Source organism: Pseudomarimonas salicorniae, assembly GCF_023156535.1.
Lineage (GTDB): Bacteria > Pseudomonadota > Gammaproteobacteria > Xanthomonadales > Xanthomonadaceae > Pseudomarimonas > Pseudomarimonas salicorniae.
The window spans coordinates 1-83,084 of record NZ_JALNMH010000016.1 but is presented as its reverse complement, the minus strand read 5'-3'; the positions used below and the strand labels follow the sequence as shown (position 1 = coordinate 83,084).

Annotated in this window: 74 protein-coding genes and 1 pseudogene; 41 read left to right on the top strand and 34 right to left on the bottom strand. The window is 67.8% G+C overall.

Annotated elements, in window-relative coordinates; genetic code table 11:
• Positions 1 to 165 precede the first annotated feature (165 nt).
• The 3 genes from M0G41_RS17055 to M0G41_RS17045 form a co-directional block, all read right to left on the bottom strand.
• Positions 166 to 3,567, bottom strand: a complete 3,402-nt coding sequence (locus M0G41_RS17055; protein WP_248211262.1) for an ankyrin repeat domain-containing protein — start codon at positions 3,565 to 3,567, stop codon at positions 166 to 168.
• A complete protein-coding gene (locus M0G41_RS17050) occupies positions 3,557 to 3,808 on the bottom strand; it encodes a YcgL domain-containing protein (RefSeq protein ID WP_248211261.1) in 252 nt (83 codons plus the stop codon). Before M0G41_RS17050 ends, M0G41_RS17055 begins: the two co-directional genes overlap by 11 nt.
• A gap of 66 nt (positions 3,809 to 3,874) precedes the next feature.
• Complete coding sequence (locus M0G41_RS17045) at positions 3,875 to 4,426, bottom strand: class I SAM-dependent methyltransferase (RefSeq protein WP_248211260.1); 552 nt, start codon at positions 4,424 to 4,426, stop codon at positions 3,875 to 3,877.
• Positions 4,427 to 4,518: 92 nt separating this feature from the next.
• On the opposite strand from M0G41_RS17045, the gene M0G41_RS17040 reads away from it, so the two are divergent.
• The 10 genes from M0G41_RS17040 (at position 4,519) to M0G41_RS16995 (ending at position 18,761) form a co-directional block, all read left to right on the top strand.
• Positions 4,519 to 5,301, top strand: coding sequence for a DUF4197 domain-containing protein (locus M0G41_RS17040; protein ID WP_248211259.1), 783 nt, complete (start codon positions 4,519 to 4,521; stop codon positions 5,299 to 5,301).
• Between the two features lie 375 nt (positions 5,302 to 5,676).
• Positions 5,677 to 7,650: a S9 family peptidase gene (locus tag M0G41_RS17035; RefSeq protein ID WP_248211258.1), complete on the top strand. Its 1,974-nt coding sequence runs from the start codon at positions 5,677 to 5,679 to the stop codon at positions 7,648 to 7,650.
• Positions 7,651 to 7,806: 156 nt separating this feature from the next.
• Positions 7,807 to 8,313, top strand: a complete 507-nt coding sequence (locus tag M0G41_RS17030) for a methanogen output domain 1-containing protein (RefSeq protein WP_248211257.1) — start codon at positions 7,807 to 7,809, stop codon at positions 8,311 to 8,313.
• Positions 8,314 to 8,317: 4 nt separating this feature from the next.
• Positions 8,318 to 10,441, top strand: coding sequence for an EAL domain-containing protein (locus M0G41_RS17025; RefSeq protein WP_248211255.1), 2,124 nt, complete (start codon positions 8,318 to 8,320; stop codon positions 10,439 to 10,441).
• A gap of 336 nt (positions 10,442 to 10,777) precedes the next feature.
• Complete coding sequence (locus M0G41_RS17020) at positions 10,778 to 11,257, top strand: fasciclin domain-containing protein (protein WP_248211253.1); 480 nt, start codon at positions 10,778 to 10,780, stop codon at positions 11,255 to 11,257.
• Between the two features lie 98 nt (positions 11,258 to 11,355).
• On the top strand, positions 11,356 to 11,910 hold the full coding sequence (locus tag M0G41_RS17015; RefSeq protein ID WP_248211249.1) for a hypothetical protein: 555 nt from the start codon (positions 11,356 to 11,358) through the stop codon (positions 11,908 to 11,910).
• On the top strand, positions 11,907 to 14,558 hold the full coding sequence (locus M0G41_RS17010) for a DUF1800 domain-containing protein (RefSeq protein ID WP_248211248.1): 2,652 nt from the start codon (positions 11,907 to 11,909) through the stop codon (positions 14,556 to 14,558). Before M0G41_RS17015 ends, M0G41_RS17010 begins: the two co-directional genes overlap by 4 nt.
• 10 nt (positions 14,559 to 14,568) lie before the next feature.
• A complete protein-coding gene (locus tag M0G41_RS17005; RefSeq protein ID WP_248211247.1) occupies positions 14,569 to 16,089 on the top strand; it encodes a DUF1501 domain-containing protein in 1,521 nt (506 codons plus the stop codon).
• 178 nt (positions 16,090 to 16,267) lie between these two features.
• On the top strand, positions 16,268 to 17,158 hold the full coding sequence (locus tag M0G41_RS17000) for an alpha/beta hydrolase (RefSeq protein ID WP_248211246.1): 891 nt from the start codon (positions 16,268 to 16,270) through the stop codon (positions 17,156 to 17,158).
• A gap of 58 nt (positions 17,159 to 17,216) precedes the next feature.
• Entirely contained in the window at positions 17,217 to 18,761 is a 1,545-nt protein-coding gene (locus M0G41_RS16995; RefSeq protein ID WP_248211245.1) for a PQQ-dependent sugar dehydrogenase, read from the top strand.
• 41 nt (positions 18,762 to 18,802) lie between these two features.
• Here M0G41_RS16995 and M0G41_RS16990 read toward each other — a convergent pair whose 3' ends face one another.
• Together M0G41_RS16990 and M0G41_RS16985 are read right to left on the bottom strand one after the other, a co-directional pair.
• A complete protein-coding gene (locus tag M0G41_RS16990; RefSeq protein ID WP_248211244.1) occupies positions 18,803 to 20,212 on the bottom strand; it encodes a TolB-like translocation protein in 1,410 nt (469 codons plus the stop codon).
• A gap of 88 nt (positions 20,213 to 20,300) precedes the next feature.
• Positions 20,301 to 20,903 carry a GNAT family N-acetyltransferase gene (locus M0G41_RS16985; protein ID WP_248211242.1) on the bottom strand — a complete coding sequence of 201 codons (603 nt, stop codon included), beginning with the start codon at positions 20,901 to 20,903 and terminating at the stop codon, positions 20,301 to 20,303.
• A 112-nt stretch (positions 20,904 to 21,015) separates the two neighbouring features.
• Between M0G41_RS16985 and M0G41_RS16980 the strand changes: the two genes are divergently transcribed.
• The 11 genes from M0G41_RS16980 to M0G41_RS16930 all read left to right on the top strand — a co-directional run bounded on the left by M0G41_RS16980 (position 21,016) and on the right by M0G41_RS16930 (position 31,459).
• Positions 21,016 to 22,443 carry an NfeD family protein gene (locus tag M0G41_RS16980; protein WP_248211241.1) on the top strand — a complete coding sequence of 476 codons (1,428 nt, stop codon included), beginning with the start codon at positions 21,016 to 21,018 and terminating at the stop codon, positions 22,441 to 22,443.
• A 13-nt stretch (positions 22,444 to 22,456) separates the two neighbouring features.
• A complete protein-coding gene (locus M0G41_RS16975; protein ID WP_248211239.1) occupies positions 22,457 to 23,218 on the top strand; it encodes a slipin family protein in 762 nt (253 codons plus the stop codon).
• Positions 23,219 to 23,572: 354 nt separating this feature from the next.
• The gene (locus M0G41_RS16970; protein ID WP_248211236.1) at positions 23,573 to 23,959 is read left to right on the top strand and encodes an HU family DNA-binding protein; all 387 of its coding nucleotides are present in this window, start codon (positions 23,573 to 23,575) and stop codon (positions 23,957 to 23,959) included.
• 340 nt (positions 23,960 to 24,299) lie between these two features.
• Positions 24,300 to 25,124, top strand: a complete 825-nt coding sequence (locus M0G41_RS16965; RefSeq protein ID WP_248211234.1) for a hypothetical protein — start codon at positions 24,300 to 24,302, stop codon at positions 25,122 to 25,124.
• A 127-nt stretch (positions 25,125 to 25,251) separates the two neighbouring features.
• A complete protein-coding gene (locus M0G41_RS16960; RefSeq protein ID WP_248211232.1) occupies positions 25,252 to 25,626 on the top strand; it encodes a PH domain-containing protein in 375 nt (124 codons plus the stop codon).
• Between the two features lie 640 nt (positions 25,627 to 26,266).
• Positions 26,267 to 27,337: a calcium/sodium antiporter gene (locus M0G41_RS16955; protein ID WP_248211231.1), complete on the top strand. Its 1,071-nt coding sequence runs from the start codon at positions 26,267 to 26,269 to the stop codon at positions 27,335 to 27,337.
• A gap of 150 nt (positions 27,338 to 27,487) precedes the next feature.
• Positions 27,488 to 27,910 (top strand): GntR family transcriptional regulator, encoded by a 423-nt coding sequence (locus M0G41_RS16950; RefSeq protein WP_248211229.1) that lies wholly within the window; start codon positions 27,488 to 27,490, stop codon positions 27,908 to 27,910.
• Positions 27,907 to 28,791 carry an ATP-binding cassette domain-containing protein gene (locus M0G41_RS16945; protein ID WP_248211227.1) on the top strand — a complete coding sequence of 295 codons (885 nt, stop codon included), beginning with the start codon at positions 27,907 to 27,909 and terminating at the stop codon, positions 28,789 to 28,791. The genes M0G41_RS16950 and M0G41_RS16945 overlap by 4 nt, the downstream gene beginning before the upstream one ends.
• Positions 28,788 to 29,468: a hypothetical protein gene (locus M0G41_RS16940; RefSeq protein ID WP_248211226.1), complete on the top strand. Its 681-nt coding sequence runs from the start codon at positions 28,788 to 28,790 to the stop codon at positions 29,466 to 29,468. The genes M0G41_RS16945 and M0G41_RS16940 overlap by 4 nt, the downstream gene beginning before the upstream one ends.
• Positions 29,469 to 29,489: 21 nt before the next feature.
• A complete protein-coding gene (locus M0G41_RS16935; RefSeq protein ID WP_248211224.1) occupies positions 29,490 to 30,605 on the top strand; it encodes an acyltransferase family protein in 1,116 nt (371 codons plus the stop codon).
• 149 nt (positions 30,606 to 30,754) lie between these two features.
• Positions 30,755 to 31,459, top strand: coding sequence for a hypothetical protein (locus M0G41_RS16930; RefSeq protein WP_248211222.1), 705 nt, complete (start codon positions 30,755 to 30,757; stop codon positions 31,457 to 31,459).
• Between the two features lie 343 nt (positions 31,460 to 31,802).
• Here M0G41_RS16930 and M0G41_RS16925 read toward each other — a convergent pair whose 3' ends face one another.
• The 3 genes from M0G41_RS16925 to M0G41_RS16915 form a co-directional block, all read right to left on the bottom strand.
• The gene (locus tag M0G41_RS16925; RefSeq protein WP_248211220.1) at positions 31,803 to 32,345 is read right to left on the bottom strand and encodes an REP-associated tyrosine transposase; all 543 of its coding nucleotides are present in this window, start codon (positions 32,343 to 32,345) and stop codon (positions 31,803 to 31,805) included.
• Between the two features lie 795 nt (positions 32,346 to 33,140).
• Entirely contained in the window at positions 33,141 to 33,620 is a 480-nt protein-coding gene (locus M0G41_RS16920; protein WP_248211219.1) for a DUF3592 domain-containing protein, read from the bottom strand.
• 43 nt (positions 33,621 to 33,663) lie between these two features.
• Positions 33,664 to 34,107 carry a hypothetical protein gene (locus M0G41_RS16915; protein WP_248211218.1) on the bottom strand — a complete coding sequence of 148 codons (444 nt, stop codon included), beginning with the start codon at positions 34,105 to 34,107 and terminating at the stop codon, positions 33,664 to 33,666.
• A 229-nt stretch (positions 34,108 to 34,336) separates the two neighbouring features.
• Here M0G41_RS16915 and M0G41_RS16910 point away from each other — a divergent pair, with 229 nt between their 5' ends.
• The 4 genes from M0G41_RS16910 (at position 34,337) to M0G41_RS16895 (ending at position 39,462) form a co-directional block, all read left to right on the top strand.
• A complete protein-coding gene (locus M0G41_RS16910) occupies positions 34,337 to 35,446 on the top strand; it encodes a transporter substrate-binding domain-containing protein (protein ID WP_248211217.1) in 1,110 nt (369 codons plus the stop codon).
• Between the two features lie 184 nt (positions 35,447 to 35,630).
• Positions 35,631 to 36,563, top strand: a complete 933-nt coding sequence (locus M0G41_RS16905; protein ID WP_248211216.1) for an alpha/beta hydrolase — start codon at positions 35,631 to 35,633, stop codon at positions 36,561 to 36,563.
• Between the two features lie 201 nt (positions 36,564 to 36,764).
• Entirely contained in the window at positions 36,765 to 38,093 is a 1,329-nt protein-coding gene (locus M0G41_RS16900; protein ID WP_248211215.1) for a hypothetical protein, read from the top strand.
• Between the two features lie 97 nt (positions 38,094 to 38,190).
• A complete protein-coding gene (locus tag M0G41_RS16895; protein WP_248211213.1) occupies positions 38,191 to 39,462 on the top strand; it encodes a J domain-containing protein in 1,272 nt (423 codons plus the stop codon).
• 100 nt (positions 39,463 to 39,562) lie between these two features.
• Here M0G41_RS16895 and M0G41_RS16890 read toward each other — a convergent pair whose 3' ends face one another.
• On the bottom strand, positions 39,563 to 40,918 hold the full coding sequence (locus M0G41_RS16890; RefSeq protein WP_248211211.1) for a hypothetical protein: 1,356 nt from the start codon (positions 40,916 to 40,918) through the stop codon (positions 39,563 to 39,565).
• A 430-nt stretch (positions 40,919 to 41,348) separates the two neighbouring features.
• On the opposite strand from M0G41_RS16890, the gene M0G41_RS16885 reads away from it, so the two are divergent.
• Together M0G41_RS16885 and M0G41_RS18945 are read left to right on the top strand one after the other, a co-directional pair.
• Entirely contained in the window at positions 41,349 to 41,789 is a 441-nt protein-coding gene (locus M0G41_RS16885) for a DUF3592 domain-containing protein (RefSeq protein ID WP_248211209.1), read from the top strand.
• A gap of 238 nt (positions 41,790 to 42,027) precedes the next feature.
• Positions 42,028 to 42,207, top strand: coding sequence for an anthrone oxygenase family protein (locus tag M0G41_RS18945; protein WP_425511272.1), 180 nt, complete (start codon positions 42,028 to 42,030; stop codon positions 42,205 to 42,207).
• Positions 42,208 to 42,338: 131 nt separating this feature from the next.
• On the opposite strand, the gene M0G41_RS16880 is transcribed toward M0G41_RS18945, so the two are convergent.
• Both M0G41_RS16880 and M0G41_RS16875 read right to left on the bottom strand, forming a co-directional pair.
• A complete protein-coding gene (locus tag M0G41_RS16880) occupies positions 42,339 to 43,556 on the bottom strand; it encodes a DUF1996 domain-containing protein (protein ID WP_248211207.1) in 1,218 nt (405 codons plus the stop codon).
• A gap of 71 nt (positions 43,557 to 43,627) precedes the next feature.
• Positions 43,628 to 44,020: a hypothetical protein gene (locus M0G41_RS16875; RefSeq protein ID WP_248211205.1), complete on the bottom strand. Its 393-nt coding sequence runs from the start codon at positions 44,018 to 44,020 to the stop codon at positions 43,628 to 43,630.
• 168 nt (positions 44,021 to 44,188) lie between these two features.
• On the opposite strand from M0G41_RS16875, the gene M0G41_RS16870 reads away from it, so the two are divergent.
• Positions 44,189 to 45,628 (top strand): ATP-binding protein, encoded by a 1,440-nt coding sequence (locus M0G41_RS16870; RefSeq protein WP_248211203.1) that lies wholly within the window; start codon positions 44,189 to 44,191, stop codon positions 45,626 to 45,628.
• Positions 45,625 to 46,302: a response regulator gene (locus M0G41_RS16865; RefSeq protein ID WP_248211201.1), complete on the top strand. Its 678-nt coding sequence runs from the start codon at positions 45,625 to 45,627 to the stop codon at positions 46,300 to 46,302. Before M0G41_RS16870 ends, M0G41_RS16865 begins: the two co-directional genes overlap by 4 nt.
• A gap of 368 nt (positions 46,303 to 46,670) precedes the next feature.
• Here the strand turns inward: M0G41_RS16865 and M0G41_RS16860 are convergent, their stop codons facing one another.
• Together M0G41_RS16860 and M0G41_RS16855 are read right to left on the bottom strand one after the other, a co-directional pair.
• Positions 46,671 to 47,453: a hypothetical protein gene (locus tag M0G41_RS16860; RefSeq protein ID WP_248211200.1), complete on the bottom strand. Its 783-nt coding sequence runs from the start codon at positions 47,451 to 47,453 to the stop codon at positions 46,671 to 46,673.
• Between the two features lie 66 nt (positions 47,454 to 47,519).
• A complete protein-coding gene (locus M0G41_RS16855; RefSeq protein WP_248211199.1) occupies positions 47,520 to 50,825 on the bottom strand; it encodes a tetratricopeptide repeat protein in 3,306 nt (1,101 codons plus the stop codon).
• Between the two features lie 310 nt (positions 50,826 to 51,135).
• Here M0G41_RS16855 and M0G41_RS16850 point away from each other — a divergent pair, with 310 nt between their 5' ends.
• Both M0G41_RS16850 and M0G41_RS16845 read left to right on the top strand, forming a co-directional pair.
• On the top strand, positions 51,136 to 51,561 hold the full coding sequence (locus M0G41_RS16850; protein ID WP_248211198.1) for a hypothetical protein: 426 nt from the start codon (positions 51,136 to 51,138) through the stop codon (positions 51,559 to 51,561).
• A gap of 61 nt (positions 51,562 to 51,622) precedes the next feature.
• Positions 51,623 to 52,117, top strand: a complete 495-nt coding sequence (locus tag M0G41_RS16845; protein WP_248211197.1) for an anthrone oxygenase family protein — start codon at positions 51,623 to 51,625, stop codon at positions 52,115 to 52,117.
• Positions 52,118 to 52,324: 207 nt separating this feature from the next.
• Here M0G41_RS16845 and M0G41_RS16840 read toward each other — a convergent pair whose 3' ends face one another.
• The 3 genes from M0G41_RS16840 to M0G41_RS16830 all read right to left on the bottom strand — a co-directional run bounded on the left by M0G41_RS16840 (position 52,325) and on the right by M0G41_RS16830 (position 55,113).
• The gene (locus M0G41_RS16840) at positions 52,325 to 52,567 is read right to left on the bottom strand and encodes a hypothetical protein (RefSeq protein ID WP_248211195.1); all 243 of its coding nucleotides are present in this window, start codon (positions 52,565 to 52,567) and stop codon (positions 52,325 to 52,327) included.
• Positions 52,568 to 52,722: 155 nt separating this feature from the next.
• A complete protein-coding gene (locus M0G41_RS16835) occupies positions 52,723 to 54,039 on the bottom strand; it encodes a nuclear transport factor 2 family protein (RefSeq protein WP_248211193.1) in 1,317 nt (438 codons plus the stop codon).
• A gap of 321 nt (positions 54,040 to 54,360) precedes the next feature.
• On the bottom strand, positions 54,361 to 55,113 hold the full coding sequence (locus tag M0G41_RS16830) for a helix-turn-helix domain-containing protein (protein ID WP_248211191.1): 753 nt from the start codon (positions 55,111 to 55,113) through the stop codon (positions 54,361 to 54,363).
• Between the two features lie 119 nt (positions 55,114 to 55,232).
• On the opposite strand from M0G41_RS16830, the gene M0G41_RS16825 reads away from it, so the two are divergent.
• The 3 genes from M0G41_RS16825 to M0G41_RS16815 are packed head-to-tail and all read left to right on the top strand — an operon-like array spanning position 55,233 to position 57,671.
• The gene (locus M0G41_RS16825) at positions 55,233 to 55,949 is read left to right on the top strand and encodes a sterol desaturase family protein (RefSeq protein ID WP_248211189.1); all 717 of its coding nucleotides are present in this window, start codon (positions 55,233 to 55,235) and stop codon (positions 55,947 to 55,949) included.
• Positions 55,946 to 56,443, top strand: coding sequence for a hypothetical protein (locus tag M0G41_RS16820; protein ID WP_248211188.1), 498 nt, complete (start codon positions 55,946 to 55,948; stop codon positions 56,441 to 56,443). Before M0G41_RS16825 ends, M0G41_RS16820 begins: the two co-directional genes overlap by 4 nt.
• On the top strand, positions 56,436 to 57,671 hold the full coding sequence (locus tag M0G41_RS16815; RefSeq protein WP_248211187.1) for a DCC1-like thiol-disulfide oxidoreductase family protein: 1,236 nt from the start codon (positions 56,436 to 56,438) through the stop codon (positions 57,669 to 57,671). The genes M0G41_RS16820 and M0G41_RS16815 overlap by 8 nt, the downstream gene beginning before the upstream one ends.
• A gap of 95 nt (positions 57,672 to 57,766) precedes the next feature.
• Here the strand turns inward: M0G41_RS16815 and M0G41_RS16810 are convergent, their stop codons facing one another.
• Positions 57,767 to 58,012 (bottom strand): DUF3297 family protein, encoded by a 246-nt coding sequence (locus tag M0G41_RS16810; protein WP_248211186.1) that lies wholly within the window; start codon positions 58,010 to 58,012, stop codon positions 57,767 to 57,769.
• Positions 58,013 to 58,319: 307 nt separating this feature from the next.
• On the opposite strand from M0G41_RS16810, the gene M0G41_RS16805 reads away from it, so the two are divergent.
• The gene (locus M0G41_RS16805; protein WP_248211184.1) at positions 58,320 to 59,042 is read left to right on the top strand and encodes an NAD(P)H-binding protein; all 723 of its coding nucleotides are present in this window, start codon (positions 58,320 to 58,322) and stop codon (positions 59,040 to 59,042) included.
• A 199-nt stretch (positions 59,043 to 59,241) separates the two neighbouring features.
• Here M0G41_RS16805 and M0G41_RS16800 read toward each other — a convergent pair whose 3' ends face one another.
• Entirely contained in the window at positions 59,242 to 60,096 is an 855-nt protein-coding gene (locus M0G41_RS16800; RefSeq protein WP_248211182.1) for a BON domain-containing protein, read from the bottom strand.
• A 123-nt stretch (positions 60,097 to 60,219) separates the two neighbouring features.
• Positions 60,220 to 60,429, bottom strand: coding sequence for a hypothetical protein (locus M0G41_RS16795; protein ID WP_248211180.1), 210 nt, complete (start codon positions 60,427 to 60,429; stop codon positions 60,220 to 60,222).
• A gap of 514 nt (positions 60,430 to 60,943) precedes the next feature.
• Between M0G41_RS16795 and M0G41_RS16790 the strand changes: the two genes are divergently transcribed.
• Positions 60,944 to 61,270, top strand: a complete 327-nt coding sequence (locus M0G41_RS16790) for a hypothetical protein (RefSeq protein ID WP_248211179.1) — start codon at positions 60,944 to 60,946, stop codon at positions 61,268 to 61,270.
• A gap of 286 nt (positions 61,271 to 61,556) precedes the next feature.
• Here the strand turns inward: M0G41_RS16790 and M0G41_RS16785 are convergent, their stop codons facing one another.
• From M0G41_RS16785 to M0G41_RS16775, 3 genes and pseudogenes are all read right to left on the bottom strand, one after another.
• Complete coding sequence (locus M0G41_RS16785; RefSeq protein ID WP_248211178.1) at positions 61,557 to 62,027, bottom strand: hypothetical protein; 471 nt, start codon at positions 62,025 to 62,027, stop codon at positions 61,557 to 61,559.
• 37 nt (positions 62,028 to 62,064) lie between these two features.
• Positions 62,065 to 62,772 (bottom strand): CPBP family intramembrane glutamic endopeptidase, encoded by a 708-nt coding sequence (locus M0G41_RS16780; RefSeq protein ID WP_248211177.1) that lies wholly within the window; start codon positions 62,770 to 62,772, stop codon positions 62,065 to 62,067.
• A gap of 313 nt (positions 62,773 to 63,085) precedes the next feature.
• Positions 63,086 to 63,259: pseudogene (locus M0G41_RS16775) on the bottom strand (GNAT family N-acetyltransferase); the annotation flags it as partial.
• 135 nt (positions 63,260 to 63,394) lie between these two features.
• Here M0G41_RS16775 and M0G41_RS16770 point away from each other — a divergent pair.
• The 3 genes from M0G41_RS16770 (at position 63,395) to M0G41_RS16760 (ending at position 65,587) form a co-directional block, all read left to right on the top strand.
• Entirely contained in the window at positions 63,395 to 64,099 is a 705-nt protein-coding gene (locus M0G41_RS16770) for a transposase (protein ID WP_248211175.1), read from the top strand.
• A gap of 209 nt (positions 64,100 to 64,308) precedes the next feature.
• Positions 64,309 to 65,079: an SEL1-like repeat protein gene (locus M0G41_RS16765; protein ID WP_248211172.1), complete on the top strand. Its 771-nt coding sequence runs from the start codon at positions 64,309 to 64,311 to the stop codon at positions 65,077 to 65,079.
• Positions 65,080 to 65,188: 109 nt separating this feature from the next.
• Positions 65,189 to 65,587, top strand: coding sequence for a hypothetical protein (locus tag M0G41_RS16760; protein WP_248211170.1), 399 nt, complete (start codon positions 65,189 to 65,191; stop codon positions 65,585 to 65,587).
• A gap of 73 nt (positions 65,588 to 65,660) precedes the next feature.
• Here the strand turns inward: M0G41_RS16760 and M0G41_RS16755 are convergent, their stop codons facing one another.
• From M0G41_RS16755 to M0G41_RS16735, 5 genes are all read right to left on the bottom strand, one after another.
• Complete coding sequence (locus M0G41_RS16755; RefSeq protein ID WP_248211168.1) at positions 65,661 to 66,416, bottom strand: DUF3667 domain-containing protein; 756 nt, start codon at positions 66,414 to 66,416, stop codon at positions 65,661 to 65,663.
• A gap of 164 nt (positions 66,417 to 66,580) precedes the next feature.
• Entirely contained in the window at positions 66,581 to 67,537 is a 957-nt protein-coding gene (locus M0G41_RS16750; protein ID WP_248211166.1) for a hypothetical protein, read from the bottom strand.
• 450 nt (positions 67,538 to 67,987) lie between these two features.
• The gene (locus M0G41_RS16745) at positions 67,988 to 68,356 is read right to left on the bottom strand and encodes a YajD family HNH nuclease (RefSeq protein ID WP_248211164.1); all 369 of its coding nucleotides are present in this window, start codon (positions 68,354 to 68,356) and stop codon (positions 67,988 to 67,990) included.
• A gap of 274 nt (positions 68,357 to 68,630) precedes the next feature.
• The gene (locus tag M0G41_RS16740; RefSeq protein ID WP_248211162.1) at positions 68,631 to 70,763 is read right to left on the bottom strand and encodes a hypothetical protein; all 2,133 of its coding nucleotides are present in this window, start codon (positions 70,761 to 70,763) and stop codon (positions 68,631 to 68,633) included.
• 207 nt (positions 70,764 to 70,970) lie between these two features.
• Positions 70,971 to 72,284, bottom strand: a complete 1,314-nt coding sequence (locus M0G41_RS16735; RefSeq protein ID WP_248211161.1) for a right-handed parallel beta-helix repeat-containing protein — start codon at positions 72,282 to 72,284, stop codon at positions 70,971 to 70,973.
• Between the two features lie 222 nt (positions 72,285 to 72,506).
• On the opposite strand from M0G41_RS16735, the gene M0G41_RS16730 reads away from it, so the two are divergent.
• A complete protein-coding gene (locus M0G41_RS16730; protein WP_248211158.1) occupies positions 72,507 to 73,514 on the top strand; it encodes a GGDEF domain-containing protein in 1,008 nt (335 codons plus the stop codon).
• A 167-nt stretch (positions 73,515 to 73,681) separates the two neighbouring features.
• On the opposite strand, the gene M0G41_RS16725 is transcribed toward M0G41_RS16730, so the two are convergent.
• Both M0G41_RS16725 and M0G41_RS16720 read right to left on the bottom strand, forming a co-directional pair.
• Positions 73,682 to 73,939 (bottom strand): type II toxin-antitoxin system RelE family toxin, encoded by a 258-nt coding sequence (locus tag M0G41_RS16725; RefSeq protein WP_248211155.1) that lies wholly within the window; start codon positions 73,937 to 73,939, stop codon positions 73,682 to 73,684.
• On the bottom strand, positions 73,926 to 74,159 hold the full coding sequence (locus tag M0G41_RS16720; protein ID WP_248211153.1) for a hypothetical protein: 234 nt from the start codon (positions 74,157 to 74,159) through the stop codon (positions 73,926 to 73,928). Before M0G41_RS16720 ends, M0G41_RS16725 begins: the two co-directional genes overlap by 14 nt.
• A 681-nt stretch (positions 74,160 to 74,840) precedes the next feature.
• Here M0G41_RS16720 and M0G41_RS16715 point away from each other — a divergent pair.
• Positions 74,841 to 75,809, top strand: a complete 969-nt coding sequence (locus M0G41_RS16715; RefSeq protein WP_248211152.1) for a tetratricopeptide repeat protein — start codon at positions 74,841 to 74,843, stop codon at positions 75,807 to 75,809.
• Between the two features lie 141 nt (positions 75,810 to 75,950).
• Here the strand turns inward: M0G41_RS16715 and M0G41_RS16710 are convergent, their stop codons facing one another.
• The 5 genes from M0G41_RS16710 to M0G41_RS16690 all read right to left on the bottom strand — a co-directional run bounded on the left by M0G41_RS16710 (position 75,951) and on the right by M0G41_RS16690 (position 82,443).
• A complete protein-coding gene (locus tag M0G41_RS16710; protein ID WP_248211151.1) occupies positions 75,951 to 76,703 on the bottom strand; it encodes a hypothetical protein in 753 nt (250 codons plus the stop codon).
• Positions 76,704 to 76,930: 227 nt separating this feature from the next.
• Complete coding sequence (locus M0G41_RS16705) at positions 76,931 to 78,445, bottom strand: AAA family ATPase (protein ID WP_248211264.1); 1,515 nt, start codon at positions 78,443 to 78,445, stop codon at positions 76,931 to 76,933.
• A 36-nt stretch (positions 78,446 to 78,481) separates the two neighbouring features.
• Complete coding sequence (locus tag M0G41_RS16700; RefSeq protein WP_248211150.1) at positions 78,482 to 79,255, bottom strand: TSCPD domain-containing protein; 774 nt, start codon at positions 79,253 to 79,255, stop codon at positions 78,482 to 78,484.
• A 192-nt stretch (positions 79,256 to 79,447) separates the two neighbouring features.
• Positions 79,448 to 80,251, bottom strand: coding sequence for a hypothetical protein (locus M0G41_RS16695; protein WP_248211149.1), 804 nt, complete (start codon positions 80,249 to 80,251; stop codon positions 79,448 to 79,450).
• A 44-nt stretch (positions 80,252 to 80,295) separates the two neighbouring features.
• Complete coding sequence (locus M0G41_RS16690) at positions 80,296 to 82,443, bottom strand: adenosylcobalamin-dependent ribonucleoside-diphosphate reductase (RefSeq protein ID WP_248211148.1); 2,148 nt, start codon at positions 82,441 to 82,443, stop codon at positions 80,296 to 80,298.
• Positions 82,444 to 83,084 lie beyond the last annotated feature (641 nt).

Below are 83,084 nucleotides of genomic sequence, written 5' to 3'. Positions count from 1 at the left end.
CGTGGCGGTCATGAGAAAGCTGCTCACCGCTGCCTGGACCCTCGTCAAAAGCCCAGAAAAGTACGACGGGAGCAGGCTGTTCCCGAGCCAAGAAATCGCTTGACAGGGAACAGAGTGTCTACAGCGGGACCGGGGCGGATGCGCACTTCGCGCCCCGACCGGGCCTCAGGGCTTGTTGAGGAACCTTGCCAGCGACGGCGGCGTCGCGCGGTGGCGGTCGGCGGGTTCGAGCTCGGCGGCGAGGTCGACGAAGCCGCGCATGACGGCGATTTCCTGCGGTCGACGATTGAGGCTGTCACGGGCCTCGCGGTCGGCGCCGGCTTCGAGCAGGCGGCGCAGGGCGGCAAGCTGGCCGTGCAGGGCGCACAGGTGCAAGGGACCGAAGCCACGGCCGTCGCGGCGGTCGAGATCCACAGGCTGGCCGAGCAGGACGTCGAGCTGGAGCCGCAGGCAGTCCTCGTCGGCCGGATGACCTGGGTCGGCACGGGCGCCGAGCAGAAGCAGCAGCGGACTGAGGCCGTCGGCCCCGTCGCTGTCGGCGGCCGCGGGGTCGGCGCTGAGCAGCGCTCGCCAGCAGGCCGTCGCCCTGGCCCTGTCGCGCGCGGTGAAACCCCACTGGGCCAGCGCATGAAGGGCATGGTTGCCCTGCGCATCGCGTAGCCCCGGGCGGGCACCCCTGGCCAGCAGCAGCTCGATCATGTCGGCCAGTCCGAGCGCTGCGGCGACCATCAGGGGGGTGACCTCGCCGGGCAGCGGCTGGTCAGGATCGGCACCGGAGTCGAGCAGGCGCTCGACCACGCTGCGGTGCCGCATGCTGATCGCCGCGCTGAGGCAGGTGGCCCCGCTGTCTGCGGCCACCGCCGAATCGGCGCCGCGCTGCAGGAGCAGGCCCACGCAGGCCGCGTGGCCGCCGCCGCAGGCGCGCAGCAGGGCCGTGGCGCCCTTGCCGTCGCGGGCGTCGATCTCGAGGCCGAGCAGGAGCAGCCGCTCGACCGCCGCGCTGTCGCCCTGCGCCGCGGCATCGATGAGGTCGGCGTCGCGCAGCCGGCGGCCCGGCGGCTTCCAGTCATGCCAGTCCAGCCAGTCGAGGATGTCGTGGCGCCCGTGGCGCAGGGCCAGGCCGTAGGCGGTGCATCCATCGACGCTTCGCGCATCGAGGCGGGCGCCGGCGCGCAACAGCAGGGCGACGGACTCGGCATCGCCCGCCGCCGCCGCATGATGCAGGGCGGTCCAGCCCCGGCGGTCGGCGTGCTGCAGGGCGGCGCCGCGCTGCAGAAGGTCGGCGCAGAGGTCATGCCAGCCGCGATTGACCGCGGCGATCAGGGCGCTCAGGCCATCAGATGGCGCGCAGGCGTCGGCGCCGGCGCCGAGCAGATGGCGGAACAGGCTCTCGGCCTCGGCCGATGCCCCGGGCGGCAGGCGGGAAATGGCTTCGGCCAGGCGCAGCCCCGAGGCACTGACGCCGCGATCCAGCAGGCCGCGGGCGAGCGCGACCCGGCCCTCCCCGAGCGCCTCGGCCAGGCGGTTCGCCGATTCCAGCTCGGGGACCCCGAAGGCGCCCAGCTGACGCGCCACCCGCGCCGGATGCTCACGGTCATCGAAGGTCCGCACCGCCTTCCAGCGGATCGCGGCGTCGGCCTCGGGCGAGCGCAGAAGCAGCTCGGCGCGCGCCTCGTCGCGATCGTCGAATGCCGAAGCGAGGCGTTCAGCGAACGGACGCGGATCGTGATCGACCGCGGCGATGAGCGCCTCTCCGCCGCCGCCGTCGGCCAGCTCGTCCAGCGCGCCGGGCAGCGGATAGCCCGGATCGAGCACCGCCACCAACGGCCAGCGCGCCTGTGCCACGGCGCATTCCAGTGCGCTGCGACCATCGCCGGCGCGCTGCGAGGGGTCGACACCCATCGCCCGCAGCAGGGCCACCGTCTCGGCGTCGGCGCGCGGCGACTGGCAGGCGACGACCAGGGCATTGCGTCCATGCGAATCGGCGACGTCGGTGCGCAGCCCGCTGCCGGTGAGCTGTTCCAGCACGCCATTGGCGCCGGCGCGGGCCGCTTCGAGCAGGGGCGGAATGCCGTGCTCGTCGGCCAGATCGGGATTGGCGCCGGCGCCCAGCAGCTCGCCGACGATGGCGGCATTGCCGGCCAGCGAGGCGCTGAGCAGGGCGGTGCGTCCGAGCCGGCCGCGGGCATCGACCTTGGCCTTGTGGCGCAGCAGCAATTGCACGCCGGCGGGATCGTCCTCGCCCGAGGCCGCGGCCAGCAGGGCCGGCTGGCCGCCCGGCGGCTCCGGCCGAGCCTTGCGCTCGACCAGGAAGCGGGCGATGCGCCAGTTGCCGCAGCCACAGGCCACGCCCAGCGGCGAGTAGCCATCCCGGTTCAAGGCCTCCAGCGGCGCCCCGGCATCAAGCAGCAGGGCGGCCACATCGGGTTCGGCGACCAGGGCGGCGAAGTGCAGAGGGGTGCGGCCCTCGCCATCGACGTCGCGTGGATCGGCACCGTTGGCGAGCAGGGTCATGACCGCGTCCGGGCGCCCGCGCAGGCTGTCGCGGGTGGCCGCGAGCAAGGGCGTCAGGCCCTGGTGGCGACGGTTGATGTCGACACCGGCGGCAATCAGCCGTCGCAGCAGGCGGGTATCCGGAAGAATCGACGCCAGCATGGCCAGGGTCCTCTGGTCACGCTCGTCAGCGCCGGGCAGCTGGTGCGGGTCGGCCCCGGCATCCAGCGCGGCGATCGCCTCGTCGATGCGGCCGAGCCGGGCCGCGGCGACCAGCCGCGCCGAGGGATCACCCTGCATCAGGCCCGGACGGGTGGCAGAACCGACCTCCGGCGTCGCTGGCAGGATCACCGGATCGACCGGCTCCGGCCGGCGCTCGCGCGTCGGATCGGCCGGGCCGCCGTTCTGCGGCGCGGCCAGCCGGGCCGGCTCGATCAGCGCGGTCAGGACGAAGGCCAGTGCCGGGGCCAGCAGCCACCACCAGCCCAGGGCGACGCCGGCGCCCAGCTCCCAGCCGAAACCGTCGGACAGCCCGACGCCGAGGGCGCTGACCGAAAGCAGGAGGAGGACCAGCAGGGCGGCCAGCATGCCGCGTGGAAACGAGGGATCACGCTCGACCAGCCGGCGCGCGGCGCGCCAGCAGTCCAGAGGACCCAGCCATCCAGCGCGCGGCGCGCGGTCGACGAAGGCCAGCAGCCAGAACGGCCAGATCCGCCACAGCGCGAGCCAGGCCAGCGCCGCCGACACGCTGAGCGCGAGCACCGCCACCAGCTGGGCCTCGCGCAGCAGCCACCACAGCGGCAGGGCTGTCAGCGCGGCGACCGCGCCCACGGTCAGCACAAGGCAGAGAAGGCCCACCGGCAGCCGGCGCAGCAGGGTCCGGCCCAGCGCGCCCTCGGGGGCGTGGCCAAGGCCCAGCGCCATCGCGGCCGAGAGCAGGCCCAGGCCCAGCAGGGACAGGCCGACGCCCGCCCGCCAGTCGACGAAGAGCGCCGCACTGCCGCTGAGCGCGCCGCCCAGGTAGCACAGGATGGCGGCGCCGGTCCGGCCTTCGGCGGCCGGCTCATTCGCCATCGCTCACCTCGACCCGGGGAGGAAACTGGATGTGGAAGCCCTGTCCGGCGAGATTGGCGCGGACCACCGCGGGGTCCTCGCGGGCCAGCTTGCGGTCAGGGCCCAGCTCGAGTTCCAGGACAAAGCCGAGCTCGCCCAGCGCCCCGCGCAGCGGCGCCGGCAGGCTGTCGAAGGCATCGCGCTCGGCGAGGTAGACATAGGTCTGCTCTCGACGGGAGCTTCTGTAGACAAAGCAGCGCATCAACCACGACCACCGGGAAAGCGCGAAGAATACCCCGCCGGGCGCCCCAACCGCCCGCTACCGCGTTCAGATTGGATCACACTCGTAGTACACGCTGACGGTCTGGTCCGGCCGGCGGTCGTCCAGGCCCCGCAGCGCCTCGTGCGGGCTTTCGTTGTAGCCCACCTCGCGCAGGCGGAACCCGGCTGCGTCGACCAGGCCCTCGAGGGTGGCGCGGTCGAAGAAGAAGCCCGGATTCAGTTTGAGCGCGAGATTGACCAGGTGCCCGCCCGTCGGGGGATCCAGCGGCAGGCCGACAGCGCGCTGCCAGTGCTCGACCAGCCATCGAGGGCGCTGCTGCCAGGCTTCGATCAGCCGCTCCAGGCTCGGCAACAGCAGGCGCATGCAGCCCGACGGCCGCAACACCCGGCGCGCTTCGGAGAGGAAGCAGCGGACCTGTTCGATCCGCGGCAGGCAGGAGAGGAAGTCCTCGGAGTGGATGTAATCGACGCTGGCATCCGGCCAGGGGATGCCAGCGCCGAGATCGGCCACCACATCCACGTTCGGCCCCGCCTCGAGGTCCACGTTGACCCAGCCCGGCAGCGGATGCACGCCGGAACCGCAGTTGATCTTCAGCACGCCGTTCTCCCTGGCTGGTGGCGGCGCAAAGGATAACGGCAGGCTAACCACGGCTGGGTATGCTGCGGTCTCGCTTCCAGCGGAACCGCCCCATGCCCCTGCAACGACTGCTTCCCCTGCTCGCCCTGCTGGTCTGTCTGCCGGCGGGCGCGGACTCGCTCAAGGACAGGCTCAAGGAGGCCGAGGCCAAGCTGAAGGGTCGCTCCGAAGCGCCCGCGGAGCCGAAGTCCGAGTCGGCCAAGGACACCTCCAGCTCCGCGGACGGGCTCAGCCAGGGTGAGGCCAGCAGCGGCGTCAAGGAGGCCCTGGCCCAGGGCGTGAAGCGCGCTGTCGAGCAGCTCGGCCGCAAGGACGGCTTCCTGGCCGACAAGGCCGTGCGCATCTCCACGCCGCGCAAACTGCGCAAGCTGACCAAGGTGGCCAAGGAGCTGGGCGCCGGCAAGTACGTCGAGCAGTTCGAAACCTCGATGAACCGCGCGGCCGAGGCCGCGGTGCCGCTTGCGGCGGACACCTTTGCCGACGCGGTGCGCGAGCTCACCGTCGAAGACGCGATCGGACTCGTCCGTGGCGGAGACGGTGCTGCCACCGCCTACCTGCGCGAGAAGACCGGCGAGCGACTGCACGAGCAGTTCCTGCCGGTGGTGGCAAAGACCACGGCGGAGGCTGGCGTCACCCAGCGCTACAAGCAGCTCTCGGAGAAGGCGGGTGAGATGGGCAGCCTGCTTGGCAGCAGCGATGTCGACCTCGACCGCTACGTGACCGACAAGGCGATCGACGGCCTGTTCCACTACGTCGCCGAGCAGGAAAAGGCGATCCGCGCCAACCCGCTGGGCCAGGCCTCTTCGCTGCTGCAAAGGGTGTTCGGCAAGCGCTAGGCGCGGTTCGGGCGCGACGCGGAGGTTCGCCGCGGCTTCGGATGGGCGGGCTTTTCGTAGGAGCGGACATGGCCGCGACCGCGGAGGTTCGCTCTGCCCGCGGTCTGTGGAATACACGTCACGCCGCGGTCGCGCCCATGTGCGCTCCTACAATCGGGCATCGTTGGGGTTCAGCGAAGCCTCATAGGGTGTCCCTTGGGCGCACCGATACGGGCGTTCGGACGGTATGCCCGGTGCGGCCAGCCGCACCCTATCAATGTCTTCTTCGCGCCCAAAGCCCCCCTCCCATGCGCGCACCTCATCGCCTGACCGCAGCCCGTTCCGACGAACGCTGCGACGGGGCTAGACTGGCCGCTTTCCCGAGGGAGTGAATCGATGCGCCCAACCCGTTCCTGGCGGCCGCTGCTGGCCACCTTCGTCGCCTCTGCGCTGGTCCTTGCGACCGGCTGCCAGCAGGCTGATCCTCCGCCGCCCGCCGCCACCCCGTCGCCGTCGGCAGAGCAGTCGAGCCTTCCCTCCAAGCAGTACACGATCGAGGACTTCATCGCCTCGACCAGCGTCGGTGGCGCCTCGTTCAGCGCCGACGAGTCGCGAATCCTGTTCTCCTCGAACAAGAGCGGCGTCTGGAACGTCTACAGCATGCAGGTCGGCGGCGGCGAGTGGACCGCGCTGACCGAGTCGACCACCGACAACAACTACGCGGTCAGCTACTTCCCCACCGATGACCGGGTGCTGCTCACCCGCGACCAGGGTGGCAACGAGCTGAACCATCTGTTCGTACGCGAGACCGACGGCAGCGAGCGCGACCTGACCCCGGGCGAGAACCTCAAGGCCAACTTCGCCGGCTTCAACCACGCCGGCGACGCCTTCTTCGTCACCCACAACGGCCGCGATGCGCGCTTCTTCGACATCTACCGCTTCGATGCCAAGAGCTACGAGCCGACGCGGATCTTCGAGAACACCGGCGGTTATCAGCCTGCGGGCATCTCCGGCGACGGCGCCTGGATCGCGCTGGCCAAGGCCAACACCACCAATGACTCCGACCTCTACGTGCTCGAAGTCGCCAGCGGCAAGATCACCCACGTTTCCGAACACGAGGGCGAGGCGAGCTTCGACGCGCAGGACTTCAGCCCGGACAACCAGTGGCTGTACTACAGCGCCAACGATTCCGGCGAGTTCGCCGAACTTCGGCGGGTCAAGCTCGGTGAGTGGACCCATGAACCGGTGCAGAAAGCCGACTGGGACATCGTCTACGCCTACTTCTCCCACGAGGGCAAGTATCTGGTCGTCGGCACCAACGAGGACGGCATGACCAAGGTTCGCCTGTTCGATGCCGCCAGCATGGCCGAGCAGTCGCTGCCGGCGCTGCCCGAAGGCGAGATCCGCGGCGTCAGCATCGCCCGCAGCGAGAAGATGATGGCCTTCTACCTCAACGGTGACCGCCAGCCGAACGATCTCTACGTACTCGAGTTCGGCGGCGAGCCGCGCGCCCTGACCCGTTCGCTGAATCCGGCGATCGATCCGAAGGACCTGGTCAGCTCCGAGGTCGTCCGCTTCAAGAGCTTCGACGGCCTGGAGATCCCCAACATCCTGTGGAAGCCGCACCAGGCGAGCGCCGGGAACAAGGCCCCGGCCCTGGTCTGGGTGCACGGGGGGCCGGGCGGACAGACGACCCGCGGGCACAATGCCTTCATCCAGTACCTCGCCAACCACGGCTACGTGGTGCTCGGCATCAACAACCGGGGCAGCTCGGGCTACGGCAAGACCTTCTTTGCCGCCGACGACGGCAAGCATGGCCGCGAGCCGCTTTGGGACACGGTCGAGGCCAAGAAGTACCTGCAGACCCTGGACTACGTCGATCCCGACAGGATCGGCGTCATCGGCGGCAGCTACGGCGGCTACATGGTGCTCTCGGCGCTGGCCTTCCAGCCCGGCGAGTTCAGGGTCGGCGTCAACATCTTCGGCGTCTCCAACTGGATCCGCACGCTGGAGTCGATCCCTCCCTACTGGGAGAGCTTCCGCGAGGCGCTGTACAAGGAGATCGGCAATCCGGAGACCCAGCGCGACTTCCTGATCGAGACCTCACCGCTGTTCCACGCCGACAAGATCGATGTGCCCCTGATGGTGCTGCAGGGCGCCAACGATCCCCGGGTGATCAAGCCGGAGTCCGATGACATCGTCGCTGCCGTCGAGAAGAACGGCGTGCCGGTCGAGTACGTGGTGTTCGAAGACGAAGGCCACGGCTTCTCGAAGAAGAAGAACCAGATCGAAGGTTATGGCCGGGTCCGCGCCTTCCTGGACCGCTACCTGAAGAACGCAGAGGCCCCTGCCGACACGCCGCAGGGCTGATCCGGCAAACCGGCAGGCCGTTCCGCTTCGCGCGCGGGGGAACGGCCTGTTCGACCCGGCCAAAAGATGGCGTAGGATGCAGGGGTAGTCCGGAACCGTTCATCGCTTGTGTGCGCGAACACCGGCATCATTGCGCTGCAGCCAGAGGAAGCCCCCATGGATGTCGCCTGCACCGATATCGACCTTGATCGCGATGCCTTTGTCCGCGACCTGCTGCGCGAGCTCTCCGGCCTGCTCGAAGAGGTGGTCGGGCTGGACGAGGCACGCGGCTTTGTCGCCCTGGTCGGGCAGCGCATCGGCCGGCGCATCGACGCCCTCTACCGTCCGCACCTGGGCGACGGCGAGTGGTCGGTGGGTCAGCTGGCCAGCGTGCTGGTGGATCTCAAGCGTCGGATCCAGGGCGGCTTCAGCATCGAGGCGATAGAGGCGACGCGGATCACCCTGGTCAACGACCGCTGTCCGTTCGGCGACAAGGTGCTCGGGCGATCGTCCCTGTGCATGATGACCTCCAATGTGTTCGGCAACATCGCCGCCGAGCACCGGGGCTTTGCCCAGGTGGCGCTTGAGGAGACCATCGCAGCCGGCGATGGACGCTGCCGGGTGGTCATCCACCTGGATCCCGAGCGGCCGGTCGATGGCGCTCGCCAGTACCGGCGCAGCTAGCCGCATGCTCCCCGACTCCGCCAGCGCGCTGATCTCGGGCCTGCCCACCCCCCTGCTGCTTCTCGATGCCGACGGCACCCTGGTGCTGGCGAACCAGCAGGCCCAGGAGTTGGTCTGCGAGATTGACAGCGTCCGCGGCAGGCCGCTGCAGGCCTGCCTGCCACCAGGCAATGCGCTGACTGAGCGCATGGAAGAGTGCCGCCGCAGCCGGCAGGCCCTGCCGATCCGCCTCGACTTCGCCACCGCCGGCCAGGAACGCCTGCATGCCACGCTGACCCATATTGCCGATGGCACCCCGCGGGGCTGCTACGTGGCCTGCCTGAAGACGCACGGCGAGGCGGTCAAACGCTTCGTCATGCTGCGTGAGCAGCTGGACCGACTGGATGCCGAGGTGGCGCGGCGCAGCCTGGCCGAATCCGCGCTGCGGGATCGCGAAGCCTGGCTCAGGGTGGTGCTGCACAGCATCGCCGACGGGGTGCTGACCGCCGACCAGCATCTGAAGATTACCTGGATGAATCCCACCGCGGCATCGATGTGCGGCTGGACCGAGTCCGAAGCGCTCGGCAAGCCGGTCGAGCAGGTCCTGGATCTGGTTCACGAGCAGACCCGGCGCCCCGCCCCCAACCCGCTGACGCTGGCGCTGCGCGAGCGGCGGACGACCGGCATGCAGGACGACACCGTGCTGCTGTCGCGCGATGGCCGGGAGATTGCCGTCGAGGATTCGGCTGCACCCATCTTCGATGATCGCGGCGGCCTGGCCGGCGGGGTGATCGTCTTCCACGACGTGAGCGAGCGACGACGACTGGCCCGCGAGATGGCCGAACGCGCAGCGCACGATTCGCTGACCGGCCTGCTCAATCGCGCCGAGTTCGAGGCGCGGCTGGCCGGAGCCCTTCAGACCAGCGGCGCCTCGGATGAGGTCCATAGCCTGATGTATGTGGATCTTGACCACTTCAAGGTGGTCAACGACACCTGTGGGCATCCCGTCGGGGACCAGATGCTGCGCGAGGTCTCGACCGTGCTGGCTCGTGCGGTACGCGTCACAGACGTGATCGCCCGCCTGGGCGGCGACGAGTTCGGCGTACTGCTGCCGAACTGCGATCTGGAAGCGGCCCTGCGGGTGTGCGACACCCTGCTGAAGCAGCTCGGCCTGTTCCGTTTCGAACACGAGGGCCGACGCTTCCGGGTCGGCGCCTCGATCGGACTGGTCCTGGTCGACGGCAGCGTGGCCCCTGCCGAGGTGCTGATGCAGGCGGCGGACACCGCCTGCTATGCGGCCAAGGAAGCCGGCGGGCAGCAGGTGAAGATCTGGCAGGAGCGCGGCGCGGCGGCCGAGGTCCGTGGCCGCATGGTCTGGGTGCAGCGGCTGAACGAGGCTCTGGAGGACGACGCCTTCGAGCTGTTCCTGCAGCGCATCGAGCCCATCCACCCGGGGCGCGGCAGGGCCCATGTGGAGGCGCTCCTGCGTCTTCGCGATCCCGACGGCTCGCTGATTCCGCCGGGCACCTTCCTGCCGGCGGCCGAGCGCTTCCGGATGGGGCCCGCCATCGATCGCTGGGTGCTCGGCTCGGTGATCAAGCGGCTGGCCTTGGATCCGAGGGCCGACGTCGAACTGGCGGTGAATTTCTGCGGCCAATCGATCGGCGACCGTTCGTTCCGCAACGATGTGCTGAGGATGCTGCGTGAGGCAGGCGAGGGCTGCTGCGGCCGTCTTTGCGTGGAGGTGACCGAGACCAGCGTGGTCGGCAACCTCACCGAGGCGGCGACATTCATGGCCCGGCTGCGCGAGTTGGGGGTCAGCGTGGCCCTGGATGACTTTGGTGCCGGCGCCTCCTCCTTCACCTACCTGCGCCGCCTGCCCATCGACCTGCTGAAGATCGACGGGCAGTTCATCGAGGGCCTGCCCGAGGATCGCCTGAGCGGCACAGCGATCCGCTGCTTTGTCGAGGCTGCCCATATCGTCGGCGCCCGCACCATCGCCGAGCGGGTGGAAAGCGAATCGGCCCTGGAGGCGCTGCGCCTGCTGGGCGTCGATCTGGTGCAGGGCTACCTGTGCCATCGGCCGGAACCCTGGGAGGCGGTCTGGCCGCACCTGCCCCGCTTGCTCGCGGCGCGCTCCATCTCCTGAACCGACCTCATCACGGACAGCCCGTCCGGGGTCCGGTTCGGGCGCGAAGTGCGCATTCGCCCCGGTCCCGCTGTAGGAGCCAGCTTGCTGGCGATAGACGCCCCGGATGGGACGATCGCCAGCAAGCTGGCTCCTACATTCGGGTTCTGCGGAAGGTCTTCTTCGCGCCCCTCCCTGCCATCCCGCCCCGGGTGACGCCCCCGTCAACCTCACACAACGTTTCCCTCACAACAATGACGACGCGCTTCACCCGCGCTGTACCGCCGGTTGACGTAGCCCCGTGCAGACTCCATGGCGTCGCGAACAACGACACCCACCCCATACCGGAGTCGCATCATGTTCAAACGTTTTGTTGTGCTGGCCGCCGCTGCGCTGTTCTCGCTGTCCGCCGTTGCCGGTCATCATGAGAAGGGCAAGACCGTTGTCGACGTTGCCGCCGGCAACCCTGACTTCTCCACCCTGGTCACCGCAGTGAAGGCTGCCGGCCTGGCAGACACCCTGTCCGGCGCCGGCCCGTTCACCGTCTTCGCCCCGACCAATGACGCCTTCGCCAAGCTTCCGGCGGGCACCGTCGAGAATCTGCTCAAGCCGGAGAACAAGGAGCAGCTGATCGCGGTTCTGACCTATCACGTCGTCCCGGGCAAGGTCATGGCCGCCGACGTGGTCAAGCTGGATTCGGCCAAGACGGTCAACGGAAAGGCGGTCCAGATCGACACCTCGGCCGGCGTCAAGGTCGATAACGCCACCGTGACCGCCACCGACATCGGCGCCAGCAACGGCGTGGTGCACGTCATCGACACCGTGATCCTGCCGTAACTGCCAAGCCTGTCTCAGAATGCAAGGGCCGCCCCTGACCGGGCGGCCCTTTCGTTTTTTCATGTCAACCGATTCCGAGGCCCTGCGTTGACGAAGGCATGACCCGCGTTCTCCTGCTCCTCCTGCTCTGCTCACCGCTGGCCGCTGGCGCTGCCGAGGGCTGCCGCAACCTCAGCGGTCTGCCGATCATCCAGGGCGTGCTGTGGGATGACGTCTGGGAGGCGATGGACAGCACCTCGAACTGCACGCAGAACTGCCATCTCGGCTTCGTCCCGGCGGGCGACCTCGATCTCTCCAACCGCCAGCTCTCGATCTACTTCCTCGTCGGCCAGCTCTCGGCGCAGTCGGGAGCATCGCAGCGGGTGATCCCCGGGGACCCCAGGCGCTCCCTGCTGTTCCAGAAGATCGCCTGCGAGACGCCCGACGTCGGCATGCCGATGCCGCCGGGCGGCCATGTGCCGCCGCTGCTGCAGGAACTGATTTACGACTGGATCGAGCAGGGCGCCTATGGTGAGAGCGCCGAGGATCCCATTCCGCGCGACTTCCTGTTCCGCGATTCGATGGAATCGCTGCGCTGCGTGGTGGATGGCCAGACCGCCGACCATCGCGCCTGTACCGGCATCAAACAGCCCTGGAGGGGAACCCGATCATGAACCTATCGATTCGCCGAAGCGCCGCAGCCATGGCGCTGATGCTGGCCAGCACGGCCCAGGCCTACGAGATCGGACCGGAGATCAGTGGCACCTTCTTCGACCCGGCCCAGAGCGGGCACGGCTACATCCTCGAATACCTTGAAACCGACAGCGGCCCTCTGCTGGCGGTGTCCTGGTTCGCCTACTCCGACGGCGAGCCGGTCTGGCTGGTCGGTGCCGGTCCGATCGACGGCGATACCGCCAGCATCCCGCTGTCGATCGGCAGCGGCGGCGACTTCCCGCCGCGCTTCGTCGCTAGCCAGGCGACGCTGTCCGACTGGGGCACGCTGACCCTGCGCTTTTCCGGCTACAAGCAGGGCAGCGCCAGCTGGAACAGCCCACTGGCCGGCTTCGGCAGCGGCAGCATGCCGATCGTGCGCCTGACCTCGCTGTCGCTGGCCCACGACCTGCCCACCGGGCGGGTTGCCGCCTGCCACAGCGGCAGCTGGTTCGATGCCAGCCAGCCGGGCCACGGGCTGTTCGTCGAGATCATCGGACCGCCCGGGCAGGAGCAGATGGTCGCCATCTGGTACGCCTACCTCAATGGCGCCCAGCGCTGGATGACCGCGGTCGGCCCGATCAACGGCAGCCGCGCCGAGCTGACGGTGAGCCAGCCGCGCGGCGCCGACTTCCCGCCCAACTTCCGCAGCAGCGATGTTGTGGAGCAGCCCTGGGGCAGCCTGGTATTCGAGGCGGTCGACGGCGACTCGGCCCGGCTGAGCTGGACCAGCACCCTGTCAGGCTACGGCAGCGGCAACCTCGACCTCACCCGGCTCAGCACGCCGGCCGGCTACGAGTGCGGCGATGTCGACGCCGACAAGGCCTCGCGCTTCCTGACCCAGGCCAGCTTCGGGCCCAATCCTCAGGCCGTGGATGAAGTCCGCCAGCTGGGCCCGGCCGGCTGGATCGACCGCCAGCTGGGCCTTGAGCCCACCCTGCAGCGACCCACCGTGGAGCAACAGGTCGCCGCAGCGGTTGCGGTCGACCCGCGGCCCGGCCCCCAGCAGATCGTGTTCCGCCTGGATCGCTGGTTCTCGAGCGCCCTCTACGCCCCCGATCAGCTGCGCCAGCGGATGGCCTTCGCCCTGTCGCAGATCATGGTGGTGTCCGACATCAGCCAGCTGGTCAACGTGCCGACCGTGGTCGCCGAGTACAACGACCTGCTGCTGCGTGGCGCCTTCGGCGCCTACCGCGACCTGCTGCGCGATGTCACCTACAGCCCGGCCATGGGCATCTACCTGACCCACCTGCGCAACCAGAAGACCGACTGGACACTGGACCCGGATGGCGCCCTGGTGGCCGGCGCCACCCAGCCGGACGAGAACTACGCCCGTGAGGTCATGCAGCTGTTCTCCATCGGGCTCAAGGAGCTGCGCCTCGACGGCACGCCGATCGAGCAGGACGGGCAGCCGGTGCCGACCTATGACCAGACCCTGATCACCCAGACCGCCAAGGTCCTGACCGGGCTCAGCTACGACTGCAGCGGCCCGACCACCATCGGCGGCATCACCCTCAATCGCAACTGCGGCCGGGTGGACGACAGCACCCGCTTCTTCTCGCCCACGGTGTTCTTCTCGACGCCCTCGCGCTATGCCGTGCCCGGCACGATCACCGGCCTTGCCCACCCGGACTTCTACCGGCCGATGAAGTGCTTCCCGCGCTATGCCGACACCGGTCGCTCGGCGACCGCCTCGAACAACTTCGCCATCCTGCCGGCGCCGAACGACCGCAAGATCCTGCTGGCCGGTGTCACCATTCCGCCCAGCGAGGTCGCCTGCCACGCCGGCACCGGCGGCGCCGATCAGCAGGCCTGCATCGATTACTGCGAGAACCAGATCGACACCCTGGTCGACACCCTGGCCGCGCATCCCAACGTCGGCCCGAACTTCGCACGCCTGCTGATCCAGCGCTTCACCACCAGCAATCCGAGCCCGGGCTATATCGAGCGGGTCGCCCAGGTCTTCGAGAACGACGGCAGCGGCGTGCGCGGCAACCTCGGCGCCATGCTCCGCGCCATCCTGCTCGACCCGGAGGCGCGGGCCACCCCGGCGCGCAACTTCGGCAAGCTGCGCGAGCCGCTGCTCAAGCTGACCGCCCTGTGGCGCGCCCTGCAGGCGCAGCCGGCGCCCAACGGTTTCGTCGGCGCGATCGACACCAGCCGCTTCCTTGCCCAGCGGCCGCTGGCGGCGCCCTCGGTCTTCAACTTCTACTCGCCCGACTACACCCAGCCCGGCGTGCTCTCCGACGCCGGGCTGGTCGGCCCGGAATTCGAGATCCTCAACGAGTCCACCGCCATCAGCAGCTCGGACGGACTGCTTGCGGTGCTGTTCAACGGCTACCGGCTGGATGCCAACAACAACATCAGCACGGCAAACCCGCAGGCCTACGCCAATATCCCGCCGGCGGTGCTCGACGCCCTGCCGCGTGGCTCGGCGGCCCTGGTCGATGCGCTGGATGACGCCCTGCTCTACGGGCAGATGCCGGCCGGCATGCGCAGCAAGCTGATCGCCCTGCTGGATGGCGAGATGGCCACGGCCGACCACCGCCTACGGGTGCTGAACCTGACCCACCTGATCGCCATCTCGCCGGCCTTTGCCGCCCAGCTCTGAGGAGACCGCCATGAACTGCAACGCTCCCGATTCGCGCCGGCGCTTCCTCAAGGGCCTGGGTGGCTGCCTCGGCGCTGCCAGCCTTGGCAGCCTGCTGCCGCAGCTCGCGCTGATTCCGCGCACCGCCTTCGCCCAGGCGGCCGGCGACTACCGCGCCCTGGTCTGCATCTATCTCGCCGGGGCCAATGACAGCTTCAATCTGCTGGTGCCGCGCGACAGCGAGTCCGCCGGCAGCCTCTACGACAGCTACCGCAATGCGCGCGGAGGGGTGTACTCGGGCAGCAATGCCAGCGGGCTTGCCCTGCCCTTTTCCGAGCTGCTGCCGGTGCGCCCGCAGGGCAGCAGCGTCGACTACGGCCTGCACCCCTCGATGGCCGACTACACGGCCACCAATGGGGGCGCCAATCAGGCCCACTCCGGACTCCACACCCTGTTCCAGCAGGGTGATGCGGCCTTCGTCTGCAATATGGGGCCGCTGCTCGAGCCGATCAGCCGCAGCGAGTACCTGGCCGGTGCGCCGCGCCCTGCGCAGCTGTTCTCGCACAACGATCAGGAGCGCCTCTGGCACATCGGCTCCGGTACGCAGCGTGACAGCAACGCCCGATTCGGCTGGGGCGGTCAGCTGGCCAAGGCGACCGCCGGCGGCGCCCTCGGCAACGGCCTTTCGCCGACCCTCTCGGTGGCCGGCGCGGCGCACTTCCTGGTCGGCGATGGCCTGCTGCCCTACCAGCTGGGCAGCGACGGGGTGAACCTGATCGACCAGTACAGCGCCAGCGGCGGGCCGAACTTCTCGGCCGCCAAGCGCGCCGTGCTCGACGACCTGCTGGCCGACAGCTACGACAGCCCCTTCATGCAGGGCTATGCCAACACCGTGCAGCGCTCGCTGGAGGTCGGCGAGAGCATCGCCGGCTTCCTCGATGGCCCGGACGGGGCGCTGCAGACGGTGTTCCCGGCCGGCAACTCGCTGGCCTCGCAGCTCGCCATCGTCGCCCGGATGATCAAGATCAGCCGCGACCAGCTCGGCGCCCGGCGCCAGGTCTACTACGTGCGCTATGGCAGCTTCGACCTGCACAGCGGCATGTTCGAGGCCGGCGGCTCGCTGACCGACAGCGGTCATGGCGAGCTGCTGACCGACGTCAACCAGGCGCTCGGCGCGTTCTGGAGCGCGCTCGGCGAGATCGGCGCCCGCGACGCGGTCACCACCTTCAGCATGAGCGAGTTCGCCCGCACCCTGTCCGGCAACGGCAACGGCAGCGACCACGCCTGGGGCGGCAACCAGTTCGTCTTCGGCGGCGCGGTGGAGGGCGGCAAGCTCTACGGCCGCTACCCGCGACTGGCCATCAACGCCGATGACAACGCGGCGATGGAGTGGAGCCTCAACCGCGGGCAGTACATTCCGACCACGGCGATCGAGCAGTACGGCGCCACCCTCGCCCGCTGGATGGGCGTCACCGACAGCGCAGCGTTGAACGCCCTGTTCCCGCGCCTGTCGGCGTTCGACGGCAGCAATCTGGGCTTCATGCAAGGGTAGGTCAGCTCAGGGCGCCAAGAAGACCTCCCGCACAACCCGCATGAGCCAGCTTGCTGGCGACAGTCGCCCCGGAAGGGACCATCGCCAGCAAGCTGGCTCCTACAGTGGGACCGAGGCGAATGCGCACCCCACGCCCGGAAGCGACCACCCCCACATTTCCGCTGATAGCCTTCCCACCATGCCCCGCGCGACGATTGGCGAGATCGAACTGGACTACGACTGCCTCGGGCCGGAGGAGGGCCCGGCGCTGGTCCTGATCATGGGCCTGTCGATGCAGCGCACGGCCTGGCCGCGGTCGCTGATCGAGGCGCTGGCCGAGGCGGGGCTGCGGGTGATCACCTTCGACAATCGGGACATCGGTCTCAGCACGCGCTACCACCAGACACCCGCACCCAACCTGCTGCGGGTGGCGGCGGTGCGGCTGACCGGACGGAGGCCGGCCCTGCCCTACACGCTCGGCGACCTGGCGGACGATGCAGCGGGACTGCTCGACCGGCTGGGCATCGCCCGCGCCCACGTTGCCGGCATCTCGATGGGCGGAATGATCGCCCAGCAGTTCGCCCTGCGACACCCTGCACGGTTGGCCAGCCTCGGCCTGCTGGCCAGTAGCAGCGGTCGCCTCGGCCTGCCGCTGCCGCGCGCGTCCGTGCTGCGCCTGATGCGCACTCGGCCAGTCGGCGCCGACGAGCATGCGGCGGTCGACTACATCGACCGGCTGTTCGGGGTGCTCGCCGGTCCCGGATGGCCGACCGCTGCCGAAGAGCGCCGGGCCCGGGCGCTGGAGGCGGTTCGCCGCGCGCCAACGGGGCGCAGCAGCGAGCGGCAGCTGGCGGCGATCCTTGCCGACCGCCGTGCCCACCTGCTGGGCACGATCAGGGCACCGACCCTGGTCCTGCACGGCGACGCCGACCCGATGCTCCCCAGCGCGCACGGCCGCGACCTGGCGAGACGGATCGCCGGCTCGCGTTACGTCGAGATCAGCGGCTGGGGCCACGACCTGCCCGATGGGCTGATGCCCGATCTTGCCCGCCGGCTCGCCGAACACGTGCATGCCGCGGTGCAGCGATGACCGTCAGTCGCTGCGAGGATAAACTCCGAAACGTTTCGTAGACAGGAGGGACGAGGCCATGAGCATTCGCGCACTGATGATCCTGCTGGGACTGCTGCTGTCGACCGGCAGCGCCGCCCAGACGGTCGATCTCCGCCTCACCGAACTCTACAGCGGGCTGAGCCAGCCCCTGTTCGTCACCCACGCCGGCGACGGCAGCGGACGGCTCTTCATCGTCGAGCAGAGTGGACGCATCCTGGTCGCAAGGAACGGCGTCCTGCAGAACGAGCCCTTCCTCGACATGCAGACCCTGGTCTCGGGCGCCAGCGAGCAGGGTCTGCTGGGTCTTGCCTTCGCCCCCGATTTCGCGAGCAGCGGGCGCTTCTACGTCAACTACACCAACCTCGCCGGCGGCACCATCATCTCGCGATTCACGGTCAACCCGAGCAACCCCGACCGGGTCGAGCTGTCCGCCGAACAGCCGCTGCTGGCCTACGCCCAGCCATTCACCAACCACAATGGTGGCTGGATGGGCTTCGGTCCCGACGGCTACCTGTACATTGCCAGCGGCGACGGCGGATCGGGCGGCGATCCGCAGAACCACGGCCAGCGGCTCGACACCCTGCTGGGCAAGATGCTGCGCATCGACGTTTCCGGCGAGCAGATGGCCATCCCGCCGGACAATCCCTTCGTCGGCCAGTCCGGCGCGCAGCCGGAGATCTGGGCCTATGGCCTGCGCAACCCCTGGCGCGCGAGTTTCGACCGTGAAACCGGCGACCTGTGGATCGCCGATGTCGGCCAGGGACGCGTCGAAGAGGTCAACTTCCAGCCGGGCGGGATCGCCGGCGGGCGCAACTACGGCTGGCGCGTGCTCGAGGGCACGCTCTGCCGCGACAGCGGCTGCAGCAGCGCCGGCACGGTGCTGCCGGTGACCGAGTACGGCCGCGACCTGGGCTGCTCCGTCACCGGCGGCTACGTTTACCGGGGCAGCCGCTACCCCGCCCTTCGCGGCACCTACCTGTTCGGCGACTTCTGCAGCGGCCGCGTGTTCGGGCTGAGGCGCGTGGCAGCCGGCGAGACTGCGGCATCTTTCGAGCGCGAGCAGCTGGCCTCGGCGCAGCTGCCGATCTCCAGCTTCGGCGAGGACGAGGAGGGCAACCTCTACCTGGTCAGCTACGACGGCCGGGTGTTCCTGATCTCCGACGGTGAGCCGAGCAGTGGCCTCATGATCGACCAGCGCTTCACCGGCACCTGGTTCGATCCGGCACAGGCCGGCCACGGCGTTTTCGTCGAGGTGCTCGACGGCGGCCAGCTGGTGGCCTACTGGTTCACCTTCGACAGCCAGGGCAGGCAGGCCTGGTTCGGCGGCGTCGGCACAATCGAGGGCGACCGGGTGAGCATGCAGGCACTGCGCGCCGAGGGCGGTCGCTTCCCGCCGGCCTTCGACCCCGGGGCGGTCAGCTACCCGGTGCTGGGCACCCTGACCCTGCGCTTCGAGAGCTGCCGCCGGGGCGTCATCGAGTACCAGCTCGGGGAGGGTTTCGGCAGCGGCAGCATGGTGCTCGAGCGGCTGACCGAGCCGCTGGGCGCGGCCTGCGACGACGGCCCCTCAAGGGCACGCTGATCGCCTGCGCCCGCCGGCCGCCCGCCTCCGCCGACGCCCGCTCAGTCGAAGCTGTGATCGAAGATGAGGTCGCGGGCGAAGTGATTCGGCGCGACGTAGACATCGAGCTGATTGTTGGTATCGCCGGCATCCAGCGCGTTGCGGGTGGTGAGCGCGATGCGCGTGCCGCTGTGGTTGATGTCGGCGCCCTGTCGGGGCGTCGCGGTGCGCGCCTCGCAATCGTTGCCGAACTGCCGGCTCTCTCCCAGCACTCTGGCCCTGCGCGGCGTCTCACCCTGCAGGTCGACCAGGTAGTACTCGCTGGTGTTGTCCACCGGATCGAACACCAGTCCACAGGCTGTACCCTGCACATCGGGAGGGATCGGGATGCGCCGGGGAATGCTCTCGCGGGTGAAGATCGCAAAGCGCCCGTTGCCCGAGATGCGCACGTCGTTGGCCGAGCCGGTCAGGCCGCCCGATAGCAGGATCACCCGGTCCTCGATCACGTCGTAGAGATAGACATCAAGGTCGTCGTCGGCGTCCTCCCCCGGCACCATCGGCGCACTGGTCGAGAACACGAAACGGTTGCCATCGGCCGCGGCCTCGGCCTCGAGGAAGCGATTGCGTTCGGCCAGACGCAGGCTGCGCCGCACCGTGATCCCGGCGTCGCTGGCATCCGCGATCACCAGGCCCGACTCGCCGCAGTCCGGGTTGCCCATCTCGCAGCGCTCGTAGGCGATGCTGTAGACGAAGGACAGCCGGCTGCCTCCGTTGCTGATCCACAGGTCCTTGTTCTCGCGATGCGCGACGTTGCTGACCGGCTCGGCGGAGAAGGCGCCGACGCCCAGGCTGCCGCTGTCGCTGTCGTCCTGCGCGCAGGAAAGGCACTCGGTCGAATCGCCCTTGCCGAGGAAGGGGGGCACCCGGCGGAAGTAGATGTCATAGCTGTTGCTGGGGCTCGGCGCCCCGCTGCGAAGGATGTTCGAGGCAAAACCGTAGGGCTTGCCGAACTGGGCGATGATCGGCTTGCTCGGACGGTCAAGGCAGGCCGCGCCGCCGACGCTTGTCTGCGTGCCGGTCAGCGCGTTGCGCAGGTTCAGAACACGGTTGCAGCCGGCCTTGCCCGGCACGGCTTCCGAGTCGAAGGCCAGCACCCGGCCATCGGAACTCAGGGTGAAGTCGCGGCCGGAGCTGCGCAGCCCTGGCGCCGGCACCACTTCGGAGCTCGACTGCGACAGGTCGCGGATCACCAGCTGGCCCTCGCCGTCGCGGGCGAAGGCAATGCGCACGCCGTCCGCCGACAGGCTGGGAAAGCGCGTCGCATGGGCATGCGCCGAGGGTTCGACCGCGCTGAACACGCCGCTGTTGGCGTAGAACTGTTCGACCTCGGAGACCGGAACCTGTGCCGGCGCGTTGCACGCCAGCCCCGCGAGAGCGACGCCCAGCAGGCGCCTGCGCCAAACACCACCCATCGTTCCCCCCAGACCCTGCGGGATTCGAACAGGCGGCCAGCATACGCCGGTTTGCCCGGCATTGCCCGAACTCGGCCACTCCGGCGTACTACCCGGGCGCGCGCCAGGGCCAGGCGACAACCTCCCAAAGCTCGGCGTCGTCGCGATAGCGATCCACCGGCTCGAAGCCGATCCGGTAGTGTGCCCGGCGGGAGATCTCGTTGCGCAGGGCGATCTCGGTTACACAGAGCTCCACCGAGGAAGGCAGCAGGTCGCGCGTCGCCCTATAGAGCCGACCGATCAGGCCACGGCCGCGCCAGCCCGCAGCCACGCAGACCTGGCCGCCCACGACATACTCCCAGTCGGCCAGCCGCCGACCGCGGAACGGCATGCGGTCGAAGGCCTCGAACATCGGCACCAGGCTGGGGATCTCGGCACGCATGTCCGGGCCCATGCACAGGCTGTAGCCGACCACCTCATCGTCATCCAGCAGCACCGCCTGCGGCAGGCGCTGCGCCATCGCCGCCAGCTGCTCCACTGTATGGCGGACAAAGACGAAACCGTCGCGGTCCTGGTCGGCCTCGCTGAGCTGACTGAAATGGTTGCGCCGCTGCAGATCGAGGATCTGCGCGATACGCGCCGGAGAGTCGGCCACGGCCACGCGCAGGCGGTCCGGATCGTGATCGGAAACGGTAGGCGGCGCAGTGATCATGGCGGCTCGTCGATCAGGGCGGTGGCCGATGCTAGCAATCCCCGCGGCAGCACGCCTGTCCCCGATTGCGGCCTTGACGGGCCGCTTCACCGACCGGGAGTACACTGGCGTCATGAGGTACCGGTGGCTCGCCATCGCCGTTCTGCTCACCGCCTGGGCCGGCCTGCAGGCCATGGCCCCGGCCGCTGCGCCGGCACAGCCGGGCTCAGCACCGAAGGTGTACACGGTGGAGATTGACGGCGCCATCGGCCCGGCCACCACCGAGCTGCTGCAGCGCGCGCTGCGTGAGGCCGAGGCGGCGTCGGCCGCGGCCCTGGTGCTGCGCATCGACACCCCCGGCGGGCTGGAAGCTGCCACCCGCGACATCGACCAGGCGATCCTCTCGGCGCCGCTGCCGGTGGTCGTCTGGGTTGCGCCTGCCGGGGCGCGCGCGGCCAGCGCCGGCACCTTCATCGTCTACGCCAGCCATGTGGCGGCCATGGCCCCCGGCACCCATCTTGGTGCGGCCACGCCGGTGGCGCTCGGCGGTGGATCGCCCGGCGGTCCCGGCAAGGCCCCTGGCCCGACAGCCGATGAGAGCGCGCCGGAGTCCGAGCCGGGCGCCGACGAGGCCAGCGGGAAGGGCTCGGCGCCTGGCCCCGCCACGGCGCTGGAACGCAAGGCGATCAACGACACCGCGGCCCACCTGCGCTCGATGGCCGAGCTGCGCGGCCGCAATGCCGAGTGGGCCGAGCGCGCCGTGCGCGAGGGCGTCAGCCTGACCGCCAGCGAGGCGCTGGAACAGGGCGTGGTGGAAGTTCTGGCCGCCGATCTGGACGCCCTGCTGGCCGCACTGGACGGCCGTGAGGTCAGGCTCGGCGAGGACAGAGTGGTCCTGCGCACCGCCGGCGCCGAGATTGTCGAGGTCGAGGCGGGCTGGCGTTACCGGCTTCTCGCCCTGATCACCCATCCGAACGTGGCCTATCTGCTCCTGCTGGCCGGGCTCTACGGTCTGCTGCTGGAGGGCTACAACCCCGGCGTGCTGGTGCCCGGTGTCGTCGGCGTGATCTGCCTGTTGCTCGCTGCCTATGCTTTGCAGATGCTGCCGGTGAACTACGCCGGGCTGGCCCTGATCCTGCTCGGCCTGCTGCTGATGGTCGGAGAGCTGCTGACGCCCAGTTTCGGCGTGCTCGGCATCGGCGGGCTGGCGGCGCTGGTGTTCGGCTCGGTAGTGCTCTTCGATGCCGACATTCCCGGCTTCGGTGTCTCGCGCGGGCTGATCGGCGGCATCGCGCTGTCCACCGGCGCGCTGATGCTGCTCGGCCTGCACCTGCTGGCCCGCGCCCGGAAGCGCCCGGTGCCCGGCGTGCTGGATGAGGAAGCCGCCGATGCCGGCGCCAGCCACGCGGTCGCCCTGTCCGACTTCGACGGCCACGGCCGGGTCCGCGCCCGCGGCGAGGTCTGGCAGGCCATGAGCCGCGGTCCGGTGCGCGCCGGTCAGACCGTCCGCGTACTCGGCATGGACGGGCTGGTACTGAAGGTCGAAGCCGGCAAGGACTGAAGGGAGGAGCGCCATGGAAATGTTCTCGATGTGGTTGACCGTCGCGGTATTCGTCTTCGCGCTGCTGGCCAGCGCGGTGAAGGTGCTGCGCGAGTACGAACGCGCGGTCGTGTTCACTCTGGGCCGCTTCTGGAAGGTCAAGGGCCCGGGCCTGATCATCATCATCCCTGTGGTTCAGAGCATGGAGCGCGTCGACCTGCGCACCCTGGTCATGGATGTCCCCAGCCAGGACGTGATCTCGCGCGACAACGTCTCGGTGAAGGTCAATGCGGTGCTCTACTTCCGGGTGATCGATCCCGAGAAGGCGATCATCAACGTCGAGCGCTACCTCGAGGCGACCAGCCAGCTGGCCCAGACCACCCTGCGCTCGGTGCTGGGCCAGCACGAGTTGGATGAGATGCTCTCCGAGCGCGACCGGCTCAACGACGACATCCAGAGGATCCTCGATGTCCAGACCGAGGCCTGGGGCATCAAGGTGGCCAATGTCGAGATCAAGCACGTCGACATCGACGAGAGCATGGTCCGGGCCATCGCGCGGCAGGCCGAGGCCGAGCGCCAGCGCCGGGCCAAGGTGATCCACGCCGAAGGCGAACTGCAGGCAGCCGAGAAGCTGGTTCAGGCCGGCACCCTGCTCGGAGGCGACCCGCGCGCGATCCAGCTGCGCTACATGCAGACCCTGACCGAGATCGCCGGCGAGAAGACCTCGACCATCGTTTTCCCGATGCCGATGGACCTGATCGAAGCATTTTCCAAGGGCAAGGACCGCCCGGGCTGAGGCTGCGTGACCACGGGGTCAAGGGTCGGAGTTCCGGCCGGACCACACTTCCGTGCGACAATGCAAGGTCATCCCCACCCTGAGAGCACACCGATGAAGAAGGCCCGCATGCGCCGCCGCAAGGCCCGCCTCCGCCGCAACTTCCAGTCGCGCAGCCGCCTGTAAGCCGCGCGGCGTCCCCGACCGGGACACCCAGAACGGCGCCTACGGGCGCCGTTCGCACGTCCGGAGGGCGCTTTTTCAGGGAAAATTTCGCCTCGAAGGCGTCCGACCCATGGTCGAAAGGCTCAAGTCACGCTAGGGTTGGCACCGCGCATCCGCGCACTGCCCCTCATGACTGCAGAGATCGAAACCATGGCAAAAGCAAAGAAGGTTGCGCCGAAGGCTGCGAAGCCGAAGGCCGAGAAGGCTGCCCCGAAGGCGCCGAAGCCGATCAAGGAAGTGATGACCAAGAGCGCCCTGGTCCAGCACCTCGCCGAAACTTCCGGCGTGGCCAGCAAGGACGTCAAGGCGGTAATGGCCGCTCTCGACGGCGCCATCCTCGCCTCGGTGAACAAGAAGGGCGCTGGCGCCTTCGTGCTTCCCGGCGTGCTCAAGATCACCACCCAGCACGTCCCGGCGACGAAGGCCCGCAAGGGCATCAACCCGTTCACCGGCGAAGAGACCACGTTCAAGGCCAAGCCGGCCACGGTCAAGACCAAGGTCCGCCCGCTCAAGCGCCTGAAGGACGCCGCGGTCTAAGCTGCGCCGCCCCCGCCCGGTCACGCCGGGCGGGGACGTTTTGCGCGGACTGCGCGACCGCGCCGGGTCCGCTCGCCCCGCCGCGCGGGGAAACGACCTGATTGTCGGCGCCCAGTCCTTGGCGCGCCCGTCCCGCGTCGCCGCAACTCCGAGCCCTCGTCCGATCGCCCTGCGCACCCGGCTCGCAGCCCCGGCCCGGTCGGCGTAGCCTAGTGACCGGCACAGCCCAGTCGTCCGGGGCCTGTGCGCCGGCCGCGGGGGAATGCGGCGCTGCACAGTGGGCGGTGTCCGCTTCGCCTTGCCTCGGCATTCCGGGTCCATCCCGCACGAGGAGCGCGCCATGAAGACTTTCTGCTGCCTTGCTGCCGGCCTCCTGCTGGCCTGCGCGAACGCCACCGCCGAATCGCCGCCGCCGGGCAGCGCGAGTGGAACGTTCACCCTCAACGACAATCCGGTAGCCCTGCGCCACGCCTACGTCTACCGCGAAGCCGAAGGCTTCTACGATCCAGCGGATCCTACGTGGACCGTAGTGTTCAGCGGCAAGCCGCTGGCCCCGCGCGAAGTCGACGGCAGCGGCATCGACCCCTCGCTGCGAATCGGCCTGACCCTGACCTCGGAGTTCGGCGACGCACCGAGCCTGCAGGTGCTCTCGCAGAACATGTACATCGACGGGTTCAGCCTGTCCGGCGGCGAGTATCCGACGCTGGCGCTGGAGCAGAACGGCCCGGAGGTGTTCTCCGGCCGGATGTTCCTGCCGGAGAAGCAGGAGTTCTTCGACAAGACCTACTTCTATGACCTGCGCTTCCATGCCGTAGTGGTCGATCCCGATGCGCCGATCGGCGACGCGCTGCCCGAGGGCGGCGGCGAACCGGGCGCGGCCTACATCGCCTGGACCCGCGCTGTCCACGCCAAGGACCTCAAGGCCTTGAAGGCCCTGGTCAGCCCGGACATGGCGGCCATGCTGGATTCGCCGGAGGCCGCGGAGGAGCTGGAGTTCATGGCCCTGCTGACGCCCACCGACGTGCGCATCGTCAAGGGCTCCAGCGACGGAAAGACCGCCATCCTGCACATCGAGGGCAAGATGGAGGGCGAGGCGGTCAAGGGCGAGGTCACCATGGAGCGCCAGGGGCCGCTCTGGATGGCCACCTCGACCTCGATGCAATAGCGCCTTCAAGGGCCCGCGCGGGTCCGGGCGAACGGCCCCGCGCCCCTCGCGTCCCATTTCGTCCGCGTCGGCGTCATGATCTTCGCCGGGGCGCTCATGCCCCGATCACCCAGGAAAGGAGCGCGGGATGGGACTGCTGGATGGACTGATGGGCAACGCGTCGAAGGTCGACGCATCCAAGGTGCAGGAAGAATTCGCCCGGATCATGTGCGAGGGCGAGTCGATCGAGCACGCCTACGTGCTGATCCGCGACCAGTTCATCTTCACCAACCGGCGGCTGATCCTGGTCGACAAGCAGGGCCTGACCGGCTCCAAGGTCGAGTACCGCTCGATCCCCTACCGCTCCATCGTGACCTTCAGCATCGAGACCGCCGGCACCTTCGACCTCGACGCGGAGCTGAAGATCGTCCTAAGCGGCGGCATCCTGATCCAGAAGACCTTCAACAAGAAGCTCTCGATCTACGAGGTGCAGCAGGTGCTCGCCAGCTACGTGCTGCGCTGAGCCGCCGCCTCGCCACGGTTGAAGGCGCGCAACGGGCGCAAAGAAGACATTCATAGGGTGCGGCTGGCCGCACCGGGCGTACCGTCCGAACGCGCGTATCGGTGCGCCCAAGGCGCGCCCTATGGAGCTTCGCTGACGCCCAACGAAGCCCGACTGTGGGAGTGCCCTTGGGCGCGACCGCGGAGTTACGGTCCAGCCTCGGTCTGTGGTGAATCCATAGCGCCGCGGTCGCGCCCAAAGGCGCTCCGACAATTTGACTGCGGCGAGGTCTGTTTTGCGGCGCCAACCGGACGTGACAGCGCCGTTGCGTGTGTAGGAGCCAGCTTGCTGGCGATCGTCCCTTCCGGGGCGCCTATCGCCAGCAAGCTGGCTCCTACATTCGGACTCTGCGGTACGTCCGTTTTGCGCCCGTTCTTGCCTTCCGGAAAAGCCCCTTCGAGGCGCTGCCGGGCTGCTGCGGCAGGGTGTCCAGAGCCTTTGCAGGCAGGTCCCGTCAGGGTCGCCGAGAATCGCTATCGGCCGTGGCGGTGATGTCCGAGGCCTTGATGGATCCAATGCGTGCGCACCCGAACGGGCTGGGGTCAATCCGCCCGCGGCGCTATCCTCCGGGGCGTTCTGCCCTCTAAACGAGGCTTCTGGCGTGAGCAATGTCCTGATCTTCATCGCCGGCCTGGCCGCCCTGGTCGCTGGCGCCGAACTGCTGGTACGCGGCGCCTCGCGGATGGCGCTGTCGCTCGGCATTTCGCCGCTGGTGGTCGGGCTGACCATCGTCGCCATGGGCACCAGTGCGCCCGAGGTCGCGGTCTCGGTGGGCGCCGCGATGGGCGGACAGGTTGATATCGCGGTCGGCAACGTGGTCGGCAGCAACATCTTCAACGTGCTGTTCATTCTCGGCGTCTCCGCCCTGATCGTGCCGCTGGTGGTCGATACCCAGATCATCCGCCAGGAGGTGCCGATCATGATCGGCGCCTCAATCCTGCTCCTCTCCTTCGGCATCGACGGCACAATCAGCAACCTCGACGCCGGCCTCCTGCTGTTGCTGCTGATCGTCTACACCAGTTACGTGGTGATCCAGTCGCGCCGCGAGGGCAAGGCGCAGCGGGCGAAGGCCGAATCGTCGGCCGAGCCTCCGCCCGGTCGCCTCTGGCTGCAGCTGCTGCTGATCGCCGCCGGGCTTGGACTTCTCGTCGTCGGCTCGGGCTGGCTGGTCGATGCCTCGACCCAGTTCGCCCGCGCGCTCGGCGTCAGCGACGTCATCATCGGCCTGACCATCGTCGCCGCGGGCACCTCGATGCCCGAGGTCGCCACCTCGATCACCGCGGCCATCCGCGGCGAGCGCGATATCGCCATCGGCAACGTGGTCGGCAGCAATATCTTCAACATCCTCGGCTGCCTCGGCCTCGCCGGCCTCGTCTCCGGCGACGGCCTGCCAATGGCGCCCTCGGTACTGAACTTTGACCTCTGGGTGATGATCGCGGTCGCCTTCGCCTGCCTGCCGGTTTTCATCGTCGGCCGCACCATCGCCCGCTGGGAAGGCGCCCTGTTCCTGTTCTACTTCGTCGCCTACACCGCCTACCTGATCCTCGCCGCCCGCGATCATGACGCCCTCGACGAGTACAGCGGGGTCATGCTCGGCTTCGTGGTGCCGCTGACCGTGGTCACCCTGGTGGTCAGCCTGACGCGCAACGCCCGCAGGCACCCGGCCGCCTGATCCGGCGCTGCGCGCCGCTGTTCCGGGCCGAGGCGCCGGGTCCGATTCGTTCGCTTCGTCGACCCTGTCGCCCACCGCGACGGCGGGGCGAGCTTGCACGGCCGTCGGCCACTGTGCATACTGTGTATGTGCAATATACACAGTGAGTGCATGAGTTCGCAGCTGCTGCTTTCTCCCGATGATCCGCGGCCGATGTACCAGCAGATCGTCGACCAGATCACCGCCCGGGTCATGGCCGGCGACTGGGCGCCGGGCAGCAGCCTGCCCTCGATCCGCGAGCTGGCCGCGGACAGCCAGGTCAGCGTGATCACCGTCCGCCGCGCCTACGAGGAGCTGGAGCGCGCCGGGGTGATCGCCACGCGACAGGGCCGCGGATCGGTGGTGGCGGAACAGCGTGCCCTGCCCACCCGGCTGATGCAGGAAGAGCTGGCCCGCGCCATCGAGGCCCTGCTGGTCTGCGCGGGGCGCCTCGGCCTGTCGCCCGAGGCCGTGCTGCAGCAGGTCGCGCAGGCGCTTGAGGAGGGCGGAAAGCCCCCCGCCCCCACCCACCGTTCCACCGGAGATTCCCGATGACCGTCGCCTTCTCGCTATCCGGCGTTGCCAAGCACTATCCCGAGTTCTCCCTGCGCGACATCAACCTGGACCTGCCGGCGGGCGAGGTGATGGGCCTGGTCGGCGTCAATGGTGCCGGCAAGACCACCCTGCTGCGCCTGCTCTCGGGGCTTGCCGCTGCGGATGCCGGCGAGGTGACCGTGTTGGGGCACCGCCTGCCCGAGGCCCAGGTCGAGGCCAAGCGCGACATGGGCTTTGCCTCCGAGGACATGCGCCTGTACCGCAGCCAGACGCTGCGCTGGCACATGGACCTGATCCGGGCCATCTATCCGGACTGGGATTCCGCCTACGCCGACCACCTGCTCAGGCGCTTCGACCTCCGCGTGGACCAGCGTCTAGGCGGCTACTCCCACGGGCAGCGCGTCAAGGCCATGCTGCTGCTGAGCCTGGCCCGTCGCCCGCGACTGCTGCTCCTCGACGAGCCCACCACCGGGCTCGATCCGGTGGCCCGCGCCGAGGTCCTCGAAGCCCTGTCCGACGTGCTCCGCGACGCCGCCCGCAGCGTGCTGTTCTCGTCCCACAACACCCAGGACGTGGAGCAGTTGGCCGACACCATCACCTTCCTGCACGCCGGGCGGATGATCGCCTCCTCCGACAAGGAGCGCTTCCTCGACAGCTGGCGCCGGGTCAGCTGCGAGGGACACGCGCCCGAAGGACTTTCCGACTGGCCCGAGGTGGCCATGGTGCGCCACAGCGGAAGCCTGATCGAGATCAAGACGCGCGCCTGGGACGCGCAGTTCCCGGCGCGGCTCGACGAGGCGGGTCTCAAGGTCCAGCGCGTCGACCGCATGGCGCTGGAAGACATCTTCGTCACCGCAGTCCGCTCGGGAGGTGCCGCATGAAACTCAATCTGCCGGTGGTCCGCCTGCTGATCCAGAAGGACTGGCAGCTGTTCCAGAAGCAGCTGGCGCTGTTCGTGCTGGGCGGCATCGTCGCGCTGGCTCTGATCGGCCTTGCCCGGCCCTGGTCGTTCTACCTCGGTTCGCTGCTGCTGATCGTGGTCGTGGTGGCGGCGGCCTGCTTCTCGATCTCCACCGCCCTGGTCGACGAGCGCAAGCAGCAGACGCTGGCCTTCGTGATGAGCCTGCCGGTGGCACCGATCGACTTCACCGCGGCCAAGCTGGGAGCCAACCTGCTGACCTTCGGCGTGCCGTTCGCCGTGCTGCTCACCGGCACGCTGGCCTGCATCCTGCAGACGCCGCTGCCGAACGGCCTGGTGGTGCTGGCCTGCCTGCTGTTCGCCTACGTGCTGTTCGCCTACAGCCTGTCGCTGGCGGTGGCGATGTCGGTGGAATCGGAAGGCTGGAACATCTTCACCATGATCGTCAGCATGGTGATGATCAACCCCTTCCTGATGGGCCTGTCGCAGATCGAGGCGATCAGCGGTGGCGGCTACCGCGAGGCTGTGGTGAGCTGGAGCCCGGCAGCGCTCGGCATCCTGTTCGGGCTGCTGGCCGCCACGCTGGTGATCTTCGTGGCCACCGCCTGGCATCACGCGCGCAAGCCGGCCTTCTACTGAGTGGCCGGGACATCGCCGGACATGGCCAGCTCGCCGCGCCTGCACTACTTCGACCATCTGCGCGCGCTGGCCATGCTGGCCGGAGTGCTGTTCCACGCGGCCCTCGCCTACAGCCCGCTGATGCAGCCGCTGTTCCCGACCGCCGACCGTGAGACCTCGGCCTGGATCGATGCTCCACTGTGGCTGCTGCATCTGTTCCGCATGCCGCTGTTCTTTGCCGTGTCGGGGTTCTTCGCCGCCCTGCTGGTCGAGCGACTGGGCGGCGCGGCCACCGCCCGCCAGCGGGTCCGCCGGATCGCGCTGCCCTTCCTGATCGCCTGGCCGATCGTGATCTGGGCGCTGGATGCCTCCACCGCCTGGGCGATGCGCCACGTCGAGCATCCGTCGGCCCTGCTGATCTTCCTGCGGGACTGGGAGGCCCGCGAGGATGCGCCGCCGCTGCCGCCCGGCACGGCCCACCTGTGGTTCCTCTACTATCTGATCTGGTTCGGCCTGCTGCACTGGATCGCCCGCACTCTCGGCGCAAAACTCGCCTGGAGCGCGCAGCTGTTCCGCAGCCGTCCGGGCCTGTTGCTCGTCCTGCCCCTGCTGATCTGCCCGGCGCTGGCTTCGGTCAGCACGCCGCACCCGGCGCCCGAGGGCCTGCTGCCGCAGTTCTGGGCGCTCGGCTACTACGGTGCCTTCTACCTGCTGGGCATGCACCTGCACGATGAGCCCGGCCTGCTCGATCGCCTTCGGCCCTTGCTCGCCCCGCTGCTGATCGCCAGCGCGCTCGGCTACGCGCTGTTCTACTGGCAGCTGCCGGCGGCGATCAATCCGCTGCAGCCGGAGACCGCCTCCTGGCCGATGGCCCTGCTGCAGGCCGTGCTCAGCGTCTGGCTGACCCTGTGTTGCCTGCTGCTCGGCAAGGCCCTGCTCGACCGACCCAACACATGGCTTCGCCCTCTGTCGCGCAGCGCCTACTGGACCTATCTGATCCACCTGCCCCTGCTGTTCGCCATCCAGTACCCGCTGATGAACCTCGATGCGCCGTGGTGGGCCAAGTTCGGCTTCGCCAGCTGCGCAACGCTGGCCCTGTGCTTTCTCAGCTACCGCTGGCTGGTCCAGCCGACCCGGATGGCGCGCTTCGTCGGCTGAGGCTGGAGCACGAGGGCGCGCCATCGGACAGGTGCCGCACGGAACCCACCGCTGCGCTTGGAGCGCCAGTCAGGCCCGCGCCACGGCGCCGCCCGCGAATCGCCACAATCGATACTCAAGATCAGCTCACCCTTCTCCGGAGCCTGACCATGCACCGCCCGATTCTCGCCCTGCTCTGTCTTGCGGCCGCCGGCGGCTGCCTTGCCGAGGCGCCCACCGGCGCCTTCATGGCCCTAGGCAATGGCGGACAGTTCGCCGCCGGCAGCTTTCCGAAGACAGATGACTGGCTGGGTCTTGAGTGCGACGGGAACGGCTGCTCGCTGAATCAGGTCTACCCGGCCATCGGTCGGGGTGCAATGCGCAATATCCTCGATGAGGACGAGCCCACCGATGTCGTCCACGTCCACGGCCCGGTGATCGCGGTGTTCAGCGGGCTGCCTGCGCTGCGCAATCCGGTCGCCACCTGGGGCCGCGACCCGGTCCTCGCCTCGCCGTATGCGGGCGGCGAGGCACAGGGTCGATTCGACCTGCCGCTGGGGGAGAAGGGCCTGCACTGGGAATGGCAGCGCAGCGAGGACGGCCACCAGTTCCAGCACCGCCTGACCGACGGTGAGCGCAGCCAGGTCCTCTTCGAGCTTCCGGCCGAGGGCCACTACGGCGGCGATACCAGCACACCAGCCCTGAACTGGATCGGCGACATCGATGGCGACGGCCGCCTCGACCTGCTGCTCAGCCTGCCCGACGACAGTTGCAGCTTCGATCAGCGCCTGTACCTGTCCAGTCTCGCTGCCCCAGGCGAATGGCTCGGCCTTGCCGCCCGGTTCGCAGGCGACCACCCCGCCTGCGGTTGCTGAAGCGCCCCCCAGCATGCCCATAGGGTGCGGCTCGCCGCACCGACGCCCCTGTCGAACTGCCTCGACGTCGCGCCAAACCCGGACCCCACACGCGCCAAGGCCAATCACAAGATCGCCGTCGACACGCTCACTACCTCGGTTCAACGACGGTGCGGTGAACCGCACCCTATGCCTGAGGAACCCCACCCCGATCATTCCCATAGGGTGCGGCTAGCCGCACCGACGCCCCTGTCGAACTGCCTCGACGCTGCGGCAAGCCCCGCCCCGCGCACAGCGACCTGCGACAACAACGCGCCCGCCAAACCGAACGGCGCAGTTCAACGACGGTGCGGCCAACCGCACCCTATTCGCCTTTGGGAACTGGGGCATTCTGCGGCGCTGTGGACGCCGGCGCCGCCCAGTCCGGGGCCAGCAAGCCCTGGCGCACGTGTCGGTGGAACGACGAGTACGGCCAGTCGTTAGCCCGGTCGACCAGCCCATGTCTGACCGGATTGCCGTGTACGTAATCGACATGTGCCTGCAAGTCGCGCTCATCGGTGATCCAGCGTTCCCAGAATCGCCGCTGCCAGATGCTGCGCTCGCCTCGGTGCCCCCTCGATCGCGAGCGCGCCGCCTCCATGGGCAGCGCCCGGGAGAATCCGGCCTTGATCGCGCCCCAGCGACGGGCGTTGTCGGCATCCCCTTCCGGCAGCTTCCAGATGCAGTGAAGGTGGTTGGGCAGAACCACGGCCGCGATCAGCCCGAACGGCCGAACGGCGCGCGCGTCGCGGAATGCCCCACGCAGCGCATCGACATGTTCAACCAGCAGCCGGCTGTCCCGATCCACCAGGTTGACGGTGAAGAAGTAGGTGCCTCCCGGCACCCTCGCGCGTCGATAGTTCGGCATCCATCCAGCCTGCCGACCGCCCCCGAGGCCCACCATCGGAAACCGCCGCGTCCCGCCGTAGGATTCAGCCCCACCATAGGGTGCGGCTCGCCGCACCGACGCGCATGTCGAGCTACATCGACGACAAGCCACTCCCCGCCCACGCCCACCGCGTCCCGCGACGAGAACGCGCTTGCCAATCCGGCCGGTCCGGTTCAACAACCGTCCACCGCACGCCATAGGGTGCGGTTCACCGCACCGACGTACCTGCCGAGCTGCCTCGACGTTGCGGCCAAGCCCGTCCCTCGTGCGTCGCGACTAACCATAGAGCGTTGTCGCCAGGGCCGCCGGCGCGGCTGAACGAGGGTGCGGCCAGCCGCACCCCATGGCATCCAGCCGGAGACACCGGTGCGCTTGGCGAGCCTTCTTGACCGAACGGCAATCCCTCATGCGAACCACGACCAGCGACAACATCCCGCTCGCCAGATTGCCGGGCCGATTCAACAACGGTGCGGTCCGCCGCACGCCATAGGGTGCGGTTCACCGCACCGACGCGCCGTCGAGCTTCTTCGAGGTTGCGGCCACTCCCGCGCCGCGTGCGCCGCGACTGACCACAAGAGCGGTGTCGCCGATACCGCGGACGCGGTTCGACGACTATCTTTCAAGCCACGCCGCCCCTGGCGGATGGCTGTTCCTTGCCGCCCGGTTCGCGGGCGACCATCCCGCCCGCGGATGTTGAGCCGGCCGCATCATGGGTCCATGCCGACGGCCGCAGCAGGCGCGACCTTGGATGCTCCCCGGTCCTGTCAGACGCTCCTAGACGACCTGCGGACCTTTCCCCTGCGGCGGGGGGCGTCGCCGCGGCTTGGGACGCCGCAGGGAATACGCATACAGCGCCGCACCCAGCAGCAGGCAGAGCACACCACCGACCACCGTCGCCTGATCCCGCCCGTCCAAGGCTCGCACCTGTCCGAGCCCGCCCAGCGTGTAGATCGCGGGATCGTCCGGCACATAGGCCAGGGTCACGCTATCGCCCTCGGCCAGGCTGGCGAACTGCTCAGCCGTCATCCTTACCTTGATCGACTGCTCGGGCTGATCCGCGGGCACCAACTGCGCGCTAAAGGACTCCTGCCCAGCGCGGCCCTTGGCTTCCTTGTGATGGACCCTTGCCTGCACCTCGACGCCTTCGGAAAGCAGGACATGATGCTCGTAGAAAAGCCACAGGCCCATGGCAAGCAACAGGGCGCCGATGGCAAGGAGGGTCAGCGAGACATAGCGCGACACGGGGGTTTTCATGGCGGCGGACTATACCGGAGCTGCAGGCCGCCGGCGCGCCGCCTCAGCGCCCGCGCGAGATCGTGAACTTGCCGAAGGCGATGCCGAGGTCCCAGCCCTTGCCGGTGCCGCTCAGTGCAAGCGACACCTCGCCCTTGGTCACCACCTGGCCCTTGGCCGCGGCGCCGGCGCCGGCGCTGGCCTCGGCACTGATGTAGGTGCCCAGCAGTTCGTTGATGTCCTTCACGCCGGAAAACTCACCCACGCCATCGGTCAGGGTCGACTTGCCGATCGCCAGGCCGCCGCCGCGGGCTTCCAGGCGCACGGCCATGCTCTGCCCGTTGTTGCAGCGGATCACGCCCTCGCCGCTTGACGACTTGTAGAACACCGACCAGCTGCTGAGGTCGAAGCGCATCTCGCAGTCGATGTCCTTGGCCGAGGTCGGCGCGGCCGGGAGCAGCGCGCAGGCGGCGCAGAGGACGAGTGAGGGAACGAGCGATCGTTTCATGAGGGCACTCCACGGCAGTGAGGACACGGGCCGGTACCGGCCCTTTACCCATGCTAGCAACCGCTGTGCCATCCGCGGATCCGCATCCGGAGCGCGGCGACGGCAGTCGATACCGGCTTCTACGACGTGCGACTTGCAGTCCTCTCCCGGCCCCTGCATGCGCTGTGCAAGACCGCGATGCGAGCCGCGCGACTTGCGCCCCACCGGCCGCTGCGGCAGCGTAGACCCCATGAGCGTGCACCTGATCGCCCCGCGACGCGTCCTCCTCTACCTGCTGCTGGCTCTTCTGCCTTTGGCCGCGATGGGGCAGGACGCAGCGCATCCCCCCGATGCCGATACGCCGCTCGAAGTCGGCGTGCGCGTTGCGCCGCCCTTTGTCATCGACCAGGGCGAGGGCCGCTATGGCGGCATCGCGGTGGCGCTCTGGGAGGGCATCGCCCGGGCCAATGGCTGGCAGTACCGCTACCGGCCGGTTGGCCTCGATGAACTCTTCGTTTCGCTCGAGGCCGGCGAGATCGACGTCGGCCTCGGCGCGCTGACGGTGACCGCCGAGCGCGAGCAGCGCGTGGACTTCTCGCACAGCTTCCATGCCGACGGGCTGGCCATCGCGGTCAACCAGACACAGGGCGGTGGCGTATGGGAGATCCTGCGTCGGTTCTTCTCCTGGCAGTTCTTCGCGGTGATCGCCAGCCTCTGCGCCACCCTCGCGGCCATCGGCGTTCTGGCCTGGTGGTTCGAGCGCCGGGCCAACCCCGAGCAGTTCGGCGGGCGCGCGATCAACGGCATCGGCAACGGCTTCTGGTGGGCGGCGGTGACCATGGCCACGGTCGGCTATGGCGACAAGGCCCCGGTGACCCTGGCCGGACGCATCCTCGGTCTGATCTGGATGTTCGCCGCCATCCTGCTGGTGGCGAGCTTCACCGCAAGCATCACCGCCGCACTGACCGTGGGCGCGCTGGACGGCCGCGTGCAGGGCGCCGACGACCTGCCCCAGGTCCGCGTCGCGACCATCGCCTCCAGCACCAGCGCCGAGTGGCTCGAACAGCGCGGCGTAGACGCCGTCGAAGCCGCCAGTCTCGACCCGCTGCTCCGCGATCTGGCGGATAACCGCGTCGACGCCGTGGTCTACGACGCGCCGATCCTTGCCTACCACCTCGGGGCCCAGCAGGACGCCGCCCTGCGCCTGCTCCCCGGGCGCTTCGACAAGCAGCACTACGCCATCGCCCTGGCGCCACACAGCCCGCTGCGCGAGGTGCTCAACCGCAGCCTGCTGGAAGAGATCGACCGCGAGACCTGGCGCCGGCGCATGGCACGCGAGCTGGGCACCGACGAATCGTAGGGCGCGCTTCGAAGCGCCGCGGTCGCGCCGCGGTCGAAGAAACGACGCGACCGTCGGCATGGCACCGTCGCCCCCTCGTCACGCCTACCGGCTGCTGAAGCCCCCATCGGATGCCGATTGCCGAGCACCCGGGCGTTCGGGGAATATCGTCCCGCCGCCTGAGCGGCTTACCGGACCCTTCCGCTTGAACACCCCGCTTCGAGTTCCTGCCGTCGCGCTGCGCGGCGTCCTGCTGTTCGCCCTCCTGCTGATGCTTGCCGGCTGCAAGACCATGACGGTCGGCGAGAAGAACATCCTGCGCAAGACGCCGGACCCCGAGGGCACCACGCCCATCGAGGTCACCCTGGCGTCCCAGCCCCTGCCCTTCAAGGTCCACGAGATACGCGCCCATGACGGCACCCCGCTGCACGCCGTCCAGGTGCTGCGCGGTGCCGACTTCCCGACCCTGCTGTACTTCGGCGGCAATGTCAGCCGACTGAGCCGTGACCTGCCCTTCCTGCTCGGGGAAACCGGGGACATGGAGCTCAACCTGCTGGCCATCGAGCACCGCGGCAATGGCCGCTCGGGCGGCGAGGCCAGCCTGGCGACCTGGTTCCACGACGCGCTTGCCGCGCACGACTACGCCCGCGATGTCCTGGGCATTCCGTCGGAACGCCTGGTAGTGCATGGCTTCTCGATGGGCAGCATGAAGGCCAGCTATGTCGCCCTGCACCGCCCCGTCGCGGGCCTGGTGCTGGAAGGCAGCGTCAGCACCGCCGAGGCCTGGGCCGACAGCCTGATGCCTTGGTATGCCGCCCCCTTCGTCAGGGTCGAGCTGGCCGACAACCTGCGCGGCCAGGGCGCCCTGTACGCGGTCAAGCGTCAGCCTGCCCCCCTGCTGGTCATCGTCGGCAGCCGTGACAAGCAGACCCGTCCTATCCTGTCGGAGCAGCTGTTCGAGGCCGCGCAGCAAGCCGGCCGACCGGCGGAACTGCTGGTGGTGAAGGGCGCCGGCCACGGTAATGCCATGGCCGATGCCGGCACCCAGGCGCGCTACAAGGCCTGGCTGCAGGATCTTTTCGCCGCAAAGTCCGCATCCCGCGAAGTCGCCTCGATCACGAGCGCCTCCGGCGGCTGAACACGCGGCAGCTTCGGCTGCCGCGGCCCGGCGCCCCCTGACCTGCGTGGCCCCGCCTGGGTCAGGGGGGCGCTCCGCCCTGCGGCGCCGCAGCCTGGCGCAGGGTTCGAGCCCCGCTGCGGCTGCCGCGATGCCATGACGACGAGTGCGCGAAGCCGTTAGCATGGCTCCGGGGGTCACCCGGGCAAGGAGCTTGATCGCATGTGGCGCTGGCTGAAGCGGATCCTGCTGCTGCTCTTGGCTCTCGTCCTGCTCTGGCTGGCGATCAGCCTCAGCGGATTGCTGCCGCGGCTCAGCGCCGAGCAGGCGGGCGAGCTTTCCGACCTGCGATTGCCGCCGCAGGACGCCGTGGGCGAGCGCAACGCGCTGGAACTGATCTGGTCGCTGTCCTACGAGGTACCGCCCGCGCAGCGCGCCGAGGTGATGCGCGAGGACGCCGCCGCGCTGGACGCCTGGCAACCCGAGGACGGCGACATGCCGACCAGCGTCGCCGCGGAGCGCTATCCGCGCCGCGAGCCCGCTGACGCCCCGAAACTGCCTGCCTGCGACCTGGACTGCCTCGAGGCGGTGCGCGCTGATCCCGAGGCCTGGCGCGCCGCGGTTGCGGCCCGCACCTCGCGACTCGAAGCGCTGACGTCACTGTCCGAGTACGACCACCAGCGCCTGCCCTACCGCTTGACCCTTGCATCGCCGATTCCCCCCTATCAGGAGACCGGCAGCCTGCAGGTGGCTGCCGCGGCGCTGCGCTATGTCGAGGGCGACGCCGCCGGCGCGCTGCAGTCACTCTGCCAGGGCACCGCGGACTGGCGCGCCCTGCGCGGCCGCAGCGATTCAATGATTGGAGAGATGATCAATCTCGCCTGGCTGCGCCGCGGGATCCAGCTCTTTGCCGATATCCGCGCCGAGCTTCCGGTCGACTTTCCGCTGCCCAGTTCCTGCGAGCACGCATTCGCTCCGCCGCGCCCAGAAGAACGCATGAGCTGCGACGTGTTCCGCACCGAATTCCAGGCCCTCGAGCACACGCTTGAGCGGGGACCATCGGGGATGCTTGGACCCGAGGGCAGCCTGGTCGAGACGATCACCGAGTGGAGCATGAATCGCGAGGCGAGCCTCGCCCTGATCGTCGGCAGCTATCGCGACGCCTGCGAGAACCTTCCGCGCCCGGTCAAAGCCTGGTCCGAAGCCCCCACCGATCTCGTCTGCCCGCTGACGCACCTGGTGTTCAACCCTGTCGGCTGCTACGTCGCACGGATCAGCGGCCCGAGCTACCGCGACTACCTGCGCCGCGAGCGCGACCTTGAAGGCCACCTGCGTCTGCTCTCGCTGGCAGACCAGCTGGCCAGGCAGCCGGATCCGGGCGAGGCATTGACCAATCACCCGGAATGGCTGAGCAATTTCGAGCAGCCGGTGCGCCTTGAACAGGACACGCTGATCCTCGACCTGCTGCAGCCCCGGCCGTACGGACCCGCCTCGCTGCGGATCCCGCTGCCGGGCAGTCGGTTCGCGCCCGGCGGAGCGTCCGAACCGTAGGCGCCCGGCATCCTGCAGCTTGATCGGCGGCTGAAGCCGTCGCACCCTTGTCGCTTGGCCAGGCTGAAGCCGCCTCTCCACCCCTTTCCGGAATCCCATGCCTGAAGCCACTGCGCAGCCTTCCCTGTTCGGCCTCGAGGATGCGAGCGCGCTGCCCGTGGCCGTATCCGGCTCGCCCCGTCAGCTGAGCAAGGCGCAGAAGGAGTTCAATCGCCTGAGTGCCGGCCTCGAGTCCGCACGGAGGGAGCTCGAAACCCTGCAGGGCGAGAACGAGCGGCTGCGGCAGCGCTGGCTGGACGAGTCCGCGCCCCGGCTGGCCGCGCTGGACCGGGCAATCCGCGCCCTGATCGCCGATCTCGACGCGACCCTGCGCCGTCCGCCGCCGGGCGCCGCGCTCAGGAAACGCGGTCGGCAAGCCCTGACCGACTATCTGCTCGAACTGATCGAGGAGCGCCTGGAGCGTGGCGATGGCCGCGACCGGGACCTGCTCGAGGCGATCTACGACCGCCACAGCGAGGTCTCCCTGTCCGACTTGCGCGAAGAGCACGAGGCCGGCCTGCGCGACGAGCTCGAGTCCTTCGCCGAAGAGCTGGGCATCGAGGTCGAGGAAGACAGCGACGAAGACGCGCTGCGCGAGCACATCGAGGAGGCCCTTCGCGCACGCGCGGCCGCCGAGGCCGCCGAAGCCACGCAGCGCGCCGAGAAGCGGCGGCAGAGCAGACCGGCGAAAGAGCGGGCCGCCGCAGCGCGCCGCGAGCAGGCGCTGCACGATGCCGGGCAGTCGCTGCGCGATGTGTTCCGCCGCCTGGCCAGCGCCCTGCATCCCGACCGCGAGACCGATCCCGCCGAGCGCGCACGCAAGACCGAGCTGATGCAGCAGGCCAACCGGGCCTATGAAGCGAAGGACCTGATGGCCCTGTTCCGCCTGCAGGTCGAGGCCGACCAGCTCGACCCCGAGCGGCTTGCCGCTGTCCCCGAGGAGCGGCTTCGTGGATACAGCCTGCTGCTCAAGGAGCAGCTGGCGACGATCAGGGCGGAGATCGCCAACCTGCAGTCCGCCCTGCTCGACGTGTTCGACATGCCGTATGCCGCCCTGCGTCGCTTCGACACCCGCAGCCTGGACCACAGCCTCAACGAGCAGCTGGCCGATCTGCGCCGGATCGAGCAGGCGCACCTGCGCGAACGCGAGCTCCTCGCCAGCCCCGGCGGGCTGCGCGTCCTACTCGTTGAACTGAGCGAGCGGCAGAGGCAGGCCGATCTTGAGGAAGCCGACGCCCTGGCCGCCCTGTTCGACCTGATCGAGGACGACATGGTCCCCGCCGGCCGACAGCGGCAGGCAGCAAGGGGTCGGAAGGGAAAGCGGGCCTAGGCCGCGGCCGGCGCAGGTAGCGGGGAGGCTCGTACCGCGCCCAGATCGCCGGCACTCGAATCACTGCGCCGACAACCTGCGAGGATGCCGACGCTTGCGCCTACGGCGCCTGCACGAGCGGTTTGAGCGGTTCGGCGAACGAGTAGTTGGCCAGCACCCCACCACCCAGGTTGCCATTGACGAAGCGGCTGAGTCGCAGCCCGATCACCGGCAGCCCCGGCAGGATCACCTGCTGCCCGTCATCCGCCCTGCGCAGGGGCAGGCCGGGCAGTGCGTCGCCGGCGAAGCGGACACGCGCCGCAGTCTCATCAAGGCCATCGATGGCGACAAAGGGCAGCAGGCCCACCTGAGGACAGACGGCCGCCTCGGTGCGCTGCGGCGGCGGCGGCGGATCGCTTTGTGGATCGAACAGCGGCTGTCCGTCCGCGCGCCGGCGCGAGAGCTTCAGCTTCTGGCAGGCGCCTTCCGGGGTGAACGCCTCGCTGAATGGTGCAACCGGCCCTCCACCGTCGAACAGCGATCCCGGAAGCGCGGCGACGTAGGCATGCCGGGTCGGAAACGCGATCAGCCAATCGGTCGCGGCGCCAATCGACGGGTCGTTGGCGACATCACCCTCCAGCCCCGTCGCCATGAACAGCGCGCTCACCGCGTCCGGCCCGCGCGCCTCGGATACTGCGTAGCGCGCGCTCGGCGTCGCCAACAGAAGCTCTCCACCGGGCGTTTCGGCGAGGGGCGTGGAGAAGCGTGGCAGAGGGTCGTCGGGAAGCACCACGCTCACCCGATTGAAGAAGCCGCGGATCGCAGTGCCCTCATAGGAGAGCACGGTGCCCGCCGACACCTCCACGATCTGCATCGACGCCGACAGCGCAGCGCTCGGCGGTCCGTGCAAGGGCTGCAGCGCCGAGATGACGCTCGCCCGCTCGCCGAGATAACGCTCCTGGATCGAACGGCACTCCAGCTCGTCGACCTCGTCGGCAAAAGGGCCGAGGGGCGCTGCAAACCCAAGCACCTCGACCGCACCAGCGCGGGTGCGCCCGACGTCGCCCGGTCCCCCATCGGGATAGCGGACGTCATAGTCGAAGACACGGAAGCGGGCAAAGCCCGGCGCGCTGCCGGCCAGGATCGGCACGGTGCAGACAGATGATGCGCTGACCAGCTCGGCGCCGCCTTCGGCGGACTCGATGACGGCGGCGGTCCAGGTGCCCTGGGCCGGCAACGCAAGGTTCAGGCTCAGCACGCTCTGGCCGTTGAGCGACTCGACAAAGCGGACCTGGGCCAGCGCCGGGTGATCCGCGTGATTGCGCACCGTCAGCAGGCTGGCCGCCCCGCCCTCGACGGTGTAGTAGGGCAGATACAGCGCATCGCCCCGGCCATCCGACGCACGGATCATCTCGGCGAGCGCGGTGCTTGGCAGCAGCGCAAACGCGAGGGCGAAGATCCCGATGCCTGGCTTCATGATGGGCTCCAGGTGTTGACGGCGCACTTGGAGATGCCGGCAGCTGGGGCGCGGTGATATCCCCAAGTGCGGAGCCGAAACATATCACTTCACCGCCGGGTCGTCCGGGTTGGCTGCCGCAGGCACTCTGGCGATGCGGCAACAGGAGCATCGCGACGACGCCCACACCACGGCGGGGCGCAGACCCACCCAGGGATTGGATCGCTCAGCCCTTGCGCTGCGCCATCTGAGTTGATCGCTGGCGGCGCCCATTCCAGCCATGGACCAACCATCCTGCACTCCGCGGCGGTGCGGCTCGGGAGACATCCGGACCGGTACATGGGCCGCAGCTGGCCGCGGCCAAGAAAACCCCCTTCGAACCCCGTGGTGCTGCGCCGAGCGCCAGTGCCGCCTACACTGTCGGTGCACGCCACTCCACGGGGAAGGTGCGATGGGCAGGGGATGGTCACTTCTGTTCGGCATCGGCTTTCTGGTCGGGGCCGCCTGGGCCTCGCAGCGCTCACTCGAGTACCGGCGCCACGGCGTGGTGGTCGAGGGCGAGGTGGTGAAGGTGGATGCCCGGGTCACCCGGGACGGCTCAAGCCTCAGCTACAGCGAACGGGCCGTGGTCCGCTACACGCCGAGCAACGGCGGGCCGGCGCGTACGCTGGAGTTCCACTGGGCCACTCCGCTGCTGGGCGGCCATGAGCCGGGTGAGCGCGTGCGTGTCCGCTACCTGCCGGACGAGGCCGACGCGGCGCGGGAGGACAGCCTGCTCTTTGACTGGCTGTTGCCGGTCGTGCTCGCCTGCCTGGGCCTGGCCGGACTTACCGGACGCCTGCGCTGGTCCCGCCACGAAGAACATGTGCTGTGGCGAAGCTCGGACAACTAGCCCGGACAACCGTTGGGCAACGCGACTGATTCCGGCGGCCGGGCAGGAAGATCAGGGCTTCGGGCTGCTGCACCTGCCCCTCCTCGGCGGTCAGGCGAGCAAGTTCGCCTCCACGGGGGGGCTTGCCCGGTCTGTGATATCCGGGCCCGTTCTTCATCGAAGGCTGCAAGACGTTTGGGTTGCAGGGGCGGACAGACTTCGCGAGCCATGAACAGCTTCCTTCCTTTCGTCGACCGCGGTGACCAGGATCCCGCTGAACAAGGCGTTGAAGCGGCTGTCGATCAGCGAGCCTCAGGTCAGCGAAGCCGAAGCGGAGCGAAGGATGTTCGAGCGGCGATGGAATGCCTCCAACCGCGTGCGCACCATGTTGGCCTGCCTGGCGTCCGCGCTGCTGCTGACCCCGCTGCGGAGGCCGTAGTCCCCGGGGCGGAAGTGCGCATCGACACCTGGGCGGGCGCGCCGCACGACGGCAGATCCATCCGCCCGGCCAGCCTGGCGCGAATGGCAGGGGGGAGCGGCAGGCCAGCCCCCCCTGAACCCGCAGGCGGGTCAGCGCGAGTGGGCGCTGCCGGCTTCGAACCCGTGCGCGAAAAGGTGGTCGGGGTCGTGCATTGCGCCGCGGCCCTGGTTGATGATCGGCTGCGCCAGCTGGTTGCCCGGAGCGGTGCCCGAGAGCCGGAAGCCGTTGGCCAGGTTGCCGTCGTGGCAGTCCTTGGCTGCCTTGATGCAGCTATCGATCAGCGCCTGCATGGCTTCGACGTGCCAGCCATTGATCCAGTCGCCGTGCAGCGAATAGCCGCCGGGGTTCTGGTCATTGACCGTGTAGCCATCGGCAGCAAGCCGCCAGCCGCGACTGCTTCGGGTGACCGGGTCGTAGTTGTCCGGGCGCACGCCGAACGCGTAGTGGTAGCTGACCCGCGGCAGGGCCACCGGATGGCTTGCCGGGCAGCGGGTCACACCGGCGACCGTTTCCGGGTAGGCCATGTGCGACTTGTGGTCGGGCGAGTCGAGGTCGACGCCGTTCCAGCAGCTGGGGAAGAACAGGTCGAAGCGCAGCCGGTCGGGCGCCCGGCACTCGGGAATGAAGCCGCGAAAATCCGGATTGGTGGCGTCATTGGCGTTCCATGACTGGCAGTGCCAGCGCGCCACCGTGGTCGGCTGCGGCGCACCGGGCAGGGTGCTGCCGGTGCCGGCGATGATCGACAGGCCGGGCGGCGGCGCCTGGATGCTCTGCAGGTTGTCGACGCCCGCCGAGTAGTAGAAGACCTCATGGGCCACGTCGTCATTGCCGACCACCGCGTCGACGACCTTCCAGGCCGGTTCGCCATCGGCGTCCAGCTGGCGGATGCCCTGGCTGTCATACAGCGGCGCCAGCAGCGCGGGCACCCAGTAGGCGCTGCGGTTGAGCTGGTTGCCCTGGCAGCTGGACACCCGCTGCCCGGACGGAAGCGCGACATACAGATCTTCCGCGCGTGTATGCGCATCGGCGTCGAAGAAGCCGTAGAAGTTGTGGTAATGCGCGCGGTCCGGCTGGCCGGGAAAGACCAGCGGGTCGTCATAGGCGGCATGCGAGAAATCGCAGTTGATGCGGAAGATGCCACGCCAGCTGTTTGGCGCGACGGCGGCCGGCTGCACGGCGGTGGGAATCAGGTCGGGATGCCGCTCGCTGAAGATGTCGGCGAAGACCGGCGGGCTGAGCGCGAGTCCGGCCAGCAGCGCGGCGGCGGCGCGCGGATCACGTTGCGAAGAAGCAGGGCGCATATTCATTGTCGCTCCGGGTGTCGGTGTCACGGACGGCGGGCCATCCATTGGATCGCCCGCCGTGCACATCGCGGGCATCAGCCCTCGCCGCGCTGCGCTCCGCGGCCGGCAGGCCGCCGCTCGCGCTGGGCCCTGCGCTCGGCCTTCATGGCGTCGAACTTGGCCTGCTGCTCGGCATCGAGGATCGCCGCGATCTGCTCCTCGAAGGCTTCCCTGTCGGCCCTGCGCGCCTCGCGCCGCTGCTCGCGCGCTTCCCGACCGATCTCGCGCCGGGCCTCCAGCTCCTCACGCTTGGCCTCCAGCATGTTGCGCAGCTGCGCCTGCTGCTGTGGCGAGAGTTCCAGAATCACGCTGAGGTTCTGCAGGTGGGCCTCCGGGTCGGGACGCTCACGGGGTGCGGGCTGGGCGAGGGCCCAGCCGCAGGCGACAGTGCTTGCGATGACGAGGCTGATCAAGGTCGTGCGTTTCATGGCTGGCTCCTGGGTCGGGCCGCGCTGTTCGCGGCAGGATCAGCTTCGCCGCGCGACGCGCAGAACCCGGGCAGGAATCGTGGAGATTCGATGGAGAATCGGCTTTGAGCTTGGCGAGCGCGCCGACGCAGCGGCGATACTGCGGCCGAACCATCTAAAGGAGCCCCCATGCGCCCCCGCCTCTGGCACCGCTGGTTGCTGCTGTCCGCCGGACTGGTGCTGCTGGCGCTTGTCGCCCTGCTCTGGGCCCAGTCGCGCGGCTTCGAGCAGGGACTGCTGGGCTATGCGCGCACGCTGGAGGCGGCCCGCCTGCCCGCGATCGCCGAGCGTCTCGCCGGCGAATACCGGGAGGTCGGCAGCTGGCGGCGGCTGGAACGCCAGCCGCGGCGCTGGCTGCGTATCGTGCGGCCGGGGGAAGACGGCCCGCCCCTCCCGCCTCCGCCCCGCGAGCGCGGGCTGCGGGCCCCGGGGAGCGAGCCGCGAGCGGAGCCGCCCCCGGGCCGGGGCCCGCGCGGAGGGGCGCTGGATCTGCTGCAGCGGCTCAGCCTGCTCGACGCCGACGGTCGCCTGCTGAACGGCCCGGTCCCCGGCCCCGACGCGCTGCGCTGGCCGATCGAACTCGATGGCGTGCGCATCGGCGAGCTGGCCCTGATGCCGATGCCCGAGCTCTACGAGTCCGCCGCCCTCGATTTCGCCAAGGCGCAGCGCGAGCGCGCGCTGTGGATTGCGCTGCCGGTGCTGCTGCTCGCGGTGCTGGCCTCCTGGGCGCTGTCGCGCCGCATGCTGCGCCGCCTCGACACCCTGGCGCTGGCCAGCCGGCGCCTCGCCGGCGGCGACTACGGCGTCCGCGTCGGCGCCCAGGGTCGGGACGAACTCGGCGAGCTGGCAAGCGACTTCGACCGCATGGCGGCGTCGCTGCAGCAGGCGCAGCAGGCCCGCGACCGCTGGATTGCCGACATCTCGCACGAGCTGCGCACGCCGCTGACCATCCTGCGCGGTGAGCTGCAGGCCCTGCAGGACGGCATCCGCCCGCTGGATGGCGCCGCACTGGGTTCGCTGCTGGCCGAAGCCGAGCGCCTGTCGCAGCGGATCGATGATCTCTACGCGCTGGCCCTGTCCGACAGTGGCGGCCTGCGCTACCGGTTTGCGGAGGTAGATCTCGCAGCGCTGGTCGCAGCGGTGGCCGAGTCCCGACGCGGACTGTTCCAGCAGGCCGGCCTGCAGCTCAGCTGCCAGACCGAGCCCGACACGCCGCCGCTGCGCGGGGACGCCGCCCGCCTCGAGCAGCTGGTCGAGAACCTGCTCGGCAATGCCCTGCGCTACACCGATGCGCCGGGCGAGGTGCGGCTGCAGCTGCGGGCCGATGCTGGCCTCGCACGCCTGCAGTGTGATGACAGCGCGCCCGGCGTGTCGACGGATGAGCTGCCGCACCTTCTTGAGCGCCACTTCCGCGCCGGCAGCGGAGAGCCCCGCGTCGGCGGCGCCGGCCTCGGGCTGGCCATCTGCCGCAATATCGTCGAGGCGCACGGCGGCAGGATCGAGGTCGCGGCCTCGCCGCTCGGCGGCTTGCGGGTCACGGTGGAACTGCCGGTGGTGCCCTCGACATGAGCGCCAGGGTCATGGTGATCGAGGACGAGGCGAAGATCGCCGCCCTGCTGCGCGACTATCTGGAAGCCGCCGGCTACGCGGTGCGCGTCTGCGCCGAGGGCGTCGACGCCGTTAGCCAGACGCTCGGCTGGCCGGCGGACATGGTCGTACTCGACGTCAACCTGCCGGGCAAGGATGGCTTCACGATCTGCCGCGAGCTGCGCGCGGCAAGCGACCTGCCGATCCTGATGCTGACCGCCCGCGTCGAGGAGATCGATCGCGTGCTCGGCCTCGAACTCGGTGCGGACGACTACGTCTGCAAACCGTTCTCGCCGCGCGAGGTGGTGGCCCGGGTGCGCGCCCAGCTGCGCCGCAGCCAGGGCATGCCGGGCGAGCGCGCAGCCGCCGGCCCGCTGCGCATCGACGCGGCCGCCCACGAGGCGCTGCTCAACGGCTCACCGCTGGCCCTGACCCCGGTCGAGTTTCGCCTGCTGAAGGCGCTGGCTGCGCGGCCCGGCAGCGTGCTCAGTCGCGCCCAGCTGATCGATGCCGCCTACGCCGACCATCGCATCGTCAGCGAGCGCACCATGGACAGCCACCTGAAGAACTTGCGCCGCAAGCTGCAGGAGGCCGGCGGCGAGGCGGTCGGCATCGAAGGGGTCTACGGGGTGGGCTACAAGCTGGTGCTGGACTAGGCCAGCGATATCGCCCGCGTGGATCGGCCACCCCGGCTGTGCTGCGCCTGCCGCCCGCGCGCGCCTTCTGTGGCAGGGCCCTTGGACGCGACCGCGGAGATCCGCGCTGACCGCGGTCGGCGGTGGGAGCAAGACCCTCCGGTCGCGCCCCGGGGCGCTCCTGCCATGGCACCGAGGCGAACCGAAGCGTTGTGCACGGACTTAACGCTCCGTATCGCCCAGTCCCGACCGGACTCACTCCTTGCGGCCTACAGCGCTCCGTCGCTGCCCCGGGTCACCGGAACAGGTGTCCGATGCTGCACGGAAGGGCTGCACCGCGCGCTGCATCGGGTGTCCACCTTCAGCCGGAGCGCGCGACTTGCAGCCTGCTACACCTCCACCGACAGCCCGACCAACCTCCACTCCAAGCCCTCGTACACGTACTGCTGTTTGAATACCACGGGGTTGGGCGTGGTGGGATAGCGGCCCTTGAGCGTCAGCACGCCGTGCTCATCGACGCCAGAGCCCGCGTCGAGGACGGGCTCCATGTCATACAGGACACGCATGTCCGCATTGGCCTTGAACCAGGACTCGAAGGCCCGGTTGAGGTCCTCCACGCTGTGCTGGATCCGCCAACGCTCGGACCCGTGCTGGTGCAACTGCTCCATGCTGCCGGCCATCACCGACCCGGCAAAGGCGCGGGTGGTCTCCGCGACCAGCGCCCGCGCCGCCTGGTCATCCGGTGCCGGAGGCGGGCTTTTGGCATTCGCATCGGAGCGCAGCCCCGGCGTGTCGGCGTTGAGGCCGTGGATCTTCCAGCCGTCAGCCTCGCGCACCAGGTGGACGGTCAGGGGAACGACAAGACCCGCGTGGGTGGTCACCGTGCCGCTGAGCTCGCCGCGCTGGCCGCTGATCGAGCGCGAGCCCCAGCTTGCCTCGCGGAAGTCATCGAGCCCGCGCTGCTGCAGGAACCGCTCAAGCACTTCGGGCGCGGTGTTGGCCCGGAACCCAGCCGAAAGCAACGCATTCGCACGCTCGCGGTCGCCGTCGCGGACGGCGCCGAGAAAGTCCTCGGTCACCCGCGGCAGGTCCGCGGTGGCATAGAGGACCACGCCGACCAGCGCGCCTATCCCCAACAGGATGCCCAACGCGATCTTGATGCCCTTGCTCATGGCGATTGCCTCCCCTACGGATGTTCACTGCCTGGACGAAGCGTCGACGCGCGGTCGGGGCCACGTTCATCGGCCAGCCGCGGTGGCCCTTTCGGCCGGCTCGCAGCGCGCCAACAACTCCGGATCAAAAGCTTCCCTCTCGGGCGCCTCGATGAGGCTGCCCATCCAGTCGACCTTACGGTGCCGGGCCAGCGAGCAGGCCAGTGAGGTCGCGAGCCCGTCGCCCAACCTTGCGGCCTGCAGCAGCCTGCCGCGGCCCTGCTCGGCATCCTTGGGCACGTGCTCACCGGTGATCTGCAGCAGGCCGAGCGCGCGGATCGCCTCGGGCAGCCCCTGATCGGCGGCCGCCCGAAGCAGGCCAAGGCCGCGTTCGATGTCCTGGGCCACGCCTTCGCCATCGATCAGGTGATTGGACAGGTTGAACTTGCCGACCGCCGACCCCTGGCCCGCAGCCTGTTCGAACAGGCGCACCGCTTCGGCGACGTCGTCCTCGCCCTCGCCGTCGGTGAGGTAGAAGCCGAGCGTCGCCTGTGCTTCGGCAAAGCCTTGCGCCGCCGATCGCTTCAGCCATTCGACCGCCTCGGCGCGATCCGGGGCAACGCCGCGACCCTCGCCCAGCAGGATGGCCAGGTTGTACTGGGCAATCGCCTCGCCATTCTCGGCGCTGCGCCGGTACCAGTGCGCAGCGGCCTTGGCGTCCACGCTGCCGAAATCGCCGCGCAGCAGCAGGTCGGCCAGGCGCAGCTGGGCGAACCCGTCGCCGGTCTCGGCAGCGGCCTCGAGCGCCTGCCGGTCCGGCGGGACATCCGGGTCACTGGCGTAGGCGCTGGCGCGAATGACCTCGAGCAGGCGACGCGCCTCGCCAAGCTCCCCCAGCGCCTCGGGCTGCTCGGCCTCGAGCAGGGCGATGAGTTCGGACTGCGCCTCGGCGGCCTCTTCATGGCGATCGGCCTGCCAGAGCGTCAACGCCAGCCGTTCAAGCGGCGACTTCAGCTCCCCGGCGAACTCGGGCCCCGCCTCGCGCAATCCGGAGAGCCCTTCGTGCAGCAGACTGATCGCTTCTGCCACTGCGCCTGTCTCGGCAAGCGCGCGCGCCAGATCCTCGCGTGCCTCGGCGAGCTTGACCGCATCCTGCGCATCGGGGTCGCGCAGAGCCAGTGCGAGGGCGCGGCGCAGGTGCGGCACGGCCTCTTCGGACCGGTCGGCGAAGTACAGCGCGTTGCCGAGCCCCTCGTACAGCCGCCTGAGCCATGCCGAGCCTGCGCCGTGACGGCGCTCGGCGCGAGGCAGCAGCGCCGCCAGCGCCTCGGCCCGAGCGGCCCAGAGATCATCGGGGTCAGCGAGCCAGGCGCGGGCGCGACGATTGTCGAGGATGTCGGGGTGATCTGCGGGCTGCAGGGCGAGGCGGATGTCCAGCGCACGATCGTAGGACCGAAGTGCGAGAGCGTCCTCCTCCTGCATGTCAGCCAGGGAGGCCACCAGCTCGAGCGCCTCGGCGTGCGGCAGCGAGCGCGCGCCGAAGGCTTTGCGGGCCGCCTCGACCGCTCGCGCAGCATGCGGGGCAGCGCGCTGGGCATCGTCCCAGCGCAGCGCCCTGGCCTCGACCATCGCCTCGCGCCACACCCACTGGGCATGGGGCTTCGCACGCAGCGCATGCCAGCGTGACCTTGCCTCGGCGACCCGGCGACGCTGACCTGCATCCAGACGGGCCGCAATGTCCTCGTAGCGCTTGCCGGCATCCGGCCGGCCGAGCTCCGTCGCGATCGCGGCCAGCAGCAGCCCGAAGGCGGGATCGGCCGGCGTTTCGCCAGTCTCCCCCCGGGCGTACTCAAGGGCGCGATGTTCGAGCGACTCCGCCCCCTCATCGCCTGGGGGTAGCAGCAGCCAGGCGAGGGCCAGATCGCGGTCGCTGGGCGAGCCGTTCCACAGCGTTTGCGCGAGCGCAATGCCCGCCTCGTCGTGTCCCTGCAGTGCGGCCTGCTGGAAGTGCTTGCGTGCCTTCCCCGGCCGGGCGCGCAGCCCATGGCCAAACTGCAGCGCCCTGCCCAGCAGATACTGCGCCCCGGCGTCTCCGGCATCGGCGGCCCGCTGCAGTTGCCGCACAGCATCCCGCTGACGCTCGGGATCCTTGTCGCGCAGATCCATCTCGCCCAGTTCGCGCTGCGCGGCCACCACGCCGGCCTCCGCCGCGCGCAGCAGCCAGCGACGCGCGGCATCGCGATCGCGCGCCAGTCCGCGACCGTAGCGCGCGAGCATGCCCAGCTCGAAGGCGGCGCCCGCCTCGCCGGCCTCGGCGGCCTCGCGAATCCGCGCCACCAGCTCGGGCGGAAGCGATTCGCGCTGGGCGCGCTCGAACTCGATGGAGGTCAGCGCCAGGCGAGCAGCCGCATAGCCTCCTGCGGCGGCGCGGCGCATCCACTGCTCATACTGCGCGAGATCGCGCTCGACACCGCTGCCGGACTCATAGGCGCGCGCCAGCAGGTACTGAGCGTTCGGCAGCCCCGTCTCTGCCGCCTGCCTGATCCAGGCCGCACCCACCTCCGGCTCCGCCGGCACGTACTGCCCCTCCAGCAGCATCTGCCCGAGGACCACGGCCGATCGGGCATGGCCGGTTTCGGCGAAGCGCTGCAGCAGGGCGCGGGCGCGCGCCGGGTCGGGCGGAACGTGTTCGCCCTCGACCAGCACCAGCACCAGGCGCATCAACGCCCCCTCGCTGCCGCCAGCGACCGCGCGTTCCAGCAAAGCGAGCGCGCGCTCCACATCGCGCTCGAGGTGCTCGCCATCGAGCAGCAGCTCGGCCAGCTGGGCACTCGAGTCTGCATGGCCGGCCTCGGCGCCACGCTCGAACCAGCGCTGCGCCTCCGCGCGGTCCTGGGCTACTCCGAGCCCCTTGAGATGGTAGACGCCCACGCCATGCATGCCTGGCGGGAAGCCGTCCTCCGCAGCCTCGCGCAGCAGGGACAGCGCGCGCTCGAGGTCCCGCTCCACGCCGGCGCCGTGCTCCAGCGCGACGGCAAGGTTCACGCGTGCCTCGTTGTCGCCCGAGGCCGCAGCCGACTCGAGCAGCGGAATCGCCCGCGCGGCGTCCGCGGGCACGCCGGCACCGAACAGGTACACCGCGCCGAGCAGGGCGAGCGCCCGCGGCACCTCGGCCTTCGCACCCTGTTCCAGCAGGGCGATGACCTCCGGACCGGCACGCCCACCCGCCTCGACCACCAGCGCCTCGGCAAGCGCGGTGGCGGCACGGGGATCGCCCGCCTCCGCGGCCTGTCGCAGCGCCTCGCTGCCTGCCGCCGATCCCTCGTCCGCGGCCAGGGCTGCACCGGTGAACAACAGTGCAAATGCGAGAACCATCCCATTCAACGCTGTCATGTCACCACTCCCTCGGGCTCATCCAGCAGGCAGCCCCTCCATTACCCATACGCAGAAAGCAGGGCCAACCCGCCAGCGATCGCTCCGGAATGCGTACCCGGAGCGCAGGTCCGGCCGGGCGGGGCCCGGGTCGAAAGAAGATGCAGTGACTGATCCTCCCCGCGAAAGCACGAACGCGCAAACCCGACCGCTTTCACCCGCTCCAGCTTCGCTGCCCTCAGTGCCTGTCCTGCTCTCCGCATCCGCGACACCGCAGGCAGCGCATCGGTAAAGTGGGCACTCGCCCGTCCATCCAGGCCAAGGCTCAGTTATGCAAGACCCCACCCGGCACGAAGTTCGACGAAACCGTCTGTTCAAGCGCCTGGGCGTCGCCGCGGTCCTGGTCGCCCTGGTCGGCGTGGCCCTGCTCAGCCTGCCCCGCGCCTTCGATACCGATCTGGGCAAGATCGGCTCGGGCAAGCAGGCCCTGGTTTTCGTCTACGACCCAAATCTCGTGGTCAGCAACCAGCAGACCCGCGTCATGGACGAGGTAAGGGAGCTGCACGGCGATGCGCTGCACTTTCTGGTTGCCGATGTCGGCCACCCCGACACCCGGCACTTCTTGACCCGGCACCAGGCGAGGCCGATCCAGCTGCTGCTGTTCTCGGCCGACGGCCGCGAGCTGCAACGAATGCAGGGACTGGTGCCGGCCGAAGCGCTGCTCGCCGCGATCAAGGCGACCTCCGCCGAAGGCTGAGCGGTGGAGAGGACGCAATCCGTCGCCCGTTCCACAGGGCCCGTCCCCGGGAGGATCTGACATGCCGCTGTTCGAAACATCGCTCCTCGTCGCCACCCTGCTGTGCAGCCTGGTCGCCGGATTCCTGCTCGCCTTCGCGGTGGTGGTGATGCCCGGCATCGGCACGCTCGGCGATGCCGGCTTTCTGCGGGCTTTTCAGGTGATGGACCGGGTGATCCAGAACAACCAGCCGGTCTTCATGATGGTCTGGGTCGGCTCGGTGCTGGCCCTGCTGGCGGCCGCGGTGCTTGGCTTCGCCCAGACCGGGCCGCTCGACCGGGCGCTGCTGGTCGGCGCCGCATGCCTCTACCTTGGCGGCGTCCAGCTTCCGACTGCGCTGATCAATCTCCCGCTGAACAACACGTTGAAGCGCCTGTCGATCAGCGAGCTCCAGCCCGCCGAGGCCGAGGCCGCACGGCAGGCGTTCGAGGCCCGATGGAACCGCTCGAATGTCACGCGGACGGTCCTCGCGACCCTCACCTGCCTGTTGCTCATGACCCTGTTGCTCAGGCTGTAGGCCGGTCTCTTGGACGCCCTCGAATCAGGGTGGGATCAGCGCTCCGGAGGCGCCCCCGTCGGACTTGCCGGGAAGCACCGCGTGGCCCGGCTCGGCCGCTATGGCTCCGCCCGCGCTGCAGGGCGCCGTGGGGCTGCAGGGTCGTCCAGGCCGATACGTAGGACACGATCAGGTACCAGTACTCAAACTGGCAGGACCCACCATGGCCTAGATGGACGCCGCAGTAGAAGGTGTCGAGCACCGCGAAGGCAGGCTGAAGTAGATCGACAGCCACGCGGCTATGCCGCGATCTCGCTCGGGCCGCGTCTGCAGCAGGATGGCGACGCAAAGCAGGGAGATCAGCGTCGACAACAGCACGCAGGCGACGCCCATCGCGGCGTTGGGGTACTGTCGGGAGTAGTCGGGCAGGCCGACCAGCCAGAAGGCGAGCCGGGCGGCTGAGGTCTGCACCGGCAAGCTGCCACCCTGGCGAGCGCGCAGGGTCTCATGCTCTGGTTCGTGGGGCGGACAGGTCGTCGCCGATGACGTCAGCCATGTCCCACTCCAGCCCTTGTCACTGGGTAGGAGGCGCGCACCTGGCTACCCGGCGACTTCCGGCTGGCGCGCTAAGATCCCCTCGCGGCCTCTGGCTCTGGCTCTGGCTCTTCCACGGTTTCAGGGCCGTCCGAACCGGCTTGCTGCGTCGGTTGCGAGGCTTCCTGCTCCTTCGGCAGGCGCGACTCCAGCTGGTAGCCATCCTCGCCGCGGATGAACACGTAGGCGGCCTCCTCGTCAGGCGAGCCCACGAACATGCGGTTCCCGCGCACCTCGAAGTCAAGGCCAAAGGTGGCGGTGGGATGAGCATGGACGTGATGCCGCTCGATCATCCAGCCGCCGTCGCGCTCGACGAAGACGAAGATTCCGTTGTGGATCACCGTGCTACGTGTGCTGGAGGCGGTGTGTGAATGGGTGATCTGATAGCCGCTCCCGATATGCGCCCGGCTATCGACCAGCCTCACCCGATGACCGAAGGCGTAGGGACGCATGCCACCCTCGGTGTAGTCCCCTTCGATCGTCATCCGCTGGAAGCGGGCGGTCTCGACCCACTCGCCCTCCCGTCGCTCCAGAAGTGCCGCCTCGCCGGGCGCGCCTTCGGGTCCCGCGTCCGGATAAGCCCCGATCAGGATCCGCCCGCCCTCGATCGAGATCGACCCGCCGCCCGCCAGGCTTCCCTCACGACACAGGTCGGGAAAGAGGGGACCCGAGGCCTGCCAAGCGCTGCCGCCGGCCTCGTAGACCAGCAGGCCGCATCGCTCCCCCATCGGCATCAGCAGGACGGCGACCATGTTTGCGTCGAAGTCCGCGTAGACCCCACCCATCATCCAACTCAGCGCTTCGGGGGCCTGCAGCTCGGCAAGGGTTTCCCAGCCCGTCTGGCTGCTCTGCAGCAAGTGCAGCGGCGAACTTGGAAAGCTGTGAAGGCCGGCCAGCACCCGTTCGCCACGGATGATCGGATTCATCGCATCCAGGGCAGAGAGTCCGGATCGGTCGCTGGAGCCTACCTCCTCGAGGGCGTCGTCCTCCTCGACTGCATGCATTCGGCGCCCGCCGATCAGCAGGTCGTCGCCGATGAACTCAAGCGTCTGCGCGACGGGTGTCGATATCGACTCGACCTCGGTCCAGCCTTCTTCAGCCAGGCGAAACAGGCGGTACTGGCTTTTGCCTCCGGCCCAGAACGAGGGCTCGCCGGCCAGCGCGACACGTTCCCCCTGCGGGTCCACGGACAGGGTCCGCAAGCCCTGCCCCGCAGCCGAAAGCGGCCAGAGCGCCGCCATTCCCATCCACACCCACCGTGCTGACCTTTTCATTGCACACCTCCGCTCGGGTAGTTGCCGGACCGGGCCATTCGCAGCGCAGCACCGCCCCATACCGTAGCCCTTCATTCCCCTACTACGAGAAATACGGCCGAACTCCGACACTCTGTATCAACGGGAAGGCCAGCGGGTGGCAACGGGAGGGCAATGCTTCGGGCCATGCGGGCGTCAGCGGGCGAGCGTAAATGATGGTTTCTGGTGGCTTCGGCGCCCGGTTGTCTACTACCTATACTGAGCGGTTGGACGACGACCGCCGCGTGTCGGATTGCCCGAGGACTGCAGCTGTCCGCAGCGTCACATCGGTGCCTGCACCGATCGCGAAAGCTGCGACCTGGCGTCGCGCCGCGGGCAGGCTTGTACTGCTTTCAGCGCAGCCGGCGCCCCGTCCGCTCAGAAATACTTCTGTCGAGGCCCGCGGCGCAGCTTGGTGAACTCGGTGAACTCCCACGGCCGCAGCGCCGCCAGCAGGCTGACGCCGTGGCGCTCTTCGACCGGCAGCCCCAGGTCGGCCTCGACCAGGGCATCGAGCTGCCTTGCCAGCGCTTCCATGGCCTCGTGTAGCTTGTGCACCGAGGCGCGGGAGAGCATGCCGCCGACGAAGTGCATGCGCTCTCCGGGATCAGCGAAGCGGGTGCCGAGAAACTCGGGCAGCACGCGCTCGGCGAAGTAGCGCTGGATCGGTCCATCCTTGCGCCAGGCAAAGTTGCGGGCGGTGCGTAGCTTGATGCGGTCGAACGGCATCAGCTCGATCAGGCCGATCTTTTCGAGGCGGATGAGCATCAGGGTCAGCTGCGGCTTGGAAAAGGCATAGACCGCGAGGATCTCGCTCTCCTTCCAGCGGTTCAGCACCAGGAACGTGGTCAGCAGCAGGGCCGGATCCTTCAGCAGTTCGCGCTCCTGCTCGGGGGTGAGCTGGGTCACCAGGGGCTGCACGGCCTGCGCCTGTTCGACCAGATCGGCGAGATCGACGTGGATCCAGTCGCAGAGTCGCTCCAGCCGCTCTAGCGACAGCTCGGCGCGGGCGAACAGCCGCTTGACGCTGGCCTCGCTCAGCTCGAGTACGACGGCGGCCTCGGCATAGGTCTTGCCGTGCGCCTTCAGCAGCTTCTTCAGGGCGAGGTGGATGGCCGTGGTCTGGCGCATGACCGAAAGTATTACCTGACGCTACCACTTAGTCCATATTCCGCTTTTTCCCAGGCTTTGGTTGTCTGCAGTGATTCCCGAGGCGCAGGGTGATCTCACCGAATCGGCCGAGCTTGCCCATGGAACCCGTCCTTGTCGTGGCCGGCACCGCTGCCCTGATGATCGTGCTCGAACAGCTGGCCCCCAATGTCCGCCAGCCACGCGTGGCCGGCTGGATCGCCCGCCTGGTGGCGATCAACGCGGTGCAGATCGGCGTGGTCTATCTGGGCGCGGTCAGCTGGGATGCCTGGCTGTCGAGCTGGCGCGCGGACAGCCTGTCGGAGTGGCCGGCGCCGGTAGGCATCGCGATCGGCTATCTGCTGATCACCTTCGTCTACTACTGGTGGCATCGCGCGCGGCACGAGATCCCCTGGCTGTGGCGCTGGCTGCATCAGGTACACCACAGCCCGGTTCGCATCGAGTGCGCGATGAGCTTCTACAAACATCCGCTCGAGATTCTGCTCAACGGCATGCTGTCGAGTTTCGTGCTCTACGTGCTGCTTGGGCTGCCGGTCGCCTCGGTCGCCGCGGTGGTCACCCTTACCGGCCTCGCCGAGCTGTTCTACCACTGGAACGTGCGCACGCCCTACCTGCTCGGTTTTCTGTTCCAGCGCCCCGAGATGCACCGGCGTCATCACCAGCGCGGCTGGCATCGCAGCAACTACTCCGACCTGCCGCTATGGGACATGTTGTTCGGCACCTTCGACAACCCGCGCGCGACGCCCCGGCACTGCGGCTTCGCCGACGGCGCCGAGCGTCGACTGCTCTCCATGCTGATTGGAAGGAGGCCGCAATGAAGCCGCGCCATGCCTGCGAGTTCATCCTGCTCGTCGGGGTGGGCTCGGCGCAGATGGTCGGTGACGTGCTCGGGCTGGCCGGTCTGAAGGGCCTTGCCGCGGCCACCCAGGTCGCCCCCGCGATGAAGGTGTTCACCGCCCACCAGGGCTACGAGACCCACGCTGCCCGCTTCGCGCTGCACTGGCGCGGCGCCGACGGCGCGCCGGCAAGCCTGACCCTGGAGCCGTCCCGCTACCGGCGCATCCAGGGCCCCTACAACCGGCGCAATGTCTACGGCGCAGCGCTCGCCTACGGGCCGCTGCTGCGCCACGACCCGCGCCTGCGCCCGATGCAGGAGAGCGTCATGCGCTACGCGTTCTGCGAACCGGGACCGCTGCACGCGGAGCTCGGCCTGCCGGCCGGCGCCCGGGATCTGCGCGTCAGCGTGCACCCGGTGCGCGATGACGCCCGCCGCGACCTTCAACTGGCCTGGGAGGCCGGCTGCCATGACTGAGCGCTGGACCGGTGCCCAGTACAGCCTGTATCGCGCCCTGCTGGGGGTCTACCTGATCGTCCACTTCGGCATGCTCTGGCCCTGGGCGGGCGAGGTGTTCGGGGCCGGTGGCGCGGTCGCTGCGGCGCAGCTGAGTCCGTACTTCGGACTGCTTCCAAACCCGCTGTTCGTCGACGACGGCGCGCTCGTCCTGAACACCCTGTTCGCGCTGGGCTGCGCCAGCAGCCTGGCGGTGCTGGTGGGATGGGGCGATCGGGCCGGCGCGTTGATTGCAGCCCTGGTATTGGGCTGGCTGTTCCAGCGCAACCCACTGATCGCCAACCCCAGCCTGCCACTGTTCGGCTGGCTGCTCTTGCTGCACGCCTTCGTGCCCTCGCGCCCCTATGGCTCGCTGGCGGGCCGGCTGCGCGGGGTCCGCCCCCAATGGCGACTGCCTCGGCATCTGTTCCTCGCCGCCTGGGTCATTCTCGCACTCAGCTATTCGCACAGCGGCTGGACCAAGCTGTCCAGTCCCAGCTGGGTCGAGGGTGAGACGATCCGCCTGGTGCTGGAGAATCCGCTGGCCCGCGACCACGCGCTTCGCAGCCTGGTGCTGGCCACACCGCCGATCGTTCTGCAGGCGCTGACCTGGGCCGTTCTGCTCATTGAGCTGCTGTTCGCGCCGCTGGTGCTTGTGCCCCGGCTGCGGCCCTGGCTGTGGGCGGCGATGCTGGGCGCCCAGGTCGGCTTCCTGACCTTCCTCAACTTCGCCGACCTCACCTTTCCGATGCTGCTGGTGCACCTGCTGACCTTCGATCCCGCCTGGCTCAGCAGGTGGAGCCGACGCAGCCGCGCGGTGATGCTTTTCGACGGCGATTGCGCGTTCTGCCACGCCACGGTGCGACTTGCCACCCACGAGGATGCGCAGCAACGCCTGCAGTTCGCGCCCCTGTCCGGTAGCACCGCACGCCAGCTGCTGGGCGCCGGGCCGCGACCCTTTGATGGCGAGAGCATCGTCGTGGTCGACGAGTCCGGCCACCAGGCGCTGAAGTCACGCGCGGTGATTGCCGTGCTCGAACGACTCGGCGGTCTCTGGCTGATCGCCGCCTGGGCGCTGCGATCACTTCCACAAGGCGCCTGCGATGCCGCCTACGACCTGGTGGGGCGGTGGCGCTATCGGCTCGGCGGCCGCGCACGCAGTAACCGGTGCGAGCTGGTTCCGGGCGAGGCCTGGCGCTTGCTGTCCTGAGCAGGAAACCGCCCTGCTCAATCCGCGCGCGGCCACCGACGGGACCACAGGCCCCGGCATGCGGCCTGCGGGACGACCACGATCTCCGCCCGCCCCTACTCGGCGGCAGGCAGCAGGTAGGGCTCCACTGCGCCCTTGAGCTTGATGGTCATCGGCTGGCCGCGGCGGTCGAGGGCCTTGCCGGCGGCGACCCGAACCCAGCCCTCGCTCACGCAGTACTCCTCGATATTGCGGCGCTCTTCGCCGTTGAAGCGGATGCCGACGCCGCGCTCCAGCAGCTCGGCGTTGTAGTAGGGGCTGCGGGGGTCGTTGGACAGGCGGTCGGGAAGCTCGGTGCTCATCGGGGGTCTCAAGGGTCGGACAGGGCGCGCAGTTTACCGGTTGGCCCGGCTGGCAGGCCCGAGCAGGCTGCCTCGCCCTGCCGGCGCAGGGCGGAACATTCCTGACTCACGCCGAGGGCGGGGTCGGAATGTGCCACGCATCCGGCGCGCGCGGCCGTGGCGCGTTGCGGCTTGGCATGTCGGGGGCTTGGCCAAAGGGCCGCCTTGCTCCCGCCGAGCACGCGGCGAGGGATCCTCGGCCCGCTGATCCGCCGACCGGGATACAGTGCCTGCATCCCGCCCCATCGCTGCCGCAGGACCGACCTTCATGCCCGACGTGTCCGCCATCATTCTTGGGGCCTCAGGCTCCGTCGGCGAGGCCCTGCTCGAGGAGGCCGTGCGCTCGGCACGGTTCTCGAGGATCGTGGTGATCTCGAGGCGGGCGACCGACATCGCCAAGCGATCCGGCACCGCCGTCGTGGAACGGGTCGTACCCGACATGTGGCCCGAACAGCTGCGTGCAGCGGTGGTCGAGGCACTGGAGCCATTCGACCACCCCGTGCTCGGCTTCAGCGTGCTCGGCATCGGCGCCGGTACCGCCGCGCTGTCGATCGACGAGCACCGCGCCGTCGATGTCGAACTCAACGCCGCATTTGCCGCCGGTCTTAAGGACTCGGGCAAGGTGCGCCACCTGGCCTTCATGTCGGCCATCGGCGCCGATCCCGAAGCCAGCACCCGCGGATCGGGCGCAGCAGGCATGCCGCGCTATGCCCGGGTCAAGGGCGAGTCCGAGCAGGCGGTCATCCATCAGGGGCCGGAAGTGGTGAGCATCTTCCGGCCCTCGGTCATCGTCGGGTCCCGGCACACCCCGAAGGCACTGGCGGTCAGCCTGTCGCTGCTCTCGCCCCTGCTGCCAATGAAGCTCCGTCCCATCGCCGCCGCTGACATCGCGCGGGCGATGCTGGCGATCTCCGTCTCTGCTCCCGGGCTCGGCACGGTCTACACGTTTGCGGAGATGAAGGCGGTACTGCCGCGCAACGGGGCGGGATGAGCGACCCGAACACCTTCGCACTGTCCACGTGATGGCGGACCCGGGCGCGTGCGGGGTCCGGCCTCCCGCACGGCGTACGACAGCTCGGCAAAGGCAGTGAAGATCGCGGCCCAGAGCTGCGCTTCCCCATCCCCGGCCCGTGCAGTGGTTCTTGCGGTGCTGTACGACATGACTCGGTCTTCTCCGCCGACGTTTTCGCTCAGCGCTCGCCTACCGCACTGACCGCATCCAGGGGCACGAAGGCAAGCGTCGACGCGTCAACCCGCTTCACACCGCGAATGTTCCGGGCCAGCTCGATGGCCAGGGCACGTTCCGCGCCACTGTCGACCCTGCCGGTCAGCGTAACAACGCCAGCGAGCGTGCTGACCGAGATGTCCGCGCCGTCGACGTTGCTTGAGTACATGAACGTTGATTTGACCTTGGTGGTGATCCAGGTGTCGGCCATGGCCTCGCCCATCGTGGGCTCCGCCGCCGGGGACTTCGTTGACTGCACGGTCAGCAGCCGGTCGTCCACGCCGGTGACGCCGTCGGTGTTGCGAGCCAGCTGGGTCATATGTGACTTGGCAGCCGCAGAGTCTGCCTCGCCCTTCAGGGTCACCTTGCCGTCGCGAGTGGTGACCTCGACCGGCTTGGCGTCAGCCTGACGACTCCAGGACAGCTTGGCCCGCACTACCGCCGTGGTGGTGGCGTCGTCCACCTTGTCACCATATTTCCGCGACGCGCCCTTCGCGCTGGGGCGATAGTCCGCTTTCACCGCAATGCGATTGTCGACCTTGCTGATGCCGTCGACGCCCCGCGCGATCTGCTCGGCAAGGTCCTTGTTGACATCCTCCTCGACGACGCCCTCCAGGGTGGCGATGCCGTCGACCACGCTGACCCGGAGGTCGTGGGAGCGCAGGTAGGGGCTCAACATGTAGGTTGTCCAGATCTGGCTTTCCATCCGGGCGTTGGTGATGCCGACGCTGGCATCCGCGGCGAGCGCCAGCGGCGCGGAGAGGGACAGGGCGAAGTAGATCGCGCTGGCGAGCGCGATGCTGCGGGTTCGGGTGTTCATGAATAGCTCCTCGATGGCGAAGCCTGAAGGCTCCGCCGGAGAAAGGAACGCGCCGCAATTGCGCCGCGTTCACGGGATCGGCCTTGGCTCCCGAAGCCGGTCAGCCAGGACCAGACGGTGGCCCTACTTGCTGGGCTGTGACTTCAAACCTGCCGAATCCTTGCCAGCTGCCGGCGCTCCGGCGTCGGGCGCCCTGCCCGGTTTGGCCTCGGCCGACTGCTGCCGCGAACTCGGCCCGCCCGACTTCTGGTTGCTGTCGTTCGCAGGGGCGGTGGGCTTGATGGTGTCGGACTTGGATGACTGCTGATGGGTGTTGCGATCATTTGCGCTCATGGTGACCTCGGTGCCGAATCTGGCGAAGGCGACATGCCTTCGATGCAATTCGTGGTGGCGAGTGCACCTTGCCTGCTGTTGCCGTCGGGGTCGGTGCGTTGCGACACCTATGCCTGGCTGGCCTGGCACGCCGCTACCCGGTCGTGGCCGGACACGCTGGGCGCAACCACGCGCCGCGCGAAGCCCATCGCAGTGGCCACACCGGTCACGGCGCTCCGTCATGCTGCGGACCCATGCTCCCAACGCTCTCGGTGACCTTCGGGGGGGCGGGACGGAACGCAGGCTTACGACGGGCGACGATGGCCGGGGCGCTGCCGCCAACGGATGCAGCTGCCTGAAGGTGAAACCGACCCCGTTCCCATGGACCCGGTTCTCTCAGGGGGACTCGTCCCGCCCCTGTCGCCTGTCCCTCCCGGGCTGGGGAGGGCCTCTCTCCCCGCTTCCCCCACCTAGCACCGCATCGCCGCGTGCTAGCTTGCTCTCGGCATCCCGCCAATCTCAAAGGACCCATCCCATGCGTTTCACCCTCTTCGCCGCCGCGACGGCGATCCTCATGTGCGCGACGATCGACAGCGCCGCGGCCCGCGATATCGGATTCACCGTGGTCAACAAGACCGGCTCCACGCTGGACGGGCTGTACGGCGGTCCGTCCTCACGGGACGACTGGGGCGACAACCTGCTGGGCGAGTCCATCGAGAACGGCGAGTCGGTGACCATCACCATCAGCAACGCCACCGTCTGCGAGTTCGATTTCCGCTACGAGGTCGAGGGCAAGGAGCCGTACGAGGAGTACGAGATCGATATCTGCGAGATTGATGGCGAGGATTTCGTCATCGAGTAATCGCGCCGGCCCGGTGCGGACGGGCGCCCCGGCGGATGACCGGGGCGCTCTCGACCGGGCTCAGACTGGACATTAGGATTCGCACGGGTCGAATGGCGGTCGTCGTCACCAGTGCGCTGAGGCGCCCGGGTCGGTCTGCGCGGACCGCGATACCAGCGCACGCTTCGTCCCGCCGCCTCCGCACCCCCGCCAGATCCCGACTCAACCGCCATGCGGGTGCGACCTGGATTGGCTGCCTCACACGGCCTGCGACTGGAGGTGCACCCCGCCTCTGTTCGCCATACCCTCAGGAGCAATCCATCTTCGACTCGATGGCGGTGATGACCAGCCGGCCACCGCGCTCAGCGAGTGTTGTTCTCTCCGAGGACCAACCCTGCTTGGAGTATCCACCCTGCGCCTCGATCGCTTCGTGGACCCGGCTGCGCAAAATCATCGCGCCCTGACCGACGCCATCCTCGCGAGAGATCGCTTCCCTGGACCGGACATACGTCTTGATCGCCGGCGCCATCGAAACGGTGGATGCAATGAACTCCTCGCCTGAACTCACGTCCTCTGGAGCACTGCACGTGACCACGGAAATGCGCGCATCCGCTGCGAGCACCTTGGCGAGCTGCGCGCGATCAAAGCGCTGAGCCGCCTCGTCGAATCTGCCAAGCACCGAAGCACCATCGCCCACTTCAGCGGCAACGGGAGCCGCCAGGGCAGAAACCAGGCACAGAGCAAGAACCGAACGAACGTGTAGTGCAGACATATTCATCCCCAACGCAGAGTTGAACTGGAAGATACACCAGGAATCAGGGGTCAGAGTGCACTTTCGAGTCGCCATACCGCCCGATCCCTCTCGTCACCCCCCAAAGCACCAGCACGACGAAGCCGATGGGAATGACCAGGCTGGTGAGCAGCTGCTCGCCCACGCTCAACGGCATCGACTCGACTGAACTGGGCACCAGGAGCTGTGCACCCAGCGGACCGTTGGAGAAGACAAGGATCGTTGCCAGGTTCCAGCCAAGATGCAGGGCAATCGGAAGCACGACCGAACGGGACATGGCGAAGGAGTAGGCGAGCATCAAGCCGAAGGATCCCGTCAGCAGGAAGACGTAGACCATCGGCACGAGGCTTCCAATGACGCCATAGGAGAACCAGTGATAGACGCCGAAGGCTGCGGCGGACAGGAAGCACGCCCTTCTCACGCCGAGCCACTCGATCGCCTTGTAGAGAAGGTAGCCGCGGAACACCAGCTCTTCATAGAGCACCGAGTTGATGTTCCAGCGCAGGCTTTCCATCACCAGGGCCAGGCCCGCGTCCGGGTTGGGCATCCAACGGAATCTGGCGAAATGCGCGATCAGGACGAACTGGAGCGAGGCGAACAGGCCCGCAAGCGCCAACCCGCTGACGAACTCGACCAGGCGCTGCACAGGCTTGTTGAATCCAAGCTCGGAGAGCGGCCGGCCCTGCAGGCGCAGCAGCAGCCAGGAGACGGCGATCAGTACGGGGCCGATCAAACTTCGGCACTCGAACTATGGTGTGCACTCACGAAGGCAGACCGGCACGGCAACTCGCTTCGAGCCCTACGCGCCGCGCCTCGACAACGCGAGTCCGTCGCACGCGATACCGGCTTCCACTGGCGTGTGATGGACGTCCAGAGCGGCCCGTTGCCGTCGGCGAGGTCAGGAATCAATGCACCGTCTCCAGCAATTGATCTCCGAGCCTAGCAGGCGACCAGCGGGGCCTGAAGTCCGAAAGCAGCGATTAGGGCGGACGTCCACAAAGCGCCGATACGGAAGTGGCCGCGGCGCCGGGGCTGAGCCGGGCCAGCTAAGCAGAAGCCGGCGCGATGTCGAAATGCAGCACCGCCTCGCAGAGGCCCAGCGTGCTGTAGAGGGCGATGGCCGGCTCATCGCCGTAGTCGGCCTGGACGAAGATCACGTAGATGCCCCGCTGCACGGCCCATTCCCGCAGTCGCTGGATCAGGGCGGTGGCAATGCCGCGGCCGCAAATCAGGGGTCCCAAATCAGGGGTCGGAGTGCACTTTCGGAACTGTCCTAGGCGGAATGAGACTGACGCCGACTGACGCCCCGTAGCGGCCGCTTCAAGCTGCGGGAACCTCGATGACACGGCCCCGTCATGTTCCGCCAGCCGCGCCTTGATCTTCCCGGCGTCGCCCAGCACATCATCCAGCGCGGGAACGATCGCCAACCGTGCTTCTTCGAGGACGCGGACCGCCGTCGCTACCTCGACGACCTGCGCGAAGCGGCACTGAAGCTCGGCTGCGCAGTGCACGCCTGCGTGCTGATGACCAATCACGTGCATCTGCTGGTCACGCCGAGCGGGGTCGGGCAGATCTCCTCCTTGATGCAGTCACTGGGCCGGCGCAACGTGAGATACGTGACCCTGCGCCACCACCGCACCGGCACGCTGTGGGAGGGCCGCTTCAAGGCCTGTCTGGTTGACTCCGAAAGCTATCTGCTGCGCTGCCATCGCTACATCGAGATGAACCCGGTCCGCGCCGGAATGGTCGAGAGCCCGGCTGAGTATCCCTGGTCCAGCCACCCGTCGAATGCGCTTGGCTTCGCCGACCCGCTGCTGCGCCCGCACCCCTGCTACCTGCAACTGGCCGCCGGTGACCACGAGCGCCGCAGCCGCTACCGCGAGCTGTTCGAACAGCGCCCGAGCGATGAGGAACTCGACAGCATCCGTCTGCATCTGCAGCGCCAGCACGCCCTGGGCCCCGAGCGCTTCCGCGCCGCCATCGAGGCCCAGCTCAAGCGGCGAGCGGGGCCCGCGAGGATCGGTCGGTCGAGGAAGCGCGCACCCGAAATTGCACTCTGACCCCAATTCCCCCTCTGACCCCAATTCCCCGACCCCATCCCCCAATTCCCCACCGCGTGCGACGGTTGGCACGCTTCACGCGTCTCACATGATCAGTGGCTCGCGCACCGCCGGTTTGCATCCCTGCGGGCAGGGAGCGGGTTGAGCCCGGCGGGGATGCGCCGCTGCTGCTGAGACAGCTGTTCTCGATGACTTCAAGGAGGTCGTTCATGGGTCGCGCACTGCTGTTGTCGATACTTCCGTGGATCCTCTATGCCCCGGCGATGGCCGCATCGCTTCTGCCGCGCTATTCCGACTCGGACCTCGCCGTCATGGAAACGCCGGTCTACCTCGCCACCCACCCTGATCTTCGCTGGCGCATGCGTGGACTGGAGAGTCTCGAGCGCGGCGAGTCCGCCGAAGCCATCGAACACCTGCTGCAGGCCGCCCAGCATGCGGACAAGGCCGCCCAGGCACTGCTTGCGGAGCTGTACTGGACCGGACGCGTCACGAAGGCGGAGCGCGTCGAGGGCCATGCCTTCATGGCGCTTGCCGCCGAGCGCGGCTACCCGCGCTACGCTGCGTTTCGTGACCGCTACTGGGACGAGCTGGGCGAAGCCGAACAAGCCGCTGCGGTGGCCCGGCACGCGCAACTGCTGGACACCTTCGGCGACGCGGTCGCCAAGCCGCGAATGGAGGCCGCACTGCAGAGCTCCCACGCGCGCCGCGACGGTAGCCGGACGCGCTCCCGCAGCTTCGCCAGGCCCTTCAACGGCGGCATGCCGGGCACCGGCATCAGCGCCGCGACAGGGGTCGACACCCGCAACTGGCAGGACCCGAAGTTCTGGCAGCCCACCGAGTACTGGGCATGGCAGGACGCGCTGTACGAACGTCTTCGGCCGCCACGCGTCAAGCTGATCGAGCTCAGGCCCTTCGCACGGACCGTCCTGCCAACGCGTGGCGTGCTCTCGGAAACCGAGCCTGAGCCGGCCTCGGAGTAGAGCCTCGCGGACTGGCGCCGGAAACATCGCAGCCGGAGAATCCACCGCGGGCCCGGTTTCACGGCTACGATGGCGTCGGACATCCCTGTCCTGTCAGATCAGGAAACCCATGGCCTTCGTCTTCGGCGCCGGACTTGTGCTCACCATGTACCCCGCCGAGTTGCTCGCCTATGGCGCCACCTGCCTCGGCAGCGACGGCGACCCGGTCGAGTCCGAAACGTATTTCCTCTGTCTCGAATCGGACGCCAGCGGCGGACTGTGGACCCCGCTTCATCGCACCCGTGGGCAGGATCGCGAACCGATTCCCGAAGACAACAAGACCGGCTTTCCCGAGTTCGTCCGCGGTCACTCGTACTATTCAACCCGCGAGCTGTGGCAGGTACCGCACAAGGCGGCGAAGAAGGCCTCGGCGGCCTGCGCCGACAAGTCCGGCCCGAAACTCGCCAACCGCATCAGCGGCCGCTGGATGCCGACCCTGGACAAGTTTCCCGCCGCACCGTCCGGCTGAGAGCGGGGCCGAAGCGAGCTGCAGGGCGCGACGATAGGGGACAGGCGGGGAAGTGCACTCTGACCCCAGTTTCCTAGCTGCTCAACCAGACCACCACCGCGGGAACCACCACCATGGCGCCTACGAGCCAGAGCGCCGCAAACAGCGCGAGCGATGGCACAGCGAGGCGATACAGGACACCACCTCTGGCTGAGCCGGACACTGTCCATGCCCATGCGAGCAGTGCCACGCCCCATTTCAGTCCCATCCCTCCGGGCATGCTCTGCGGCAACATCCAACCGACAACGGTGACCAGCCACAGGGCTTGCGCGGAGGCATACAGCGAGACGGCCCACGCTTCAGCGGCATTGAGCCGCCGCAGGCTGCCTGCCCAGATCGCCAGAGCCAGCAAGGGCGCCCCCAGAAGCAGCAGCACCTCGGGTTGCGAGCGGCTCAAGGTGGCGAGCAGATAGCCCACCACAAATCCGAACTGTCCTTTGGAGCCGGCGTTCCGCGCTTCCAGCTTCGCGCCCAGTTCGGTCAGCCAGACGTCCCAGTCAATGACTCGACCATCCCCCATCCAGACCAGCGCCGCCACGGCCGCGGCCACCAGCAGGTAGCGGAACGGACGCGTCACCCGAGGATCGCGGCGCTCGATCCAATCCGCCAATCCGCGTTGTGGGCTCACCGTCAATCGCCACATCGTTCGGGGCAATCCGCGGTCGGGACGCACCCATTCGTCGAGCAACTCGGACCAGGCATCGCGCAGACTGAGGCGCGAGACGCCGACTGGCATTGCGGCCAGGGAGCCCTCGTCTACAGCCTTCGCGCTCGATGAATCGCCAGCCATCTGCCGATTCTCGCAAACTCAACCGCGCGGCCGCCAACAGTAAATCCGAGAACCTGGATCGAAGCGGTCGTTCAGGAAACCAATTGGTCCCTGTCCACTCTCATCCCTGCTTCGAGCGCGCGCCGCATGCTCGGGAAGTGCACTCTGAGGGCTGCTTCGCGGGCTCAGTCCGCCAAGCGTGCCGAGGCCAGCTTGACCCCCTCGAGCAGCTTGGTGATCTCCTGTCGCTCGGCGGCAGAGGCATGCAACACGCCCTCGGAGTCGATGCGCCAGGCATCGACGTGAGCGTCGAGGTACGCATGGAGCGCGATGATGGCGTTTGCCCAGTTGACCAGTTCAGGGGCTGGAAAGGTCGCCTCTGCGTGCTGGCGGAAGATCCGGATGGGATCCAGGAAAGCCTCGCGGGCAGCGCGGCTTGAAGGTTGGTCCACGATGGCCGCTTCCGCCCTCTTCTCAATGGAGAACACCGCCTCGCGCGAGGCCTCGATGGCCACCAGCATTGCCTCGGCGCTGGTCAGCACCTCCCTTCGACTCTGCTCACTGGCAAGCGTGGCAGGTGCAAGCGGACCCAGCTCCACCAGCCTCGATGTCACCTCGGCCAGCTCCAGCTGCGGACGCAGTGTTTCCACGGCAAGTTCCGTGGCGATCATTCTGAACGGCCGCTCGATCACCGGGGATGAAGCGGCCGCCTCCAGCTTCTCCGTGGCGATTTGATGGAACGCGCTTCGGATCTGTCCGGAATCGGCGTCGGCATCCAGCGCAGCGCGAAGGGCCGAGGTGGTTTCCATCAGCTGCTGGGCGCCCGCCTTTCCCGAGGCGTATCCGACCAACCTGACCATCGAGACGAACAGCACCGCGCAGGCAAGCAACAGGAAGAGGATGCGAAAGGCCCATCTGCCTGCCTTCGCCCTGCCCGCCGCCTTCGTCCATCGACCGCGCCCGAACGAGTAGGACAATCCCACCACGAAACCCAGATAGACCGTCGCTTCACCCAGTGCGGCAGCGAAAGACCCGCCAGCCGCCGCAAACACCAGCCAGATGATCGCGCCGATCACGATTACCAGCAGCCAGTCCCAGACAGACAAGCTGAACCTCTCGCTCCGCACCACGGTACTGCTCACGATTGCTCTCCCCCGAATTGGAGTTGATGGTTCGCTGGCGCCCCTTGCCAGCAGGACATGACGGTGCAGGCCACCGAGTGCTGCGGACTACGACCCTGATGTTCGGCGCTGCCCGGCCGCATGGGAATCGGACACTTCCGCCGAGGCGTGTCAGAAAGGGCCTACAGCGTGATCGACCCGAGGGATGGCAGGCAGACCCATTGCCGGACCCGCGCGTGCCTGTCGGGACAGTACGTCCTGCCCCAACTCCCCGGAGACCACGCCTGCCTGGTCGCTCACCCCGGACGCATCTGGCGTCGGGCCCTCATATCGCCCCTTACCTCTTGTCACCCTGCAGGCGACAGGGCGAATGGCCATGCTTCCGCGGCGACCAATCAGGCTTCGGGCCCTCGCGCCATTGCCGATGGGGGCATGAGGCGGGAGAAAGTGCACTCTGACCCTTCCTCTGGATCAGGCCTTGGGTTTGTTCTTGAGCAGATCCCCCAGCCCGGCGAACGGGTTGGAGGTGGCCGGGGCCACGGCATCGTCCAACCCCATGCTGTTGCCGGCCTCGATCTGCCGCTGGTGCTCGTTGTCGTGGCAGTACAGGCAGAGCAGCTCCCAGTTCGAACCGTCCGCCGGGTTGTCCTGGTGGTTGTGGTTGCGGTGGTGCACGGTCAGCTCACGCAGGTTGCTGCGGTTGAACTCCCGTCCGCAGCGGCCGCAGATCCACGGGTACAGCGCCAGCGCGCGTTCCCGATAGCCCTGGTTGCGCTCCCGCGCGCTGCGGTGCGCGGCGGCGATGATCGCATCGAGCTTGGCAGAATCGATGGGCTTCATGGGCGCCTCCTCCCGAGCCCTAGCGTAGCGCCCTGATCGGAGGACGGCGAGGGCGGTGAGAGAGGTGTACAGCACTCGGCCCGCTCAGGGCGAGCTTCCGGTCGGCCAACCCAACGGCCACTCGCCGAGCCCCCCGCCTTCAGATGCGGTGTGATCCAGTGTTCAGCCTAGGACCCCAGAATGAAGTCAGTGGAAAGTGGGCTCTGACCCCAGAACTTCCTGACTCCTGCCTCTTCTCTGCCCCTCTGTTTGCCTGCTTCTACCCGTCAAACCCCTACTCGAAGCTCGACCGAAACACGCGCGCACCGGTCACTACCGTAACCAGATTGCTGGCGCCTCGGCCGACAAAGAGTCGACGGTGAACCTCATCATAGGCCGCGAACACACCGGGTCGACCGCCAGTCTCTCCGCCCTCACTGACCGATCCGATCACGCTGTTCTGATAGTTGAGGTGCCCGGTCACGGCGGTTTCGGCAAGGGTGAACGCACCGGCGTCGAACACCTCTCCGTCGTCGAAAAACGGACTGGCGACCAGATACTGGCCATCGGGCAGCGGGCGCGTCCGGGAATCCAAATGGCCGCTGCAGACCTGGTCATCCCGCGACGATCCGATGAGCGAGTTCGAGGCGTTGATTTCGCCAACACGCCCGCCCCATCCACTCGCCCAGGTCACTGCGCCGACCCGAGTCGCCGAGTCGCTCGAATAGTTCCCGCTGCAGACCACGTAGTTGCCGTCGCTCAGCGCTATCGGCCAGCCGACAAAATCCCGCTCTCGTGAACCGACCAAGGCACTCTGCGGCGAAGGAGAGCCCTTGCTGCCGAGTTCTCCGTTTCCCCAGACCACCGCACCGGCTTGAGAGACAGATCCTCGATCCCAGCCTGGAAACGCCACCACATAGTGGCCGTTCGCCAGCGCCGTCACGGCCATCCCCGCGCTCATAGGCGTGTTGCCCACCAGCGAATTGCCCATGCCCACGGAACCCGTGCGCGGACCAGTGCCGTTTACCCAGGTAGCCGCGCCAACTGGGACGCCTCCCACGCCCTTCCATCCGGCGGAGGCAATGACGTAGTGTCCATTGGTGAGGGCCGTCACGCCCGAGCTACCCACCCGATCGCCAACGGAATTGCCCACGATGGAATTGCGTGGAGAAACGACTCCCACAGTCGCCTTCGTGCCATCACCCCATGTAACCGCGCCCTTCTGCCCTCCCCAGTACGGAGAGGCTGTCACGTAGTGCCCATTCGCAAGCGGGATCACGCTATCGACCAGATACTCGGGGTCGCCTCCCACGAACTGGAAGTCAGCGCCACCCACCAGGGAATTCGCCGCCGACACCTCGCCCGTTGTCCCGACCGCCCCGTTGCCCCAGGTCACCGCACCGTTGTTGGTTCCTGTCGGACTGTCCCAGTCCGAGGAAGCTACAACATAGTGTCCATTGCTCAGGGCCTGCACCTCGTCATAGCTGACATAGCTCCCGGTCCGCGTGCCCACGAGCGCATTGGCCGCAGACACCGTCCCCACCATTGGCCTCGTGCCATCGCCCCACACCGCTGCGCCGGCATTGACCTGGTCACCGTTGTCCCAATAGGGCAACGCCAGGACGAAGTTGCCGTTTACCAGTGGGTAGACCCTGCGGAGGATGAAGTCTTCCGCGGCAGATCCTACGAGCGAATTCTCGGCCGTCATGAAGCCTGTCGCCCCCACAGTTCCGTCAACCCACATGGCGGCGCCCAGGTAAGGGCGCTCAGGCGTTCCCCACCCGGTATTGAGGAGGACGTAGTTGCCGTTGCTCAGCGCCGTGCCGAAACTCGGAGAATCGCCAATCGAGCTTCCGATTACCGAGTTCTCCGCCGAAACCGGGCCGGAGACGCCCGAGGTGCCGGAGCCCCAGGTGATGGCGCCCACACGAGAGGCCCCGTTGCTCCAGCGAAACGACTCCACGACGTAGTTTCCGTTAGCCAGCGGATGCACCGCCGGAAACCCTACGCTGTCATCCGCCCTTGCTCCGATCAGGGCGTTCGATGATGAGATGCTCCCACTGATGCCGGTTTCTCCGTTCGCCCAGGCGACCATTCCCAGTCTGAAAAGACCTCCATTGCTCCAGGTCTCATTGACAAGCAGATAGTTCCCGTTCCGAAGAACCACAATCCGAACGGTATCCAGCGACGTACCAGGTGCCGCGAAGGGCGACACGTTCGTCACTGTGCTGAGCAGCTGAAGATCACGGGAGTAGAGGTAGGCAGCCCCATCCGGGGGACGTCGGGGATCGGTTACAACGAGGTTGCCGTTGGGGAGCACGGCGATCTGGGCGCCGAATCCGACGCTGCCCGGCGGGCCGGCAAGATCAAACTGCTCAGCCAGAACAAACTCGGCTGAAAGGAGAAGCACCAGCCACGACAGCCACATCGACCGTTTACGCCGAGTCCCAAGAAGGAACCTATTCACAACGCGCAGCTCCGGGGCCCGAAAGGTCGCGAAGTGTAACCCGCAGATTGGTGGCAATGGGAAAGGCCGATTCGGTCGCCTCGGCGGTCAGACCAAGGCCGAGTGGAATTCCTTGAAAGAGTTCACTCTGCCCCCTGTTATCGCTGCATCTGACCCCGGGCTTCCGCCTCAGAGCTCGAACCCATCGGCAAACACCCGCTGCGGGTCTCGCCCGCAGGCACCGGCCTCGGTGGAGGCGGGCCGGCTCTCAGCTAGACAGTCCAGCAACACCTGGGGATGCCGCGGGAGCGCGCCGCTCAGCTGCGCTTCGCCCGCCACCGACAGTCTGAGATCGCCATGGGCCTCATCACGAAACCAGGCCGTTTGCGCATCACTACGGTTGTTGCTGAGCACCGGGGCTGCGCCCTGCCTCGGCTGTATTGCGGCGTCCAGCAGGTTGCCGGCTACCTCGACCCCGGTCGCACCCGCGAAGCGGACTTCAATGGCGTTCGGGTATCGCCCTCGCGTCAGCGCCGTGTTGTGGAGGATTCGCGAGTTGGGTGAGGTGGAGTAGATCGGCACATCCACGGCGTAGGTGGCCGCGGGATTCCAGCGGATCAGGTTGTTGCGCACCATGCCGCCACTGTGGTCGCTGCTGGCCACCAGGCCCAGGCTGATTCCGCGCGATGAGTCGAGAATAAGGTTGCGTTCGATCAGCGTATCGGCCGAGCCCTGCCAGACCAGGATCGCAGGTCCGGCCAGGGTATTGTTCTGACAGCGGATGCGCTCGATGCGGGTGTCGCGAATGATCCAGCGATCACCTCCGGTGACGTCGATGCCGTTGGTGTAGCAGCTGTTAGGCGGGCTGCCTTCGGGGTGCACGATGGCGCCCACGCTGTAGTCGACCTGCGAGTACTCGATCGTGACGTCATCGGCGCCTGCGCCGGAGCCCTTGATGATCTGCTGGCCCGCGTCATAGGCGCGCACGTTGTAGATGCGGATATCACCGGCACCCTGACCGCCCTGTACGCCGATCGCGTGGTAATAGACCTCGCCCACGCTGAAGTTGGCCAGGGTCACCTCGCGCGCGGTGAAGATCTGCACGCCATACGGCACGATCGGATTGAGCATGCCGGCGCCGCGCAGCACCACATCGGCGGGATCGTCGGTGGCACCACGAACCTGGATGTTCGAAATGATCGGCGCGCCGAAGCGCCCTACCGTGATCCGTCCGTCCACCCCGTTCGGAAAATTGACGCTCGCCAGGTCATAGGTACCCGGCGCAATCACGATGGCCTGGTTGCTTCGCAGATTCCAGGCGGCATCGGCCAACGCCTGCGCCGTGTCGACATGGATGATCTGGTAGCTCATCGGATCCGGCGCCGGCAACGGCGGCGCAGTGCGCGGCCGCGCACCCTGGGCCGACGCGGCCGAAATCAACACGCTGCACAGTCCGAGACAACAAACAGCAGGCAGGAGGCGAGGCAAGGCGGCGGCAGTCAACACGGACTCTCCCGGATCACGGGTGGTCGAATCAGGGTCAGGGGCGAATCAGGGTCAGAGTAGTGTTTCCGATGCGTTTCGGGGGAAAGTGCACTCTGACCCCAGACGTCCGCGCGCTGTACTCTTCCTGCTCGCCTCTGCAAGCTTCCGGGGGATAGGTTGGTGAGTCCAGGAGTCGACAATCGACCCGAGCGTCGTCAGGCCATCATCGGCGTTGATGCCATGGGTCGGCTGAGGACCGACACGCAGCTGGCCATCGTTTGCGTGTTCAGCACCGTCGCCTCCCTGGCCATCGGGTCGTTCGCCGTCTATCGCCTTATGCAGGGGGCCGTGGCGGTCGCCCTGTTCGACGCCATGGTCGTGTTGGTAATGCTCGGCGGCATGGCCTACGCCTGGAAAACCGGACGCAGCGTGATGGCCGGCAATGTCATTGCCTCGCTGCTGACGGCGGGCCTTCTGGTGGTGATTCCAGTCTACGGCTTGTCCTTTCTGTGGGCGTTCTCGTTGATGATCGGCATCTTCCTGATGGCCACCAGCCGGGTGGCCCTGCTGCTCTCGGTGGTGCTGATCGCGGGCATCGGTCTTGCTCCCGATAACTTCGCCGACCCGCTCGAACGGACGACCTTCTTCGCGGTCGCTGCCCAGGTCGCATTGTTCTCGTTCGTCTTTGCGTGGCGTACGTCGCGCCAGCATCGTCAGCTTGACGTCATGGCCAATCGCGATCCGCTCACCCATGTCGGCAACCGCCGCGCCCTGGAGCGGGAGATTTCCATGCGTGCCGAAGCCGCCCGGCGCGAGGGCGAGCCGGCTGGCCTGGCGGTCATCGATCTGGACCACTTCAAGGACGTCAACGACCGTCACGGCCACGATGCCGGCGACCAGGTGCTGATCGATCTTGCCCGGATCGTGGGCGACACCATGCGCGCCACTGACAGCTTCTACCGGTATGGAGGCGAGGAGTTCGTCCTGGTGATGCCCGGCACCACGCCCGACGGGATCTCGGCCGCGCTCGACAAGCTGCAGGCGGCCATCCGTGCACGGCTGCGCACCGCCGACGGAACACCCGTGACCGTGTCGATCGGCGTCGCCTCGCTGGGCGCCAAGGACGACCCCAGCCAATGGCTGTCACGCGCCGACCGCAGGTTGTATGCAGCGAAGGCCGCAGGACGCGACCGCATCTGCATCGAACCCCGCGACCCCGCGCCGGCGGAAGCGCAAGCGTTCAGCTGATCCCCGGTCGGTGCGCTGCTGGATGCCGTGGACGGTCCGGTAGCGCAGGGGCCTCTGCCGAATGACAATGCGGGCCACAACCGCCCGGCCCACCGGGCCGGCTTATCGCTGCAGCACCCGTCGCGGCTGCGGTGCGGCTTAGGGAAAGTGCACCCTGACCGCTATTTTCATCGGTACACCTCGCGCCGATGCCCGACCTTGACGACCACGATCACCAGCTGATCGTTCTCGATCTCGTAGAGAATGCGGTACACGCCCTGGCGGATCCGGTAGCGGGCCTGGGCGGACAGCTTCTCGCTGCCCGGCGGTGTGGGGTCATCGGCGAGCGCTTCGATCCGCTTGAGAATGCGCGCGACATCCGCCTTGGGGATGGCACGCAGATCCTCGGCGACTGATTGCTTGAAGACCAGCCTATAACTTGCCATGAGCCTTGAGGTCGTTGAGCAGCGCCTCGTAGGACATCGTGGGCTCCTCCACGCGCGACGCAAACTCAGCCAGGTCCTGCTGATCCTCGCGCAGGGCCTCGCGCAGCGCGGCGTTCACGATCTCGGAAACGGACTGGTGGGTGCTCGCCGCCTTCAGGCGCAAGGCCTGGTGCAGGTCGGGATCGAAATAGATGGTCGAGCGCTTGGACAGCTCAGTCATGGGGCACCTCCAGGGAACACTATAGCGTCATGACGCTATAGTGCCAATCGCCCATGCTGTGACCACGGGAGTGGATCAGAAAGTCAGTGTCCACGCGTGCCTGCACCTTTGCTTACGTTTGCGTTCAAAAGAACCCGGCGAAAAGTGCACTCTGACCCCTGTTTCGTTGTCGAGCGCTTGGACAGCTCAGTCATGGGGCACCTCCAGGGAACACTATAGCGTCATGACGCTACAGTGCCAATCGCCCATGCTGTGACCACGGGAGTGGATCAGAAAGTCAGTGTCCACGCGTGCCTGCACCTTTGCTTACGTTTGCGTTCAAAAGAACCCGGCGAAAAGTGCACTCTGACCCCTGTTTCGCAGGACGCGACCGCATCTGCATCGAGCCCCGCGACCCTGCGCCGGCGGAAGCGGGAGCGTTCAGCTAGTCCCCGGCCGGAGCGCCGCTGGAGGCCGTGTGCTTCTGCCGAATGACGATGCGGGCTGCATCCGGCCAGTCCACCGGGCCAGCTCATGATGAAGGGCGACTCGCGGCTGTGATCCGGCCTCGCGGAAAGTGCACTCTGACCCCTGTTTTACCCTCTGTTTCCCCCAGCGGAAAGCGCACTCTGACCCCTGTTTCCCCTGTTGCCGCCTTGGCTGCTGGCATACTTGCCGCGAGTCGCTCCGAGGGCACGCGACATGCGCTGCACGGGCTTGTTGATCACGCTGCTACTCCTTGCTCCGCCAGCCGGGCCTTGCCTCGCGCAGGCACCCGACGACGCGGAGACGCCGCGAAGCGAGGAATCGCCCGACCGCCTGCAGCACGCGGCAGACATCGCCGTGGAGTCTGCATTGCTGCAGCTTGGCATCGACGCCGCGGAGCGAGGCGACTTCGATACCGCGCGGCAGCTGCTGCGCCGCGCAGCGGAGCGGGGAGACGCAGCACTTCAGTTCGACTTCGCACGCAGCCTCACCGATGGCTCGCTGGGGCCGGCGGATACGAAGGAGTCCGCCATCTGGTTGCGACGGGCGGCGATGGGAGGACTGGCCAAGGCGCAGCGCGCTTTGGCGAATGCCTATCTGGATGGCGTAGGCGTGCCGCAGCACGCGTACGCAGCGAAGTTCTGGGGCGAGGTGGCGTTATCTGCCGGCGAGACGCAGCCAGTCCACCCCGTGGGAACAGGCGAGCCCGATTACGAGGCCGAGCTGAAGCGCCGCGCATCCCGATGGCGTCTCGGCAATCCCGGCATGCCCTATGCCGAAGGCATCGTCGTGTTTCAGCCAATCCCCGACGAACCTGACAGTCCTTTCGGCCCTCTGGAACGCTGGGTCATCATCGATGCCCTCCCTGAAGCCGGGTCTCACGGCATGGACCTGCTCTTCTCGCCAGAGCTGATTGCACGGCAGCAGGGGAGCGAGCATGAGTTGGCATCGCGGCATCTGCGTGTAAGTCTCGACCCGGCCGGCTCGCCCATCTCCGCGCAGATCGTAGACGGCGCGAGGACCTATTCAATTCAGCCGACGCAACTGCGGCTCGATTTGTCCGTTGACACCATGCGTCTGAGCGGCTCACTTGCCACCCCCGAGCCGAGCGGACCGCAGCTCAAAGGCGCCTACATCGAACTAAAGTTCGAGATGCCCGCGCTCGACGCCGCGACGGCCCCCTGAGGCGCGGGCGACTTGTAGCCGACGGTACGACCTCCCTCCGGCTTTCAGTAGCAGTCGGATCTAGAGCCCGGGCCTTCTGAGAAGCGGCTAGCAGAAAGTGCACTCTGACCCATGTTCTCCTTACCCCTGCTCCTCAGGGATCTACCCCCTGCCTCCGTCTTCGATCACAACGAATCGGATCCTGTCGTTTGATGCCTCTTGCACCTCAATCTTGAGGTTGCGAAATCGGATCACGGGCTCGCCGCCCTTCTCGTAAACGAGGTTCTGGGTGAACGCGGGACGGGCTAAATCGTCGCGCGAGTACTCGCGATAGAGAATCTGGAACGAATCCCGCGTAGTTCCGCCGTACACCAACTCAAAGTTGGTGAACCCCTTGGTGGTATCTATCCGCACACTTGAAGGGGCAGGGACGAGGCGAACGGTCGATGGCTCTGGCTTGTAACTCCAGCCCATACGCGCACCCTGATTGTTCAGAGCGCTTCCCTCGAACCCCCCTTCCTCATCGATCAGAAAGCGCAGCAGACCGGCTGTCGGGTCAGGCAACTCGACTAAACGATAGCTACGGCCATCGCGCTCCGTCACTCCCTCCACCCTAACGATGTCCCCCTTGTCGACCGTAGCAGTTGCGAAAGGTGGGAGTCTGACCTTGAAATCCTGCGTCGGCGTGAGTCGCGTTGAGTGGGAGCCGGTATCCCGCGTGACCACGTGATAATCCTGAACTCTTAGCATCTGGTCGCCGACGAACACCTCCTTCGGCACCCCAATCTCGTACGTTGCGTCCAGCCTACGTTCTGAGGTTGCGCTCGCTGGCTCATAGACGACCGGCTTAACGGGCTGGACAGGAGAGCAGCCCACGAGAAACGCAACAAGAGCAATCGCAGCTAACGGCTTCATTCTTTCCTCCGGATTCGAAGACCGCGGCCAATGGCGAAAAAGGGGCGTTCAACTAGTCAGCCACCGGAACGGCAGTCAGAGTCCTCTACCGCAAAAACTCTCCAAGCGAAAGTGCACTCTGACCCCTGTTTTTCCTCTGACCCCTGTTTTCCTGAAAGTGCACTCTGACCCCTGTTTCGCTTGACCCCTGTTTCGACCCTCTTTCCCTTCTTGCGGGATCCACCAAATCAAAGCGCCAGCTGAACCTTCTTCTTCCGAAGCCACGCTCTCAATACGCGGGTGTATCGGCTCCATAGAGGGGAGGCCGCCGCAATATCGACCAGCTTGGATATCGCAACACTACGGTTCTCGCCAGAGAGGTCTACGACATCGTTCAGAAATCCATGGCGATCCAGCGGATGGACGATTGAACGACACAGCTCCGCAAAATCTCGAAGCGTTGGGGGTATTTTCAGGGGATCCACCTCGCAGACCATTGCGTGGATGCATACCTCCGGACAGGCCGCATTGCCCGATTCCTCGCGCATGAAAGAACGGAAAGAACGAATCTTACTTACGATTCGCTTTCGCTCGTCCTCGTGCTTGGCGGAGTTGCCGCTCCAAATTTTCCTCACTCGAGCCCTGATGGAGCCGCGGGCGCCTAGAACATCACCATCAGTAAGCGCCAAATAATTGTCTGCAGTTGGCATCGCGGCGTGCAGGCCTGCGACCAATGTTGCAGCATTATCCGCAGGACCGAAGGTCGCGGTCTCCACATACTTCCTTAGCCCCAACTCGCTTGCCACTTGAGCGACTACACGCTCGCCGAGATCATCTTCTGTATAGACGGTTAGCGGGCGAACCTGAGCCCCCGTGATGTGTCTCAACGCTTCCAGCGAGTATCCCCTCCACGACAGCGTGCGAGTCGGGCCACGATGGATGCTGTGTAGGTCGATGCTGTCGTAGAGGCGACCTGAAGGCGGGAAATGCGTGGTAAAGATGAGTTGCTTATGCCGCTTCTTGCAGTGATCATGCAGGATTGCAAGCAGGCGCTGGAGTGCGTCCTGATGAAGAAATAGGTCAATCTCATCGATGAGCACTAACGCATAGTCTGGAGAATTAACGACAGTATCGAGGACGCGGAATACTCGCTGCTCGCCCGAGCTCATTGACAAGGCCGAATAGGATGCTTGCTTCGTAGACACCCCGATCGACTGACGGTTTCGATACTGGTAGCTAACGCCGAAATAGCCTGAGTAGTTTTCGTTCAGGACTTTCCCCGCAAGCTCTCTAACTTCGATATCGTGTTTCTCTTCTCTGGATTTTTTCGTGTAGTGAATCATTGAGCTCAGTGCGATTGTCTCCAAATCTGGAGCAGAATCGGCGATCCCAACAAACTTTACGAATCGAAGTGGCCTGTTTCCGTATCGCGGAGTCCAGCGGTCGGCCTCCTTCTTGTACTCCTGAGTGAGACCAGCGAAGGTAGCCTCGCCAAGCCTGCCCCCGTAAGCGATGCGGAAACGACTGTCCTTCCACAGTGACTCTGTGTTCGGTCGGAAGAATGTCGGGAATCGGTAGTCTGAACTCCCGGGAGTGGCTGGGGAAAAAGCGCACGCCAGAGCGTGAAGCACCGTAGTCTTCCCGCTTCGATTACTCCCCATGATCCCGGTCAAGGGACATCGGTCAAGCTCAAGTGATAAGTCGACGATGCTCTTGAGCTGGTCGATCTCAATCCGCTCAACTTTAGGTTGTTGGAGTATCACCGCCACTTGGTCCGGGCCGTTGGAAGCAGGCGCACCTCACCCGCACTTCGAATACCCACAGCTAAGACAGGTCTGACACCCATCCATAACAATCATCGCCTGGGTATTGCACTTGTGGCACATCGTCGCGCCGGGCGGAAAGCTCCCCGCCTCGGCGCTCTTGGCTTCGCCCTTGCCGTCGGTGGAACCCGTGGCTACGGCGTCGCCGGGCTCACTGTTTTTTTTTAGCCCGGCCTCATAGGCGGCGCGCTTCTCGGCAATCAGCTGCTTCTGCTCGTCGCTGAGGTTGTCGTCGACGATCATGCCGATCAGCTTGAGGTGGTCTTCGACCACGGCGCCGATCTCGGCGACGATGCTGGGCATGTAGACGCCGCCGGACTTGAAGTAGCCGCCGCGGGGGTCGAAGACGGCCTTCAGCTCTTCGACGATGAAGGTCACGTCACCGCCCTTGCGGAAGACGGCGGACATGATGCGGGTGATGGCGACGACCCACTGGAAGTGGTCCATGTTCTTCGAGTTGATGAAGATCTCGAAGGGGCGACGCGATTCGTGCTTCGTGCCGGGGTTCAGCACGATGTCGTTGATGGTGACGTACAGGGCGTGCTCGAACAGGGGCGACTTGATCTTGTAGGTGCTGCCGACCAGCACGTCCGGACGCTCGATCTGCTCGTGCATCTGGATGACTTCGGCGCGCTGCGGCTCCTTGGCCGGGGCCGGGGCGGGCGCGGCGGCGGCCTGCTCGGCCTTGGCCTTGTCCTCGGCGGTCTGCACGCTGAAGCCCTTGATTTTCTTGCTGATCTTGATACCCACGACACCACTCCTGATCGATGGCCGGCACGGCCGGCATACCCCGCCGCGCTGGGCGGCGGGCCGGGGTTCGCGAGGCCCCGGGTCTGCTGTGTTGAGGCCGGCCCGCGTTGCCGGCGGTTGCGCGGGTGACCCGCCCGCGGCGCACTTCCTGCGCGCCTGCGGACGGGACCCTCGGGGCAACCCTTGACTGGATTACTTCTTCTTCGCCGCCTTCTTGGCAGCGCCTTTCTTGCCTGCGGCCTTCTTGGCGGGAGCCTTCTTGCCTGGCGCCTTCTTCGCCGGGGCCTTCTTGCCGACCGCCTTCTTCACCGACTTCTTGGCGGCGGCCTTCTTGGCCGTGGCTTTCTTGGCGACTTTCTTCACCGCCTTCTTGGCGCTGGCCTTCTTGGCCGAAGCCTTCTTGGCCACCTTCTTCACCGCCTTCTTGGCCGAGGCCTTCTTGGCGCTTGCCTTCTTGGCCGTCGACTTCTTGGCCGCGGCGGTCTTCTTCGCGGCGTTCTTCTTCGCCGTGTCGAACTTCTTCTTGACCGCCTTGACCTCTTTCTCGACGTCCTTCTTGGCCTTGTCGACCTTGGCCTTGGCCGCCTTCACTTCCTTCTCGACTTCCTTCTTGGCCTGGTTGACCTTGGCCTTGGCCTCCTTGACCACGGCCGCGGCCTTCTTCCTGACCACCTTGGCGCGCTTGTCGATGGCTGCCTTGGCCTCGGCCGCGACTTCCTGGACCTTTTCGGTCACCTGTTCGACGGCTTCGGAAATCGTCGCCGCCACACCATTGCCATTGCTCATAGCCCCTCCTGTTCGGGCGATAGAGAGCTGACGCGAGCGAAGCCGGCTCCTGCCTGCCTCGACCTCATGGTGCGCCGCGACTGTGCGACGGGCACCGCCTGCGGCCATCGTCCGTGGTGGCCATTCTTGAAGCCGTGATTCGTGATGGGTGATTGGTGATTCGCAAGAGCCGCGCCGGGAAGCTCGTTGGCTGCTGCTTTCGCGAATCACCCATCCCGAATCACCCATCACGCAGCGGGCGCTACGCGCCCGCGCTAGAACTTACCGTAATACCCTTCCTTGAGCGCGTCGAAAAGATTCGCGGCGGTGTGCATCTCGCCGTCGTATTCGATCTGTTCATTGCCCTTGGCCTCGACCACGCTGCCATCTTCGAGCTCGAAGCGGTAGGTGGTGTTCTCGAGGTCCTTCTCCTTGACCAGCACGCCCTGGAAGGCGGCCGGGTTGAAGCGGAACGTGGTGCAGCCCTTGAGACCCTTCTCGTGGGCGTAGAGGTAGATGTCCTTGAAGTCTTCGTAGGCGTAGTCGGTGGGAACGTTGGCGGTCTTGGAAATGGAGGAGTCGACCCAGATCTGCGCGGCGGCCTGGATGTCGACGTGCTCCTTGGGGGTGATGTCGTCGGCGGCGACGAAGTAGTCGGGCAGCTTGGCGTCGGCCTCTTCGGCGTAGGGCATGGCCTTGGCATTGACCAGGGTGCGGTAGGCGAGCAGCTCGTAGCTGTAGACCTCGACCTTCTCCTTGCTCTTCTTGCCTTCGCGGATGACGTTGCGCGAGTAGTGGTGGGCAAAGCTCGGCTCGATGCCGTTGGAGGCGTTGTTGGCCAGCGACAGCGAGATCGTGCCGGTGGGGGCGATCGAGCTGTGGTGGGTGAAGCGGGCGCCGGTCTCGGCCAGCTTGCCGACCAGCTCGGGGGCGACGCTGGCGACCTTCTGCATGTAGCGGCTGTACTTGGCGTGCAGCAGGCGGCCCTTGATGGTCTGGCCGATCTTCCAGCCGTCCTTGGCCATCTCCGGGCGCTTGCGCAGCATCTCGGCGGTGACGGTGAAGTCCTCGTCCATGATCGGCGCCGGGCCCTTCTCCTCGGCCAGCGACAGGGCGATCTCCCAGCCGGCAACGGCCATCTCGCGGGCCACGCGCTCGGTGAAGGCGCAGCTGTCCTCGCTGCCGTAGCGCATACGCAGCATGGTCAGGGTGCTGCCAAGGCCCAGGAAGCCCATGCCGTGGCGGCGCTTGCGGGCGATCTCGTTGCGCTGCTGCTCCAGCGGCAGGCCGTTGATCTCGACCACGTTGTCGAGCATGCGGGTGAACACGCGGACGACCTCGGCGTATTCCTCCCAGTCGAAGCGGGCGCGGTCGGTGAACGGGTCGCGGACAAAGCTGGTCAGGTTGACCGAGCCGAGCAGGCAGGCGCCGTAGGGCGGCAGGGGCTGCTCGCCGCAGGGGTTGGTGGCGCGGATGTTCTCGCACCACCAGTTGTTGTTCATCTCGTTGACCTTGTCGATCAGGATGAAGCCCGGCTCGGCGAAGTCATAGGTGGAGACCATGATCATGTCCCACAGGTGGCGGGCGCGGATGTGCCCGTACACCTTGCAGGCCACCAGGCCATCGTCGCGGGTGACGTAGTTGCGGGTGGTCGGCCACTCGCGCCAGACGACCTTGTCGGCGTCGGCGAGGTCGAGTTCGTCGCGTTCCTTGACGTGCACCGGGAAGACCATCGGCCAGTCGGCGTCGTCACGCACGGCCTGCATGAAGCCGTCGGTGATCAGCAGCGAGAGGTTGAACTGGCGCAGGCGGCCGTCCTCGCGCTTGGCGCGGATGAACTCCTTCACGTCCGGATGGGCGACATCGAAGGTGCCCATCTGCGCGCCGCGGCGGCCGCCGGCGGAGCTGACGGTGAAGCACATCTTGTCGTAGATATCCATGAAGGACATCGGGCCCGAGGTGTAGGCGCCGGCGCCGGCGACGAAGGCCCCGCGCGGACGCAGGGTGCTGAACTCGTAGCCGATGCCGCAGCCGGCCTTCAGGGTGAGGCCAGCCTCGTGGACCTTCTCGAGGATGCCGTCCATCGAGTCCTCGATGGTGCCGGAGACGGTGCAGTTGATCGTGCTGGTGGCGGGCTTGTGCTCCAGCGCGCCGGCATTGGAGGTGATCCGGCCGGCCGGGATGGCGCCGCGGCGCAGCGCCCAGACGAAGCGCTCGTACCAGTACTTGCGCTTCTCCGGGGTGGCTTCGGCATCGGCCAGGGCGCGGGCGACGCGCTTGTAGGTGTCGTCGACGTCGCGGTCGATCGCCTCGCCCTGCTTGCTCTTCAGTCGGTACTTCTTGTCCCAGATGTCCTGGGATGCCGGCTGCAGGGGGATCTCGGCCACTGCGTTCTTCACCGCCTCAAGGCGCACCGTGCTCATTGTTGTGTCTTCCTCCGTGACCGCGCGATCGGGCGTGCCGCGCTGGGCAAAAAAAACGGCTATCGCAGCGCGGCGCCCCATCGGGAAAACCCCTAGGAACAAGTCCTTCGCTGGCTGCGATAAGCGTATGACTGTATCTGTCGCCTCCCCGTTGACCTTTCCGGCACCCACAACCTGTTGTGTTGCGGTGCACGGCAACCACTACATCTTGTGGCGGGCCGTCGCGAACCGTACGCCCGCGGCGAGAGGCTGTCAACGGCTTGCAAGGCGGTCGGCAGGGCGCTCCGCGTGGGCGGTGGCGGGGTGCAGGGGATTGGCGGGCGCGCGGCCTCGGGCCTGCGTGGCCCTGGCGGCCGGGTGTCACGGCGGCGCCGTTCTGTGGGAATCCGCTTGGGAGCGAGCGGGGCGGTGCGGTTTTCCTCGAGACAGGGGCAGGGCCGGGCGCTGCGGTCGGAGGCAAGCCAGCTCCTACAGGAGAGCGGGCGCTTTGAGCGTGAGGTCACGACGGGGATGCGCCTCTCTGTGGGAGTGCCCTTGGGCGCGACCGGGGCGGTGCGGTTTTCCTTGAGACAGGGGCAGGCCAGGCGCTGCGGTCGCAGGCAAGCCAGCTCCTACAGGAGAGCAGCGGCATCCAGGGGGGG

Excerpts from the sequence above, each read along its gene's own strand:
- M0G41_RS17055 (WP_248211262.1), bottom strand. The coding sequence starts at position 3,567 with ATGGCGAATGAGCCGGCCGCCGAAGGCCGGACCGGCGCCGCCATCCTG.
- M0G41_RS17050 (WP_248211261.1), bottom strand. The coding sequence starts at position 3,808 with ATGCGCTGCTTTGTCTACAGAAGCTCCCGTCGAGAGCAGACCTATGTC.
- M0G41_RS17040 (WP_248211259.1), top strand. The coding sequence starts at position 4,519 with ATGCCCCTGCAACGACTGCTTCCCCTGCTCGCCCTGCTGGTCTGTCTG.
- M0G41_RS17035 (WP_248211258.1), top strand. The coding sequence starts at position 5,677 with ATGCGCCCAACCCGTTCCTGGCGGCCGCTGCTGGCCACCTTCGTCGCC.
- M0G41_RS17030 (WP_248211257.1), top strand. The coding sequence starts at position 7,807 with ATGGATGTCGCCTGCACCGATATCGACCTTGATCGCGATGCCTTTGTC.
- M0G41_RS17025 (WP_248211255.1), top strand. The coding sequence starts at position 8,318 with ATGCTCCCCGACTCCGCCAGCGCGCTGATCTCGGGCCTGCCCACCCCC.
- M0G41_RS17020 (WP_248211253.1), top strand. The coding sequence starts at position 10,778 with ATGTTCAAACGTTTTGTTGTGCTGGCCGCCGCTGCGCTGTTCTCGCTG.
- M0G41_RS17015 (WP_248211249.1), top strand. The coding sequence starts at position 11,356 with ATGACCCGCGTTCTCCTGCTCCTCCTGCTCTGCTCACCGCTGGCCGCT.
- M0G41_RS17010 (WP_248211248.1), top strand. The coding sequence starts at position 11,907 with ATGAACCTATCGATTCGCCGAAGCGCCGCAGCCATGGCGCTGATGCTG.
- M0G41_RS17005 (WP_248211247.1), top strand. The coding sequence starts at position 14,569 with ATGAACTGCAACGCTCCCGATTCGCGCCGGCGCTTCCTCAAGGGCCTG.
- M0G41_RS17000 (WP_248211246.1), top strand. The coding sequence starts at position 16,268 with ATGCCCCGCGCGACGATTGGCGAGATCGAACTGGACTACGACTGCCTC.
- M0G41_RS16995 (WP_248211245.1), top strand. The coding sequence starts at position 17,217 with ATGAGCATTCGCGCACTGATGATCCTGCTGGGACTGCTGCTGTCGACC.
- M0G41_RS16990 (WP_248211244.1), bottom strand. The coding sequence starts at position 20,212 with ATGGGTGGTGTTTGGCGCAGGCGCCTGCTGGGCGTCGCTCTCGCGGGG.
- M0G41_RS16985 (WP_248211242.1), bottom strand. The coding sequence starts at position 20,903 with ATGATCACTGCGCCGCCTACCGTTTCCGATCACGATCCGGACCGCCTG.
- M0G41_RS16980 (WP_248211241.1), top strand. The coding sequence starts at position 21,016 with ATGAGGTACCGGTGGCTCGCCATCGCCGTTCTGCTCACCGCCTGGGCC.
- M0G41_RS16975 (WP_248211239.1), top strand. The coding sequence starts at position 22,457 with ATGGAAATGTTCTCGATGTGGTTGACCGTCGCGGTATTCGTCTTCGCG.
- M0G41_RS16970 (WP_248211236.1), top strand. The coding sequence starts at position 23,573 with ATGGCAAAAGCAAAGAAGGTTGCGCCGAAGGCTGCGAAGCCGAAGGCC.
- M0G41_RS16965 (WP_248211234.1), top strand. The coding sequence starts at position 24,300 with ATGAAGACTTTCTGCTGCCTTGCTGCCGGCCTCCTGCTGGCCTGCGCG.
- M0G41_RS16960 (WP_248211232.1), top strand. The coding sequence starts at position 25,252 with ATGGGACTGCTGGATGGACTGATGGGCAACGCGTCGAAGGTCGACGCA.
- M0G41_RS16950 (WP_248211229.1), top strand. The coding sequence starts at position 27,488 with ATGAGTTCGCAGCTGCTGCTTTCTCCCGATGATCCGCGGCCGATGTAC.
- M0G41_RS16945 (WP_248211227.1), top strand. The coding sequence starts at position 27,907 with ATGACCGTCGCCTTCTCGCTATCCGGCGTTGCCAAGCACTATCCCGAG.
- M0G41_RS16940 (WP_248211226.1), top strand. The coding sequence starts at position 28,788 with ATGAAACTCAATCTGCCGGTGGTCCGCCTGCTGATCCAGAAGGACTGG.
- M0G41_RS16935 (WP_248211224.1), top strand. The coding sequence starts at position 29,490 with ATGGCCAGCTCGCCGCGCCTGCACTACTTCGACCATCTGCGCGCGCTG.
- M0G41_RS16930 (WP_248211222.1), top strand. The coding sequence starts at position 30,755 with ATGCACCGCCCGATTCTCGCCCTGCTCTGTCTTGCGGCCGCCGGCGGC.
- M0G41_RS16925 (WP_248211220.1), bottom strand. The coding sequence starts at position 32,345 with ATGCCGAACTATCGACGCGCGAGGGTGCCGGGAGGCACCTACTTCTTC.
- M0G41_RS16920 (WP_248211219.1), bottom strand. The coding sequence starts at position 33,620 with ATGAAAACCCCCGTGTCGCGCTATGTCTCGCTGACCCTCCTTGCCATC.
- M0G41_RS16915 (WP_248211218.1), bottom strand. The coding sequence starts at position 34,107 with ATGAAACGATCGCTCGTTCCCTCACTCGTCCTCTGCGCCGCCTGCGCG.
- M0G41_RS16910 (WP_248211217.1), top strand. The coding sequence starts at position 34,337 with ATGAGCGTGCACCTGATCGCCCCGCGACGCGTCCTCCTCTACCTGCTG.
- M0G41_RS16900 (WP_248211215.1), top strand. The coding sequence starts at position 36,765 with ATGTGGCGCTGGCTGAAGCGGATCCTGCTGCTGCTCTTGGCTCTCGTC.
- M0G41_RS16895 (WP_248211213.1), top strand. The coding sequence starts at position 38,191 with ATGCCTGAAGCCACTGCGCAGCCTTCCCTGTTCGGCCTCGAGGATGCG.
- M0G41_RS16890 (WP_248211211.1), bottom strand. The coding sequence starts at position 40,918 with ATGAAGCCAGGCATCGGGATCTTCGCCCTCGCGTTTGCGCTGCTGCCA.
- M0G41_RS16885 (WP_248211209.1), top strand. The coding sequence starts at position 41,349 with ATGGGCAGGGGATGGTCACTTCTGTTCGGCATCGGCTTTCTGGTCGGG.
- M0G41_RS16880 (WP_248211207.1), bottom strand. The coding sequence starts at position 43,556 with ATGAATATGCGCCCTGCTTCTTCGCAACGTGATCCGCGCGCCGCCGCC.
- M0G41_RS16875 (WP_248211205.1), bottom strand. The coding sequence starts at position 44,020 with ATGAAACGCACGACCTTGATCAGCCTCGTCATCGCAAGCACTGTCGCC.
- M0G41_RS16870 (WP_248211203.1), top strand. The coding sequence starts at position 44,189 with ATGCGCCCCCGCCTCTGGCACCGCTGGTTGCTGCTGTCCGCCGGACTG.
- M0G41_RS16865 (WP_248211201.1), top strand. The coding sequence starts at position 45,625 with ATGAGCGCCAGGGTCATGGTGATCGAGGACGAGGCGAAGATCGCCGCC.
- M0G41_RS16860 (WP_248211200.1), bottom strand. The coding sequence starts at position 47,453 with ATGAGCAAGGGCATCAAGATCGCGTTGGGCATCCTGTTGGGGATAGGC.
- M0G41_RS16855 (WP_248211199.1), bottom strand. The coding sequence starts at position 50,825 with ATGACAGCGTTGAATGGGATGGTTCTCGCATTTGCACTGTTGTTCACC.
- M0G41_RS16850 (WP_248211198.1), top strand. The coding sequence starts at position 51,136 with ATGCAAGACCCCACCCGGCACGAAGTTCGACGAAACCGTCTGTTCAAG.
- M0G41_RS16845 (WP_248211197.1), top strand. The coding sequence starts at position 51,623 with ATGCCGCTGTTCGAAACATCGCTCCTCGTCGCCACCCTGCTGTGCAGC.
- M0G41_RS16835 (WP_248211193.1), bottom strand. The coding sequence starts at position 54,039 with ATGAAGGGCTACGGTATGGGGCGGTGCTGCGCTGCGAATGGCCCGGTC.
- M0G41_RS16830 (WP_248211191.1), bottom strand. The coding sequence starts at position 55,113 with ATGCGCCAGACCACGGCCATCCACCTCGCCCTGAAGAAGCTGCTGAAG.
- M0G41_RS16825 (WP_248211189.1), top strand. The coding sequence starts at position 55,233 with ATGGAACCCGTCCTTGTCGTGGCCGGCACCGCTGCCCTGATGATCGTG.
- M0G41_RS16820 (WP_248211188.1), top strand. The coding sequence starts at position 55,946 with ATGAAGCCGCGCCATGCCTGCGAGTTCATCCTGCTCGTCGGGGTGGGC.
- M0G41_RS16815 (WP_248211187.1), top strand. The coding sequence starts at position 56,436 with ATGACTGAGCGCTGGACCGGTGCCCAGTACAGCCTGTATCGCGCCCTG.
- M0G41_RS16810 (WP_248211186.1), bottom strand. The coding sequence starts at position 58,012 with ATGAGCACCGAGCTTCCCGACCGCCTGTCCAACGACCCCCGCAGCCCC.
- M0G41_RS16805 (WP_248211184.1), top strand. The coding sequence starts at position 58,320 with ATGCCCGACGTGTCCGCCATCATTCTTGGGGCCTCAGGCTCCGTCGGC.
- M0G41_RS16800 (WP_248211182.1), bottom strand. The coding sequence starts at position 60,096 with ATGAACACCCGAACCCGCAGCATCGCGCTCGCCAGCGCGATCTACTTC.
- M0G41_RS16795 (WP_248211180.1), bottom strand. The coding sequence starts at position 60,429 with ATGAGCGCAAATGATCGCAACACCCATCAGCAGTCATCCAAGTCCGAC.
- M0G41_RS16790 (WP_248211179.1), top strand. The coding sequence starts at position 60,944 with ATGCGTTTCACCCTCTTCGCCGCCGCGACGGCGATCCTCATGTGCGCG.
- M0G41_RS16785 (WP_248211178.1), bottom strand. The coding sequence starts at position 62,027 with ATGAATATGTCTGCACTACACGTTCGTTCGGTTCTTGCTCTGTGCCTG.
- M0G41_RS16770 (WP_248211175.1), top strand. The coding sequence starts at position 63,395 with ATGTTCCGCCAGCCGCGCCTTGATCTTCCCGGCGTCGCCCAGCACATC.
- M0G41_RS16765 (WP_248211172.1), top strand. The coding sequence starts at position 64,309 with ATGGGTCGCGCACTGCTGTTGTCGATACTTCCGTGGATCCTCTATGCC.
- M0G41_RS16760 (WP_248211170.1), top strand. The coding sequence starts at position 65,189 with ATGGCCTTCGTCTTCGGCGCCGGACTTGTGCTCACCATGTACCCCGCC.
- M0G41_RS16755 (WP_248211168.1), bottom strand. The coding sequence starts at position 66,416 with ATGGCTGGCGATTCATCGAGCGCGAAGGCTGTAGACGAGGGCTCCCTG.
- M0G41_RS16745 (WP_248211164.1), bottom strand. The coding sequence starts at position 68,356 with ATGAAGCCCATCGATTCTGCCAAGCTCGATGCGATCATCGCCGCCGCG.
- M0G41_RS16740 (WP_248211162.1), bottom strand. The coding sequence starts at position 70,763 with ATGTGGCTGTCGTGGCTGGTGCTTCTCCTTTCAGCCGAGTTTGTTCTG.
- M0G41_RS16730 (WP_248211158.1), top strand. The coding sequence starts at position 72,507 with ATGGGTCGGCTGAGGACCGACACGCAGCTGGCCATCGTTTGCGTGTTC.
- M0G41_RS16725 (WP_248211155.1), bottom strand. The coding sequence starts at position 73,939 with ATGGCAAGTTATAGGCTGGTCTTCAAGCAATCAGTCGCCGAGGATCTG.
- M0G41_RS16720 (WP_248211153.1), bottom strand. The coding sequence starts at position 74,159 with ATGACTGAGCTGTCCAAGCGCTCGACCATCTATTTCGATCCCGACCTG.
- M0G41_RS16715 (WP_248211152.1), top strand. The coding sequence starts at position 74,841 with ATGCGCTGCACGGGCTTGTTGATCACGCTGCTACTCCTTGCTCCGCCA.
- M0G41_RS16710 (WP_248211151.1), bottom strand. The coding sequence starts at position 76,703 with ATGAAGCCGTTAGCTGCGATTGCTCTTGTTGCGTTTCTCGTGGGCTGC.
- M0G41_RS16690 (WP_248211148.1), bottom strand. The coding sequence starts at position 82,443 with ATGAGCACGGTGCGCCTTGAGGCGGTGAAGAACGCAGTGGCCGAGATC.